The sequence below is a fragment of the Serratia sp. AR11 genome (genome assembly GCF_056376275.1).
In genome coordinates this window covers 2,303,010-2,417,534 of sequence record NZ_CM150739.1, presented here as the reverse complement: position 1 = coordinate 2,417,534, position 114,525 = coordinate 2,303,010, and the positions used below count along the sequence as shown (strand labels likewise).

The 114,525-nt window shown below is 54.6% G+C and carries 113 protein-coding genes and 1 other annotated feature (2 of these 114 running past the window's edge); of the genes, 53 read left to right on the top strand and 60 right to left on the bottom strand.

Features of this window, described 5'->3' with window-relative positions; genetic code table 11:
* Together ACSOSI_RS11490 and ACSOSI_RS11485 are read left to right on the top strand one after the other, a co-directional pair.
* Window positions 1-1,486, top strand: partial view of a terminase ATPase subunit family protein gene (locus tag ACSOSI_RS11490; protein ID WP_476707104.1) — the 3' portion only. The gene continues 287 nt to the left of window position 1, outside the view; only the last 1,486 of its 1,773 coding nucleotides appear in the window; its start codon lies beyond the left edge, outside the window; the stop codon is at window positions 1,484-1,486.
* A complete protein-coding gene (locus ACSOSI_RS11485) occupies window positions 1,483-2,520 on the top strand; it encodes a phage portal protein (protein WP_099061774.1) in 1,038 nt (345 codons plus the stop codon). The genes ACSOSI_RS11490 and ACSOSI_RS11485 overlap by 4 nt, the downstream gene beginning before the upstream one ends.
* A gap of 460 nt (window positions 2,521-2,980) precedes the next feature.
* On the opposite strand, the gene ACSOSI_RS11480 is transcribed toward ACSOSI_RS11485, so the two are convergent.
* The 12 genes from ACSOSI_RS11480 to ACSOSI_RS11425 all read right to left on the bottom strand — a co-directional run bounded on the left by ACSOSI_RS11480 (window position 2,981) and on the right by ACSOSI_RS11425 (window position 12,429).
* The gene (locus ACSOSI_RS11480; protein ID WP_476707103.1) at window positions 2,981-3,742 is read right to left on the bottom strand and encodes a hypothetical protein; all 762 of its coding nucleotides are present in this window, start codon (window positions 3,740-3,742) and stop codon (window positions 2,981-2,983) included.
* Window position 3,743: 1 nt separating this feature from the next.
* Complete coding sequence (locus ACSOSI_RS11475) at window positions 3,744-3,983, bottom strand: hypothetical protein (protein WP_476707102.1); 240 nt, start codon at window positions 3,981-3,983, stop codon at window positions 3,744-3,746.
* Window positions 3,983-6,379, bottom strand: coding sequence for a S8 family serine peptidase (locus ACSOSI_RS11470; RefSeq protein ID WP_476707101.1), 2,397 nt, complete (start codon window positions 6,377-6,379; stop codon window positions 3,983-3,985). Before ACSOSI_RS11470 ends, ACSOSI_RS11475 begins: the two co-directional genes overlap by 1 nt.
* The gene (locus tag ACSOSI_RS11465) at window positions 6,376-7,566 is read right to left on the bottom strand and encodes an AAA family ATPase (RefSeq protein WP_476707100.1); all 1,191 of its coding nucleotides are present in this window, start codon (window positions 7,564-7,566) and stop codon (window positions 6,376-6,378) included. The genes ACSOSI_RS11470 and ACSOSI_RS11465 overlap by 4 nt, the downstream gene beginning before the upstream one ends.
* 296 nt (window positions 7,567-7,862) lie before the next feature.
* The gene (locus tag ACSOSI_RS11460; protein WP_476707099.1) at window positions 7,863-10,139 is read right to left on the bottom strand and encodes a replication endonuclease; all 2,277 of its coding nucleotides are present in this window, start codon (window positions 10,137-10,139) and stop codon (window positions 7,863-7,865) included.
* The gene (locus ACSOSI_RS11455) at window positions 10,136-10,348 is read right to left on the bottom strand and encodes a hypothetical protein (protein ID WP_476707098.1); all 213 of its coding nucleotides are present in this window, start codon (window positions 10,346-10,348) and stop codon (window positions 10,136-10,138) included. Before ACSOSI_RS11455 ends, ACSOSI_RS11460 begins: the two co-directional genes overlap by 4 nt.
* Window positions 10,338-10,628, bottom strand: a complete 291-nt coding sequence (locus ACSOSI_RS11450; protein ID WP_476707097.1) for a DUF5405 family protein — start codon at window positions 10,626-10,628, stop codon at window positions 10,338-10,340. The genes ACSOSI_RS11455 and ACSOSI_RS11450 overlap by 11 nt, the downstream gene beginning before the upstream one ends.
* Window positions 10,629-10,630: 2 nt before the next feature.
* Window positions 10,631-10,846, bottom strand: coding sequence for a TraR/DksA family transcriptional regulator (locus ACSOSI_RS11445; protein WP_261434575.1), 216 nt, complete (start codon window positions 10,844-10,846; stop codon window positions 10,631-10,633).
* Between the two features lie 2 nt (window positions 10,847-10,848).
* On the bottom strand, window positions 10,849-11,148 hold the full coding sequence (locus tag ACSOSI_RS11440; RefSeq protein WP_476707096.1) for a DUF5405 family protein: 300 nt from the start codon (window positions 11,146-11,148) through the stop codon (window positions 10,849-10,851).
* On the bottom strand, window positions 11,141-11,398 hold the full coding sequence (locus tag ACSOSI_RS11435) for a DUF2732 family protein (protein WP_476707095.1): 258 nt from the start codon (window positions 11,396-11,398) through the stop codon (window positions 11,141-11,143). Before ACSOSI_RS11435 ends, ACSOSI_RS11440 begins: the two co-directional genes overlap by 8 nt.
* Window positions 11,399-11,461: 63 nt before the next feature.
* Window positions 11,462-11,962, bottom strand: coding sequence for a replication protein B (locus ACSOSI_RS11430; protein WP_476707094.1), 501 nt, complete (start codon window positions 11,960-11,962; stop codon window positions 11,462-11,464).
* Between the two features lie 191 nt (window positions 11,963-12,153).
* Entirely contained in the window at window positions 12,154-12,429 is a 276-nt protein-coding gene (locus ACSOSI_RS11425) for a Cox family DNA-binding protein (RefSeq protein ID WP_218218006.1), read from the bottom strand.
* A 120-nt stretch (window positions 12,430-12,549) separates the two neighbouring features.
* Here ACSOSI_RS11425 and ACSOSI_RS11420 point away from each other — a divergent pair, with 120 nt between their 5' ends.
* Both ACSOSI_RS11420 and ACSOSI_RS11415 read left to right on the top strand, forming a co-directional pair.
* A complete protein-coding gene (locus ACSOSI_RS11420; protein WP_476707093.1) occupies window positions 12,550-12,849 on the top strand; it encodes a helix-turn-helix transcriptional regulator in 300 nt (99 codons plus the stop codon).
* 87 nt (window positions 12,850-12,936) lie between these two features.
* Entirely contained in the window at window positions 12,937-13,920 is a 984-nt protein-coding gene (locus tag ACSOSI_RS11415; protein ID WP_476707092.1) for a phage integrase, read from the top strand.
* A 145-nt stretch (window positions 13,921-14,065) separates the two neighbouring features.
* Here ACSOSI_RS11415 and ihfA read toward each other — a convergent pair whose 3' ends face one another.
* From ihfA to ACSOSI_RS11370, 9 genes are all read right to left on the bottom strand, one after another.
* Window positions 14,066-14,362, bottom strand: a complete 297-nt coding sequence (ihfA, locus tag ACSOSI_RS11410; protein ID WP_004943604.1) for an integration host factor subunit alpha — start codon at window positions 14,360-14,362, stop codon at window positions 14,066-14,068.
* Between the two features lie 4 nt (window positions 14,363-14,366).
* Window positions 14,367-16,754, bottom strand: coding sequence for a phenylalanine--tRNA ligase subunit beta (gene pheT / locus ACSOSI_RS11405; protein WP_476707091.1), 2,388 nt, complete (start codon window positions 16,752-16,754; stop codon window positions 14,367-14,369).
* A 14-nt stretch (window positions 16,755-16,768) separates the two neighbouring features.
* Entirely contained in the window at window positions 16,769-17,752 is a 984-nt protein-coding gene (gene pheS, locus ACSOSI_RS11400; RefSeq protein WP_012144881.1) for a phenylalanine--tRNA ligase subunit alpha, read from the bottom strand.
* Window positions 17,753-17,874: 122 nt separating this feature from the next.
* Window positions 17,875-17,999: a sequence feature (Phe leader region), on the bottom strand.
* Entirely contained in the window at window positions 17,949-17,993 is a 45-nt protein-coding gene (gene pheM, locus ACSOSI_RS11395; RefSeq protein ID WP_197724622.1) for a pheST operon leader peptide PheM, read from the bottom strand. It overlaps the preceding feature by 45 nt.
* A gap of 114 nt (window positions 18,000-18,113) precedes the next feature.
* Window positions 18,114-18,470 carry a 50S ribosomal protein L20 gene (gene rplT, locus ACSOSI_RS11390; protein ID WP_004943595.1) on the bottom strand — a complete coding sequence of 119 codons (357 nt, stop codon included), beginning with the start codon at window positions 18,468-18,470 and terminating at the stop codon, window positions 18,114-18,116.
* Between the two features lie 43 nt (window positions 18,471-18,513).
* On the bottom strand, window positions 18,514-18,711 hold the full coding sequence (rpmI, locus tag ACSOSI_RS11385; protein WP_004943591.1) for a 50S ribosomal protein L35: 198 nt from the start codon (window positions 18,709-18,711) through the stop codon (window positions 18,514-18,516).
* Between the two features lie 98 nt (window positions 18,712-18,809).
* Window positions 18,810-19,361, bottom strand: a complete 552-nt coding sequence (infC, locus tag ACSOSI_RS11380; RefSeq protein ID WP_013812633.1) for a translation initiation factor IF-3 — start codon at window positions 19,359-19,361, stop codon at window positions 18,810-18,812.
* A 3-nt stretch (window positions 19,362-19,364) separates the two neighbouring features.
* A complete protein-coding gene (thrS, locus tag ACSOSI_RS11375) occupies window positions 19,365-21,293 on the bottom strand; it encodes a threonine--tRNA ligase (protein ID WP_476707090.1) in 1,929 nt (642 codons plus the stop codon).
* Window positions 21,294-21,514: 221 nt separating this feature from the next.
* Window positions 21,515-22,141: a hypothetical protein gene (locus ACSOSI_RS11370; protein WP_261412894.1), complete on the bottom strand. Its 627-nt coding sequence runs from the start codon at window positions 22,139-22,141 to the stop codon at window positions 21,515-21,517.
* 299 nt (window positions 22,142-22,440) lie between these two features.
* Between ACSOSI_RS11370 and ACSOSI_RS11365 the strand changes: the two genes are divergently transcribed.
* Together ACSOSI_RS11365 and ACSOSI_RS11360 are read left to right on the top strand one after the other, a co-directional pair.
* Window positions 22,441-22,650 carry a hypothetical protein gene (locus ACSOSI_RS11365; RefSeq protein WP_476707089.1) on the top strand — a complete coding sequence of 70 codons (210 nt, stop codon included), beginning with the start codon at window positions 22,441-22,443 and terminating at the stop codon, window positions 22,648-22,650.
* 127 nt (window positions 22,651-22,777) lie between these two features.
* Window positions 22,778-23,467, top strand: a complete 690-nt coding sequence (locus ACSOSI_RS11360; RefSeq protein WP_012144877.1) for a MarC family NAAT transporter — start codon at window positions 22,778-22,780, stop codon at window positions 23,465-23,467.
* 35 nt (window positions 23,468-23,502) lie between these two features.
* On the opposite strand, the gene ACSOSI_RS11355 is transcribed toward ACSOSI_RS11360, so the two are convergent.
* The 6 genes from ACSOSI_RS11355 to ACSOSI_RS11330 form a co-directional block, all read right to left on the bottom strand.
* A complete protein-coding gene (locus ACSOSI_RS11355; protein ID WP_476707088.1) occupies window positions 23,503-24,630 on the bottom strand; it encodes an ABC transporter substrate-binding protein in 1,128 nt (375 codons plus the stop codon).
* A 149-nt stretch (window positions 24,631-24,779) separates the two neighbouring features.
* Entirely contained in the window at window positions 24,780-26,063 is a 1,284-nt protein-coding gene (locus ACSOSI_RS11350) for an SLC5/6 family protein (RefSeq protein ID WP_012144875.1), read from the bottom strand.
* 260 nt (window positions 26,064-26,323) lie between these two features.
* Entirely contained in the window at window positions 26,324-27,643 is a 1,320-nt protein-coding gene (locus tag ACSOSI_RS11345; protein ID WP_012144874.1) for a c-type cytochrome, read from the bottom strand.
* Window positions 27,644-27,655: 12 nt separating this feature from the next.
* Window positions 27,656-29,437: a GMC family oxidoreductase gene (locus ACSOSI_RS11340; RefSeq protein WP_026142344.1), complete on the bottom strand. Its 1,782-nt coding sequence runs from the start codon at window positions 29,435-29,437 to the stop codon at window positions 27,656-27,658.
* A 2-nt stretch (window positions 29,438-29,439) separates the two neighbouring features.
* Window positions 29,440-30,165, bottom strand: a complete 726-nt coding sequence (locus ACSOSI_RS11335) for a gluconate 2-dehydrogenase subunit 3 family protein (protein ID WP_017892623.1) — start codon at window positions 30,163-30,165, stop codon at window positions 29,440-29,442.
* Window positions 30,166-30,473: 308 nt separating this feature from the next.
* On the bottom strand, window positions 30,474-31,139 hold the full coding sequence (locus tag ACSOSI_RS11330; protein WP_017892622.1) for a transglycosylase SLT domain-containing protein: 666 nt from the start codon (window positions 31,137-31,139) through the stop codon (window positions 30,474-30,476).
* A gap of 109 nt (window positions 31,140-31,248) precedes the next feature.
* On the opposite strand from ACSOSI_RS11330, the gene ghoS reads away from it, so the two are divergent.
* From ghoS to ACSOSI_RS11305, 5 genes are all read left to right on the top strand, one after another.
* Window positions 31,249-31,548, top strand: coding sequence for a type V toxin-antitoxin system endoribonuclease antitoxin GhoS (ghoS, locus tag ACSOSI_RS11325; RefSeq protein ID WP_012144870.1), 300 nt, complete (start codon window positions 31,249-31,251; stop codon window positions 31,546-31,548).
* A 131-nt stretch (window positions 31,549-31,679) separates the two neighbouring features.
* Entirely contained in the window at window positions 31,680-32,624 is a 945-nt protein-coding gene (locus tag ACSOSI_RS11320; RefSeq protein WP_476707087.1) for a metal ABC transporter substrate-binding protein, read from the top strand.
* On the top strand, window positions 32,621-33,511 hold the full coding sequence (locus ACSOSI_RS11315) for a manganese/iron ABC transporter ATP-binding protein (RefSeq protein ID WP_476707086.1): 891 nt from the start codon (window positions 32,621-32,623) through the stop codon (window positions 33,509-33,511). The genes ACSOSI_RS11320 and ACSOSI_RS11315 overlap by 4 nt, the downstream gene beginning before the upstream one ends.
* A complete protein-coding gene (gene yfeC / locus ACSOSI_RS11310) occupies window positions 33,511-34,371 on the top strand; it encodes an iron/manganese ABC transporter permease subunit YfeC (RefSeq protein ID WP_476707085.1) in 861 nt (286 codons plus the stop codon). The genes ACSOSI_RS11315 and yfeC overlap by 1 nt, the downstream gene beginning before the upstream one ends.
* Window positions 34,371-35,231 carry a metal ABC transporter permease gene (locus ACSOSI_RS11305; protein ID WP_012144866.1) on the top strand — a complete coding sequence of 287 codons (861 nt, stop codon included), beginning with the start codon at window positions 34,371-34,373 and terminating at the stop codon, window positions 35,229-35,231. Before yfeC ends, ACSOSI_RS11305 begins: the two co-directional genes overlap by 1 nt.
* Before the next feature lie 37 nt (window positions 35,232-35,268).
* On the opposite strand, the gene ACSOSI_RS11300 is transcribed toward ACSOSI_RS11305, so the two are convergent.
* Window positions 35,269-35,718: a GNAT family N-acetyltransferase gene (locus tag ACSOSI_RS11300; protein WP_012144865.1), complete on the bottom strand. Its 450-nt coding sequence runs from the start codon at window positions 35,716-35,718 to the stop codon at window positions 35,269-35,271.
* Window positions 35,719-35,982: 264 nt separating this feature from the next.
* On the opposite strand from ACSOSI_RS11300, the gene ACSOSI_RS11295 reads away from it, so the two are divergent.
* Window positions 35,983-36,843, top strand: coding sequence for a fructosamine kinase family protein (locus tag ACSOSI_RS11295; RefSeq protein ID WP_017892619.1), 861 nt, complete (start codon window positions 35,983-35,985; stop codon window positions 36,841-36,843).
* Window positions 36,844-36,892: 49 nt separating this feature from the next.
* Here the strand turns inward: ACSOSI_RS11295 and ACSOSI_RS11290 are convergent, their stop codons facing one another.
* Window positions 36,893-37,453, bottom strand: a complete 561-nt coding sequence (locus ACSOSI_RS11290) for a YniB family protein (protein WP_012144863.1) — start codon at window positions 37,451-37,453, stop codon at window positions 36,893-36,895.
* 195 nt (window positions 37,454-37,648) lie between these two features.
* Between ACSOSI_RS11290 and ACSOSI_RS11285 the strand changes: the two genes are divergently transcribed.
* The 4 genes from ACSOSI_RS11285 (at window position 37,649) to ACSOSI_RS11270 (ending at window position 42,180) form a co-directional block, all read left to right on the top strand.
* A complete protein-coding gene (locus ACSOSI_RS11285; protein ID WP_476707084.1) occupies window positions 37,649-38,929 on the top strand; it encodes an HdeD family acid-resistance protein in 1,281 nt (426 codons plus the stop codon).
* Window positions 38,930-38,994: 65 nt separating this feature from the next.
* Window positions 38,995-39,660 (top strand): hexitol phosphatase HxpB, encoded by a 666-nt coding sequence (hxpB, locus tag ACSOSI_RS11280; protein ID WP_135344375.1) that lies wholly within the window; start codon window positions 38,995-38,997, stop codon window positions 39,658-39,660.
* 395 nt (window positions 39,661-40,055) lie between these two features.
* On the top strand, window positions 40,056-40,604 hold the full coding sequence (locus ACSOSI_RS11275) for a metal-dependent hydrolase (protein WP_012144860.1): 549 nt from the start codon (window positions 40,056-40,058) through the stop codon (window positions 40,602-40,604).
* A gap of 184 nt (window positions 40,605-40,788) precedes the next feature.
* Window positions 40,789-42,180 (top strand): L-cystine transporter, encoded by a 1,392-nt coding sequence (locus ACSOSI_RS11270; RefSeq protein WP_476707083.1) that lies wholly within the window; start codon window positions 40,789-40,791, stop codon window positions 42,178-42,180.
* Window positions 42,181-42,311: 131 nt separating this feature from the next.
* Here the strand turns inward: ACSOSI_RS11270 and kdgR are convergent, their stop codons facing one another.
* Entirely contained in the window at window positions 42,312-43,103 is a 792-nt protein-coding gene (kdgR, locus tag ACSOSI_RS11265; RefSeq protein WP_476707082.1) for a DNA-binding transcriptional regulator KdgR, read from the bottom strand.
* 227 nt (window positions 43,104-43,330) lie between these two features.
* Here kdgR and ACSOSI_RS11260 point away from each other — a divergent pair, with 227 nt between their 5' ends.
* Entirely contained in the window at window positions 43,331-44,725 is a 1,395-nt protein-coding gene (locus ACSOSI_RS11260; RefSeq protein ID WP_476707081.1) for an MFS transporter, read from the top strand.
* A 48-nt stretch (window positions 44,726-44,773) separates the two neighbouring features.
* On the opposite strand, the gene htpX is transcribed toward ACSOSI_RS11260, so the two are convergent.
* The 4 genes from htpX to ACSOSI_RS11240 all read right to left on the bottom strand — a co-directional run bounded on the left by htpX (window position 44,774) and on the right by ACSOSI_RS11240 (window position 49,313).
* The gene (gene htpX, locus ACSOSI_RS11255) at window positions 44,774-45,652 is read right to left on the bottom strand and encodes a protease HtpX (RefSeq protein ID WP_012144856.1); all 879 of its coding nucleotides are present in this window, start codon (window positions 45,650-45,652) and stop codon (window positions 44,774-44,776) included.
* 289 nt (window positions 45,653-45,941) lie between these two features.
* Window positions 45,942-47,978: a carboxy terminal-processing peptidase gene (gene prc / locus ACSOSI_RS11250; protein WP_012144855.1), complete on the bottom strand. Its 2,037-nt coding sequence runs from the start codon at window positions 47,976-47,978 to the stop codon at window positions 45,942-45,944.
* Between the two features lie 19 nt (window positions 47,979-47,997).
* Window positions 47,998-48,720 carry an RNA chaperone ProQ gene (gene proQ, locus ACSOSI_RS11245; RefSeq protein ID WP_476707080.1) on the bottom strand — a complete coding sequence of 241 codons (723 nt, stop codon included), beginning with the start codon at window positions 48,718-48,720 and terminating at the stop codon, window positions 47,998-48,000.
* Window positions 48,721-48,815: 95 nt separating this feature from the next.
* On the bottom strand, window positions 48,816-49,313 hold the full coding sequence (locus tag ACSOSI_RS11240; RefSeq protein WP_012144853.1) for a GAF domain-containing protein: 498 nt from the start codon (window positions 49,311-49,313) through the stop codon (window positions 48,816-48,818).
* A 246-nt stretch (window positions 49,314-49,559) separates the two neighbouring features.
* On the opposite strand from ACSOSI_RS11240, the gene yebS reads away from it, so the two are divergent.
* From yebS to ACSOSI_RS11205, 7 genes are all read left to right on the top strand, one after another.
* Window positions 49,560-50,807, top strand: coding sequence for a membrane integrity lipid transport subunit YebS (gene yebS / locus ACSOSI_RS11235; RefSeq protein WP_026142343.1), 1,248 nt, complete (start codon window positions 49,560-49,562; stop codon window positions 50,805-50,807).
* Window positions 50,776-53,406 (top strand): PqiB family protein, encoded by a 2,631-nt coding sequence (locus ACSOSI_RS11230; RefSeq protein ID WP_017892611.1) that lies wholly within the window; start codon window positions 50,776-50,778, stop codon window positions 53,404-53,406. The genes yebS and ACSOSI_RS11230 overlap by 32 nt, the downstream gene beginning before the upstream one ends.
* A 102-nt stretch (window positions 53,407-53,508) precedes the next feature.
* Entirely contained in the window at window positions 53,509-54,945 is a 1,437-nt protein-coding gene (gene rsmF / locus ACSOSI_RS11225) for a 16S rRNA (cytosine(1407)-C(5))-methyltransferase RsmF (protein ID WP_476707079.1), read from the top strand.
* A 277-nt stretch (window positions 54,946-55,222) separates the two neighbouring features.
* Entirely contained in the window at window positions 55,223-55,762 is a 540-nt protein-coding gene (locus ACSOSI_RS11220) for a Csu type fimbrial protein (protein ID WP_476707078.1), read from the top strand.
* 2 nt (window positions 55,763-55,764) lie between these two features.
* Entirely contained in the window at window positions 55,765-56,268 is a 504-nt protein-coding gene (locus ACSOSI_RS11215; protein WP_012144849.1) for a Csu type fimbrial protein, read from the top strand.
* 5 nt (window positions 56,269-56,273) lie between these two features.
* Entirely contained in the window at window positions 56,274-56,822 is a 549-nt protein-coding gene (locus ACSOSI_RS11210) for a Csu type fimbrial protein (RefSeq protein ID WP_026142340.1), read from the top strand.
* 23 nt (window positions 56,823-56,845) lie between these two features.
* Window positions 56,846-57,610, top strand: a complete 765-nt coding sequence (locus ACSOSI_RS11205; RefSeq protein WP_115184809.1) for a fimbrial biogenesis chaperone — start codon at window positions 56,846-56,848, stop codon at window positions 57,608-57,610.
* Window positions 57,611-57,613: 3 nt separating this feature from the next.
* On the opposite strand, the gene ACSOSI_RS11200 is transcribed toward ACSOSI_RS11205, so the two are convergent.
* Window positions 57,614-57,763, bottom strand: coding sequence for a hypothetical protein (locus ACSOSI_RS11200; RefSeq protein ID WP_017892606.1), 150 nt, complete (start codon window positions 57,761-57,763; stop codon window positions 57,614-57,616).
* Here ACSOSI_RS11200 and ACSOSI_RS11195 point away from each other — a divergent pair.
* The 3 genes from ACSOSI_RS11195 (at window position 57,762) to ACSOSI_RS11185 (ending at window position 61,438) form a co-directional block, all read left to right on the top strand.
* On the top strand, window positions 57,762-60,110 hold the full coding sequence (locus tag ACSOSI_RS11195; protein ID WP_476707077.1) for a fimbria/pilus outer membrane usher protein: 2,349 nt from the start codon (window positions 57,762-57,764) through the stop codon (window positions 60,108-60,110). The genes ACSOSI_RS11200 and ACSOSI_RS11195 overlap by 2 nt on opposite strands.
* A gap of 18 nt (window positions 60,111-60,128) precedes the next feature.
* A complete protein-coding gene (locus ACSOSI_RS11190; protein WP_261277031.1) occupies window positions 60,129-61,061 on the top strand; it encodes a Csu type fimbrial protein in 933 nt (310 codons plus the stop codon).
* 137 nt (window positions 61,062-61,198) lie between these two features.
* Window positions 61,199-61,438, top strand: a complete 240-nt coding sequence (locus ACSOSI_RS11185) for a YebV family protein (RefSeq protein ID WP_012144844.1) — start codon at window positions 61,199-61,201, stop codon at window positions 61,436-61,438.
* A gap of 56 nt (window positions 61,439-61,494) precedes the next feature.
* Here ACSOSI_RS11185 and ACSOSI_RS11180 read toward each other — a convergent pair whose 3' ends face one another.
* The gene (locus ACSOSI_RS11180) at window positions 61,495-62,097 is read right to left on the bottom strand and encodes a C39 family peptidase (RefSeq protein WP_261098626.1); all 603 of its coding nucleotides are present in this window, start codon (window positions 62,095-62,097) and stop codon (window positions 61,495-61,497) included.
* Window position 62,098: 1 nt separating this feature from the next.
* Window positions 62,099-62,491 (bottom strand): ASCH domain-containing protein, encoded by a 393-nt coding sequence (locus ACSOSI_RS11175; RefSeq protein ID WP_012144842.1) that lies wholly within the window; start codon window positions 62,489-62,491, stop codon window positions 62,099-62,101.
* Window positions 62,492-62,819: 328 nt separating this feature from the next.
* Between ACSOSI_RS11175 and yniD the strand changes: the two genes are divergently transcribed.
* The 3 genes from yniD to ACSOSI_RS11160 all read left to right on the top strand — a co-directional run bounded on the left by yniD (window position 62,820) and on the right by ACSOSI_RS11160 (window position 63,656).
* A complete protein-coding gene (yniD, locus tag ACSOSI_RS11170) occupies window positions 62,820-62,927 on the top strand; it encodes a small membrane protein YniD (protein WP_012144841.1) in 108 nt (35 codons plus the stop codon).
* Between the two features lie 18 nt (window positions 62,928-62,945).
* The gene (locus ACSOSI_RS11165) at window positions 62,946-63,083 is read left to right on the top strand and encodes a hypothetical protein (RefSeq protein ID WP_017892602.1); all 138 of its coding nucleotides are present in this window, start codon (window positions 62,946-62,948) and stop codon (window positions 63,081-63,083) included.
* Window positions 63,084-63,446: 363 nt separating this feature from the next.
* Entirely contained in the window at window positions 63,447-63,656 is a 210-nt protein-coding gene (locus ACSOSI_RS11160; RefSeq protein WP_012144839.1) for a hypothetical protein, read from the top strand.
* A gap of 266 nt (window positions 63,657-63,922) precedes the next feature.
* Here the strand turns inward: ACSOSI_RS11160 and ACSOSI_RS11155 are convergent, their stop codons facing one another.
* Window positions 63,923-65,266, bottom strand: coding sequence for a 2-hydroxycarboxylate transporter family protein (locus ACSOSI_RS11155; protein ID WP_476707076.1), 1,344 nt, complete (start codon window positions 65,264-65,266; stop codon window positions 63,923-63,925).
* A 487-nt stretch (window positions 65,267-65,753) separates the two neighbouring features.
* On the opposite strand from ACSOSI_RS11155, the gene pckA reads away from it, so the two are divergent.
* On the top strand, window positions 65,754-67,373 hold the full coding sequence (gene pckA / locus ACSOSI_RS11150; RefSeq protein ID WP_112363163.1) for a phosphoenolpyruvate carboxykinase (ATP): 1,620 nt from the start codon (window positions 65,754-65,756) through the stop codon (window positions 67,371-67,373).
* Window positions 67,374-67,497: 124 nt separating this feature from the next.
* Here pckA and ACSOSI_RS11145 read toward each other — a convergent pair whose 3' ends face one another.
* Window positions 67,498-68,748, bottom strand: coding sequence for an allantoate amidohydrolase (locus ACSOSI_RS11145; RefSeq protein WP_476707075.1), 1,251 nt, complete (start codon window positions 68,746-68,748; stop codon window positions 67,498-67,500).
* Complete coding sequence (locus ACSOSI_RS11140; protein WP_476707074.1) at window positions 68,745-70,124, bottom strand: dihydroorotase; 1,380 nt, start codon at window positions 70,122-70,124, stop codon at window positions 68,745-68,747. Before ACSOSI_RS11140 ends, ACSOSI_RS11145 begins: the two co-directional genes overlap by 4 nt.
* Window positions 70,125-70,298: 174 nt before the next feature.
* On the opposite strand from ACSOSI_RS11140, the gene ACSOSI_RS11135 reads away from it, so the two are divergent.
* The 8 genes from ACSOSI_RS11135 to ACSOSI_RS11100 all read left to right on the top strand — a co-directional run bounded on the left by ACSOSI_RS11135 (window position 70,299) and on the right by ACSOSI_RS11100 (window position 81,536).
* Complete coding sequence (locus ACSOSI_RS11135; RefSeq protein ID WP_476707073.1) at window positions 70,299-71,195, top strand: LysR family transcriptional regulator; 897 nt, start codon at window positions 70,299-70,301, stop codon at window positions 71,193-71,195.
* Between the two features lie 214 nt (window positions 71,196-71,409).
* Entirely contained in the window at window positions 71,410-72,501 is a 1,092-nt protein-coding gene (locus ACSOSI_RS11130) for a DUF917 domain-containing protein (protein ID WP_476707072.1), read from the top strand.
* Window positions 72,498-74,150 (top strand): urocanate hydratase, encoded by a 1,653-nt coding sequence (locus ACSOSI_RS11125; protein WP_476707071.1) that lies wholly within the window; start codon window positions 72,498-72,500, stop codon window positions 74,148-74,150. Before ACSOSI_RS11130 ends, ACSOSI_RS11125 begins: the two co-directional genes overlap by 4 nt.
* A complete protein-coding gene (locus ACSOSI_RS11120) occupies window positions 74,150-75,493 on the top strand; it encodes an MFS transporter (RefSeq protein ID WP_476707070.1) in 1,344 nt (447 codons plus the stop codon). Before ACSOSI_RS11125 ends, ACSOSI_RS11120 begins: the two co-directional genes overlap by 1 nt.
* A 51-nt stretch (window positions 75,494-75,544) precedes the next feature.
* Window positions 75,545-77,191, top strand: a complete 1,647-nt coding sequence (locus tag ACSOSI_RS11115; protein WP_476707069.1) for an HAL/PAL/TAL family ammonia-lyase — start codon at window positions 75,545-75,547, stop codon at window positions 77,189-77,191.
* 162 nt (window positions 77,192-77,353) lie between these two features.
* The gene (locus ACSOSI_RS11110; RefSeq protein ID WP_012006506.1) at window positions 77,354-78,664 is read left to right on the top strand and encodes an MFS transporter; all 1,311 of its coding nucleotides are present in this window, start codon (window positions 77,354-77,356) and stop codon (window positions 78,662-78,664) included.
* Between the two features lie 173 nt (window positions 78,665-78,837).
* Complete coding sequence (locus ACSOSI_RS11105; protein WP_017892587.1) at window positions 78,838-80,097, top strand: MFS transporter; 1,260 nt, start codon at window positions 78,838-78,840, stop codon at window positions 80,095-80,097.
* Window positions 80,094-81,536, top strand: coding sequence for a glycoside hydrolase family 32 protein (locus ACSOSI_RS11100; protein ID WP_476707068.1), 1,443 nt, complete (start codon window positions 80,094-80,096; stop codon window positions 81,534-81,536). The genes ACSOSI_RS11105 and ACSOSI_RS11100 overlap by 4 nt, the downstream gene beginning before the upstream one ends.
* A gap of 236 nt (window positions 81,537-81,772) precedes the next feature.
* On the opposite strand, the gene ACSOSI_RS11095 is transcribed toward ACSOSI_RS11100, so the two are convergent.
* The 3 genes from ACSOSI_RS11095 to ACSOSI_RS11085 all read right to left on the bottom strand — a co-directional run bounded on the left by ACSOSI_RS11095 (window position 81,773) and on the right by ACSOSI_RS11085 (window position 84,775).
* A complete protein-coding gene (locus ACSOSI_RS11095) occupies window positions 81,773-82,774 on the bottom strand; it encodes a LacI family DNA-binding transcriptional regulator (RefSeq protein ID WP_115184820.1) in 1,002 nt (333 codons plus the stop codon).
* Window positions 82,775-82,841: 67 nt separating this feature from the next.
* On the bottom strand, window positions 82,842-83,405 hold the full coding sequence (locus tag ACSOSI_RS11090) for a HutD/Ves family protein (RefSeq protein ID WP_476707267.1): 564 nt from the start codon (window positions 83,403-83,405) through the stop codon (window positions 82,842-82,844).
* Window positions 83,405-84,775, bottom strand: a complete 1,371-nt coding sequence (locus ACSOSI_RS11085) for a formimidoylglutamate deiminase (RefSeq protein ID WP_476707067.1) — start codon at window positions 84,773-84,775, stop codon at window positions 83,405-83,407. The genes ACSOSI_RS11090 and ACSOSI_RS11085 overlap by 1 nt, the downstream gene beginning before the upstream one ends.
* A 177-nt stretch (window positions 84,776-84,952) precedes the next feature.
* Between ACSOSI_RS11085 and hutC the strand changes: the two genes are divergently transcribed.
* Both hutC and hutI read left to right on the top strand, forming a co-directional pair.
* Window positions 84,953-85,708, top strand: coding sequence for a histidine utilization repressor (gene hutC, locus ACSOSI_RS11080; RefSeq protein WP_012006500.1), 756 nt, complete (start codon window positions 84,953-84,955; stop codon window positions 85,706-85,708).
* A gap of 158 nt (window positions 85,709-85,866) precedes the next feature.
* Complete coding sequence (gene hutI / locus ACSOSI_RS11075; protein WP_476707066.1) at window positions 85,867-87,090, top strand: imidazolonepropionase; 1,224 nt, start codon at window positions 85,867-85,869, stop codon at window positions 87,088-87,090.
* A gap of 48 nt (window positions 87,091-87,138) precedes the next feature.
* Here hutI and ACSOSI_RS11070 read toward each other — a convergent pair whose 3' ends face one another.
* The gene (locus ACSOSI_RS11070; protein ID WP_476707065.1) at window positions 87,139-88,269 is read right to left on the bottom strand and encodes an RNA-guided endonuclease InsQ/TnpB family protein; all 1,131 of its coding nucleotides are present in this window, start codon (window positions 88,267-88,269) and stop codon (window positions 87,139-87,141) included.
* A 106-nt stretch (window positions 88,270-88,375) separates the two neighbouring features.
* Here ACSOSI_RS11070 and hutG point away from each other — a divergent pair, with 106 nt between their 5' ends.
* Both hutG and ACSOSI_RS11060 read left to right on the top strand, forming a co-directional pair.
* Window positions 88,376-89,179: an N-formylglutamate deformylase gene (gene hutG, locus ACSOSI_RS11065; RefSeq protein ID WP_476707064.1), complete on the top strand. Its 804-nt coding sequence runs from the start codon at window positions 88,376-88,378 to the stop codon at window positions 89,177-89,179.
* A gap of 271 nt (window positions 89,180-89,450) precedes the next feature.
* A complete protein-coding gene (locus ACSOSI_RS11060) occupies window positions 89,451-90,986 on the top strand; it encodes a serine hydrolase domain-containing protein (RefSeq protein ID WP_476707063.1) in 1,536 nt (511 codons plus the stop codon).
* A 9-nt stretch (window positions 90,987-90,995) separates the two neighbouring features.
* Here ACSOSI_RS11060 and ACSOSI_RS11055 read toward each other — a convergent pair whose 3' ends face one another.
* Complete coding sequence (locus tag ACSOSI_RS11055; protein WP_476707062.1) at window positions 90,996-91,526, bottom strand: chorismate mutase; 531 nt, start codon at window positions 91,524-91,526, stop codon at window positions 90,996-90,998.
* Between the two features lie 275 nt (window positions 91,527-91,801).
* The gene (locus ACSOSI_RS11050; RefSeq protein WP_476707061.1) at window positions 91,802-92,278 is read right to left on the bottom strand and encodes an anti-virulence regulator CigR family protein; all 477 of its coding nucleotides are present in this window, start codon (window positions 92,276-92,278) and stop codon (window positions 91,802-91,804) included.
* A gap of 460 nt (window positions 92,279-92,738) precedes the next feature.
* Here ACSOSI_RS11050 and ACSOSI_RS11045 point away from each other — a divergent pair, with 460 nt between their 5' ends.
* Window positions 92,739-92,918, top strand: coding sequence for a hypothetical protein (locus tag ACSOSI_RS11045; protein ID WP_041418544.1), 180 nt, complete (start codon window positions 92,739-92,741; stop codon window positions 92,916-92,918).
* Between the two features lie 55 nt (window positions 92,919-92,973).
* On the opposite strand, the gene ACSOSI_RS11040 is transcribed toward ACSOSI_RS11045, so the two are convergent.
* The 5 genes from ACSOSI_RS11040 to ACSOSI_RS11020 form a co-directional block, all read right to left on the bottom strand.
* Window positions 92,974-93,855 carry a nucleoside-specific channel-forming protein Tsx gene (locus ACSOSI_RS11040; RefSeq protein WP_476707060.1) on the bottom strand — a complete coding sequence of 294 codons (882 nt, stop codon included), beginning with the start codon at window positions 93,853-93,855 and terminating at the stop codon, window positions 92,974-92,976.
* 396 nt (window positions 93,856-94,251) lie between these two features.
* Entirely contained in the window at window positions 94,252-94,524 is a 273-nt protein-coding gene (locus ACSOSI_RS11035; RefSeq protein ID WP_012006493.1) for a hypothetical protein, read from the bottom strand.
* A 72-nt stretch (window positions 94,525-94,596) separates the two neighbouring features.
* Window positions 94,597-95,490 (bottom strand): aromatic amino acid DMT transporter YddG, encoded by an 894-nt coding sequence (gene yddG, locus ACSOSI_RS11030; RefSeq protein ID WP_115184828.1) that lies wholly within the window; start codon window positions 95,488-95,490, stop codon window positions 94,597-94,599.
* A gap of 91 nt (window positions 95,491-95,581) precedes the next feature.
* The gene (locus tag ACSOSI_RS11025) at window positions 95,582-96,952 is read right to left on the bottom strand and encodes an APC family permease (RefSeq protein ID WP_476707059.1); all 1,371 of its coding nucleotides are present in this window, start codon (window positions 96,950-96,952) and stop codon (window positions 95,582-95,584) included.
* Window positions 96,953-97,269: 317 nt separating this feature from the next.
* Entirely contained in the window at window positions 97,270-98,688 is a 1,419-nt protein-coding gene (locus ACSOSI_RS11020) for a glutamine synthetase family protein (RefSeq protein ID WP_476707058.1), read from the bottom strand.
* 239 nt (window positions 98,689-98,927) lie between these two features.
* On the opposite strand from ACSOSI_RS11020, the gene puuD reads away from it, so the two are divergent.
* From puuD to ACSOSI_RS11000, 4 genes are read left to right on the top strand one after another with little or no spacing between them, the layout of a single operon-like run.
* The gene (puuD, locus tag ACSOSI_RS11015) at window positions 98,928-99,689 is read left to right on the top strand and encodes a gamma-glutamyl-gamma-aminobutyrate hydrolase (protein ID WP_476707057.1); all 762 of its coding nucleotides are present in this window, start codon (window positions 98,928-98,930) and stop codon (window positions 99,687-99,689) included.
* Window positions 99,686-100,243, top strand: coding sequence for an HTH-type transcriptional regulator PuuR (gene puuR / locus ACSOSI_RS11010; protein WP_012006488.1), 558 nt, complete (start codon window positions 99,686-99,688; stop codon window positions 100,241-100,243). Before puuD ends, puuR begins: the two co-directional genes overlap by 4 nt.
* A 15-nt stretch (window positions 100,244-100,258) precedes the next feature.
* The gene (gene puuC / locus ACSOSI_RS11005; protein WP_112363753.1) at window positions 100,259-101,755 is read left to right on the top strand and encodes an aldehyde dehydrogenase PuuC; all 1,497 of its coding nucleotides are present in this window, start codon (window positions 100,259-100,261) and stop codon (window positions 101,753-101,755) included.
* Between the two features lie 11 nt (window positions 101,756-101,766).
* Entirely contained in the window at window positions 101,767-103,047 is a 1,281-nt protein-coding gene (locus ACSOSI_RS11000) for an NAD(P)/FAD-dependent oxidoreductase (protein ID WP_476707056.1), read from the top strand.
* A gap of 47 nt (window positions 103,048-103,094) precedes the next feature.
* Here the strand turns inward: ACSOSI_RS11000 and budC are convergent, their stop codons facing one another.
* Window positions 103,095-103,850 (bottom strand): meso-2,3-butanediol dehydrogenase, encoded by a 756-nt coding sequence (budC, locus tag ACSOSI_RS10995; protein WP_012006485.1) that lies wholly within the window; start codon window positions 103,848-103,850, stop codon window positions 103,095-103,097.
* A 448-nt stretch (window positions 103,851-104,298) separates the two neighbouring features.
* Here budC and ACSOSI_RS10990 point away from each other — a divergent pair, with 448 nt between their 5' ends.
* On the top strand, window positions 104,299-104,979 hold the full coding sequence (locus ACSOSI_RS10990) for a hydrolase (protein WP_012006484.1): 681 nt from the start codon (window positions 104,299-104,301) through the stop codon (window positions 104,977-104,979).
* A 403-nt stretch (window positions 104,980-105,382) separates the two neighbouring features.
* Here the strand turns inward: ACSOSI_RS10990 and cspE are convergent, their stop codons facing one another.
* Entirely contained in the window at window positions 105,383-105,595 is a 213-nt protein-coding gene (cspE, locus tag ACSOSI_RS10985; RefSeq protein WP_012006483.1) for a transcription antiterminator/RNA stability regulator CspE, read from the bottom strand.
* Window positions 105,596-106,039: 444 nt separating this feature from the next.
* Here cspE and ACSOSI_RS10980 point away from each other — a divergent pair, with 444 nt between their 5' ends.
* Window positions 106,040-106,438, top strand: a complete 399-nt coding sequence (locus ACSOSI_RS10980; protein WP_012006482.1) for a hypothetical protein — start codon at window positions 106,040-106,042, stop codon at window positions 106,436-106,438.
* A gap of 32 nt (window positions 106,439-106,470) precedes the next feature.
* Here ACSOSI_RS10980 and ACSOSI_RS10975 read toward each other — a convergent pair whose 3' ends face one another.
* The 3 genes from ACSOSI_RS10975 to ACSOSI_RS10965 form a co-directional block, all read right to left on the bottom strand.
* On the bottom strand, window positions 106,471-107,115 hold the full coding sequence (locus tag ACSOSI_RS10975; RefSeq protein WP_012006481.1) for a Qnr family pentapeptide repeat protein: 645 nt from the start codon (window positions 107,113-107,115) through the stop codon (window positions 106,471-106,473).
* A 126-nt stretch (window positions 107,116-107,241) separates the two neighbouring features.
* The gene (locus ACSOSI_RS10970; RefSeq protein WP_476707055.1) at window positions 107,242-107,985 is read right to left on the bottom strand and encodes a DUF3658 domain-containing protein; all 744 of its coding nucleotides are present in this window, start codon (window positions 107,983-107,985) and stop codon (window positions 107,242-107,244) included.
* A 186-nt stretch (window positions 107,986-108,171) separates the two neighbouring features.
* Window positions 108,172-108,381 (bottom strand): hypothetical protein, encoded by a 210-nt coding sequence (locus ACSOSI_RS10965; protein WP_012006479.1) that lies wholly within the window; start codon window positions 108,379-108,381, stop codon window positions 108,172-108,174.
* Window positions 108,382-108,555: 174 nt separating this feature from the next.
* On the opposite strand from ACSOSI_RS10965, the gene ACSOSI_RS10960 reads away from it, so the two are divergent.
* Window positions 108,556-108,906 carry a GFA family protein gene (locus ACSOSI_RS10960; protein ID WP_112363755.1) on the top strand — a complete coding sequence of 117 codons (351 nt, stop codon included), beginning with the start codon at window positions 108,556-108,558 and terminating at the stop codon, window positions 108,904-108,906.
* Window positions 108,907-108,939: 33 nt separating this feature from the next.
* Here ACSOSI_RS10960 and rhaM read toward each other — a convergent pair whose 3' ends face one another.
* From rhaM to rhaB, 4 genes are read right to left on the bottom strand one after another with little or no spacing between them, the layout of a single operon-like run.
* The gene (gene rhaM, locus ACSOSI_RS10955; protein WP_112363756.1) at window positions 108,940-109,254 is read right to left on the bottom strand and encodes an L-rhamnose mutarotase; all 315 of its coding nucleotides are present in this window, start codon (window positions 109,252-109,254) and stop codon (window positions 108,940-108,942) included.
* Window positions 109,251-110,087, bottom strand: coding sequence for a rhamnulose-1-phosphate aldolase (rhaD, locus tag ACSOSI_RS10950; protein ID WP_115184834.1), 837 nt, complete (start codon window positions 110,085-110,087; stop codon window positions 109,251-109,253). Before rhaD ends, rhaM begins: the two co-directional genes overlap by 4 nt.
* 9 nt (window positions 110,088-110,096) lie before the next feature.
* Window positions 110,097-111,353 (bottom strand): L-rhamnose isomerase, encoded by a 1,257-nt coding sequence (locus ACSOSI_RS10945; RefSeq protein ID WP_476707054.1) that lies wholly within the window; start codon window positions 111,351-111,353, stop codon window positions 110,097-110,099.
* Window positions 111,350-112,822: a rhamnulokinase gene (gene rhaB, locus ACSOSI_RS10940; protein WP_476707053.1), complete on the bottom strand. Its 1,473-nt coding sequence runs from the start codon at window positions 112,820-112,822 to the stop codon at window positions 111,350-111,352. Before rhaB ends, ACSOSI_RS10945 begins: the two co-directional genes overlap by 4 nt.
* Before the next feature lie 287 nt (window positions 112,823-113,109).
* On the opposite strand from rhaB, the gene rhaS reads away from it, so the two are divergent.
* Both rhaS and rhaR read left to right on the top strand, forming a co-directional pair.
* Window positions 113,110-113,940, top strand: a complete 831-nt coding sequence (rhaS, locus tag ACSOSI_RS10935; protein ID WP_112363760.1) for an HTH-type transcriptional activator RhaS — start codon at window positions 113,110-113,112, stop codon at window positions 113,938-113,940.
* A 6-nt stretch (window positions 113,941-113,946) separates the two neighbouring features.
* Window positions 113,947-114,525 carry the 5' portion of an HTH-type transcriptional activator RhaR gene (gene rhaR / locus ACSOSI_RS10930; RefSeq protein WP_476707052.1) on the top strand. The gene runs 294 nt beyond the window's last position, so 579 of the gene's 873 nt are visible here — the first part of the coding sequence; its start codon is at window positions 113,947-113,949; the stop codon falls past the right edge of the window.

The following is a 114,525-nucleotide window of genomic DNA, read 5'->3' as shown; positions in this document are numbered from 1 at the left end:
CGTCAGCCGTTACATGAATTCCGGCAACGAAGCCGACCTCAACCCCAACGTTGCCAACCGCAACAAAGGCGAGCGCAAAAAGCCGACAAAGAACTATTTCAGTGACGAAGCTATTGCGAAGCTGGAAGAGATTTTTTATGACGAGTCTTTCGATTATCAGCTCGGCTGGCACAAGGCCGGACTGGCCCACCGCATCCGCGATATTCTGAAATCGCGCCAGATTGGGGCGACCTTCTATTTTTCCCGAGAGTCACTGCTGCACGCGCTTAAAACCGGCCATAACCAGATATTCCTGTCAGCAAGCAAAACGCAGGCGTATGTATTCCGCGAATACATTATTCAATTTGCCCGGCGGGTTGACGTTGAGCTGACCGGTGACCCGATTGTGCTCGGCAATAACGGCGCTAAGCTGATTTTTCTCGGCACCAACTCCAACACAGCGCAAAGCCATAACGGCGACCTGCTGGTCGATGAAATCTTCTGGATCCCCAACTTCCAAAAGCTGCGCAAAGTGGCCTCCGGCATGGCCTCGCAGAAGCACCTCCGGTCAACCTACTTTTCCACCCCGTCAACGCTGGGGCATGGTGCGTTTCCGTTCTGGTCTGGCGAACTGTTTAACAAGGGCCGCAAAAACGCCAGCGAGCACGTCGAGATCGATATCAGCCACAGCGCATTATCCGCCGGTAAGCTGTGCGACGACGGCCAGTGGCGGCAAATCGTCACCATTGAAGATGCCCTGCGCGGTGGCTGTAACCTGTTTGACCTCGACGTGTTGAAACGGGAGAACAGCGCCGAGGACTTCCGCAACCTGTTCATGTGTGAATTTGTCGACGATAGCTCGTCAGTGTTCCCGTTTGAGGAGTTGCAGGGCTGCATGGTCGACAGTCTGGTCGAGTGGACAGACGTTAACCCGTACGCTGACCGGCCATTCGGTGACCGGCCGGTGTGGGTCGGCTATGACCCGGCGCACTCCGGTGACAGCGCCGGTTGCGTGGTACTGGCTCCGCCAATGGTGACGGGCGGCAAATTCCGCATACTGGAGCGCCACCAGTGGAAAGGCATGGATTTTGCCACGCAGGCCGAATCCATCCGCAAGCTGACCGGAAAATACAACGTTGAATATATCGGCATCGACGCCACAGGCATCGGGCAAGGCGTTTTCCAGTTGGTGCGCGCCTTCTACCCGGCCGCCCGTGAAATCCGCTACAGCGCCGAGGTGAAAACAGCCATGGTGCTCAAGGCAAAAGACACTATCGGCAGCGGCCGGCTGGAATACGACACCGCCTACACCGATATCACCAAATCGTTTATGGCCATCCGCAAAACTATGACCGCCAGCGGCCGAGGCATGACCTACGAGGCGAGCCGCAGCGAGGAAGCCAGTCACGCCGACGTCGCGTGGGCAACCATGCACGCGCTGTTAAATGAACCCCTGACCGCCGCCAACGGCCAGCCCTCTAAATCTATTCTGGACTTCAACCGATGAGCAAACGTAATCGCAACCGCAACAAGGGAAAAGAGACTCTGACTGTTGCAGAGCCTGACCAGAAAATGCAGGCGTTTACCTTTGGTGAGCCGTCGGCCGTTCTGGATCGCCGCGAGATTCTGGATTACACCGAGTGCGTCGGTAACGGCAAATGGATTGAACCGCCTATCAGTTTCTCCGGGCTGGCGAAAAGCCTGCGCGCCGCCGTTCACCACAGCTCGCCGATTTATGTGAAGCGCAACATTTTAGCGAGCACCTACATCACGCACCCCCTGCTATCACAGCAAGATTTCAGCCGATTTGTGCTGGATTATCTGGTATTCGGCAACGCCTTTTTAGAAAAACGCCAGAGCGTCAGCGGCAAGTTGTTGAAGCTGGAAACCTCCCCGGCCAAATACACCCGGCGCGGCGTTGAACCCGGCGTTTATTGGTTTGTGCAATCGTTCGTTGAGCCGCACCCGTTCGCCGCGAACAGCGTTTTCCACCTGTTGGAACCGGATATCAACCAAGAGCTGTACGGGATGCCGGAATATCTGTCGGCGCTCAATTCTGCCTGGCTGAATGAATCCGCCACGCTGTTCCGCCGCAAGTATTACCAGAACGGCGCACACGCGGGCTATATCATGTACGTGACGGACGCTGCGCAGAACAATACCGATGTGGAAGCGCTGCGCGATGCGATGAGCGACTCAAAAGGCATGGGGAATTTTAAAAACCTGTTTTTCTACGCGCCGAACGGAAAGCCCGACGGAATCAAGATTGTGCCGCTCAGCGAGGTGGCGACGAAGGATGATTTCTTTAACATCAAAAAGGTCAGCGCCGCCGACCTGCTGGACGCCCACCGCATCCCCTATCAACTGATGGGCGGTAAGCCGGAGAACGTCGGGTCAGTGGGCGACGTGGAGAAGGCCGCAAGGGTGTTTGTCCGCAATGAGCTGACGCCGCTACAGCAACGTATCACTGAGGTGAATGACTGGATCGGCGAGGAGGTCATCCGCTTTAAAAAATACACCCTCGACAACGACGACGAATGATAAACCGGCCGCCTGATTGGCGGCCTTTTCATACCCACCTGCAAACGCCCTCAGACGCCCACCAAGGCCCGCGCGGCCGACCCCAGCAGCGAATCAAACCAAAGAGCCGCAACGCCATCACGACACGCTGACGCCGTCAATTCTGATAATTAAATACGTGCCTGCGCGCAATGCTATCCCCGCCACGCCTGCCCGCTTCGCTGGGCGGTTTTAATGCAGTTGCCGGTGGTACTCTAAGCCTTGTTGGGTATGGCGATACGTAGAAAATAATCATCGAGGATTTTTACGCAAGATAATGCATCTTCATGCACTTTTCATATCACAGAACTAGCTCATGAAAAGCCAATGAATCTGCCTTATAGGATTTCACGTGTAGTAATGTGTAAGTTTAATATAACTCCCGAAAATCAGTCACTTTCAATGCAAGAATTATAAAAGGCCTCAAGAGGCCTTTTGGTATTCAAATTTTAATTGCTGATATTTTCCTTTGAAAACTCTCAACAAATATTTTTTCACCAAACCCCATTATCAACCCTCCTGCAAATGCCATAAATGGATCAGTTGCTATGGCTTTAGAGCTGAACCCACCCAAATTAATAGTAAGCACATCTGTTTTCATCAACAAGGCCAATGAGATTGAGAAAACAACAACAAATATTACTCTTGTAGTTATTCCCAATCCATCACTCATAATTGACAGTATTTCTTTGAATTCAAAAACTCTAGTCCTAAAAGCTAATGACAGCCAACATCCCAAACAGGCCCCCAACGCAACTAGAAGTAAATTCGCAATATAGTGCAAAGTGGTGTCATCAGTAAACCTAGTTAAGCCAAAGTAGAATAAAAAAGCAAGTATAACCGGAATGAAAATTAACTTAATAAAATTCAATAGAATATCATTCCTAATATTTGGCCCTGAATTAAAAATAACTTCATTTTTTATTTTCTCGAGACCATTTCGCGCCAATAAAACTTGGCTAACCTGTCCATTGAAAGCCAGGTCTGCTAGCACATAAACCCTTTCATAATAAAAGCAATACATAGGTTCACTTTTATTATATAACCTTTGCAAAACCATTATGGAAAGTTCAATGTCATCTTTAAGTTTAATGATTGAATCAGGAAACTCATTTACTTTTTCATTTACACAAAAAAATATATCATCCAGTTGACCAGGTCTTTTATACTTACTAACAGTGAAATACTTTTCCTCTATGGCCATGCTATTTAGGCTCCCCACAGAAACGACATTGCTCCAAAGGTGCTGCAAGGGTCTCACCTCTACCTGTAATAGAATAGGTAAGCCCCCCACCGCCAACCTTCGCACTTAATTGATCTATAAGATTTTTGATTTCACATAGTTCCTCATGGTAAGATTTAACCTGCTTATAGCCCTTCATTTCTTCCAATCGGATACTAATTTTATCCAAATCATAAGTTATTTGTGATTTTCTAATTTTCATCAGACTCTAACCTCATCGCGTATCGTAATATCTTCTATTTCGGCACCCAAAGTAATCAATTCTTGCCTCATTTCATTATATACAGACAAAGATTTACCAGAAGGATCTTCTACAGTAACGATAACTGAGAACTTAATTCCTTCGATTGGATAGTCCATACTATCTCTAACTTGAGATGTTACTCTCAATCTCCAGTTAGTTGAATTACCAAAACCTGCTTTACTAGCACGTTCATATGCTTTTGTAGGCCACCATTTAAATCCTTGCTCGATGAGGTTTTTTTCAAAATTACTGTCTTCACCAAGTTTTATATCCCATATGGAGTTAACAGCTTTACCAAACGTACCTACATTATTTTTAATTTTTTGTTGTTGCAAGGATGCATCAACATTTGCTCGGATATATTCCTGCCCAAATTGCCGATCAATAGGTGGAGAGTAAACTAGCGTCATTTTTATTCTACCCCGGCATTTCCCATTAGCATTAGCTAATGACTTAGGCCAAGTAAAATTAAACTCTCCGACTTGCCCTTTCGATAAGACGCCTTCAAAAATAAAAGTGAACGAAGTTTCTTCCTTTGTAATCATGTCCTGTGAATTCATTGGAAAACCAAAGCCTACAAAATCACGAGCTTCTTTACTCATTGTTTTTGAAGATAGGCAGGCTGGTACCGAAGAATTATGAATCATCAAGGCTTTAAGCGAGGTTTTACTCAAATTTCCATTTGACTTCATATCAATGCTAGCCAATATTTTTGCAATGTGAGGTGCAGACAAACTCGTTCCATGAGAGTCAAACTTTAATTTATTCAATCCATCTAATGTGCAAAAACAAGAGTTATTTTCGTCACCAATTCCACCTACATGCACAACATCTGGCTTAATACCATATGAAGTAGCCGGCCCTCTTCTAGTATATCGAGTTGGGGCTTGATAAGTGATTAATTGGTTATTAATATGGTTTACAGAACCAACAGACAGTGAGCCAACAGAATCTGAGGGAATAAGAATTTTATCGGGCTCTTGATATCTTGCTAACATTTTAAAGACATCACTCTCATTGCTTGGCCATTCTTTTCTGTAATACTTTCCATCTAAATTTCCAACAGAAATAACAAATACAACATCTAATCTCGACGATATCTCATCAATCCTTGAAGCAAGGAAACTGTATTCATGAGCCGAGGATAATTGCTGGAAGTTTATGCTCATACTGACTATTCTATAACCAAGCTCTCTCGCAGCTTGAATTTCCAAATAGAGCCAGTCACTATACTCTGATAAATTTTCAAAATGGTCGCTAAAAGTATACTTATTTGACGGCATCCATATATCATAAATATCACACCCATCATTTTCAAGACACTCTAATTTCCCATTTAAAAACTTAGCCCCTATAAGAATACTAGCCATTTCATCAGCATGATACTCATTTAAAGGTGTATCACCCAAGGCATCTGACCTCTCTACCACCCATTCGCTAAGAATATTACTGCGAATTCCTTTATCTACTAATATAACCTTAGGATAGTTTGTATCAACTTCTCTTCTTGGGAAGTTTTTTATTTTTTCTTCTGAATTCTTAGCCTCTTTAGATACAACCATTATAGGGCTAGGATAATAACTTTTCACCAAAGGGTTTTTTTTCAGTTCATCAATCAGAGGCAAGATATCATGAGCATGAGCATCTGAATCCAACAAAGAAATTGACAAAATATTGTCTTGAAAAAATCTAGATTCTTTATTTATTTTTAAAAGTCTATTTTTATTTTTTAGTTGATCAATGAAAGATTTTTTTAATTCAATTATTTTATTTGAGTCGAGTGTGTCAGTGCTTTTAGGGATAAAAAGCTCAACAATAATACTATTCTTGTTTTCAATTATTTCTCTCGAAAACTCAACATCGCTTAGAGAGGACTTATCATTACCTGTATAGAGAGAAATATCTGTAATAGCACTAACCTCACTTCTCAAAGCACCAACCTTTGATACTATTTCGCCCTTGTTGTCGAATTTCACATCTGACTTTACTTTGGCCTGAGAAAGCCTCTCTACAAGAGTAGGTAGAGAACTTTCATTAGCTTGTACATATAATTCTCCAATTTCCCCACCACCTATAACAGGATGTTTGTGATTGAATAGAGCATTAGTAGGCCGATGGCTTTTTGCTATTGCCTCATCCTTTAATGAAATTTTCAACGTTGCAAAATTTTTGCTTTCTCTATTTTTTATTTCATTAGAGATTTCTGACGTTTTATTTATAAGTTCTGCCTTATGACGAGCAAAAGCCAGATCATCTCCATAGAAAAAATCTTTCTTACCCCCCCCGACATTAGGCTCAGGCTTGTATATATAACCACCACTATTTTTTATTTTAATGATGTTTTTTTTGCTCATAACTTATCCTTTATCCACCTTGAGACTGTGCTTTTATGTTTTCCCACTAAATTAGATATATCTTGAATGGAGTAACTATGTTGATTGACAAGTATTTTCGCTAATTCATGCTCACTCCCCAAAAGTAGCGCCTTTGTAAGTTCATTACTATGATTAGCATTTATTACAAAGTAAGCCTTGATTGCTCTAAACATATCCACACTAGAGCCATCATTAATTATTGTAAATCTTTTAATGAATTCTATGCAGTTTTTAATATCTGATGGGGTAAACCCATCCAGCACTATATTTAAAAAAGACAACTCTGCTTGGGACAACTCCATAGGTCTATAGTAATTCTTTATTATTTTTTCCCTAATAGCTTTTTGCGGTTTTTCTATCTTTATTTTATTTTGAAATCTGCGCCATACGGCTGGGTCTAGCAAATTCTCATGATTTGTAGTTGCAATTACAATACCTTTATCCTTCCTTCGATCTAAACATTGCAACAAGGTATTAACAACACGTTTTATTTCACCAACTTCTTTGCTGTCGTCTCTGTACTTTGCAATTGCATCAAACTCATCTAAAAACAAAACACAATTATATTTCTCTGCAAAATCAAATAAAGTTGAAATATTCCTTGCGCTTGTACCTAAATATGATGACAGTAATGAGTCTAATCTTGCTGAGACAAGAGGAAGACCAATTTTTGCAGCGAAGAATTTGGCTAACTCTGTTTTACCAGTCCCCGGCTCTCCAAAAAACAAACAGCTATAACTAGGTAATATACCATTATCCCTCAATTCATCAGCGTGCTTCCATTCAGCAAGTATTCCATCAATAGCTGAAGTTATATTTTCTTCAAAAAAATGAAAATCCTGAAATTTTCGTATCTGCTCAGGAAAAAGCACCTCAACTAAAGGCATGCTATTTTCTTTGTCTACAGGCAAAGGTGTTGATGGAGTTAGTTCATTAACTACAGGCGAAAACGCTTTACTCCAGGTTATCCCTTTGCTTTCCAGCCCAATAGTTTTTTTAGAATGGGCTTTATCAACCAAGGCACTTAATGCTCTTGCCTCGACTGTAAGCCCATCTTTTTCAAGAGCATCTCTTAATTTTAAAATACTCTTTATAACATCTGGCGTTGGTTCATTTTTTAAACTAAAACGACACAATGTCGCTATCAAATTCATATACTTAAGCATATTTATAACTTCTTTATAGTTGCAACACAATGCAACTATAAAGCATTAAATCACCATTTGAAAGCATGTTATGCGTTTTCTGCCTCAAATTACGCCGCTTTTAAGCGGATTACATGATTTATGTTGCATCAACACATCTTCATCCGTAAGTGATGGATGCGCCCAAGACTTTAACAACATCTGTCTATAACACATAATCGACCGTTAGACCTGATTCCTCTCGGTTCAATAACAGTGTCATAGGGCGGGAACCAATCCGCCGCTCACCCTGCCCATTAGTCCGAAAATCCTCTTCATCAATCGTTAGACAGAAAAGAAAACTTCAAACCATCAAACACCATCGATGCATCACCCGCCAGCGCTCGTAATTCCCACGGTTCCGGCGTTATACCGTGCAGTGCCAATTCAAACCGGATTTGAGGGATTTTTGCCCGCTCGGCCGGGGGCAAGCGAGCAGACGGCGCATCATTTCGGGATTTTCTCCGATTACTGGTGATTTCTTGGTGATTAACCTTTAGTGACTGCCCCCTTACCGCATCTCTAAGCGTCTTAGCCACGTCCGCGTCATTCCAGCTAACATCCCCGCTATCAATCAAATCCATCACCGCCGTGACATACTCAGGCGTTGCTACCTGCATATCTGGATCAGGTTCTCGCTGAACCTCCCCACAGTTATTGACAGGACTCCGAGGCGCGCCGGAGGCGCTTTTTAAAGTCAAAGGCTCAACGTCAACAGCCTTGCGAACAATGCGCCATTCTGTTGACCGGGTTTCATGGATATGACCTGCGCCAAGGTGCGGGGCAAAAATGCCGACAACCTTTTGCACCTCTTCGTCATAAACGTTCGGCTCATCGGCCACCTTGCGGGCGACGCGAACGGTCTGCGCATCACGCGGGACGTTTGCGCCCCCCTGCCCGGCCATGTAGGCGGCAAAGTCTCCAGCATCAGCCGCCGCACGCACTGCCTCGACTCGCTCATCAAAGGAATCGGACAGGCTCACGCCACGAAGGCAAGCGGCCCGGCACTCACGGTAAGCGCCCATGGTGGGAACGCCAATAGGCTGAAACTGCGGGATGCGCCACGTTGACGCCCAGGAGGTCACCGCCGCAGCCATATCGCGCAGTGGCTTGCCGGTGTCGTGGTCAATCTGGCCGTCGAGCGCATAACCGTCGATATTTTTGGCGATGTATTTGGCGATATACCCCGCCGCGCCGCCCTTGTTCATGTGCTTGGCTTCAAACCGGTTCTTTGCCGCGCCTCGCTCGTCGCCGTCCTCTTTCAAGGCATAGCGACGCATGATATCGATGACGTCCTGACGCTGCTTGCGTTGGCAAAAAAGCATCATATGCCAGTGCGGTGTACCGTCATGGTGTGGCTCAACGACGCGCATGCCGTAAACGCTCAAATCGTTGTCTTTAAACGCGGTGCGCATCTTGCTCCAGATGTGCACAAGATAACGCTGGCCGTCTTTCGGTGAAAAAGCCTCTAAATCCCAGTTGTGGTTAAACTGGACTTTTTCAGCCCCTTCTTTGCCGACGACGCGGGTCGGGTGATATTTCGATGGGGTGGTGATGGTAATAAACATGCCGACATGCTTCTCGCTGGCGGCAAATTTCTCTATCCCTGCGATGGTGCTCATCAGTTCCATGCGGCGGATTTCCGGGTTAGATATGCTTGCCATCACTTTATCAATCAGGTCAACACGCTCGCCGGTAGCGACGTTCTCCAGCTCGCACCCTTTCAGATAGTCCATATTGGCAAGCCGCCGGGCCTGCACCTCACGAATAGCCTGCTTACTCGCGTAAGGGTGTTTTTTGAGGTTCACTTCACCGGCAGCAATGAGCAACGCCTCACGCCAGCGCGTGCGCTGGGCCTTCAACTGGCGTTCCCACCACTCAGAGTTAACAAGGCGTGACAGACTGGCAACTGCTGACGTAGCGTCCAGCGTACCTTTGAGATATTTACGCCAGTGCATCGGAGTAATGTTAAAAGCCCGCGCCATATGCGCGATACGGCCATAGAATTCGGCCTGAACACTGTTGCTGATTAACTGTGAATTATCCCCGTTATTTTCAGCGATAAACTCCTCGCAATAGCGGTCATAATTTTGCAGCAATTGACCAGCAACGCGGTCAGCAAAGCGTCGCAACTCCTTGTCATCCGTGCCCGGCAGACTTGCATAGTTGTCCACCTCCGCCATAAAGCACGGCGATGCGTTAAGGTTCATCGCATTTTTATCGTTAACGATTTCAATGCGCGGCCAGATGCGGCGCTCAAACTGGAGTACAAGCCACTTATTGGCGGCGTGCAGCCCCTGCTCTTTCAGCAAATAGGTATGGCGGCCTAGAAAAATTAGGCTGAGGAAATGTGGCAAGGATTGAATTTTACGCAAAACAGCTTGCCCCTGAGCGTGTTGCTCACGGGTAAGCGGTCTTTCTCTTCCAATGGCGGGTTTTGGGGCGTTCCATGAATGAACACCGACGAACGGCTCGCCGGAAGTTGTAGCGAATGGCGGCGGCGGTGAGGGGGCTATACGCCCCCTTTCCTCTCTTTGTTCGCTGGCGTTGTTCATTTCTGCTTCCGGTTAGCCTGCCACTCGAACGACACCACCATTAAGAACAGAATCAGCGGGACACCCCACGCCGGGGACGTGACCTGCAACCATGAGCCATGGGGAACAAAACCCATGATTTTTAGGATTGATAAAACAATAGTGGCGGTATAAGCGCCCCATGAAAAAGGTGATGTCACCGCCATTAAAAATTGCTGCTTAATTGTCATTTTTTTCTACCGCGTAATGAGTGGAGAAAGCCTCTTGGCACAGCTTGCCGATGCGTTCAATCTCAGCGGCCAAACTGGCAATGCTGGTGACGGTTGAGTCGCGAACGTGGTGATGCACCAACCCGGAAACCAACTGCGTGACCGTCGGGTAATAACCAACTGCGTCGAGCCACACCTCGCCCTTTCTGCTGCCGGTTTTAACCAGTTTTTTCTGGTTTAAAATGAACTGATGGGCATCGCTGGTGACGACCCAATCCTTGCCGATAGGAATGCGCAGCATGATTAACCTCTGAAATGCTTAGTTTGTAGTTCGTGGATGGTTTGGCATGACACGCAACGAGTCACGCCGGGAAAGGCTGCACGACGCGCGGCCGGGATAGCTTGGTCACACTCCTCGCAAATTGACGCAGACACTCCGCCTTTAATGCGTGCCGCATTAATTTGCGCGGCGAGCGTCTCCTGCTGGCGCTGTTGCACCAAATCCATTAAATCCGGCATCGTTATAGCTCCGATTCGTTATTCAGTTGATTGAGTGCCTGCTGACCTAATTCCACAATGCGGTGCGATTCCTTCATCACCTCGCTAATGCTGGTAATCGTCTTAAGATAAACACCACGTTTCACAGAAAGATTAATAAGGTCAGCAACCAGCTTTAACTCACTTGAGTAAATAGCTCTGGTTGGATAGTATTTTTCCTTTGTCTCTTTATCTTTTTTCACTTCGGCCAGAATTAAACTGCCCGCTTCCATTTTCATGATGGCGAACGCGTTATTTATTTCCACATAATGTCGTTCAGCCATGATTAAAGCCCTGCTTATGCGCACGGCCTTCGTGGTCAAATTTATCCGACTCTTGACGCAGTAGTTCGATAATCTCAACGCTAGACAGGTGATTGACGGCGGCATGTGTTGCGAGGCGGTCAAGGCGAGATGAGAAGCTAACAGCGGCATCAACCTTTGCCTCAACACGTGCGTTGTTCAACATAAAATTACGTGAGTCCGCATCAGCCTTATTTCGCATTTCTTGGCCCACGGTTTTATACATGTGCATAGAGAACTCCAGATAAAAGAATGCCCGACGCAATAAAGCGCCTTTAAATTCAGAGCAGGTTAATTAATGGAAATATGCTTCGGGTTTAACCGAGGTCAATATAGTTGGCGCATGGTCAAATAAATTAAATAGCTCACGCAACGCTCTAAATAAAGCCTCGCGCCATGCGCAAGACTCATCATCAATTCGCCAGTATGGCTGATTGTATTCAGCCTCAGTTAGCCCAGCATGCAGAAATAAAGTGCGCCTTTGGCTGATAGTCAGTCGGCCAATAAAACCAGATTTACTAATGCCGTGTTTACGATAGGTAGCGAAGGCACTGCGAAGCTCATCAATGGCGCAAACAACACGCTCACGTTCGCAGTCACTCATTTCCTCCAGACGCATAACAGCATGGCGCTGCTTTAAGCCCGCATGAAAACAGACCGTCAGGCGCTCACGCTCCATCATCTGATTGTAAAAATTACAGGTGCTTTTCCAGCGAGGGGCGGCGAGGCGCTCTCCGACCAAAGCGCGCAGCCCGGCGGGCTGGTTACGAACAATACCGGCGGTGATAGCTGTCATTTTGATATACCTCGCAACACTGAATTGATGGAGGAGATCCAACGGCTGGCCCGGCGAGTACGAATGACGATACCTTTCCGGCCCTTGCCGTGGGTGATAGTGATATCAAGCACGCGGCCGGTCTGGTGATTCCAGAGCATCGGAGCTATTGAGATAGGTTGTTGCATGTTTTTATCCCTCTTTCACCTGCGTCAAGACGATGGTTCACCAAGCCCCAACCACAAAAGCCACCCATCACGAATTTCTTTCGGGCGGCGCTCATAGGCTAATTTCAAACCCGCATTCCACGCCGGTAGGTAAACCCAATGCTCTGCGCGTGCTGTAGGAGTCTCGGGATTGCGCATTTCAACCGTTGGCAATTTGCCCTTATCAATCATCCCTCGCACTGCATCAGGGGTTTTCCCAATAACTTTGGCAAATTCCTGATATGGCAATGCATCCGACAAACTTACGATTTGTTTGCTCATCTGCTAATCTCCTATCTAGATCTAACCAATTGCCTAGAGTTGCTTCTGATGGCTTACAGTTGGTTAGATGATTTATGAAAATTGTTTTATTTGTTCTATATATTAGAGGATGTTGAAAACATGTCAAGCGTGATAGGCGAAAAGCTGGCTCTTGTCAGAGAGTCTGAAAGGCTCAATAGAAAGCAATTTGCTGAAATTACAGAAGTTCCGTATAGCTCCCTTACTTACTACGAAAGCGGGCGTTCAACACCACCAACAGACATCACGATGAAAATATTTAGCCACTCGCGCTTTCAAAAGTACGCGCTTTGGTTCTTTACTAACCAGATAGCACCAGAGTCCGGGCAGATAGCACCGGCACTCGCACACTTTGGGCAAGAGGCAACAACCTCGCAGCACTCCGGCCAAAAGATTGGCTAATCATTCACCTAAGTTATTTATTTAACACTTTTGGGGTAAGGGCTTGTTGCGTACCTGAAAGTAAAAACTTCCTCAGAGGGCTTCGCGATGGCGATTAAGAAGCTCGAAGATGGTCGATATGAAGTGGACATTAGGCCGAACGGGCGCAACGGAAAGCGCATCCGTCGGAAATTTGATAGGAAGCATGAAGCACAAGCTTTTGAGAAGTACATAACCGTCAGCTATCACGACAAAGAATGGCTCTCTAAGCCTACGGATAAAAGGTCATTATCGGAGCTGGTTATACTATGGTGGAGCTATCATGGTAAGAACAACAACCATGGGCCATCCTACCTAAAAAAACTGGAGCGTATTACGCGAATGATGGACAACCCAGCCGCATTTCAGATTGATAAATCCCGCATTACAGCTTATCGATCGGCGCGGCTAGCCGAAGGCATTAAAGCATCCAGCATTAATCGCGAAATGACAGCGATAAGCGGAATGTTTACCGACCTTATTGACTCAGGGCTTTACTGTGGTGAGCATCCGATTCGCGGTAGCGGGAAACTCAAAGAAGCCAACACAGAAATGACTTACCTTGCCCGTGAGGAAATAAGCGCATTGCTGCAGGCTCTGGATGGCGATAATCGCCGGGTTGCCGTTCTGTGCCTGAGCACTGGCGCGCGATGGGGAGAAGCCATCAAACTCAAAGCGGAGCATGTCATTCACAACCGTGTGACGTTTGTTCAGACAAAAAATGGTAAAAGGCGCAGCGTTCCTATTTCTCAAGAAGTCTCTGACGAAATCTTATCTCAGAAGTCCGGGCTACTATTTCCGCGAGCTTCTTACAATCATTTCCGAGAGATATTGAAGGCGACTAAACCGAACCTCCCCCATGGGCAAGCATCGCATTCGTTGCGCCATACATTCGCAACTCATTTCATGATGAACGGGGGCAATATCATCACGCTCCAGCGGATACTTGGTCATGCGCGAATTGAACAAACAATGAACTACGCTCACTTTGCGCCCGACTTTCTACAGGATGCAATTTCCTATAATCCGCTGGGAGGGAAAATCAATGTTTAGCGTCCACAACGCGTCCACACATAGATGGTTTTCTGGTGGCTGTAGTTGCCTGTGGTGTAACTTAACCTTCTGTTTTATATAGGTAGCACTGGTATTCAAGGCAAGAAAAAGGCCGCAAAAGCGGCCTTTTTTGGTTTCACGCAACTTACTCTTTCGGGCTTGCGTTCTCTACCCGACTTTTCAGTTTTTGCCCTGGACGGAAAGTGACCACGCGACGCGCCGTAATCGGAATGTCTTCGCCGGTCTTCGGGTTACGCCCCGGACGTTGGTTCTTGTCACGCAAATCAAAATTGCCAAAACCTGACAGTTTAACCTGCTCACCGTTTTCAAGAGCACGACGAACCTCTTCGAAAAACAGTTCTACCAGGTCTTTGGCATCCCGTTTGCTAAGCCCAAGCTTTTCAAACAGGTGTTCTGACATTTCAGCTTTAGTAAGCGCCATAGGTTCAATCCCTCAAGGATGCTTGGAATCGCTGTTTTAGAGCCTCTACACATTTTGCAACGGTAACGGCTATCTCCTCTTCTTCCAGTGTACGAGCGGTATCCTGCAATACCAGACTGATAGCCAGGCTCTTATAACCCTCTGCCACGCCCTTGCCACGGTACACATCAAACAAGTTTACGCCAACTACCTGATTTGCGCCAACTTTCTTACACTCTGCCAAAATATCTTCTGCGGGGACGTTTTCAGCCACCACAACGGCGATATCACGGCGGTTTGCCGGGAAGCGAGAAATCTCCCGCGCCTGAGGTACGGCGCGGCTTGCGACCTTGTCCCACTCCAGTTCAAACACCACTGTGCGGCCGTTAAGATCCAGTTTACGTTCAAGTTCCGGATGAACCACACCGATGAAACCTACACGTTCACCCTGGAAATAAATCGCTGCGCTCTGCCCTGGGTGCAGGGCCGGATTAGCCTCTGCCTTGAACTGAATTTCGGATAATTTACCGGTCAGCTCCAGGACAGACTCCAGATCCCCTTTTAAATCATAGAAGTCGACTGGCTTACGCGCCAGATCCCAATGTTCTTCATGCGTATGGCCCGCAATCACCCCTGCCAGCATGACGTCCTGACGGATACCCAGATTTGCCGCAGTATCAGGGACAAAGCGCAGGCCGCTTTCAAACAGGCGCAGACGCGTCTGCTGGCGATTCTGGTTATAAACCACCGCGGACAACAAGCCGGTCCACAGCGACAAACGCATGGCGGACATCTCTACCGAGATTGGGCTTGGCAGGATCAGCACTTCTTCGCCCGGGTGCAGCAAGGCCTGTACTTTAGGATCAACGAAGCTGTAGGTGATCGCTTCCTGGTAACCGTGATCGACCAGCATGGTCTTCACGCGTTTCAGTGTCAGATCTGCTTCGCGATGCTTGGTCATGATCAGGTCAGCGCGGACCGGCACGTCAGGAATGTTGTTGTAGCCGTAAACACGCGCCACTTCTTCCACCAGGTCTTCTTCGATTTCCATATCGAAACGCCAGCTCGGCGCAACCGCCAGCCAGTTATCGCCCTGCTCGGTCACCTGGCAACCCAGACGACACAAAATGTCACTGACCTGCTCGCTTGGCACCACATGGCCAATCAGGCGATCGAGCTTTTCACGACGTAAGGTAATGGTAGCGCGCTTCGGCAATTCACTTTCGGTGGTCACATCGATAACCGGGCCGGCCTGGCCGCCACAGATATCAATCAACAGGCGAGTCGCACGCTCCATCGCTTTGTACTGCAGCGCCGGATCAACACCACGCTCGTAACGATGAGAAGCATCAGTGTGCAGACCCTGACGGCGTGCGCGGCCGGTAATGGCCAGCGGATTGAAGAACGCACATTCCAGCAGCACGTCCTGGGTGGATTCATTCACCCCTGAGTGCTCACCACCGAAGATGCCGCCCATCGCCAGGGCTTTCTGGTGATCGGCAATCACTAAGGTATCGGCATTCAGTTTGGCTTCGGTACCGTCCAGCAGCGTCAGAGGCTCCCCAACGTTGGCCATACGCACCACGATACCGCCTTCGATGCGGCTCAGGTCGAAGGCATGCATTGGCTGCCCCAGTTCCAACAGCACGTAGTTGGTAACGTCCACCACCGCATCTATAGAACGAATGCCGCAGCGACGCAGCTTCTCACGCATCCACAACGGGCTGGCGGCCTTGACGTCGATACCTTTCACTACGCGGCCAAGGTAACGCGGACACGCCTGTGGCGCATCGACGCGGATCGGCAGCGTATCGTTAATGGTGGCAGCAACCGGGCTCATGTCCGGTTCGGTCAGGGCAACCTGGTTCAGCACCCCAACGTCACGCGCCACGCCAATAATGCCCAGGCAATCGGCGCGGTTCGGCGTTACGCTGATTTCGATCGCGTTGTCATCCAGCTTCAGATATTCACGGATATCGGTGCCAATCGGTGCGTCTTCCGGCAACTCAATGATACCGTCGTGATCGTCAGTAATACCCAGCTCGGAGAACGAGCACAGCATCCCTTCCGAAGGTTCACCGCGCAGTTTGGCGGCTTTGATTTTGAAATCGCCCGGCAGCACCGCGCCCACGGTAGCAACGGCCACTTTCAGACCGGTACGGCAGTTTGGTGCACCACAGACGATATCCAGTAAGCGATCGCCGCCCACGTTGATCTTGGTCACGCGCAGTTTGTCGGCGTTCGGATGCTGACCGCACTCAACCACATGGCCCACGACAACGCCATTAAAGGCACCGGCTACCGGCTCCACGCCGTCCACTTCCAGGCCGGCCATGGTGATTTGATCGGATAATGCTTCGCTGCTGATGGCCGGGTTTACCCACTCGCGCAACCAGAGTTCACTGAATTTCATGTAATATTCCCGCCTTACTTAAACTGTTTGAGGAAGCGCAGATCGTTTTCGAAGAACGCACGCAGGTCGGTAACGCCGTAACGCAGCATCGTCAGACGCTCCATACCCATACCGAAAGCGAAGCCGGAGTAAACTTCCGGATCGATACCCACGTTGCGCAGCACGTTCGGGTGAACCATGCCGCAGCCCAGAACTTCCAGCCACTTGCCGTTTTTGCCCATCACATCCACTTCAGCGGAAGGTTCGGTAAACGGGAAATAAGAAGGACGGAAACGAACCTGCAAATCTTCTTCAAAGAAGTTATTCAGGAAATCATGCAGCGTGCCCTTCAGGTTGGTGAAGCTGATGTCCTTGTCGACAATCAGGCCTTCCATCTGATGGAACATCGGAGTATGCGTCTGATCGTAGTCATTACGGTAAACACGACCCGGCGCAATAATGCGGATTGGCGGCTGCTGCTCCTTCATGGTGCGGATCTGCACGCCAGAAGTTTGGGTGCGCAGTAAACGCGTAGCATCGAACCAGAAGGTATCGTGATCGGCACGCGCCGGGTGGTGACCCGGAATATTCAGCGCGTCGAAGTTATGATAGTCGTCTTCAATCTCAGGCCCGGTCTCTACGGAGAAGCCCAGTTCGCCGAAGAAGGCTTCAATTCGGTCGATGGTGCGGGTTACCGGATGCAGCCCACCGTTTTCCATACGACGGCCCGGCAAAGAAACGTCGATGGTTTCTGCCGCCAGACGCTCATTCAACGCAGCAGATTCCAGCGCATTCTTACGCGCGTTCAGCGCTTCCTGTACCGCCTGCTTTGCCTGGTTGATCACCGCTCCGGCCGCCGGGCGATCTTCTGCCGGCACGTCACGCAGCGATTGCATCTGTAAGGTAAAATGGCCTTTCTTGCCTAAATATTCGACGCGTACCAAATCTAACGCGGCAACATCCTGGGCATCTTCTACGGCTGCCTTGGCATTGGCAACCAGCTCTGCGAGATGTGGCATTGCTTTCCTCTTCCTCTGGCCGATATGGCTCTAAGTAATTGTTATCTATTATTCGAACACGCCTTTGGCTCAACTCCAAAGCATTTTAAGTTATAGCCCGGCAATGACTGGAGATGGCCAAAAACAAAAAAGCCTCCACAGGGGAGGCTTAGGCGCTACTTTTCGTTTCTTCTCTTACGCGCAAAGCCTCCTGAAATCAGGCGCTAAAGTAAAAAAAGAAACGAAAAATAACAGAGTTCATGATTGCGTTACCTTGTCGATGATTGCCCACCAGCGATACGGCGGCGGTCAATAAAAGCCAGTATTTGTAGCTGAAAAACAAAGATTAAAGAGGGAGCAAGCCCCCTCTTTAATAACTGACTTACGCCAGTGCTGCTTTCGCTTTCTCGACCAGTGCGCCAAAGGCCACTTTGTCGAAGACTGCGATGTCAGCCAGGATCTTACGGTCAATTTCAATAGAAGCTTTTTTCAAGCCGTTAATGAATTTGCTGTAAGACAGGCCGTTCACACGAGCAGCTGCGTTGATACGTGCAATCCACAGCTGACGGAACTGACGCTTACGTTGACGACGGTCACGGTAAGCATACTGACCTGCTTTGATTACTGCCTGGAAGGCAACACGATAAACGCGCGAACGGGCACCGTAGTAACCTTTCGCTTGTTTTAAAATTTTCTTGTGACGTGCGCGTGCAATTACACCACGTTTTACGCGAGCCATATGCTCTCTCCTAAAGTCTTATTCTAGATTCAAAAAAAATGGCTTATGCGTACGGCAGGCACGCAACAACCAGGACCATATCGTTTTTAGACACCATGCCTTTCGGACGCAGGTGACGTTTACGCTTGGTTGCTTTTTTGGTCAGAATATGACGCAGGTTAGCATGCTTACGCTTAAAACCACCGCTGCCGGTTTTTTTGAAGCGTTTGGCTGCACCACGTACAGTTTTAATCTTTGGCATTTTAATTAAATCCACTTCGCATTGTTAAACAACGAATCAGTTAGGCGAATAAAACCCACACAACGCAAGCGCTGCGTGAGTTTTATTACTTGGAGGCCTTACTGCCTCTTCTTCGGTGCGAGCACCATGATCATCTGACGGCCTTCGATCCTCGTAGGGAAGGATTCGACAATGGCCAAATCAGAATCTTCACAAAGGTCTTTACGGACGCGGTTAAGCACTTCCATGCCGATCTGTTGGTGCGCCATCTCACGCCCACGGAAACGCAGGGTGATTTTGGCTTTATCGCCATCTTCAAGAAAGCGAATCAGGTTGCGTAGTTTTACCTGATAGTCGCCATCATCGGTACCAGGACGGAATTTGATTTCCTTGACCTGAATAACTTTTTGCTTCTTCTTCTGTTCTTTTGTCGACTTGCTCTTCTCGTAGAGGAATTTGCCGTAATCCATGATTCGACAAACTGGCGGTTCGGCATTTGGGCTGATTTCTACTAAATCAACGCCCGCTTCCTCAGCTTTTTCAAGAGCTTCATTCAGACTGACAATACCAATCTGCTCGCCATCGACGCCGGTTAGGCGAACTTCTTGCGCGCGAATTTCTCTGTTAATGCGATTAGGACGCGCCGGTTGAACTCGTTTTCCGCCTTTAATACTTTATTCCTCCAGTTGATGAAGACTACGGCTGCGAATCTCTTTTAGCAGCTTGTCTACGACTTCATTTACGTCCAGGCTTCCCAGGTCTTTGCCACGGCGGGTACGAACGGCAACTTTGCCTGATTCGACCTCTTTATCACCGCACACCAACATGTAAGGAACCCGTCGTAAAGTATGTTCGCGAATTTTAAAGCCAATCTTCTCATTTCTCAAGTCCGCTTTAACGCGAATACCTGCGTCCTGCAATTTTTTGGTCAATTGCTGGACATAATCAGACTGGCTGTCGGTGATATTCATCACCACCACCTGTACCGGAGCAATCCAGGTTGGGTAGAACCCTGCGTACTCTTCGGTAAGGATACCGATGAAACGCTCCATGGAGCCCAAAATAGCACGGTGAATCATTACCGGGACCACGCGATCGTTGTTTTCGCCAACATACGATGCGCCTAAACGGCCCGGTAAGAAGAAATCGAGCTGCACGGTACCACATTGCCATGCACGATCCAAACAATCATGCAGAGTAAATTCAATTTTTGGTCCGTAGAAGGCACCCTCACCCGGCTGATATTCAAACGGAATCCCGTTTTCAGTCAGCGCAGCGGCCAGATCCTCTTCCGCCCGGGTCCACATATCGTCAGTACCAATGCGCTTCTCAGGACGGGTAGAAAGTTTTACCGCAATCTTGTCGAAGCCAAAGGTGCCGTACACATCATAGACCATTCTGATGCATTCGTTCACTTCGGCGCGCACCTGCTCTTCAGTACAGAAGATATGGGCGTCATCCTGGGTGAAACCACGCACGCGCATCAGGCCATGCAGAGAACCCGAAGGCTCGTTACGATGGCAACTGCCGAATTCGCCCATACGCAGCGGCAAATCGCGGTAAGACTTCAGGCCCTGATTGAAGATCTGCACGTGACCCGGGCAGTTCATCGGCTTGATGCAATACTCGCGGTTTTCCGACGAGGTGGTGAACATGGCGTCTTTATAGTTTTCCCAGTGGCCGGTTTTTTCCCACAGCACACGGTCCATCATAAATGGCCCTTTCACTTCCTGATACTGGTATTCCTTGAGCTTCATGCGCACAAAGGCTTCCAGCTCGCGGAAAATAGTCCAGCCATCGTTGTGCCAGAACACCATGCCCGGCGCTTCTTCCTGCATATGGTACAGGTCGAGCTGCTTGCCGATCTTGCGGTGGTCACGCTTGGCGGCTTCTTCGAGACGCTGCAGGTAGGCATTCAGCTGTTTCTTGTCTGCCCAGGCAGTACCGTAGATGCGTTGCAGCATTTTATTTTTGCTGTCGCCACGCCAGTAAGCGCCCGATGTTTTCTGCAGTTTGAAATGATGACAGAAACGCATGTTCGGTACGTGCGGGCCACGGCACATATCGACATATTCTTCATGGTGATACAGGCCAGGACGGTCGTCATGGCTGATGTTCTCATCCAGAATCGCCACTTTGTAGTCTTCACCACGCGCAGCAAAGGTATCGCGAGCTTCTTGCCAGCTAACCTTTTTCTTGATGACGTCATAATCTTTGTCGGCCAACTCATGCATCCGCTTTTCCAGCAGATCCAGGTCTTCCTGTGTCAGGGTACGGTCAATATCAACGTCATAATAGAAACCATTGTCGATCACTGGACCGATCGCCATTTTGGTGTCTGGCCACAGTTGTTTGATCGCATGACCCAGCAGGTGCGCACAGGAGTGGCGCATGATTTCCAGGCCTTCGGCGTCCTTGCTGGTGATGATCGCCAGTTGCGCATCTGATTCGATCAGATCGCCGGCATCAACCAATTCACCGTTTACACGGCCGGCAATACAGGCTTTCGCCAGGCCAGGGCCGATATCGCGGGCAACATCCAAAGGGGAAACAGGGTGATCGAAATGACGCTGACTGCCGTCAGGAAGAGTAATAACAGGCATTAATAATTCCTTATCTACAGTGGTGACCCACACGACAGATCACATGCAGTACGAAAATTGGGTTGGGATTTAGTCAGTTAGGTTTCAGATCTCGCCCACAATTGCCAGATTGATACCTAACCTGGTACACAGAATGGAAAGCATACCTTCACAGCCAAATTGGCTAAGTGGATACTATCACTAAAATTGTTCCGGATAAATAAACTGCAATTCAGATCCAATCAGCGAATTGCCACAGTCCGCGACGATAAATAGCCTTTCAGGTAACTCAGGGTGGCAATCAGGCACAGGGAATACCCCAGGACTTCACAGCCCTCTTCTACCATATTCTTCACCACCCGGTTGTAACCATCGAGCATCAATGTCTGCCACAGTAAACTTATGCCGAACAGCCGTGAAAACACCAAGATACACAGCAGGCCGGCACACATCATGCCGTAGCTCGGGTGCGTCACAAAATGCGCCAGCCCCTGCAATGTGGCCGCGATATGACGTGATGCATACCCCAAACAAATCAGTGCAACCGCCACAGCAAACCAGATCCAGGAGCCATGCCAAAGCATATCAAAGGCAAAATCCATCTCTCGAATCAGCATGCATAGAAAGAAACCACCGATCAACATCCACGCAGGCCGATAAACAGCATCCCTGTATGCCACAATGAAAAAACAGGATGCTATGGCGGCAAGAATCAACTCCTGAGCTATTTCAGTTAACGAGGTTTCATAAACAAAATTATGCAACCAATGCACGTCGATAAAAATCAGGCCCACCAAGCCAGCCAGTAGCAGGCTGCAAAGCAGAAAGTGGCTTGCTTTTCCCAGTAAAATTTGCAGATTATGTTTCATAGTCACTCTCGTTATTATTTAAAGCGCGCCTATGGTATTTGTCTGTACCTGGGGATCGTGGCAATTAATGCGAAATAGAAGCAACTCGGGGAAAATTTGCGGTAAAAGTGCCATAAAAAACAGAAAAAACCACAAAACACCCTATGGCAGTGCCGTAAATCACCGTGCCGGAACACGATAAAAAGAGCGTCGAGGTATTTCCCACGGGCAAATCAGCTATGGCGCACCTCATCCGCTCCCGCTATTCTGATGCCACTAACGGCAGAGTTGAGACAGCATCCCGCATCATGAATCGGTTATTGAAGTTACTCATTGGCGTCTGCATCGTGCTGGTGGCTATTTTTGCATTGTTACACCTGGGGGCAGACCGCCGCCCAAGAGCCATTGCGGTAAACGAACCGCCCATCGAGTGTGAAGATACGCAGGAGATAACCAGCGATTGTGTGAATGACGATGATGCCAACACTGACGTGCTGCCCGAGCTGACCCCCTCCAGCACTCAGGGATAATGAGCTGCAAATACCATTCCTCTATATTTACAGCTCGCTTCCCTGGCGTTGCCGCTGAGCGTGCGGCAAGTTAGGGTATGACTTTATGCTGCGTCACAACATTCACTGAAAACAGGAAGTCTGACCCATGACGAGTATTCTGCAGTTATTCCAGGCCATTGGGCTGGGTTTGGTGCTACTGCTGCCTCTGGCCAACCCACTCACCACGGTCGCGCTGTTGCTCGGTCTTTCGGGCAATATGACGCGCGAAGAGCGCAACCAGCAATCGCTGATGGCATCGGTCTATGTGTTCTTTATCATGACGGTGGCGTTCTATGCCGGCCAGTTGGTCATGAACACCTTTGGCATCTCTATTCCCGGTTTGCGGATCGCCGGCGGGCTGATTGTGGCGTTTATTGGCTTTCGCATGCTGTTCCCGCAGCAAAGTGCGGACGAAGCTCCAGAGGTTGAGAGCAAAAGCAAAGAGCTGCGCAAAAAAACCTCGGCCAATATCGCCTTTGTGCCACTGGCGATGCCCAGCACCGCCGGTCCGGGTACCATTGCGATGATCATCAGCTCGGCATCGAGCGTCAAAGAGAACACCCTGGGATTTGCACACTGGGTGCTGCTGGTTGCGCCAGTGGCCATCTTCCTGTCGGTAGCCCTGATTTTATGGGCTTGCCTGCGCAGCTCTGGCGCCATTATGAGGCTGGTGGGTCAAAGTGGCATTGAGGCGATCTCACGCCTGATGGGTTTCCTGCTGGTGTGTATGGGCGTGCAATTTATTATCAACGGCATATTGGAGATCATCTCCACCTATACCCCAGCCGTTGCCTGACCCATGAATACGGGCGCGACATGCGCCCGTTTCACTTACTTACCTGTTGGCGCCTGCGCGCCCAAAATGCCCTTGCCTTCCGGCACTTCGGTAAAACGACTGAGGATCTCGCTGTAGGTTTTCGCCGGATCCAAATCCTTGAACTGATTCGGATAGATAAACTTCGCCAAATACTCCAGCCCAACGATATTGTACGGGTGGTTATAGAAATTGTGATAGATGCCGTAGAAGCGACCGTCTTTCACCGCCGAAAGCTGGGCAAAACCTGGGCGCTGTTTCATCCGGTTAAATGCAGCATCCACCTGCTGTTGCGTCACACCATAGCCAAAAGGCACCGCGGCGTTGGTTTTACTGGCCCACTGGGAACCGGAGACAATATACGCATCCGGCTTCATGCTGATCACTTTCTCAAGCGATACGTCGCCGGTCGCGCCCGGTAACAGTGCAGAACCCACGTTGCGTGCGCCTACCGCTTCAATCATCCCACCCCAGCCAACGTGTGCATGGGTGAAACAGCAAGACTCCAGCCCGTTCAGGCCGGCTTTGGCCTCAATAAACACCAGCGGCTTGGGTTCTACCGTTTTGGTTTTATCGAGGATGCTCTGATAGTGCTGCTGATAAAAGTTCGTGTACTGTTTCGCTTCACTTTCACGGTTTAGCGTTTCCCCCAACAAGGTAATGCTTTTCGGGGTGTTCTCCACCGGTTTCAGCATGGTATCGATAAACAACACCGGGATATTCAGCGCTTGCAGCTTGTCGAGTACGCCAGTCTGGCTCAGAGAAGGTTTAGAGCGTAGCTGCGCCACCATCAGGTCAGGGTGTTTGGCGATAACGCTCTCCAGGTTAATCTCGCCCTTGTCGCTAAACCCCATATCGATAACGTTTTTGGCTTCTGGCCACTTGCTTTGCAGAATTTTCCAGGTTTCACCATCGCTCTTCTTCAGCAGGTTGTTCCACGCCACCAGCCGGGTAAAGGGATCGGCACGGTCAAGCAAGGCCAACGTCAGAATATCGCGCCCATCCTGCACCACAATGCGTTTCGGCTCTTGTTTAATCGTCAGGGTTTGACCAGAGGTATCGGTCAGGGTGAGCGGATAAGTGGTCGCCATCACCTGTGTAGAAAAGGCGCAGGCGAAAGCCAGCAAGGTTATTCGACGGTACACGTAACACTCCTTAGCGTGGGAAATTAATCCAGAAATAATAATGAGAATTGCTCCCATTATCAAAGAGAACGCCGGGCGTGTTTTCTGTTAATTGAAAAGAGATGTGAACAGCAACAAGGTGGTGCGCCGGAACCGGCGCACCAGTCAGGTTAAATCAGGCCATAAATCAGCGCCGACAGCGCAATCAGCCCCATCACCAGCACAAATACATTGCTCAGCGCGCGGTAACGACGCATGGCGGGTACCCTACGCACCGCATACATCGGCAAAATAAACAGGATTGCCGCGATCAGCGGGCCGCTGATGGTTTCAATAATATGCAACGCACTCGGGTTCCAGACCGTCGCCGCCCAGGTCAGCAGGAACAGCAACACAGCAGAAATACGGTGTGTAATACGTGAGCTTAGCGGTTTACCGACCGCGCGCGTCAGGCCGTCAATCAGGCTGGTCGCTCCTTCGGTCACCCCCAGTGAGGTGCCCAGATAGGACTTGGCCATCGCCAGCATCGCCATCATCGGCCCCAAATAAGCGATCAACGGGTTGGAAAATTTGTTCGCCAGCGTGGTCAGCACGGTAATGTTTTGATCTTTCGCCTGCTGCATATCCTCGTGGGACAGGCTCAGCACGCAGCTGAAAACAAAGAACAATACGGTGACGCAGATCAGCACGTAGCTGTAGCGCATAATTCGCGCGCAGCGGCGTTCAGCCAGTTCTCCATACAGGCTCTTTTGGGTCGAAGCGAAGGACGAAATAATCGGCGCATGGCTAAAGGAAAACACCATCACCGGCACCGCCAACCACAACGAATGCCACAGGTCCGGGCTACTGAACTGAGTGTTGGCCAGGCCACTGACAAAGTTGGCTGTTTGCCAGGTCGGCATCAGGTACAGCGAAATACCCATCAAAAATACCAGCAACGGGAATACCAGCATGCCCATCGCCGAAACAATGGCGTCTTTACCGCGCAGCAGCACCAGGTTCAGCACCACTACCACCGCCAGGCTCAGCCAGATACGCGGTAGCGGCGTCAGGTGAAACTGATGAGTCAGGAAACTGTCCAGCGCGTTGGTGATCGAAATGCTGTACACCAGCACGATCGGGAAGAACGCCATCAGGTACAGCACCATGATGATTTTACCGGCCAGCACGCCAAAGTGCTCAACCACCACATCATGGATATTGCCGTCACGGCTGGAGCCGGAAAGCACAAAGCGGCTCAGTGCGCGATGCGGTAAATAAGTCAGAGGGAAGGCAAACACGGCCATCAGCAACAGCACCAGTGGGCCGTTTAAGCCGGCATTGATCGGCAGAAACAACGTACCTGCCCCCACCGCAGTGGCGTAGAGACCAAACATCCAGACGGTGTCCGTCTTGTTCCATTTGCCCGGCTGGGCGGAAGCCAGCGTGCCTGAATCGGGAGAAATCGTACTCATAGGAAAGCTTACCTTAATCTGCAGCGACAACGATTGCGCCTAACGGGATATCCTTCTCCGCGAATTTTTAATAATAATCAGTTATTTAACTCAGAATTTCATTCTTATGCCTGGTAAAAGGACGGCAAAGGATAATTAAAAACGTTGCCCAGGTCTATCTTTCACTGGTTGAGTGGCTGTTTCGCGAACAATAATCGCTGTGAAAATCGGCTGAGAAGCACAAAAAACCAGGGCCTCGAATGAGGCCCTGGGAGGATGACTTACTTGTTGGCGTCTGGATGTTCCGGCACCGCGGCGCTGCCCATGTCCTTCTGGTCTTTACGCACGCTGGCCACATCTGACGCGCTGACCGGCTTGGCGCTGTTACCCCAGCTTGAGCGAATGAAGTTAACCACTTCCGCTACCTGCTGGTCGTTCAGGCGCCAGCCAAACGGTGGCATGGTGAGGTTGGATACCGCTCCCTTCACCGCCGGCGTGGTGTTACCGGTCAGCACGATGTGGATCAACGAGGTCGCATCTTCGGTCTGCACCACCGGGTTGCCCTTCAGCGCCGGGAAGGCACGCTTGTAGCCCACGCCATCGGTACGGTGGCAGGCAGCACAGTTATCGACGTACAGTGCCGCTCCGGGCTTGCTGTCGTCACCGCGCCACAGATCCTTGGCTACGCTGTCCTCTACCGGTGCGGCCTGTTGTTTGCCGTCTTTCGGCGGCAGCGTTTTCAGGTAGCGCGAAATTGCCGTCAGATCCTCATCGCTGAGATACTGCAGGCTATGCTCAACCACGTCGCTCATGCCGCCAAACACGATGGACTTATCGTTACGCCCGGTTTTCAGGAACTCGGTCAGTTCGGCCTCGCTCCAGGTTCCCAGCCCATCCTTGTTGTCACCGCGCAGGCTGGATGCCACCCAACCGTCGATCGGCGCATTGCTGCCGGACAGGTAGTTGTCACCGTCGTTATTGCTCAGCGCTTTTTCCTGCATGGTAATGCTACGTGGCGTATGGCAGGCACCACAGTGGCCCAACCCTTCCACCAGATAGCGGCCCCGTTCAATCACCGGATCGGCCTTGGTGTCCGCCACAAAGTCCGCCGGTGATGGCGCAAACATGCCGCGCCAGATGCTCAGCGGCCAGCGCATTGACAGCGGCCAGGGGATGTCGGAATCCTTGTTGGCCTGCTCTACCGCCGGTACGCCGTGCATGAAGTAGGCATACATGGCACGCATGTCGTCCTCTTTCACCAGCGCAAACGACGGATACGGCATCGCCGGGTACAGGGTGCTGCCGTTTTTGGCGACGCCCTTGCGTACCGCGTTGTCGAAGTCTTCGAAGCTGTAATCACCGATGCCGGTTTTCTTGTCCGGCGAGATATTGGTGGAGTAAATGGTGCCGATCGGCGTTTCCATCGCCAGACCACCGGCAAACTCTTTACCGCTTTTGCCGTTGGTATGGCAAGCCACGCAGTCACCGGCACGCGCCAGATACTCGCCGCGTTTGATCAACTCGCTGCTGACCGTGGCGTCCTGCGCCCAGACGGAGAAACTCAGTGCACTGAGAACCAGTGCGGGAACAAATGCTTTCATCAGTCGCCGTCCTTATGCCTGCACCAAAGGGCCTGGGTTTTTCAGATACTGCTCGCGAATAGCGCGTGCAGACCAGTAAGCCAACGCGGCCACGGTGCCGGTCGGGTTGTAACCCAGCCCCTGCGGGAAGGCCGACGCGCCGATCGAGAACACGTTATGCACGTCCCAGCTCTGCAGATAGCGGTTCACCGCGCTGGTGTTCGGATCTTCGCCCATCACCGCACCACCGTTCATATGAGTGGTTTGGTAGCTGGTGGTATCGAAATGGCTGTCGGCATTTTTTGGGCTGCCGGAGATCAGTTTCGGGTTCATGGCCTTGGCGATCGGCGCCATTTTCTCGTACATAAATTGCGACATCTTGACGTCGTTTTCCTGCCAGTCGAACGTCATGCGCAGCAGCGGCTGGCCGAACACGTTCTTGTAGGTAGGATCGAGATCCAGATAGTTGCTGCGATAAGACTGATGCGCGCCGTGGGCATCCATCGAGACATGATGGGTATAGGCATCTGCCACCGCCGCTTTCCACTTACTGCCCCAGGTCGGGGTACCCGGAGGGGTTGGCAAGCCGGAGATCGGTTTGGTGCCCGCCTGGTTGACCCAGAACGGCGAACCGCCAACAAAGCCTGCCTCGGCATGGTCAAAGTTGTCGGCGTTGAAGTCGTCCACACCCACACCGTTACCACCGGCGCCGATGAACGGGTTAGTGAACACGTCCTTGTCGAAGAACGCCTTGATGGTGGTCATGTTCTGATAGGCGAAGTTACGCCCAACCACCCCTTCGCCGGTCACCGGATCGTAAGGTTTGCCGATGCCAGACAGCAGCATCAGGTGGACGTTGTGGAACTGGAACGCGCCCAGGATCACCAGTTCGGCCGGTTGCTCAACTTCACGACCCTGCGCATCAATGTAATTCACACCGGTCGCACGAGACTTGTCGGCGGTCAGGTTCACTTTCAACACGTTGGCGTTGGTGCGCAGCTCGAAGCGTTTCTCCATGCGCAATGCCGGCAGAATATTGACGTTCGGCGAGGCTTTGGAATACATATAGCAGGCGTAACCGCTACAGAAACCGCAGAAGTTGCACGGCCCCATCTGCGCGCCATACGGGTTGGTATAGGAATCCGAGGTGTTGGCAGAAGGCAGGTTATAAGGATGGTATCCCACGTCTCGCGCGGCTTTCTCGAACATCTGGGCGGAGAAAGTATTTTTCTGCGCCGGCAACGGGAAGTCATCGGAACGGTCACCGGCAAACGGGTTACCGCCCTTTTGGCCCACTTTCTGGCCTTTGATGGTCCAGGCGGTGCCGGAAGTGCCGAACACTTTCTCCGCTTTGTCGAAGAACGGCTCCAGCTCGGCGTAGCTGACGCCGAAATCCTGAATGGTCATGTCTTTCGGGATAAAACTCTTGCCGTAACGTTCTTCGTAGTGACTGCGCATGCGCAATTCAATCGGATCGACCCGGAAATGCACGCCAGACCAGTGCAGGCCTGCACCACCCACGCCGGTACCCGGCAGGAACGCCGCCAACTGACGGTAAGGCACCGCCGTCTGGCTGGTATTATGACGAATGGTCACGGTGCTTTTTGACAAATCCTGGAACAGCTTGCGGCGAATGTTATAGGTCAGTTCGTCGATCACCTGCGGGTAGGAACCGTCCGGATAGGTATCGCGCATCGGGCCGCGCTCCAGAGCCACCACGTTCAGCCCGGCCTCGGTCAATTCTTTGGCCATAATGGCGCCCACCCAGCCGAAGCCGACGATCACCGCGTCTACTTTTTTCATTACCGTTGCCATTGTTACCCCCTCTCCCCACGAATTGATACCGGGGGTAAGGGATAACGTTCCCCTCGCTCAACCCAGTCCATAAAGTCGGCGCGTGCGCCCGGAAAATTAATCAGCTTCCAGCCGACCATGTCTTTATTACCGCCATGGATCGGGTCGCTGAAGAAACCTTCGCGGGTGTTTTGCAGCAGGTAGGAGAAGAACAGCTTGGCAGGCAACTGTGCGAATTCCGCTTCGCCGGACTCAAATTTCTGCAACAGCGCGTCCTGCTGTGCGGCGTCCAGTTCGGCAAAAGGTTTACCGGCGGTTTTCTTGCAGTAGGCATCGGCATCGGCGATACCCAGGTTGTAGATCTGTTTCGGCACCAGCGGCAGTTGGTAACCCATTTCCTTCGGGACATCCGGGTTAAACGGCCCCTGCATATACCAGATGGATCCGGTCGCGTACGGGGTATTCATCTGACGATCGATAAACTCCGGCACGCCGGCTTCCAGCGCGCCAGGGCCACGATCGTCGGCCGGGATCAGGCGTGCCACAGCCGCCTTGACGAAGGCCCACTCTTCCGGGGTAAAGAAGGTAGGCTGGTAGTCGCTTGGTTTTGGGGTGTCTGTTGCCGCGACCGCCGGTATTGAGGCTGTCAGCGCGCTAACGCCACTGCCGCCAATCACCGCTGCGGGGATTAAAGTCATCGATTTCAACAGGAAATCGCGCCGTGAATTGTTAGTTTTATCGTCCGACATATCACATTCCATCCAAAGATAATCACAACTATTTAACCTCAACCTTGCGGTCGATGCGGGTTTTAAACATAAATTGTTACTTATTTGTATATTTATTGAAGCCCAAAATGTGACCAAATGCCACGATGTTACCGGTAACTTATTGAATGAACGTAAAGATTTGCGGGTTAATGTAAAATTAACTATTCGTGCGGTTTTTTAGGTAACAGGATGGGAAATAACGAAAAATGAGAAGTGCATCGCGATTTTACCTCGCGCCAATAAAAAACCGGCCCCATTAAGAGGCCGGTTTAGCAAAGAAATCTGAACTAGGGTGACATTGCCTGGTAGGCGGTGGTCACCTTCCATAAATAGCGCGGCGCCTGCGGGGCCGGATGCTTTTTCTGGATATGCTGATAGAACTCATCCGGGCTCATCTGATTGATACGATTCACCGCTACGCGCTTGTCCGATGAGAAGGTCCGTAGCATGGCGCCCGCTCCATTCACATAAGAAACAATGGTGGCGTAACGTAACGTCTGTGGATCGTTGATCCCGGCTAGCTGCTGGCTTTGAAGAATATTGATATAGGCCGTTCCCAGATCAATATTAACCGCCGGATCCTTCAACTCACGCGAGCTTGGCTGCCCGCTTCTTCCTTTCAGACGATAGGCGTCACGCCCGGCGGTTGAAGGTTTCAGCTGCATTAATCCCACTGCGTTCGAGGTGCTGACTGCATTCGGGTTAAACCCGGATTCCACCTGGATAATCGCTTTAATCAGCGTTTCGTCAACGCCATAGCTGTTAGCGGCCTGACGAATGTAATCGTTATAGGCTATCGGTGTCCCTGTACGGTTAACCGGAGCCTGCGGGGGAGTCTTTAACCAACCGCCACGCGATGTGCCACTGCCTGAAATATTGGTTGCTGTTTGCGGGTCTTTGGCACAACCCGACAAAAGCAAAATTGCCGTCAGGCAACCTATTTTTGTTTTCACAGAATCCCTCACTCCTTTCAATGAGTTGCGTAGCATATACAACTTGTAAGGACGCCTGTACGCTTTTTTTGGTCTAATCTCAAGCTACTCGTATACCAAGAGGTGATTTATGAGTCAATCTGCAACAACGTGTTTTGTGGTGACTTTTCGCTATCAGGAAGAAGGATTAGCTGATTTGGCCAAGCTGACAGGACAATTAACCCTTCAGGGATTTGTCACGTCGGTGGCAGACGAAAATGGCGTTCCGCACGAACTGGGCAGCAACAGTTTTGCGCTGATAACCCCACTGGATCAACAGGATGTGCAACTACTGGCACAGAAGCTTGGGCAGGTCGCGTTGGGTAAGACTCCGGAGGTCGATATTGTCACCTACGACGATTACGCTAAGCGGTTACATACTGATACATAAAATGCTATAACTCACCGGGTGGTATTATTTTTTCCATTGAGTAAATAACCGGCAGTCGGCCGGCAGGTGACGCTTGACTTTGCTCTAGTTGATATTGATAATCATTTTCATTTGAGCCAGGAGATGTCACCATGTTTATGAAACAACGCGCTTTTCCCCGCCTATCCCTTATTAAGCTCTGCGGCTTTTTCCGCCCTGTCGCCCTGCTGTGCCTGTTACTGACTGCCGGCCTCGCCAGCCAGGCCGCATTGGCAGAAAAAAAACTGCGCGTGGTAACCACCTTTACCATCATTCAGGATATCGCCCAGAACGTGGCCGGTGACGCCGCCGTGGTAGAGTCGATCACCAAACCGGGCGCAGAAATCCATGATTACCAGCCGACGCCGCGCGATATCGTCAAGGCGCAGCACGCCGACCTGATCCTGTGGAACGGCATGAATCTGGAACGCTGGTTCCAGCGCTTCTTTGAGAACATCAAACAGGTGCCGGCTGCGGTCGTCACCGAAGGCATCACCCCACTGCCGATCCGCGAAGGGCCTTATAACGGTAACGCTAATCCTCACGCCTGGATGTCCGCCAGCAACGCGCTGGTGTATATCGAGAATATTCGTAAGGCGCTGGTGCAGCACGACCCGGCCAACGCAGAAACCTATAACCGCAATGCCAAGGCCTATGCCGCCAAAATTGCCGCGTTGGACGCACCGCTGCGCGAACGTCTGGCACGCATCCCGGCAGCCCAGCGTTGGTTGGTGACCAGTGAAGGTGCCTTCAGCTATCTGGCAAAAGACTATCAGTTGAAAGAAGTGTATCTGTGGCCAATCAACGCCGATGAGCAAGGCTCGCCGCAGCAGGTTCGCCGGGTGATCGACGCCGTGCGCGCCAACCACATCCCGGTGGTATTCAGCGAAAGCACCATTTCCGACAAACCTGCCAAACAGGTCGCCAAAGAGACCGGTGCAAAATACGGCGGCGTACTCTATGTCGATTCACTGTCTGCTCAGGGTGGCCCGGTGCCGACTTATATTGACCTGCTCAATGTCACCGTACAAACCATTGCCAAAGGATTTGATCAATGACCACCGAGGTTTTTGTCCGCCCTGAATTGAGCGTGGACGACGTTACCGTCACTTACAACAACGGCCATACCGCGATCCACAACGCCAGTTTCACCCTGAGTGGCGGTGCCATCTGCGCGCTGGTTGGCGTCAACGGCAGCGGTAAGTCGACCCTGTTCAAAAGCATTATGGGGCTGGTCAGGCCCACCAGCGGCCGCGTACAGCTCAACGAACAGCCGGTCGCGCAGGCGCTGAAGAAAAACGTGATTGCCTACGTACCGCAAACCGAAGAGGTTGACTGGAATTTCCCGGTGTTGGTGGAAGACGTGGTGATGATGGGCCGTTACGGCAAGATGAATTTCCTGCGTATTCCTTCAAAGGAAGACCGGTTGCGGGTCGATAAGGCGCTGGAGCGCGTTGGCCTGAGCGAACTGCGCTCTCGCCAGATTGGTGAGCTTTCCGGCGGGCAGAAAAAACGCGTCTTTCTGGCGCGAGCGCTGGCTCAGCAAGGCACGGTGCTGCTGCTGGACGAGCCCTTTACCGGCGTCGACGTCAAAACCGAGAATGCCATTATTGATCTGCTGCGCGCGTTGCGCGATGAAGGCCACCTGATCCTGGTTTCCACCCATAACCTGGGCAGCGTGCCGGAGTTTTGCGAACGGGTGATCCTGATTAACCGCACGGTGCTGGCCGCGGGGCCGACCGAAACCACCTTTACCCAGAGCAACCTGGAACAGGCCTTCGGCGGCGTACTGCGCCATATCAACCTGTCCGGCCCGGATCTGCACGACGACAACGATCCGCGCACCCTGACGGTATTGACCGATGACGAGCGCCCGGCGGTGTTCTACGGCCATACCAAGAGTGACCCGCCTGCGCAAAGCCAGCCAAAGGAGAAACAACCCTGATGCTGGAACTTCTGCTGCAACCCTTCAGTTACAACTACATGGTCAAGGCCATCTGGGTCAGCGCCATCGTCGGCGCCGCCTGTGCGTTCCTGTCGGCTTACCTGATGCTGAAAGGCTGGTCGCTGATGGGCGACGCGTTGTCGCACTCGGTGGTGCCTGGGGTCGCGGGTGCCTATGCGCTGGGCCTGCCCTACGCCGCGGGTGCCTTCTTTACCGGCATGCTGGCCGCGCTGGCCATGACGCTGGTGCGCCACGTCACTCGCCTGCGTGAAGACGCGATTATCGGCTTTATCTTTTCCACCTTCTTCGCCGTCGGCCTGCTGATCGTTTCGCTCAACCCAACCTCGGTTAACGTGCAGTCGATTATCTTCGGCAATATTCTCGGCATCGCCGACGAAGACGTGTTGCAGGTCGAGATTATCATCGGCGTATCGCTGCTGATCCTGTGCCTGGTGTGGAAAGATCTGCTGGCGGTGTTCTTTGACGAAAACCACGCGGTGTCGATCGGCCTGTCGCCGCTACGGCTGAAGATCCTGTTCTTCACCCTGCTCAGCGCCTGCACCGTGGCGGCATTACAAACCGTCGGTGCGATTTTGGTGATCGCCATGGTTATCACGCCGGGGGCAACCGCCTATCTGCTGACCGACCGTTTCAGTCGGTTGGTGATCATTGCCATCGTGATCGGTGCATTAACCAGCAGCTTCGGGGCCTATCTGAGCTTCTTCCTCGACGGCGCGACCGGTGGGGTGATCGTGACCCTGCAGACGCTGGTGTTCCTGGCCGCCTTTTTCTTCGCCCCGAAACACGGCCTGTTGGCATCCAAACGCCGCGTGGCGAGTGAACAGACCGGAGGCCACTGATGGAAACTCTGTATCAACTGCTCAGCGAACCGTTCGCCTATCCGTTTATGCAACGGGCGATCCTGGCCGCTATCGTCACTGGCGTAGTCTGTGCGGTACTGTCCTGTTATCTGGTGCTCAAGGGCTGGTCGCTGATGGGCGATGCCATTTCGCATGCGGTGCTGCCCGGCATCGTGCTGGCGTTCGTGCTCGGTATCCCGGTGGTGATCGGCGCGTTTTTCTCCGGTATTTTCTGCGCGGTCGCCACCGGATATCTGAAAGAAAACAGCCGGGTGAAAGAGGATACGGTGATGGGCATCGTGTTCTCTGGCATGTTCGCCTTCGGGCTGGTGTTGTTTTCACGCGTCGATACCGATCAGCATCTGAGCCACATTCTGTTCGGCAATATGTTGGGCATTACCGATGCCGAACTGAAACAGACGCTGTTGATGGCCGGTATTACCCTGTTGGTGGTGCTGCTAAAGCGCAAAGATCTGATGCTCTACTGTTTCGATCCCAACCATGCCAGGGTGATTGGTCTGCCGGTGAAGCTGTTGCATTACGGATTACTGTGCCTGCTGGCGCTGACCATTGTCGCTTCGCTGCAGGCGGTGGGGGTGATTCTGGTAATTGCGATGCTGATCGCTCCAGGGATTATTGCCTTTATGCTGTGCCGCAGCTTCGATCGCATGTTGATGGTCGCCACGGTGGTTTCGGTGTTCTCCTGCGTGCTCGGCACCTTGATCAGCTTCCACATCGACGGCGCTACCGGCCCCTGCATTGTGATCGTACAGGCGATTCTGTTTGTGGTCGCCCTGCTCTACAGCAAGTTCAGGCCGTTACAACGTCACGATAACGATTTGCTCAACGCCAAGTCCTGAAACAGGCGGCGGTGCGCAATAGCACCGCCGCCTGATGTTACTGCTGCTGGTAGATATCCGGCCGGACAATGTGCCAGACAAAATCCTCACGATTCACCGCTTCATAACCCACTTTCTGATACAGCCACGGCGCAGTGCCGGTCACCAACATTATCCGCCGCAGCCGTTGCAGCACAGGGTGTTCCAACGTGCAATCCATCAGCCAACGCGCCAGCCCTTGCCCCTGGTAATCCGGCGAGACAAACACATCACACAGGTAGCCAAAAGTGGCGTAATCCGTAACCAGACGGGCAAAGCCAATCTGTTGTTGCTGATGATACAAACCAAAACACAGGCTGTTGTCGATGGACAACTGCACCGTCGCCAGCGAAATGCCACTCGCCCAGGTCGAGGTGGTCAAAAAAGCGTGGGTAAAGACGATATTTAATTCACTTTTATCACTGTTGATTCGGTATTCACCGCGTTGCCACTGCTGGTTTTGCTCCATTAATTTCTCATCTCATTGATAGTAAAAGACATCAATAAAACCCCCCCTTGTCTCAGCCGCAGCTGGCCTGATAAACATCGCCCTCCCGCCGGCAAGTTGCAACATGCGCCGTACTTAAATTAATCAATAGCGTATATACTTTGAGCAAACGCGGGTGGTGAGAAAATCGCCAATTGTTGGTGCCAGCTGTGCGCCAGGTCGTGTTTTCTTCAGGCTAAAGACGCTAACCTAATGAATTCGCAGGCAACACAGAGGGGGTGTACCATGTGGCAAGCCGTTAGCCGTCTGTTAAGTGAACATCTTGGCAGCGCAGAAATCCGCGAAAGAACCGAACTGCCCGGGGGCGATATTCATCCGGCATGGCGTGTGAATTACGGTGAGCACCAGGTGTTTGTCAAATGCGATGCCCGGGAACTGTTGCCGATCTTTACCGCCGAGGCCGACCAGTTGGAGTTACTTGCCCGCAGTAAAACGGTGCGAGTGCCCCAGGTGTACGGCGTCGGCAGCGATCGCGACTACAGCTTCCTGCTGCTGGAATACCAACCCCTGAAACCCTTTGATGCCCACGGCGCCTACTGTCTTGGCCAACAACTGGCTCATCTGCACCAATGGAGCGAACAGCCGCAGTTCGGCCTCGACTTCGACAACGATTTGTCCACCACTCCGCAACCCAACGCCTGGCAGCGCCGCTGGTCTGAATTTTTTGCCGAGCAGCGCATTGGCTGGCAGTTGCAGATGGCGGCAGAGAAAGGCATGACCTTCGGGGATATTGATGAGATTGTTGACGCGGTGTATCTGCGCCTGCAGCACCATCAGCCGCAGCCTTCACTGTTGCATGGCGATTTATGGCCGGCCAACTGCGCTTTAACCGCCAACGGCCCCTTGCTGTTTGATCCGGCCTGCTATTGGGGAGACAGAGAGTGTGATTTGGCGATGCTGCCACTGTACCCGGAGTTGCCGCCGCAGATTTATGACGGCTACCAGAGCGTCTGGCCTTTGGAGAATGGATTTATCGAACGTCAGCCGCTGTATCAACTGTATTACCTGCTCAACCGCAGCAATCTGTTTGGCGGTCAGCATCTGGTCAAGGCCCAGCGCGCGGTGGAAGCCCTGCTGCATTCCTAACCGCAATAAAATCGAGGCGCTGAACCCAGCGCCTCAACCTCATCTCACCTTAAGCCGCGCCGGCCAGTTGGCCCAGCAGTTTGATGACAAACCAGGCGATCACCGCAATCACCACCGGCAAAATGTACAACGGGAAGTATTGCAGCAAAATGGTGTGGTGCGGCAACGTGATACGTTCTTCCAACTGCGCGCGGGTGTGCCCCTCGCTGCCCTTGGCCTGTTCGAGGATCATCTGGTCTTCCAGGCCTTCGCGAATAAACTTCACCTGACGCGACATGCGCGCACCTGAAGCCTGCAAAGCCAGCCCGACGAAAATCAGAATATAAATCACGATAAACATGAAATTAGCGCCGCTGAACAGGCTTTTTTCTACGTCAGGAACCGGCGAGTTATACCAGAAGATATTCAGGAACGGCGTATTGAAGCGCACCATATCGACCATCACGTGGACAAAATCCAGCATTACCGCATTGATGCCTTTAGTCTTTTCGCTGTGCTGATAAACAAACATCAACATTGAGATCAGCGTCGACAGTAACGCAGGGATAAAAACCACCCAGCCAAGAATACGTTTGATAATGGCGATGCGCCCAGCCTGTTGATACGTCATGTGTTCCCCTTGTAAGCGACGTAACCGTAATTGGCTAAGTCTACCTGTAGTTACTGAAACTCGCCCACCGTTTTCTTCACCGTTACTGTGCTACAAGCGTAGCCGGGATTATCCGAAATCAACAGCTTAACGATGACCGCGCGTTACCATTAAATAGTTATATAGTTAAATCAATCCGTTTAAACAGGAGCCGCCATGATTCGGCTGATTATCTTATTGCTGGGCGCACAGGCGCTGCACGGCCAGCGCCGCCTGCTGATGCTGTTCGGCTGGTTGTGGATCTGCGTGGGCATACTGATGCTGTTTGATGTGTTGCAAGATGGTCGTTCGGTGCTGGCGTTAGATGCTTTGGCCGTCATGCTGGCGCTGGAGGGGCTGGTGGCGATATCCGCCGCGTTGGTGATTGGCTCTGCCGCCAGCCGACCGGTGCTGCTGAAAGGGCTGAGCTTCTTGTTTATGGCCTTTTTGATACTGGACGTGCCCGCAGACGATAACATCGTCGCCACGCTGGTGTTTGGCAGCGCACTGCTGCTTGACGGTGCGGTACGTATCGCCTCCTCCACGGTGATCCAGCACAGCCGATGGAAACCGGTAGCGCTGGCCGGCAGCGGCGAAATTCTGCTGTCGCTGATGATTTTCGTCGGCTGGCCGGTGCCGCACCGGATGACGGTACCCTTTTGCCTTGGCGTAATGATCCTGCTTTCCGGTTGGGCGCTGCTGCGTATTGCTCGGCGACTGGAAAGCTTTTCGCTGAATCAGAATCAGGGTCAGCCCGAACCACAATGGACGCATGATATCACCCCGCTCAACGTGTACGTCTGGACGCCAATAGGTTCGGCAAAGGACGCGCGCCGACGTTACATCGTCGACCGCTACATCGCTGCGGTAGACGGCGGCGGTAATATTTCCACCGGTCATGCCGCTCTGGCGCTCGATCCGGATCTGTATATTAGTCACTATCCGCTTAACGATATCAGCCACTCCACACAGGATTTTCGCCAGTTGCTGCATTCCGGCGAGCAAAACAACGTCGACGGCCGTTTTCTGCCGGGCCTGCAACAAGAGGTGGCGGCCTGGTGCCCACCGGACAAAAAAATCCAGTTTCACCGCTATAACCCCGCGGCGCTGCGCACTTTCTGGCAGCACTATCAGCAGGACACCACCTACAACCTGACCCGTCGCAACTGTTCCACCACGGTGATTCGGGCACTCGACAGCGCGCTGGAGGGCGTTCTGGGCGATAAACATCTGTGGCGCCGTTTTCTGTTGCTGGTGCTCGATCCCAACCTGTGGATGCTGGCGGTGCTGCGCAGCCGTGGCGAAAGCATGACCTGGACGCCAGGATTGGTGCTGGACTATGCGCGCATGCTACAGCAGGTCACCGAGCGCCAACATCAGCGTTGGTGGTTAAAACTGCGGGAAGTGTGGCGTATCCTGCGCTTTGGCCGGGCTCAGCCTGGCAGGCAAAAGTTTTAGTCTCGCCGTCAGCGATGATAAAGTGTTGGCCACATTCACCGGCGCCGGCAAGGAGTTAACCGCTAATGGCCTATTCGCAACGCATTGAAACCGCTATTTTTGATATGGATGGTTTATTGATCGATTCAGAACCCCTGTGGCTACAGGCGGAACTGGATATCTTTGGCGCACTGGGGCTGGATTTGTCTGACCGCCACAAGCTACCGGACACCCTGGGTCTGCGCATCGATCTGGTGGTGAAAATGTGGTACCAGGCCATGCCGTGGCAAGGAGTCTCGCAAGAGGAAGTCTCCGCGCGGATCATCGAACGCGCCATAGAACTGGTACGTGAAAAACAGCCGCTGTTGCCGGGCGTGCAGCAGGCGTTGGAGCTGTGCCGCAGTCTGGATCTGAATATCGGCCTGGCCTCAGCTTCGCCGCTTCACATGCAACAACAGGTTCTGCAGATGTTTGACCTTGAAGGCTACTTTGACCAATTGGTTTCCGCCGAATATCTGCCTTACAGCAAGCCGCACCCCGAAGTGTATCTGATTGCCGCCGAACGTCTCGGCAGTGATCCACTGCGCTGTATCACTTTGGAAGATTCATTCAACGGCATGATTGCCACCAAAGCCGCCAGAATGCGTTCGATCGTTATCCCGGCGCACGAGTATCGCAACGATGCGCGCTGGGCATTGGCCGACCATAAGCTCGAAACGCTGGAGCAGCTGACACCTGATCACCTGGCCTAATCTTCACGGCATCGGTCTACTCCCGGTGCCGTTACTCATCCCCTTTAAGCCCCATCACCGCTTAATTTCAAAATAGCGCATTACGTCATAAAATAAATAAAACACCATTTCATTTATATTGAGTTAGCCTGCCGCACTCTTTATGCTAGGGCCATAAGAAAGCGCCGGGCGATCGGCACAGGCTGTCACTGCCACGCAACCTGATCCTGTCGTCCGGAGCTTTCTTCCTCCATCAGCCTTACCAGATAAAAAAACGCATCCCCCTTTAACACTGACCAAACAAGCCGTTGTAAAACCGTATAAAATAAACAATTGGTTACAGGGTAACTGCTTCCACTACTGGGAATTTTCCCATATACTGGATAAATTAACAGTTTATCAGCCGGAAATGCAGTATGACCGCGGAAGGACATCTTATTTTCTCTGTCGCTTGCGCGATTTTCGCCAAGAAGGCCGAGGTGACACCATCGCTTGCTACCGGCGACTGGTGGCATATTATCCCCGCCGCTCTGCTGACTTCGTTGCTGCCTGATATCGATCACCCCAAATCGGTGTTAGGCCAGCGCCTGCGCTGGATCGCCATTCCTATTTCACGTGCCTTCGGCCATCGCGGTTTTACTCATAGCCTGCTGGCGATCGCCGGCGGCATGGCACTGTTCCAGCTTGACGTGCCGCGCAGTTGGCCGATCCCGCCGGATGTCCTGCATGCGATGATTATCGGTTACTTCAGCCACCTGTTGGCAGATATGCTCACCCCCGCTGGCGTGCCCTTGCTTTGGCCCTGTCGCTGGCGTTTTCGCCTGCCGCTGCTAAATTCTCAGAAAGGCAACCAACTCGAGCGCGCTCTGTGCCTGTGTCTGGTGGCTTTTGCGATCTACTGGCAAGGCGGTTGCACCATTCCTGTGCAGTCCTATTTTGAACAAATAAAAAATATCAGACTGTGATCACAAAAAAATGGCCATTTAATATCCGTAAAGATTATTAATTAAACAAAATCACCAATAAAGTTATATAAAATTCCATTTGGATATAAGTGAGCCGTTACGCAAACTGTTACGATATTTAGTATCGCTACGCCTTGGTGCATAGCCATTTTTATATAAGAAAAAATAATTGGAGACATTGGGGATGAATCTTCCGCTGGTTATTAACGTGGTGATTTTTGTCGCCCTCCTTTTGCTGTTGGCGCAAAGCCGTCATAAGCAATGGAGCCTGGCGAAAAAAGTACTGGTCGGCCTGGTCATGGGCGTGGTGTTCGGTCTGGCGCTGCAACTGGTGTACGGCTCGGACAACCCGGTACTGAAAGAATCCATCAGCTGGTTCAACATTGTCGGTAACGGCTATGTGCAACTGCTGCAAATGATTGTGATGCCGCTGGTGTTCGCCTCAATTCTGAGCGCGGTCGCCAAGCTGCACAACGCCTCTTCTCTGGGGAAAATCAGCTTCCTGACTATCGGCACCCTGTTGTTCACCACGCTGATTTCGGCGCTGGTGGGCGTGCTGGTGACCAACCTGTTTGGTCTGACCGCCGAGGGTCTGGTGCAAGGGGCGCAAGAAAACGCACGTCTGTCAGCGATCCAAAGCAACTACGTCGGTAAACTGGCCGACCTGACCGTACCGCAGATGGTGCTGTCCTTTATTCCTAAAAACCCGTTTGCCGATCTGACCGGGGCCAGCCCGACCTCAATCATCAGCGTGGTGATCTTCGCGACCTTCCTCGGCGTGGCGTCGCTGCAGTTGCTGAAAGACGACAAGCCTAAAGGCGAACGCGTGCTGGTGGCGATCGATACCCTGCAGGCCTGGGTAATGAAGCTGGTGCGTCTGGTGATGAAACTGACTCCGTACGGCGTACTGGCACTGATGACCAAAGTGGTCGCCGGCTCTAACGTCCACGACATCATCAAACTGGGTAGCTTCGTCGTCGCCTCCTATCTGGGTCTGGCGATCATGTTTGCCGTGCACGCCGCCCTGCTGGCCTTCACCGGCGTTAACCCGTTGAAGTTCTTCCGCAAAGTATGGCCGGTGATCACCTTCGCCTTTACCAGCCGCTCCAGCGCCGCCAGCATTCCACTGAACGTGGAAGCGCAGACCCGTCGTTTGGGCGTACCTGAATCCATCGCCAGCTTCTCGGCCTCGTTTGGTGCCACTATCGGCCAGAACGGCTGTGCCGGTCTGTACCCGGCCATGCTGGCGGTAATGGTAGCCCCAACCGTCGGTATTAATCCGCTGGACCCGGTGTGGATCGCCACCCTGGTCGGTATCGTCACCATCAGCTCCGCCGGCGTCGCCGGTGTCGGTGGCGGTGCGACTTTCGCCGCGCTGATCGTGCTACCGGCGATGGGCCTGCCAGTTACGCTGGTTGCGCTGCTGATCTCGGTTGAACCGCTGATCGACATGGGCCGTACCGCACTGAACGTCAACGGCTCTATGGCTGCTGGGACCATCACCAGTCAGTTGATGAAGCAAACCGACAAGTCCATTATGGACAGCGAAGACGAAGTGGAACTGGCTCACCAGTAAATTTCGTCGGCATTAAAAAACCGGGGCTGAAGCAGGCCCCGGTTTTTTTACGTCTGAAAAACCGCTAAATCTAAAATAAAAAAAGCGCTGCCCATAACTGGCAACGCCATGAATTATTCGAACCCACGGGATCAGAATGGATAGTCGTGATAACCCATTTGCTCGGAAATGTTGCGGGCGGCGGTATGCAGACGGTTGACGTAATCGGCTTTGGCATCTTCCGAGTAACGAATGGACGGGAACGAGATACTCAGACCGGCGGTTACCACGCCAAAACGGTCAAACACCGGCACCGCAATGCAGCGCAACCCTTCTTCCTGCTCTTCAATGTCTTCACCCACCCCCTGCTCACGCACCTGCTCCAGTTGCGACATCAAGGCTGCGGCATCGGTCAGGGTGTTCGGGGTGCTGCGGGTAAACTCAATTTTTGACAGGATTTGCGCCACTTCAGCCCGGTCGCGCCAGGCTAACAGCACTTTACCGATCGCCGTACTGTGCAGCGGGTTGCGACGACCAATACGCGAATACATACGCAGGTTATACATGGCATCGATTTTATGGATATAGACAATACTGTCCTCATCCAGCGCCCCGAGATGAATAGCTTCGCGGGTGTGGCTCGACAGTTCGCGCATCTGGATATCGGCGCTGCGGATCAGATCGACGCTTTGCAGCGACTTGGCCCCCAGTTCAAACAGCTTGAGCGTGAGCGCGTATTTTTCCGACTCACCCTCCTGCGAAACATAGCCCAATGACTTCATGGTCTGCAGAAAACGGTAGACGGTGCTCTTGGACATCATCACCCGCTGGGAAAGCTCAGTAATGCCGATCTCGCGTTCCTCACCCAGCGCCTGCAGGATACCGAATACCTTCAGTACGGATGAAACTGCATCCGGTTGTTTATCTGAGTCTGCGTTAACCATAGTCAATATCCTATCCGGCATTTTCTGTTTTAAGAAATTTGAACAAGGGTTTCAGTATACGCGGTACCCCAGAGAGCACGCAATCTGCCCCGGGGACAAATGCCAGAGGGGCTTGGGCTCTCTGCGGTGATCGGTTATTACAATTGCGCAGGAAACTGTGGGTGCAATCACAGACGAATATGATTAGCATGGTAATACTCCCCCGGATTAATACCTTCGAGATCAACATGCGTTCTTGTACTGACGGCCTCCCCGTCCCACAACGCTATGGGGCTATCCTCGCCATTGCCCTGGGCATCACCGTTTCGGTGCTCGATGGCGCGATTGCCAACGTGGCACTACCGACCATCGCGCGCGATCTGAATGCCAGCCCGGCCAGCTCCATCTGGGTGGTTAACGCCTACCAGTTGGCGATCACCATTTCACTACTGTCGTTGGCCTCGCTCGGCGACCTGATTGGCTATCGTCGCATCTATCAGGCAGGCCTGTTGGTGTTCAGCATTACTTCGCTGTTCTGCGCCCTGTCAGACTCGCTGACTACGCTGACCATTGCCCGCGTGCTGCAGGGCTTTGGTGCTGCCGCCATCATGAGCGTCAACACGGCGTTAATCCGCATTATCTATCCGCAGCGGTTTCTCGGGCGCGGTATGGGCATCAACTCGCTGATTGTCGCTTTCTCCTCGGCTGCCGGGCCTACGGTGGCGGCGGCTATCCTGTCGGTGGCTTCCTGGCAATGGCTGTTCGCGATTAACCTGCCGATTGGTATCGTGGCGTTGCTGCTGGGGATGAAGTACCTGCCCGGCAATAGCCAAAAAAGTACTAATCAGCGCTTTGATCCGACCAGCGCGGTGATGAATGCCCTGACCTTTGGGCTACTGATCACCGCCATCAGCGGCTTTGCCCAGGGCCAGAGCCTGACGCTGATTTTCAGCGAAATCGCCGCGCTGCTGGTGATTGGCTTCTTCTTTGTTCGCCGACAGCTGCGTCAGGAGTTCCCACTGCTGCCGGTCGACCTGCTGCGCATCCCGATTTTCGCCCTGTCGATGGGCACCTCGGTCTGTTCGTTCACCGCGCAGATGCTGGCGATGGTCTCACTGCCGTTCTTCCTGCAAAGCACGTTGGGCCGCGACGAGGTCGCCACCGGGTTGCTGCTGACGCCATGGCCTTTGGCGATAATCGTCATGGCACCGCTTGCAGGACGACTGGTGGAGCGCATTCATGCCGGATTGTTAGGCTGTATCGGTCTGGCGGTGTTTGCACTGGGCCTGTTTTTGTTGGCGCTGCTGCCGCAAAACCCTTCAGACCTGGATATCATCTGGCGTATGGTGCTGTGCGGTGCCGGTTTTGGACTGTTTCAGTCACCGAATAACCACACCATTATTTGCGCCGCCCCGCGTAACCGCAGCGGAGGTGCCAGTGGCATGCTGGGCACCGCCCGGCTGTTGGGACAGACCTCGGGAGCCGCGCTGGTGGCATTAATGTTCAACCTGTTTCCCACCTCCGGCACCCATGCCTCATTGATTCTGGCCGGTACCTTCGCCACATTGGCGGCAGTGGTCAGCAGCCTGCGCATTACCCAACCCTGCTCACAACCGGCAGAAAGCAGCCGGCCGGCCAAATAACGGACATAAAAAAACCCCGGCGAGCCGGGGTTTTTAACGTTCTCAGGGTTACTTCAGGTACTGACCTGAACGCAGCGCTTCGATACGTTTATCGAGCGGCGGGTGCGACATGAACAGTTCGCTGAACGACTTGGATTTGCCGTTGATGCAGAACGCCATCATGTTGCCCGCTTCCTGCGGCTCGTAACTGGTTTTCAGCCGTTGCAGCGCCGCGATCATTTTCTCGCGGCCCACCAGTTTGGCAGAACCTGCATCGGCATAGAACTCACGGTGACGCGAGAACCACATGGTGATAATGCTGGCCAGGATGCCGAATACCAGCTCCAGAACCATCGACACGCCGAAGTAGATCATCGGGTTGCCGTTGCCTTCCCCTTCGCCGTCACGGTTGCCCAGGAAGCCGGCGGCGGCCTGTGCGATCAGTCGTGAGATGAAGATCACGAAGGTGTTCACGATGCCCTGGATCAGCGTCATGGTGACCATGTCGCCATTGGCAACGTGGCTGATTTCGTGGGCAATAACCGCTTCCGCTTCATCACGGCTCATGCTTTGCAGCAGGCCGGTGCTGACGGCGACCAGCGACGCATTACGGCGCGCACCGGTGGCGAAGGCGTTAATGTCTGGTGCGTGATAAATAGCCACCTGCGGCATGGCAATGCCTGCCTGCTGCGACTGACGGCGTACCGTTTCCAGCAGCCAGTTTTCGGTCTCGTTACGCGGTTGTTCAATCACTTCCCCGCCGACGGAGCGCAGCGCCATCCATTTGGACATCAGCAGTGAGACAAACGAACCGCCGAAGCCGAACAGACCGGCCATGATCATCAGGCCCTGAACGCTACTGGATTGGATTCCTGTCAGGCTGAGCACCAGCCCGAAAACCAACATCACCGCCAGGTTGGTGAGCAGGAACAGAGCTATACGCATCATAAAATGTTTACTTCCTCATAAATGTTAACAAAACGCTGCCTCGGATACCCTAGATGGTATGGGCATTCGTCACAGTTTCAAGAGTTGCACGCCATTAACCTACTAAAAATACGAAACTTTACAAAAACGGCGCTCAAGCAATACTTTTCAAATTGTAAACGATTGTTGCGCAAAACGGTGGGAATTTTTTTGCGTAAAAATAACGGTGTAGGTTATTCAATACCGCCAGGAGCGCCCATTAAAAAACGCACCCGAAGGTGCGCTTTTCATTTACTGAGACTCGGCTGCGTTATTTCGCCGCCGCCGGCTGCGCCTGATCAAGGTGCGCCAGATCCAGTGCGATGTGCACGGTTTCATCCAGATATGGGTCAGGTTCCTGGTAATCCTTCGGCAAATCTTCCAGGGCCTTCAGCGGCTTTTTACCGGCGCGCTGCAGGCGATCATTAACACGTTGCAGACGGGTAGCGTCATCATCGTGGTTCTCTTTCTCGCGCTGAACCAGGTTGAGAGAGACGATGTTACGCTTATCCTTCAGCGCCTTGTAATGAGCGATATCCTGCGCGATGTACTGGAACTCAGGATCCTTGGCGATACGCTGCTCATGATCCTTCAGCAGTTCAGGCTCAAACGGCTTCATGTCACCGGTTTTGGTGTAGGTCGCCGCATTGATGCTGTCCCACGGCATAGCGTTATCTTCAAACGCTTCACCGGTTTCCGCCGGATCAATGCCGCTCGGCATCAGGATATCCGGGGTAACCCCCTTACGTTGGGTACTGCCGCCGTTAACGCGGTAGAACTTCTGTATGGTGTATTGCACCGACCCCAACGCCGGCCACTCCGGACGCAGCATCTGATCGTAAATGCGGTTCAGTGAGCGATACTGCTGCACGGTACCTTTCCCGAAGGTCGGTTCACCGACGATCAGCGCGCGACCATAGTCCTGCATTGCCGCGGCGAAGATCTCCGAAGCCGAGGCGCTGAAACGGTCAACCAGTACCACCAGCGGCCCCTTGTAATAGGTCACGCCGTCGGTGTCCGCGTCTTCACGCACTTTACCGTTGTTGTCACGTACCTGCACTACCGGGCCGCTCGGAATGAACAGACCGGACAGCGAAACCGCTTCGGTCAGTGCGCCGCCGCCGTTAGTGCGCAGGTCGATGATCAGGCTCTTGACGTTCTGCTTGGCCATCTTCTGCAACTGAACTTTCACGTCATCGGTCAGGCCTACGTAGAAGCCCGGAATGTCCATCACCGCGACTTTCTCTTTGCCGACGGTCTTGATGGTCATTTTCACCGCGCGGTCTTCCAGACGGATACGCTCACGGGTCAAGGTGACCACTCGGGTTTTAGTGCCCTTGCCGGCCGGCAGGATCTCCAGGCGCACCTTGCTGCCCTTCGGCCCTTTAATCAGGGAAACCACGTCGTCCAGACGCCAGCCGATCACATCGACCACAGGCTTGCCCGCCTGGCCAACGCCGACAATACGGTCACCCACGGTGATCGCCTTGCTCTTCGCCGCCGGGCCACCTGGCACCATGGAGTTGATCAGGGTGTAATCGTCATCCATCTGCAACACCGCACCGATACCTTCCAGCGACAGGCTCATCTCGGTATTGAACTGTTCGGTATTGCGTGGGGAGAGATAGTTGGTATGCGGGTCGATTTCATGCGCAAAGGCATTCATCGCCAGTTGGAAAACGTCTTCGCTGTTGCTTTGCGTCAGGCGCTTGATGGCAAACTGATAGCGCTTGGTCAGCGTTTCACGAATTTCCTTGTCGGTCTTGCCGGTCAGCTTGAGGTTCAGCTCGTCATATTTGACTTTCGCATTCCACAGCGCGTCCAGTTCGGCCTTGTCTTTCGGCCACGGCGCTTTGCTGCGGTCGAGATCAATAGTGTCGTTGCCGGTGAAGCTCATTGGCTTTTCCAGCAGCGACAATGCATAGGTGTAACGCTCAAAACGGCGTTTCTGCGCCAGATTGTACAGCGCGTATGGCGTATCGAGCTTACCGCTTTTCAGTTCTTCGCCCAGCTGATTGCGCTTGTTGGCGAATTGCGCTACGTCGGAGGCCAGCAGCACGTTATGGCTGTAGTCCAGCATATTCAGGTAACGATCGAAGATCTTGCCTGAAAAGTCCGCGTCGAGGGAAAACTGACGGTAATGAGAGCGAGTGAAGCGCGAAGTTACGCGCTCACTCACAGTTGCATGTTGCGGTTCCTGCTGCAGCTGAGGCAGTTGATCGATGCGGATGTTGGCTGGTTCCGCTCCGTAACTGACACCCGCCCACAACAGACCCGCGACTGCTGTTAATCTGACAAATTTGTTCATGCCTTGGTTGGCCTCCGTATCAGAACTGCAAGTGTTCTGCGCGCACAATCATCGCCAGACCGGAAGAGAGCTGCACACGTACGCCATCTTTGGCGATTTCAAGTACGGTTGCATCCATCGCACTCTGGCCTGCTCTGACTTTGATTTCCTGGCCAATTTGCAGTTTAGAGATATCCGTGACTGGCACACGACGCTGCTGGCTTTCCTCTTTGACTTCACGAGGTTGGCGAGCGGGCTGTGGGCGAGTTTGTGGGCGAGTTTGTGGGCGCGGCTTGCGGTTCTCCGGAGCGGCTCCGCCTTCGCGACGTGCAGCAGGTTTTTTACCGGCTGGACGTGGACGACGAGGTTCCGCAGCGGCTGATTCACCGGCAGCTTCACGTTTTTTGGCGTTTTGCTCGGCACGCTGTGCCTGAACTCGCGCTTTGGCTTCTTCAAGCTGTTGACGGGCATGATCGACATGCTGCTGTTCCAGCTCACCGCACGGGTTGCCGTCCAAATCAACGCGCTGGGCGCCAACTTTGACGCCGTACAGGTAACGCCAGCTTGAGGTGTACAGGCGCAGTGCAGAACGCAATTGCGTTTTGCTTAGGTTTTCTTCCCCCTGAACACGCTCGACCAGATCCTGAAAAATACCGATTTTCAACGGGCGAGCTTCGCCCTCGGCGCTAAAGCAGAGCGGAAAACGCTCGGCAAGAAAAGCAATGACTTCTTTACTAGAGTTCAACTTAGGTTGATTTTCCATGAAATTTCCTGATTACAACGGGTTTGCCAACCAGCGCAGGCATGAACAGGCGTCATTATAATGACGCCATCGGTAAATGCCACGTTAACCGTAGATCAACTTGCCGTTACAGTGACATATTTCGCACTATCACACTGTTCCAGCTGCGCGCAAAGCCCCGCCACCACTGCTTCCAGGCCCCTTTCGTCCTGTTCGTCGAAACGTTGATAAACTGTGCTGTCGATATCGAGAACGCCGATAATCTGACCGCCAACGTTGAGCGGCAGCACAATTTCTGCATTACTGGCCGCGTCACAGGCGATATGACCAGGGAACTCATGGACATCACCAACGCGCTGCACGCGATTTTCCGCCACGGCGCTGCCGCATACTCCTTTGCCAACCGGAATGCGCACACAGGCGATTTTTCCCTGGAAAGGACCCAGCACCAGTTGGGTGCCGTCCATCAGGTAAAATCCGACCCAGTTAACGTCGTCAAGGCGCTCGTTGATCAGCGCACTGGCGTTGGACAACGCGGCGATAAAGTTGGTTTCCCCGTCGAGCAGCGCGCACAAATCACGTTTTAATTCCGCGTAGAATTGTTCTTTTGTCATGTGTTAACCATTAATACAGTGAAGAAGGCCACTAGCCCAAGTCTTAAGCCCTATAAAATAAGCATTAAATGCGTATAGCCACAAGGTTAATCATCTGTTGCTTCACAAAACCCTACCGGGCAGGGTATGTTTGCCGCTCAGAAACCCTGTTTTGCCGCCCGGTGCTTGGCCCTATAAGGCACGGACAGATTTATTTTTCAGCTACGCTAATCGATACGGCGAGCTCTGGGGCAGTTTTTTGTCATGATGAAAATACACGCGATCACCGGCCCGCTATCCAAAGCACGCCACCAACGCTGTTGCGAATGCGACCTGCTGTTTGTATTGCCGCCACTGAGCGGCAAACAGGCGGCCTACTGCCCGCGCTGCGATGCCAAGGTGGTCAGTGGCCGAGACTGGTCGATGACCCGACTGACCGCCATGGCGGTCACCATGCTGCTGTTGATGCCCTTTGCTTTCAGCCAGCCGCTGATCAGCATCCGTCTGCTGGGGGTGCGCATCGACGCCAGCCTGCTGGAAGGCATCTGGCAGATGAGCCACCAGGGGGATCCTCTCACCGCCAGCATGGTGGCGTTTTGCACTATTGGCGCCCCGCTGACGCTGGCGCTGTCGCTGCTTTACCTGCGTTTCGGCCATGCACTGGGCATGAACCTGCGGCCAGTGCTGCTGATGCTCGACCGCTTGAAAGAGTGGGTGATGCTCGATATTTACCTGATCGGCATGGCGGTGGCGACAATCAAAGTAAAAGAATACGCCGATATCCAGGCCGGCAGTGCGCTGATCGCTTACCTGGCGCTCACCCTGCTCAGCATCCTGACGCTGATCCACGTCAATCTGGAACAGCTGTGGGAACGCTATTATCCGCAGGAACAGCCGAAAGGCCTGCCAACGGCACTGCATATCTGCCTGTCCTGCCATTTCACCGGTTACCCAGACCAGCGTGGGCGTTGTCCACGATGCCACATTCCGATGTGCCATCGGCAGCCCTACAGCCTGCAAAAAACCTGGGCGGCGCTGATTGCAGCGATGATTTTACTGATCCCGGCCAACCTGATGCCAATCTCCATCATTTACGCCAATGGCGCACGAATGGAAGACACCATCTTCTCCGGAGTGGTCTCACTGGCGACCTCAGGCAATGTACCGATCGCCGCCATCGTGTTCATTGCCAGCGTACTGGTGCCCTTTACCAAGGTCATCGTGCTGATCACCTTGCTGCTGAGTATTCATTTCAAGACCTCGCACAGCCTGAGAACCCGTATTCGCCTGCTGCGTCTGGTCACCTGGATCGGCCGTTGGTCGATGCTCGATCTGTTTGTTATTGCTTTAATGATGTCGCTGGTGAATCGCGACCAATTGTTATCTTTTACTATGGGGCCGGCAGCCTTTTATTTTGGGTCTGCGGTTATTTTAACTATTCTTGCCGTAGAGTGGCTGGATAGCCGATTGATTTGGGATGCACATGCAACAGGAAACGCCGAATACACCGACTGAAGCGCGGGTCAAAAACAAGCGCCGTATTTCGCCATTCTGGTTACTGCCGTTTATTGCCCTGCTGATCGCGGGGTGGCTGGTCTATAACAATTTCCAGGAACGCGGTACCACGGTGACCATTGATTTCCAGTCCGCGGCGGGCATTGTCGCCGGGCGTACTCCGGTACGTTATCAGGGGGTGGAAGTAGGCACCGTACAGAGCATCAGCCTGAGCAAGGATCTGCGCAGCATTGTGGTCGAAGCCAGCATCAAGAGTGACCTGGAAGATTCCCTGCGCGACGGCACCCAGTTTTGGCTGGTAACACCCAAAGCCTCGCTGGCGGGCGTGTCTGGCCTGGATGCCCTGGTGGGCGGCAACTATATCGGCATGATGCCGGGCACTGGGAAACCTCAGACCCACTTCACCGCGCTCGATACCCAGCCCAAGTATCGGCTGAACACCGGTGAGCTGATGATTCATCTGCACGCTGACGATCTCGGCTCACTCAACACCGGTTCGCTGGTGTATTACCGCAAGATCCCCGTCGGTAAGGTCTATGACTACACCATCGCCGAAGGCAATAAGGGCGTCACTATCGACGTGCTGATCGACCGCCGCTTTGCCAATCTGGTGAAGGGCAGCAGCCGTTTTTGGAACGTCTCGGGCTTCAAGGGTGATTTCAGCCTGGCGGGTGCCTCGGTGCAGATGGAAAGCCTGGCCGCGCTGGTCAACGGTGCCATTGCCTTTGACTCGCCGCTAGATGGTCAGCAGGCCAAGGCCGATCAAAGCTATACCCTGTATCCGGACCTGGCACACAGCCAGCGCGGCGTGAATATTACGCTTGATCTGCCGAGCGGCAATAACCTGAGTGAGAACCGCACGCCGCTGATTTATCAGGGATTACAGGTAGGTACCCTGACCAAGCTAACCCTGCAGCAGGACAGTAAGGTCACCGGTGAGCTGACCATTGACCCGTCGGTGGTGGATTTAATGCGCAGCGGCACGCGGATTGTAATGCGCAGCCCACGCCTGAGCCTTAACGACGCCAAACTAAGCCAGTTGCTGACCGGCAATACGCTGGAACTGGTACCGGGCGAGGGTGAACCGCAACAACATTTCAACGTGCTGGACAGCAGCGAAACCCTGCTGCAACAGCCGGGCGTACTGACCGTAACGCTGAACGCGCCACAGAGCTACGGCATTGACGTCGGCCAGCCACTGGTGGTGCACGGCGTTAAGGTCGGTCAGGTGATGAGTCGTGCCCTGACGGACAACGGCGTGGTATTTACCGCCGCCATCGATGCCCAATATCGCCGCCTGCTGCACAAAGACAGCAAGTTCGTGGTCAACAGCCGCGTCGACGTCAAACTGGGCCTGGACGGCATGGAAGTGCTGGGGGCCAGCGCGCAAGAGTGGCTGGACGGCGGCGTGCGCATCATCCCCGGCAGCAAGGGCGAGCCTGTCGGGCAGTATCCGCTGTATGGCAATAGTGAAAAGGCCGAGGCCGGTATTATCGGCAACAGCCCTACGCCAACCCTGACGTTGACCGCCGTCAGCCTGCCGGACGTACAGGCCGGATCGGTGGTGCTGTACCGTAAATTCCAGGTGGGCGAGATTGTTAACGTGCGTCCAAAGGCCAACGAGTTCGAAGTTGATGTTTATATCAGCCCGGAATACCGCAAGCTGCTGACCAGTGAAAGCATTTTCTGGGCCGAAGGCGGGGCCAAGGTGCAATTGAACGGTAGCGGTCTGACGGTGCAGGCTTCACCGCTCAACCGGGCGCTGAAAGGGGCTATCAGTTTCGATAATTTGCAGGGCGTCACGCTGAGCAAAGGTGCCAAACGCATGCTGTACGCCACAGAAACCGCCGCCCGCGCGGTAGGCAGCCAGATAACCCTGAAAACTTACGACGCCAGTAAAGTGTCGGCAGGCATGCCACTGCGTTATCTCGGTATCGATATCGGCCAGGTAGATTCGCTAAAATTGGCGCCAGAGCGTAATGAAGTCCTGGTCAAGGCCGTGCTGTACCCGGAATACGTGCAGACCTTCGCCCGTCTTGGCAGCCGGTTCTCCATAGTATCACCGGAGATTTCCGCCGCCGGGGTCAGCAACCTCGACACCCTGTTGCAGCCCTATATTAACGTGGAGCCAGGCCGTGGACGGGAGCTACGCAGCTTTGAGCTGCAAGAGGCCACGATCACCGACTCGCGCTACCAGGACGGCCTGAGCGTGATCCTCGACGCCGCCGAAACCGGCTCGTTGCAGATTGGGACTCCGGTACTGTTCCGTGGGGTCGAAGTGGGTACCGTGACAGGCTTCTATCTGGGCGCCATGTCCGATCGCATCCACGTCGCACTGCGTATCAGCAAGAAGTACCAGTATCTGGTGCGTAACAACAGCGTGTTCTGGCTGGCTTCCGGCTACAACCTGCAGTTCGGCCTGACCGGCGGCGTGATCAAGAGCGGGACCTTCCAGCAGTTTATTCGCGGCGGCATTGCTTTTGCCACTCCGCCGAGTATTCCGTTGGCGCCGAAGTCAACGCCGCACAAGCACTTTATGCTGAATGCGGAGGAGCCAAAAGACTGGCGTGAATGGGGCACCGCCATCCCTAAAGAGTAAATTCCTCACCCTCTCAGGGGCTCGGCAATGCCGGGCCCCTACTTTTTTCGGTTTGTGGTAAACTCCCGCCCTTATTTTGATAGCTGCCAGAGAGCTCACCCCGTGGCCAAACCCGCCTGCGTTTTTTTGCCGCCCGCCTTTCTCGAGGCGACGCGCGCCATCATGCCCGCCGACCTGTCGATGGACGATTTCATTGCCGCCTGCCAGCGCCCGCTGCGCCGCAGTCTGCGGATTAATACGCTAAAAATCAGCGTCACCGACTTTCTGACGCTGGTGCAGGATTATGACTGGCGTCTGGAGCCCATCCCCTGGTGCGCGGAAGGCTTTTGGATCGAACGCGGGGACGAAGAACTGCGGCTGGGCAGCGCTGCTGAACACCTGAGCGGCCTGTTTTACATTCAGGAGGCCAGCTCAATGCTGCCGGTCAGTGCGCTGTTCGCCGGGGCCGAAGCACCAAGCCGGGTACTGGACGTAGCGGCCGCGCCAGGATCCAAAACCACCCAAATTGCGGCGCTGATGAACAATCAGGGCGGCATTGTCGCCAATGAATACTCCGCCAGCCGGGTCAAGGTACTGCACGCCAACATCAGCCGCTGCGGCGTGAAAAACGTAGCGCTGACCCACTTCGACGGCCGGGTGTTCGGCGCTGCGTTGCCGGAAAGCTTCGACGCCATTTTGCTCGATGCCCCCTGCTCTGGCGAAGGCGTGGTGCGAAAAGATCCGGACGCCATGAGTAACTGGTCACCGGAAAGCGTGACCGCCATTGCCGACACCCAGCGCGAACTGATCGACAGTGCCTTCCATGCTCTGGCGCCCGGCGGCGTGATGGTTTACTCCACCTGCACGCTCAACGCGCAGGAAAACCAACAAATCGTCAACGGGCTGCTGGCGACCTACGGCGACGCGGTCAGCATTGAACCGCTGGGTGACTTGTTCCCCGGTGCTAAACAGGCGTTAACCGCCGAAGGTTTTCTGCATGTGTTCCCGCAAATCTACGATAGCGAAGGCTTCTTCGTGGCGCGGTTGCGCAAGCACCACTCCGTCCCCCCGCTGGCAAAGCCAAGCTATAAGCTGGGCAAATTCCCGTTCACTCCGCTTTCCGCTAAGGATTCGGCCGAGATCGCTCAGGCCGCAGCGGCCTCCGGATTAGCCTGGGATAAAACCAGCCGTCTGTGGGCTCGCGATAAAGAAATCTGGCTGTTCCCTGCCGAGCTGGAAGCGCTGGTTAATAAAATTCGCTTCTCGCGTATCGGGCTGAAACTGGCCGAGCGTTTCACCAAAGGCTACCGCTGGCAGCATGAAGCGGTTATCGCGCTGGCGGTTGCCGACGGCAAACAGCGTTTTGAACTGGACGCCACGCTAGCGCAAGAGTGGTTCCACGGCCGTGACCTCTACCCGGAGCCACCGCCGCAGACCGATGAATGTATTGTCACCTACCAGCAACAGCCGCTGGGTATCGCCAAACGCATCGGCAGCCGGATCAAAAACAACCTGCCGCGCGAACTGGTTCGTGACGGCGTGTTGGATTTCCATCAATAATCCCCTGTCACTGGCCGGAAAACTCCGGCCAGTTAATACTGCTAATAATATTCCGACAGGAGAATATTATTATTCTAATCATTTTCCCCTCAGGGTATTTTCGTCCCTTCCATTGAGAAGATAACGACGCCTTTCAAAATAAAGAAAATTTTCAGCCTCCCACCAAGACAATTCCGGGTTCTTACTCTATTAATTAAACTGTAAATACATTAATGCGTTTATCCATTTCCGGATGGCGTTTTTTGGGGCTCACCTTTAACACGGCAAGGAAAAAGACATGAAAAAAATTCTGATGGCATTGACCTCGGCAGCCACCTTGCTGTGCGCGAATGGTGCAGCCAACGCAGCTGGCACTATTCAGGGTAACCTCGGGGTAACCTTAACCATTGGCGCAGGTTGCGTGGTCGGCGGCGGTAACAGCGCGGGGAGCGCCAACGACTTTGGCTCTATCGACTTCGGTACCTATTCTTCCCTGTCCAACATTATCGACGCCAGCGCAACCGGTTCCGGCGGTGCGGGGACTTTGTCGCTGACCTGCACCACAGGGACCGCCTACACCGTGGCATTAAACAACGGTTTGCATGTAGGTGCCGGTAACCAGCGCCAAATGGCCAGTACGGCGGGTTCCTTTATCAAGTACAACCTCTACCAGGATCAGGCCCGCGCTACCACCTGGTCCAGCGGTGCCAACGCCCTGACCGGCACAGGTACTGGCGCAGCGGTTCCGTTGATTGTCTATGCCCGTGTCCCGGCGGCGGTCACCACGCCCGATCCTGATACCTACAACGATACGGTGACCATGACGGTAACCTGGTAACAGTGCGGCAGGTTGTTTTGGGCTGTGGATTGCTGGCGTTAAGCCTGGCGGCGAATGCCGATAGCAAAACCGCCACTATTGGCGTCAGCGCCACCTTGTTGAAGGCATGCGAAGCCGGCAGCAGTTCGGGTGGCAATGTCAGTTTCGGCTCACTGGACTTCGGTACGGTCTATTTCCTCACCACCAGTGTCAGCGTAGCGGGTCAGCAAAACGCCGGAGCCATTCGCGTCAAATGCAACAATGGCACCAGCTACAATGTCCTGCTTAACGGGGGGCAAAGCGGCAACACCGCTGCCCGCTATCTGAAAAGCGCCGCCGGCCAGCAGGTGAACTACAACCTGTATACCAACAGTTCGCACAGCATCATCTGGGATAACCTGACCGGGGTGTCGCAAACCGCCAACGGTCAGGACAACTGGTTACCGGTGTACGGCATGATCCCGGTGCAATCCACCCCGCCGATCGGCAGCTACACCGATACCGTGCAGGTCACCATCAATTGGTAATGGCAATGCGTATTTTAAGCGGTGGTTTACTGCTCTGGATGATAACGCCACCGGTATTGGGCGACACCGGCGTCAACGATCAGCAAAAGACCCAGGCAATGACCGTCAATGCGACGGTGGTTAAAGGCTGCATCCTGGGTAGCGGCAGCAGCGACGTCACCACTTTCGGCAACCTCAGCTTTGGTCAGGTCTCTTCGTTAGCCAGCAACATCAGCATTGTTTCCAGCTCCGGGGCCGGTTCCGTGCTGTTTCGCTGCAATCCTGGTCTGAGCGTCACGCTGGCGCTTGGCATCGGCAACAACGTCACCGGCTCCATCTCCGCCGGACGCAAATTAAAAAACACCCTGACCCCAGAAACCCTGATTTATCAACTCTATCAGGACAGTAACTATTCTACCATTTGGGGCGATGGCACCAACGGCGGCAGCACCGAGATCGTCGCTGCCACCGGTAGCACCCAGGAAATAAAAGTTTATGCCCGTTTGTTCTCGACCAGTACCCTGCCCACCAGTGGCACTTACAGCGATACGGTCTTACTGACGGTCACTTATTAGTATTTTGAAATAAGGATTTAGCCATGCGTATACCCTTCCGACTGCCATTGACGGCAGCGCTGCTGATTGTCGGCCAACAACAGGCGCTTGCCGCCGCCTCGATCCTGATTTGGCCCATTGACCCGGTAATTGAAGATCAACAGCCTGCTACGGCACTGTGGCTGGAAAACCGCGATACCAAACCCGTCTATATGCAAGTTCGCGTACTCGGCTGGAAACAAACCGCCGGCAAAGACGATTACAGCAACCAGAGCGAAGTGATCGCCAGCCCGCCGGTAGCCTCTATTGCCCCAGGCAAACGCCAACTGATCCGGCTGGTTAAGCAAACCCCGCCGCCTGCCGGCCAGGAGCGTGCCTACCGTATTCTGATTGATGAAGTCCCGGTGAAAGATTCAGGCAACCCATCCGCACCAGATGGCGCACAAATGGGATTGAAATTCCAGATGCGCTATTCGGTACCGCTGTTTGTCAGCGGCAAGGGCGTCTGGACCAAGCAGGACTCAGAGAAACCGCGCGATTATGCCACCGCCAGTCAACCGCAACTCAGCTACCGGCTGTTGCAGCAAAGCAGCCAGCGCTGGCTGGAAGTACGCAACCAGGGCACGGTGCACGCGCGCATCTCCAAAGTGACGATGCAGGGGAAAACGCTCAATGCAGGCCTGATGGGTTACGTGTTACCCGGCTCGCAGATGCGCTTTGCCATACCGGCCTCTGGCAGCTTCAGCAGCGGTCAACTGCAAGCCACGGTCAACGACAATAAACAGCCAATAACCCTGCCTGCTTACTGAGTGTCAGGTGCCGTTAACCAGGATAGCGTCACCCAGGCGTAACGGGTTCGGGCTCAAACCGTTAGCCTTCGCCGTACTCTGCGCAGTGGCCACACCGTGGTCACCGTACGCCTGCGCCGATGATTTACCGCCCCCGCCCAGCGCCATCAGCATGCCGGACACCACTTTGTATCTGGAGCCGGTGGTCAATGGGCGTCAAACCGGAAAAGTAGTACCGGTCAACTACCGAGGCGGCCACTATTACCTTACGCCGCAGCAGTTGCTCGATGCAGGCCTGCCGGTGGCGGATAAACAGGCGAAAGAAATTGCGGTCGACCAATTGGAGAAAGTAGACGTCACCTACAGCGGCGACACCCAGCAGTTGATGATCAACGTCCCCAACGACTGGTTACCCAATCAGAAATTCAACGCTCAAAACCCGCTGGATCGCCTGCCGGCACAAAGCAGCCTCGGTCTGCTGTTCAATTATGATATTTATGCCAGCCAAAGCAGCGCCAACGGCCAGCCGGGCTATCTTTCCGCCTGGAGTGAACAGCGGCTGTTCGACGGCTTTGGCGTGGTGTCCAACACCGGTATTTTCCGCGGCAGCTTTAACGACGGTGCCAACAACAGTGACCAGGGCAACCGCTATATCCGCTACGACAGCCAGTGGCGCTATAACGATGATGAACGCCTGCTCAGCTATACCGCCGGCGATCTGGCCACCGGCGCTCTGACCTGGAGCAGCTCGGTGCGTATCGGCGGCGTCCAGCTGGCACGTAACTTTGCCTCGCGCCCGGATCTGATCACCTATCCGCTGCCGCAGTTTTCCGGCCAGGCGGCGTTGCCCAGCAGCGTCGATCTGTATATCAACAGCTATAAAAACAGCAGCACCAGCGTTAACCCTGGCCCTTTCACCCTCAATACCGTGCCCTACATTAACGGCGCCGGGCAGGCCACGGTGGTGACTACCGACGCGCTGGGCCGCCAGGTCAGTACCGTGGTGCCGTTTTATGTCGCCAGTAATCTGTTGCAGGCCGGCATGAGCGATTTCAGCCTGTCCAGCGGCGCGTTACGGCGCAATTATGGTATTAATTCAGCCGATTATGGACAGTGGGTGGCCAGTGGCAGCGGGCGTTACGGTGTCACGGACTGGTTAACCCTGGAAGGTCGAGCAGAAGGAGCCGCAGAGTTGGCGCTGGGCGGCGCAGGGGCCAATATTCGTGTTGGTCAGTGGGGGGTATTCAATGCCTCTTACAGCTACAGTCAGGCCGGCGAAAATGCCTTTAACGATTATCAACCTTCGCAACAACCCAACTACTACGATCCGCTGACCGGTCAACCCATCACTCAGCCCGATCCGCAGCCGGTCTATCAGTACAGCACCAACCATGGCGATCAGAGCAGCATCGGCTACACCTACAGCAATCGCTATTACAGCCTGAATGCCCAGCGCATTCTGCGCAGTGCGGGCTTTGGCGATATTTCGGTGTATAAAAGTGACTATCGCCTGAGCCGCCGTACCGATCAACTGACCGGCAGTATTGGTCTGAACCGATTCGGTAGCATCGGTGCCGGCTATTTCGATGTACGCGATGCCATTGGCCTGCGCACTCGCCTGGTTAACTTCTCTTACAGCATTTCACTGTGGCGCAATACCAGCCTGTATGCGTCAGTAAACCGCGAAATCGGCAGTAGCGGCTACAGCGCCCAGCTGCAACTGTCTATCCCCTTCGACAGTTGGGGGACCGCCAGCGTCAGCGCCTCTCGTGACAATGAAAACCGCTGGAACCAACGCGTCAGCTACAGCCGCGCCGCGCCGACCGACGGCGGTTTGGGCTGGAACCTGGCCTATGCCGATGGGCAAAGCAGCGAAAGCTACACCCAGGCCGATATTACCTGGCGCACCCGCCTGCTCGAAGCCCGCGGCGGGATGTACGGCAACAGCGATGATTACACCCGCTGGGGCGAAGTGAGTGGTTCGCTGGTGGCAATGCAAGGCGATCTGTACGCCACCAACACCATCAACGATGCTTTTGCATTGATCTCTACCGACGGCTATCCGGACATTCCGGTACGCTATGAGAATCAGTTAATCGGCGTGACCAACGCCAAAGGCTATCTGCTGGTGCCGACCGTCACCTCCTATTACCACGCCAAATTCCAAATCGATCCGCTCAATCTGCCGGCGGACGTGGCGCTTCCCAGCGTGGAGAAAACCGTGGCGATCCGCGATCACAGCGGCTTCCTGGTCGATTTCCCTGTCCAGCCGATCTCCGCCGCCGACATCAAACTGGTCGACGCCCAGGGGAAACCGCTGGCCAACGGCAGCGAAGTCGCGGTTATCGGTAGCAAGCAGCAAAGCTACGTCGGTTGGGATGGCATGGTTTATGTGGATCCGGTGCAACGGCAAAACCGCCTGAGCGTCATTCCGGCCGACGGCAGCGCCCCCTGTCAGGCGCAATTTAGCCTGACCAAAACCCAGGGGATCCAAAGCATCGGCCCCATTGTTTGCCAGTAATTCATGATGGAGAAAAATATGATTAGTGGATCCAAAGCGTTATTACTGGCGCTGCTGCTGCTCATCGGCCGACAGGCGCTGGCCGACTGCACCACCGCCAACGGCAGCGTCACCTTGCCAGGCAGCAGTACTTTCGCGGTTTACAATGGCTCGCTCAGCGCGCAGGGCACTGCCGGACTCAACTGCAGCGGCCTTGGCCTGTCATTGCTGACGCAAAATACCGTGACGGTAAAGATTAACTCCACCACGCACAATATGGCGCTGGCCAATACCGACGGTTCCGGCGATACCATTCCCTATCTGATTTACCCCGATGCGAATTACCAATATCCCTATAGCGTCGGGCAAACCATCGATTACAGTTCATTGAATCTGCTGACGCTGATCCTTATCTCCCCAAACGTCAACTTTCCGCTGTATATCAAGACCACCGCCGGGGCTAACGTCCGTTCCGGCACCTATACCGATACCGTCAATCTGGTATGGAACTACCATATTTGCGGCCTGGGTCTGATTGGCTTGTGTATTTGGTGGGATGGCACCAATAAGCCCAGTACCGTAACCATTAGCCTGACGCTCACCAAAGACTGCCTGTTCGGCACCGCGCAAAACGTCAACTTTGGCAGCATGGCGCTGGTCGGGCAGTTTAACCCGGTGAACCAGAGCATCACCCTCACCTGTACCAAAACCGAGGGCTACAACACCTACTTTACCGACGGAAATAACCCGGTGACCGGCTGGCGACGCATGAAAAGCGGCACCAGCAACTATATGCAATACCAAATTTACCTGCCCAACAGCACCACGGTATGGAACAGCACCAACAAGCAAGCCGGGGCGGGTACCGGCTTGGCACAAAGCATTCCTTACCTGGCGCGAATCAACCCGGCGCAAACCGAAGTACCGGTAGGAACCTATCAGGACAACATCAGTTTTGTGGTGGAGTATTAAGCCCGGCCGCTAGCCACGGATTGCCAATGTTGCCAGCTTGTATTTTTTATGTGGCATTTTTTGCTCATTTGACTATGCTGATGATGACGGCCTCAACTGGTCACACCTCATACCAGCAGATCAAGCAAGGAGTTCCAATGGGCAAAACCGTGGTAAAAATAGGCAGTTTCGAGGTCGACGATGCACATTTGTCCTCCTCGCCCGAGCAGGCCAGTACGCTGGCGATCCCTTGCAAGTCGGATCCCGATCTGTGCATGCAGTTGGACGGTTGGGATGAGCACACCAGCATCCCGGCGATACTCGATGGCAAGCAATCGCTGCTGTATAAGCAACATTACGATCGGCAAAGCGATGCCTGGGTGATGCGATTGGAATGAACGATGACAAACTGAAGAACGCGCGGTGTCCCCACAGGAGCACGGCGCGTTTTTTTTTATCTGATGGCAATACCACGACCGGCGAAGAAACGACCAAAACTGCTCAGCGGCAAAGTCACCTGTTGGCGCGTAGCCGGGCTGTCACCGGAAGGATTATGGAAGGTCACACCATTGCCCTCAACCGCGGTAACCAATACCAGATGGCCGCCCCGCTGCGGTGGCGTCTGTTCGGGCCGGCGAATGCCGGGATGTACCGAAGCGATAAAATAACGCCGCTGCGCCAGTAACTGCGGCAACGTTTCTACCTCAACACCGACCCGCACCTCGGCCTCCAGCGCAAACTGCTCACGCACATAGTCGACAAATGGCGCGTAAATCAGCCCTTTGATACGCTCACCTTCCCGCACGTAAGCACCGTACGGCAAACTGCGGCGTGCCAGTTCCAGCAGTGGCGGCGCATCCCCGTCGCGATGGGTCAGCACCATTTTCAGGCAGGCCATGCCACAGACGTGATTGGCCCACTCGATATATTCCGCCCGATCGCGTGCGCCACTGAGCGCCCAGTTGGCATCATCGGCCAGCGTCGCACGACCGGCAATCAGCGCCGCCGCCAGTTCGGGCGTCGCCCATTGACAGACGTAAGGGACCGAGGAGCTCAAATCAGAAAGTCTCGGCCACTTTGAAATTCATCAGCACCAGCGTCATATCCGGTGAGAACAGCTCATATTCTTCGAAGAAGCTTTGCAGCTCTTTGCGCCAGTAGGCCAGGGAACGGTCACCCTCACCTTCAGCAAAAGCATGGGCTTCATCAACCTGATCGTAGGTTTTCATTTCGACCGACGTCAGCTCTACCGCACACACCGGGTTGCCTTTACCATCAACCACTACAAACACATCACCGGCCAGCGGGATACCTTCACCGTCAAGATTGGCACAGGTGGCCGTCTTGGTACCGTTGAGGATCAGTTTGACCACCTCATCGGCTTGTTGCTCGGTGTTGCCAAACGCCCAACGTTCGGTGTTTTCGTATTTCTTCGGAATTTCGTTCGCCATTGCCATACCTTATTGAATGAATCATTGTGCAGACAGAATAGTACAACGTATTCCCCGCTGCCTGCACCTGCCGAATTCACCCTCAATCTTCTAATCCCGCAGCTTTACAGGCTATTTACGGTAAATCCCTGTGCCTATGTCGGGACAACAGGCATACTGTGAACGCAATTTACTCCATGGCTATCAGCCCGGCGGCAAAATGAAGCATGACGACCAAAATTCCGATGACACCTTCAGCGCCTTATTAAAGGTGCTGGCAGTGGTGGTGATTGCTATCTTTATTATCGCCGTCTGGTATTTCATCTGATCGGCAAAACAGGAGGTCACATTGGCAACCAAACGCATGCGTACCAAGCACTGGAAGATGTTTTTGATACTGTTGCTGATCTGTCTCGCACTGCTGTTATTGCGCTGGGCGGCGATAGTCTTCGGCTAATGGCAGGGAGCAAAACAGATGGCAAAACGAAACGGCAACGGGGTACAGATCGCCTTACTGCTACTGGCGCTGGTGATTTTGGTCTGCGGTATTTTAATGATCACCACTGAGCTGGGTCATCAGGTACTCGAAGAGATCGAAGATATTCTCGAATAACACCAGTCCGGCCGGATACTGGCTCACATCACCTTATCCTCGTTCCGCGGGTTGTTTGGTTTCCGGTTCCAACAGCTCGCGCAAATAGGCAATCCGCGCCTCTCCTTGCGGTAACCACAGACGACACAGCCACTGTGGCACTTCTGCCGGCTGGCTCCGGCGATGGTACCTAGCCAGTTGTTCAATCAGTCTCATCATTCACCCTCCACAGTTTCGACACTGTCAGTATTGGGTGAAAAAACCAGAAGAAATACTGATGGCTTATCTTTTATGCTTCCTGATTTAATATTGTGCGATCGGTACGGTGGCGAACCCCAGGCTCAACTGCTACATTGACCAAAAATCACCCAGCCGAGGTAAACGATGATGTTCTCGGAGCAGGAGATAAAACCCGTGTGGGACGAAGTGGCTCGCTTGATCGGCGACAGCGTGATGCAGTTACGCCATCGTGGCGAGGTTTTATCGGTAGAAACGTTGGCGAAACATCTGGCGCAGCAACTGGCCGACAGTCACGATATTGAACGCCGGATCCTGATTGGTACCGCGATCAACATGCTGAAAGATGGAAAATGAATCGCCAACCGGAAAGGTTGGCGATTCTGCAGAAGCCCGAGGTATGCAAGCCCGGCCTTCTGTGCGCAATTATGTCAGGCTAACATGACGGAATTAATAGGAATTGTCGGGTTTTTCCTCAAAATACCGAATTTTTATTGCCATCTGGCCTCAAGCCAGCACGAAATCACTGGTTTCCAGCGGCTGCCCCACCACTTTCACCAGGAAATCGCTAGCGTCAAACCCACCGCCCAAATCCACCCCGGTATCCATAATTCAGTCTGGACTCAGATTAAACAACCCAACAATAGCGTGGCGCCAATCACTGTGGACGCACCGCCGATACGGGTGGCGATTTGCGCAAACGGCATTAACCCCATACGGTTGGACGCGGATAGGATCGCCACGTCGCCAGTCCCACCTAACCCACTGTGGCAGCAGGTGACGATCGCCGCTTCAACCGGGTACATTTTCAGGTATGGCGCAATCAGGAAGCTCACCAGCCCCATCGACAGCACCACCGAACCGCAGACCACCACATAGCCTACCGAGAACACCGCCACCACGCTTTCCAGCGGTACGTACAGCATGCCCAGGCCAATCATCAGCGGCCACACCAGCGCGGTTGAAACAAACTTATAAAAACTGTGCGCACCGGTTTCCATTGAGGTCGGGATCACCCGGCAATATTTGCACAGTACCGCAAACAGAATCATCAGCACCGGGCCGGGAATGTGGACGATGTGTTCGAACAACCCACCGACGATAAAGAAGGCGCAGATCACCAGCAGCCCGCCGCCCATCAGTTGGAAATCCACGTTGCCGGTGCTTTCCTTGATGGCAAACACCGCGTTGTCCTGCGCCGACCGGATCAGCATACCGTCACCGCTTAGTGCCTTGCGCTTCATCCCCAGACGGGCCAATACGCCTGCCGCCACAATGGCGAAGATATTGCCCAGCACCGCCGCCGGTGCCAGTTGCGCCACGTACACGTCCGGCGTCGATCCAAGGATTGCTGAATAAGCCAGCGACAGCGGTAATATGCCCTCGCCGATACCGCCACCGATAATCGGCACAATGATAAAGAAGAAGGTGTGATAGAAGGTAAAACCAAACAGTTTGCCCACCAGCAGCCCGGTCACCACCGCCGTCACCGTGCCGACCACCAAAGGCACGAACATGCGGATCATGCCCTGGATCAGGATCACCCGGTTCATGCCGAGAATGCTGCCGACCACCAGGCTGGCGATAACAAAATACAGCAGGTTGGCGTCTTTCATCAGCAGATGAACGGTACCCATCACGTTCGGCTGGAAGAAATTAAAATAAACCAGCACCGAAGGCACCATCAGGCACAGAATCGCCGGCCCACCGATATCACGCAGCACCGGAATACTTTTGCCCAAATGCGCCAGCGCAAAACCCAGCGTCATAATCACCGCCAAACCGCCGATCATATTCTTTGGCAAGAAGTTGGCATAAGCCGAAATGGCAACAATGGCACAAATGGTAATAAACAACGCCACCGGCACGGCACCGATATTCATTTTCCGGATTTGATTAATCAGCCCTGATGAATCAGGCGACAACGCCTGTTTATCACAGGCCATTTCTGCATTTATCTGTTTCATTGTTCACCCTGCTGACAAGTGTTCAGTACGGAGCGGATCGCCCATCGATTTATGAAATAACTTAAACGGTTAAAAAATTCCATCATAAAACGATGAGGGGTTTTATTATTTATAATTAATTAAAATAGTAGACAGCCATGACGATATGATAAAAAATAAAAACACCAAACTAAATTCCGCCTTATTAATCCAATATTGTGAACTTCCACCGATGTTGGTTATAATTAATTATCGTCAGCGTTTTGTAATTAAAATAATCAGGCTTGAATTCGCTGCTATGCTATAGATGGAAGTAAAAATCCGTGCGTTTATTAATGAGAACCGGAGCGGTAATTAGCTGAATCCGGTCAGCTGTACCCGAGCCTGCCCATGCACGCGGCACCGTGCAGAAAACAGGCAATAATATATGCCCCATGGCTTTCAGATTGTCGCCGACAGCGCGGCAGCCCGAAAGTCTGCAGGCATAGAACTAATAAGGAAGTAGGATATGTCTTCAATCGCGATTACCCCACAAACACTGGCCCGTTACGGCATCCATCAGGCTACCGAAATCGTCCATAACCCAAGCTACGAGCAACTGTTTACCGAGGAAACCCGTGCCGACCTGCCGGCACTGGAACGCGGTACGGTAACAACGCTGGGCGCGGTCAACGTCGATACTGGTGAATTCACCGGCCGTTCACCGAAAGATAAATACATCGTGCGTGACGACACCACGCGCGATACCGTCTGGTGGTCCGATAACGGCACCGGCAAAAACGACAACCAACCGCTATCGCCAGAAGTCTGGCAGCATCTGAAAACGCTGGTGGGTAACCAACTTTCCGGCAAGCGTCTGTTTGTGGTGGACGCCTTCTGCGGCGCCAATGCCGACACCCGCCTGAAGGTGCGTTTCATCACCGAGGTGGCCTGGCAGGCGCACTTTGTCAAAAACATGTTTATCCGCCCGACGGATGAAGAACTGCAGAATTTCGAACCAGACTTCGTGGTGATGAACGGGGCCAAATGCACCAACCCGGACTGGCAACAACAGGGGCTGCATTCAGAGAACTTCGTTGCCTTTAACCTGACCGAACGCATCCAGCTGATCGGCGGCACCTGGTACGGCGGCGAAATGAAGAAGGGCCTGTTCTCAATCATGAACTACCTGCTGCCGTTGCAGGGTATCGCCTCGATGCACTGTTCGGCCAACGTCGGCGAACAGGGTGACGTGGCGGTGTTCTTTGGCCTGTCAGGTACCGGTAAAACCACCCTCTCCACCGATCCCAAACGTCAGTTGATCGGCGATGACGAACACGGCTGGGATCATGACGGCGTGTTCAACTTTGAAGGCGGCTGCTACGCCAAGACCATCAAACTGTCGCCGCAGGCCGAACCTGAGATCTATCAGGCCATCCGTCGCAACGCACTGTTGGAAAACGTGCAGGTGCTGGCCGATGGCAGCATTGATTTTGATGACGCCGGCAAGACTGAAAACACCCGCGTTTCCTACCCGATTGAGCATATCGATAACATAGTCAAGCCGGTGTCCAAGGCCGGTCATGCGAAGAAAATCATCTTCCTGACGGCGGATGCCTTTGGGGTATTGCCGCCGGTATCACGCCTGACGCCGGAACAGACTCAGTACCACTTCCTGTCTGGTTTTACCGCCAAGCTGGCCGGTACCGAGCGCGGCATCACCACGCCAACCCCAACCTTCTCCGCCTGTTTCGGCGCCGCGTTCCTGACGCTGCACCCGACGCAGTACGCCGAAGTGCTGGTGAAACGTATGGAAGCGGCCGGAGCGCAGGCCTATCTGGTGAATACCGGTTGGAACGGCAGCGGCAAGCGTATTTCCATTAAGGACACGCGCGGCATCATCGACGCCATTTTGAACGGGGAGATTGAACACGCCGAAACCTTCACCTTGCCGATCTTTGGCCTGGAAGTCCCGACCGCGCTGCCGGGAGTTGACCCTTCCATTCTCGACCCGCGTAAAACTTACGCGGACGAATCGCTGTGGCAAGAGAAAGCTCAGGATCTGGCGCAGCGCTTTATCGATAACTTTGCCAAATACACCGTGACACCGGCAGGTGAAAAACTGGTCAGCGCCGGCCCCAAGCTTTAAGGCTGCTAGGCCTGGTGGTTAAATTGTAGGGGCGCTGCATGCCGCGCCCACTTGCATATTGGGACGAACATGTGCGTCCCCTGCAACCGTTTGTCAGCACTCAAGGGGGCCATAGGCCCCTTTTTTACGCCAGTTGTGTATCCAGGTTGATCAGCGCCTGCGCCAGCACTCTGGCACCATCGGCCAATTGCTGCTCGGTAATCGACTCCTCCGGACAGTGGCTACGCCCGTTCAGGCAGGGAATAAACACCATTCCCACCGGTCCGGTAGACGCCATGTATACCGCGTCATGCCCAGCGCCACTTGGCAACCGACGGCTGGCCAGTCCCAGCGACTGCGCTGCACTATCAATCGCCTGCATCACCCTTTCCGCGCAGGCCGTGGGCCGTGCCCGGCTGACATGCTGCAATTCCGTCTGCAAGCCCAGACTCTGCAAGCGTGACAAACAGTTTTCCAGCAGCAATTCGGGGAAACTGTCCAGCACTTGCTGGCTGTCGCTGCGCACCTCAAGCATCAGTTCCACCCGGCCCGGTACCGCGTTGGGCACATTGGGCGTCATGGCAATCCGCCCCACGGTCGCTACCACATAATGCGGATTACCACTCTGCAGCGACGCTGCCATATGAGCCTGTTCTATTACCTGCGCTGCGCCCACCAGTGCATCGCGACGAATATCCATTGGCGTGGTACCGGAGTGATCCGGCTGGCCAAAAACCGTAACCAGGACTCGCCGAATACCGACAATGTGCGTCACCACGCCAATCGGCAATTGCTGACGCTCAAGCACCGGCCCCTGTTCGATATGCAACTCAACATAAGCGGCAGTGCCGCCGGGCAAGCGCAGCGGCTGGTTCAGTTTTTCTGGTTGAGCACCAATTCGCGTCATCGCCTGCGCCAGCGTTTCACCCTGCGAGTTCTTGGCCGCCAGCATGCCGCCGTCCAATTCCCCACTCAGCGCCCGGCTGCCAACACAGGAAATACCGTAATCGCTCGGCTCCTCAGACAGAAAATCGATCACCTCAAACGGATGCTGCAAACTGATCGCCTGCTGATGCAGGCTGTGGGCGATCTCGATGCCCGCCAGCACGCCGATAATGCCGTCGTAGCGACCGCCGCCGACTACGGTATCGCAATGCGAACCGGTAACAATCGGTGCCAAATCCTTACGCAGCCCGGCGCGGCGGCCGATCAGATTGCCGCCCTCGTCCAGCGTCACCGTCAGCCCGGCCTGCTTCATTTGTTCCGCCAGCCAGACTCGTGCCTCGCTGAACAACGGCGTAAAGGCGCGGCGTGTCCAGGGCACCTCCGGCAGCGTCATCTGCGCCAGATGGTTGACCCTGGCCCACAAACGCTCACTATTGATTAATTCGGTCATTGGCCTTCCCCTTGAGCGGCATGCGGGCGCAGAAACTGACCGGCACCCGGCGAATTAACTATCTGGCCGTTGGCGAATACCGCCTGGCCGCGACAATAGGTGGTTTCCACCCGTACGCTGAATTCCATTCCCTCAAAGGCGCTCCACTTCACCGCCGACAGGCTATTGGCCGGATCAAAGCGGTAATGTTCAGGTTTCAAAATAACGAAGTCGGCATCCATGCCGATATCAAAGCCCCCTTTGCGATCGTCGAGCAAAAAATGACGTGCCGGATTGCGACACAGCAGTTGCGCCACGGTGGTCGGCGCAATGCCATGCTGCTCACACCCGGTCCACAGGGCCGGTAACAACGTCTCCAGCCCCGGTCCGCCGGAGGCGTTTTTAAACACGTTGGCGTCCCCTTTGCGTTCCAGCCCCCAACTGACGTGGTCGGAAGAAACAAAAGTGCAGTTGCCCTGCGCAATATGGCTCCACAGCAGTTCGGTTTCCGCTTTCGGACGTATCGGTGGATAGTGCTTGGTCTTGGCACCAAACTGGCGCGTATGCTGTTCGTGGTTAAGCATCAGGTACTGTACACAGGTCTCAATGCTGACCGGATAGCCGGCTTGCTGATACATGCGGTACAGCTCAAAACCGCGTGAGGTGGAAACGTGAACCGCATGGGCACGCGCACCGCTTTCTGCCCCCATCTCATAGATCAGCGCCGTCGCCAGATTTTCGATCAGCGGCGTGTGGGCGCGCATAAAGGCATCCCAGCCGGTATCACCCGCCTCTGTCATCCGCTGGATATTCTTGCGCGTCAGTTCCTGCATCTGGTTGTGTACCGCACAGGCCAGTCCGGTTGGGGCGATCAACTGAAAAGCGTGCATCAGGTCGTCTTCATCTACCCGCGGGAAACGGCCCGGCGTAGCTTCAAAGGTAGAAAACTTGAAGGCGCAAACCCCGCCCTCGATCAGACCCGCAGCGGCGTCAAAGCCGTAGGTTGGGTTTAGGGTGCCAAATAACGCCACATCGACATGACAGTCACGCTCTACCTCGGCAATTTTGGCCTCCAGCAGGGCGCGGCAGGCCACCGGCTGCGGATCGTCATAAGGCATATCGACCATCACCGTAATGCCGCCCGCCGCTGCCGCCCGCGATGCCCAGCCCAGGCCTTCCTGATTGGCCTGGCTACCCGAATGCACCTGCCCGTCAATCACCCCCGGCAGGATCCACTTGCCATCGGCGTCGAGCACCTGTTCCGCCTCGGGTGCCGCTCCGCTGCCGCTGCCAATGATTTTGCCGCCGGCGATCGCCAGCCAGCCGTCAGGGGTCACCCGCTCGGCATCCACCAGGTTGCCCCTGACCACCAGCTCTGGCCGTTGACTCAAATTCATAGCGCCTCCCCTTATTTCAATTCGCCCAATAACTGCATAAACATGCGCAGTTCTCAGCTTTTCAATCGGCCAGTTGTGCCGATACCAAGGCCAGTGTAGGGTGAGGCTATCTATTCTGTCTTATGCTTGTTTATCACTCATGCATAACAAAATGTTAACCATTGTGGAGGGCGCGTGCGTTTAAACCTCAAGCAAATCGAAGTGTTCCGCGCCATCATGCTGACCGGTTCCATCAGTGGCGCCGCCAAACTATTGCATGTGTCGCAGCCCGCGGTATCAAGGTTGATCGCCTATACCGAGCAACGGTTAGGCCTGACTTTGTTTGAACGTATCAAGGGGCGGCTGTACCCAACGCCCGAGGCGCGCCATCTGTTTGTCGAGGTCAACTCGGTGTATCAGGGGGTGCAGCGGGTTAACGAAGTGGCCGAAGATTTGATCCAAAACCGTATGGGCCACCTGCGCATCGCCTGCAGCCCAAGCCTGGGCCAGGGCCTGATCCCCAGCGCCATCGCCAGGTTCCACGCACAGTTGCCCGAGGCGCGGGTAATTTTGCACACCATGATCCCGGACGTGTTGCTGCAGGCGGTACTGACGCAGCAGGTCGAGCTGGGGGTGGCCTTTCTGCATGAAGGTCATCCGAATGTGCATTCGCGCCAGCTATACGAAAACCGGCTGGTGGTGGCGCTGCCTGCCACTCACCCACTGACCGCCAAAAACGTGATTAGCATCGAGGATTTGATCGACCAACCCTTTATCGGCTATGGCAGCGAGATCCCGATTGGTCAACTGGTGCGCAAGCTGCTGGATGACGCCGATATGATCCTGCGCCCTACCGTCGAGGTACAGCAGATCCACGTAGCCTGTGCTCTGGTGCAGGCCGGTGTGGGCATCGCGCTGATCGACGAAATCACCGCCAACGGCCCGGTATGGACCAAAGTAGTTTTCCGGCCGATAGAACCCACCGCCAAAACCCCCATCAGCATCGTGCATGGTATGTACGAACCCCTGTCACGCCTTGCCCAGGCGTTTATCGCCACCCTGGAGTCGGTGCAGATCCACTGGTCGCGCTAAGCGGTTTTGCCCCTCTCTGTTACGCCGCTATCCAGCGTGATGGTGATTGAATTCATTCACCCACCAAATGGGTTAACATTTTGTTATATGCAGGTGATAAAAAGTAATGCGACATTTTGCCTGACCGCCCCCTAGTATCGAATTCCGGTAGCGCAACTATTCACAGATTATTCATTCAAGCGCAATCTCACCGATACTTTCAGGAGCACAGACCATGGGGCGTGTTTTAACACTTAATGATGTGGAGGCCGCGGTAAAAGGCGGTTCGGTATTTGCCTGCGGCGGCGGCGGTTGGGTGGCCCACGGCCTGGAACTGGGACGACTGGCGGTGACCATAGGTCGCCCGGAGCTGGTCAGCCTAGACGAATTGGCCGATGACGCCTGGGTAGCCACCGCAGCTGCAATTGGGGCTCCCGGCGGTTTGACCGACTGGCAGATGCTCGGCGTCGACTACGTCAAGGCGGTGCAACTGGTGCAGCAAGAACTGGGCGCCCCAATCGCCGGGCTGATAGTTGGCCAGAACGGTATGTCCAGCACTCTCAACGGCTGGCTGCCTGCCGCAGTGCTCGGTTGCAAGGTGGTCGATGCGGTCGGCGATCTACGTGCCCATCCGACCGGTGATATGGGCTCCATTGGCCTGGCTTCCAGCCCGCAGCCGATGATCCAGGCCGCCGTCGGCGGTAACCGCGCCAATAATGCCTATATCGAGCTGGTGGTAAAAGGCGCTACGGCCAAAGTGTCACCGGTGCTGCGCAAGGCGGCCGACATGTCCGGCGGCTTTATCGCCAGTTGCCGTAACCCGATCTCGGCCGCTTATGTACGTCAACACGCGGCAGTGGGGGGTATCAGCCAGGCGATCTCATTGGGCGAAAGCATTCTGGCGGCGCGGGGCAACGGCGTGGTTGATGCCATCTGCCGTCATACCGGTGGCCGGATTATTGGCAGTGGCGTGGTCACAGCCAACAGCCTGCGTTATACCGAGGAGGCGTTTGACGTCGGCATTGTGACCCTCGGTCGGGGTAATGACCTGCGCCGCATCCATATCATGAACGAACACATGGCGGTGGAAGATGCGCACGGTGGGCGTATCGCCAGCTACCCGGACGTGATCACCACACTCGACACTGCCGGTAATCCAATCAGCGCCGGGCAACTGAAGCCAGGCATGGAAGTGGTGATTTTCCATATGCATCACTCGCAGTTCCCCCTCTCGTCGTCGGTCACCGATCCGGCGGTCTATCCCCCGGTGGAGAAAACCCTGGGTATCGATTTGCGCAGTTACCTGCCAGCAGGAGATGCCGCATGAAAAGAACCTTTGCAGTGACCTCTGGCAGCACGCTGCGCTGCCTTGGCTGGCGGCAAGAGGCGCTGCTGCGCCTGCTGGAAAACGTGCTGGCGGTCGGTGAAAACCCGGATGAACTGGTGGTGTACGCCGCGCTGGGCCGTGCGGCGCGCGACTGGCCGTCACACGATGCCATCGTTCACGCGTTAAAAACCATGCGCGAAGACCAGACCTTGCTGGTGCAGTCCGGCAAACCGATTGGCCTGCTGCAAACCCACGCCAACGCCCCGCTGGTGATCATGGCCAACTGCAATATGGTCGGCCAATGGGCGAAGGCGGAAAACTTCTACCGCTGGGAAAAGGAAAATCTGATCTGCTGGGGCGGCCTGACCGCCGGAGACTGGCAATATATCGGTTCACAGGGGGTGATCCAGGGCACCTATGAAATTTTCTCGCGCATCGCCGAACGGCATTTCGACAACGATCTGTGCGGGCGATTTATCCTTACCGCCGGTCTGGGTGGCATGGGCGGCGCTCAGCCGCTGGCAGGCACCCTGGCCAACGCGGCAATTCTGACCATCGAGGTCAATCAGGCCAGCATCGACAAACGGCTCAAAAACGGATTTTTGCAGCACCAGGCGGCCGATCTCGATCAGGCCCTGGCGATGATCGCCGCCGCTCAACAGCGTAAGGAAGCCCTTTCGGTCGCGTTGCTGGGCAATGCCGCCGAAGTCTACCCGGCAATCCTGGCGCGTGGCGTGATCCCGGATATCGTTACCGACCAGACCGCGGCGCATGACCTGGTGTACGGCTACGTCCCCGCCGGTTACAACCTTGAGCAAGTAACCCGGCAGCGCGAGGAAGACATCAATGCGCTTATGGACGCGAGTCGCCGCTCTATCGTTCAGCATGTACAGGCAATGCTCGGTTTTATGGACCATGGGGCGGTAGTGTTCGACAACGGCAATTTGATCCGCACTCACGCCCATCAGGGCGGCGTTGAGCGCGCATTCGAAATTCCCATTTTTACCGAGGCCTTCCTGCGACCGCTGTTCTGCCGCGCCATCGGCCCGTTCCGCTGGATCGCCCTGTCCAATAACAGCAACGATATTGGCGTCATCGATGACTACTTGCTCGAGCGCTTTGCCGACAACCGCATCGTCAGCAACTGGATCACCCTGGCGCGTCAGCATGTGCCGTTTGAAGGCTTACCGGCGCGTATTGCCTGGCTCGGCCACGGTGAACGCACCGAGCTGGCACTGGAGGTCAACCGCATGGTGGCAGACGGCCGCCTGTCCGGCCCGATAGCCTTTACCCGCGATCACCTCGACGCCGGGGCGATGACCCACCCGAATATCATGACCGAAAAAATGAAGGATGGCTCCGATGCGATCGCCGACTGGCCGCTGCTCAACGCGCTGGTCAACTGCGCCTCAATGGCCGATTTGGTGGCGATCCACTCCGGCGGCGGCGGTTATAGCGGTTACATGACCAGTTCCGGCGTCACCACTATCGCCGACGGCAGTGAGGCGGCGGCACAACGCTTGCAACTGTCGATGACCAACGACACCAGCATCGGCGTGATGCGTTACGCCGATGCCGGTTATCAGGAGTCTCTGGACGAGATCGCTGACAAGTCCTTGCCCTATATATCACTGCCTCGCGGAGAATAATGATGAATAAAAGCACGGTTCCGCCCATCGCCCCTCTGCTGGTCGCCGATTCCGCCGTCACGCCACGTAAAAACAGCGGCCGCAAAGCGATTGCCGCCGCCTCTGTCGGCAACGCGCTGGAATGGTACGACTTCTCGGTGTATGCCTTTTTCGCGGTGTATATAGCGCAAAACTTCTTCCATCAGCACGATGCGGGTACCCAACTGTTTGAGGCCTTCCTGGCCTTCGGTCTCGGTTTTGTTATTCGCCCGCTCGGCGCTTTGGTGATCGGCGCTTATGGTGACCGGGTCGGCCGTAAGGCAGCTCTGACGCTCACCATCATGACCATGGCGGTCGGCACCGCCATCATTGCCTTTGCGCCGCCGTACAGCGCTATCGGCATCGGTGCGCCGCTGCTGATCCTGTGTGGCCGGGTACTGCAAGGCTTTTCCGCCGGGGGCGAAGTGGGTGGCGCAGCGGCATTTTTGATCGAGCACGCCCCGGCGCATCAGAAAGGCCAATACGCTTCATGGCTGCAGGCCAGCATGGGCATCTCCAATATCCTCGGCGCTCTTGTGGCAACGGCGGTCACGCTGACGCTCAGCCATGAACAGATCGGTGACTGGGGCTGGCGCATCCCATTTATCATTGGCCTGTCAATCGCGCCGATTGGCCTGTGGATGCGTAAAACGCTGGAAGAAACGCCACTGTTTGCTGAAGAACAGGCACGACAAAAGCGGGAGCCACACACGCCGGAAATGCCGTTATTGCTGCTGTTCCGTACCCACCGCCGTGCGGTGCTGCTCGGCACCGGGCTGTCAATCTTGTGGGCGGTAAGCATTTATGCGCTGATTATTTATATGCCGATCTATGTTCAACGAGTGATGCACTTTGAAAGCCACCAGGCGTTTTTGGCAGCGCTTGTCGGCAACTGCTTTATGGTGGTGGGCTGCGTGGCGGCCGGGACCTGGTCGGACCGTATTGGCACTCTGAAAATCTTGCGGGCCGGAGCGCTGTTGCTGCTGGTCGCCAGCTACCCATTGTTGCTGTTGCTCGATGCTTACCACACCACCGCGATGCTGATCCTGGTGCAGACCCTCTTTTGCATGCTGGTGTCGCTGTTCGTCGGCGTGGCACCTGCGGCGTTGTCTGAACTTTTCCCCACCCAGGTGCGAGCCAGCGGCATGTCAGTGTCCTATAACCTGGCGGTGACGGTGTTCGGTGGCTTTGCCCCGGCGATCCTCACCTGGCTGACCCAGAATACCGGTACCCGTTTTGCACCGGCCTGGTACGTGATGATTGCCAGCCTGCTGGCCTTGATCACCCTGTATTTTATCGCCCGTCACCCGGTGCGGCAGCCCTGAACACAGCGTTATCACAACATCATAATAATCAATAACAAGGGTTCATTTATCATGCCAGGAAAATTCGCCTTATCGCTGCTTGCCGTGCTGACGTTCGGTTACAGCCAGCTTGGATTGGCCACCGTCACGCTCGACGGCCACTCGATTACCCCACAGATGATCGCCAGCGTCGCCGATGGCGAAGCGGTGGCCGTCGCCCCTGCCGCCATTAAGCGCGTGACATTGTCACATCAAGTATTGATCGAAGCAGCGCAAAATGGCTTGAAAATCTACGGCCTGACGGTCGGTGTCGGATTAAATAAAGACCGGCCTATGGTCGACGTACATGGCAAGCTGACGCAGGAAGTTATAGAGGCGTCGAAAAAATTCAACGTCGGCCTGCTGCATGCCCACTCCGGCGGTATTGGTGAACCCATGAGCATCCGCGTGGCACGAGCTACCCTGGTCACCCGGCTCAATGGCCTGCTGAGCGGTGGCGGCGGCGTTCAACCGGCGATTGTCGACGCCTATGTCACCTTCCTCAACAAAGGCATTACTCCGGTGATCCCGGCGGGTGGTTCAGTGGGTGAAGGCGATATCACGGTGATCAGCCATGTGGGGCTGGCGATGCTCGGCGAAGGCGAAGTGTATTACAAAGGCAATAAAATGGCCGCCAGGGCAGCACTGCAAACCAGCCAAACAGCGGCCATCACGCCTTACGCCAAAGACGCTCTGGCTATCCTCAGTTCCAATGCCTATTCCGCGGCCAATGGCGCGCTGGCACTGGATTCATTGGCCCACCTGATGCAGGTTAATACCCTGACCTACGCGCTTAGCCTGCAGGCACTGAACGGCAACGTATCGCCGTTTCTGGCCAATACCCTGGCACTGCGGCCCTATCCCGAAGTCGCGACAATGGGGAAAAACCTGCGCGAACTGCTGGTCGGCTCCAGCCTGTGGCAGCATGACGACAGTCGCCCGTTGCAGGATCCGCTCAGCTTTCGCTCCGGCGTCTATTTGTTAGCGGAACTGAAGCGCAGCTATCAATTGGCCTATGACCAGTTGCTGGTACAGTTGAACAGCTCCGACGATAACCCTGGCGTGGCGCTGGGGGTCACGCCGCCATCACAGCGGCCACAGGAAGCCGTCGGCTACGTCAGTGAAGGCAACCTTCAGGGTGCAGTGCTGCCGAGCGCCAATTTTGAGCCACTGCCCTGGGTGCTGGCCTTCGAGCAGTTGGGACTGGCACTGGCGCACAACTCGCTGGCCAGCGCCCAACAGGTGGTCAAACTGAATAATCCGGCGTTTACCGGCCTGACCCGATTCCTTGGCACCGATCACACCGTTCATGCCTTTGGTGCGATGGAAAAACCGGTGATGCAGCTGGCTATGCGCAATAAAGAGCTGGCGATGCCGGTGTCGCTCGATTACTTCCCTGTGGCCGGCGATATCGAAGATATTGCCACTAACGCCCCATCGGTCGTCGAGCGCGTTCAGCAGCAGGTGGATAACGCTTATCAACTGCTGGGGATCTTGCTGGTGCACGACGCCCAGGCGGTGGATCTGCGCCAGCAGCGGCACAACGGTTTTACGCTCTCCGCACCGACAGCGGCCCTTTACACGGCGCTACGCCAACAGGTGCCGTTTGTCGAAACCGATCGTCCACTGGCACCCGATTTCGCCGCCGCAGAACAGGTGCTGCGCCAGTACGGCCGGTAATTCCCCCAAATGCTGGCGATATTGTCCCCTCTCCTTTGGGAGAGGGTTAGACCAGATCACTGAAGCTAAAGCCCCCCTCACAGTTCCCGCTGAAAATAATTGATTGTTTTGCCATAAGAATTTAGAACGGAGTAACAATAATTCAAATACCGGGGAATGGGGATGAGCACACCAACGACGGTGATTGACGCACGTCAGTCGCGGCAGGCATTACTGGCCGGATCGGTCGGCAACTTTATCGAGTGGTATGAATTTGGCGTTTACGGTTTTCTCGCCACCGTGATCGCCGCCAACTTTTTCAGCCTGCAGGGCGAAAGCGAAATCACCAGCCTGATCCTCACCTACGCCGCTTTTGCACTGGCCTTTTTCTGTCGGCCGATCGGTGCGGTGATTTTCGGCCGCATCGGCGATCGCATTGGTCGCCGACCGACGCTGATTGCGGTATTGCTGCTGATGACGGTAGCCACGGCGCTGATCGGCGTGATGCCCACCTATGCCTCTATTGGCGTCGCCGCCCCGCTGCTGCTGACCCTGTTGCGCATGTTCCAGGGGCTGTTCGCCGGCGGTGAGTTCGGCGGCGCAGTGTCGCTGATGACCGAGTTCGCGCCCAAGGGCAAGCGCGGCCTGTTCGGTGCCTGGCAATCGCTGACCGTTGCGTTCGGGCTGCTGGCCGGTGCCGGGTTGGTGGCGCTGTTGGCCGCGTTATTGACGCCGGAACAGCTGCACGACTGGGGCTGGCGCATTCCCTTCCTGCTGGCACTGCCGATGGGCGCGGTGGCATTGTGGCTACGGTTGAAACTGCAGGAAACGCCGACCTTTACCCAGGCGCAGCAAACCCGTAGCTCGACGACGCAGCCACCGGCGGTAAAACTGAGCGGCGTAGCAAAAACCATTGCCCTGGGCATTGGCCGCATGATGGGCTGGTCCGCCGCCGGTTACACCTTTTTGGTCGTCATGCCCTCCTATCTGCAAACCTCGCTGCACGCCACCTTCCAGCAGGCACTGGTGGCCACGGTGCTGGCCAACATCGGCTTCGCGCTGACCATTTTGCCCGCCGGTATCCTTAGCGATAAGCTGGGACGCAAAACGGTGATGCTGACGGCCGTGGTGGCGGTTATCCTGTTTACCTTCCCGCTGCTGCACCTGTTGCAGGACCCGCAAAGTTCACTGCTGACCAAAGGCATCGCGGTGATGATTGCCGGTGCGGTGGTCGGCTTGCTGGCCGGCCCCGGCCCGGCGATGCTGGCAGAAATGTTCCCCACCCAGGTTCGTTATACCGGTTTGGGGCTGGCCTACTCGCTGTCCAATGCGGTGTTCTCAGGCTCCGCTGGGCTAATTATCACCGGGCTTATCAAGCAGACCGGCAACCTCGATATCCCGGCCTACTACGTGGTAGCCACCTCAGTGGTCAGCCTGTTCGCGCTGATGACCCTGCGCCGCGACGATCATCTGCGTTCACTTAACGAATCTTGATCCCTTTGGGGCGCCCAGCGCGCCCTGGTTCCCCTTCGGTGATTTCGATCACATTCGCAAAATGTTAACGTTAACTTTTGTGATTAACATCGCAATCCCTTACTTTGATGGCTTTATCTGGTTTAAAGTTAACGTTAACAATAGTGCCAATTTCATCCATCAGGGCATTCCACATGAACCGCGAAACAAAAAAATATTATGTGCTTCTCAGCGGCCTGTTGTTTTTCTTCTTCTTTACCTGGTCATCCAGCTTTTCACTGATCTCAATCTGGCTGAACCAGAAAATCGGCCTGAAAGGGACTGAAACCGGGCTGATCTTCGCGGCAATGTCGATCATGGCGTTGTGTGCCCAACCGCTGTACGGCTTTATTCAGGACAAGCTTGGGCTGCGTAAGCACCTGCTGCTGTTTGTCGGCGTGCTGCTGTTGCTCACCGGCCCGTTCTTTATCTATGTCTACGCCCCGCTGCTGCAGAGCAACCTGGTGATCGGCGCACTGGTGGGCGGCGTGTTTGTCAGCCTGGCGTTCAATGCCGGTATTGGCGCGCTGGAATCCTATACCGAACGAGTCAGCCGCATCGTCGGTTTCGAATTCGGCCGGGCGCGCATGTGGGGGTCGTTGGGCTGGGCCAGCGCCACCTTCTTTGCCGGCTTTAACTACAATATCGACCCCAATATCAACTTCTGGATCGCCTCGGCCTCGGCGGCAGTGTTTCTGCTGTTGCTGTGGCAAGTGCGTGAGCTGAAACCCAACGCCATGGCCGGTCTGGAATACGGCAAGCCGGAAAACCTGAAGCTGCAGGACGCACTGGCCCTGCTGCGCCTGCCGGGGTTCTGGGCGCTGGTGGTGTTTGTGCTGGGTACCAGCATCTACGGCGTGTTTGACCAGCAGTTCCCGGTGTATTTCGCCTCGCAGTTCCCCACCCACGAAGAAGGCAACCGCATGTACGGTTTCCTTAATTCGCTGCAGGTGTTTCTGGAGGCCGGAGGCATGTTCCTGGCCCCGCTGCTGGTTAACCGCATTGGCATAAAACAAAGCCTGTTGCTGGCCAGCAGCGTGATGGCGCTGCGCATGGTCGGTTCCGGCTTTGCCAGCGGCGCCCTGATGATTTCCGCCATGAAACTGCTGCACGCCGTAGAATTGCCAATCCTGCTGGTGGCGATGTTCAAGTACATCACCACCCGTTTCGACAGCCGCCTGTCCTCCACGCTGTACCTGGTGGGCTTCCAGTTTATCAGCCAAATCGTCGCCGGTTTTCTGGCACCGCTGGCCGGTTATGGTTACGACCGCATCGGCTTTGCCGACACCTATTTGCTGATGGGTTGCGCGGTGGCTGGAACCACGCTGATTTCCTGCTTCCTGCTGCGCGGCGAGACCGTCGCCAGTGCACCTCAATTTCAATCCACGTTAAAATCAAGTGAGCCAACCCAATGAAAAATGCCTTAGCTCAAGCCGATCATGCGGTCGAAGCCCTGCGCGCTCAGCGTCAGGATCTCTACTACCCGCGCTTTCATCTGGCCCCGGCCGCCGGCTGGATCAACGATCCCAACGGCCTGGTGTGTATTAACGGCGTTTATCACGCTTTCTACCAGCACCACCCTTACGACCAGAACTGGGGGCCGATGCACTGGGGCCATGCCACCAGCCGGGATCTGGCGCACTGGCAGCACCAGCCGATCGCACTGGCCCCCGGCGACGACTATGACAAGGACGGCTGTTTCTCCGGCTGCGCAGTAGATGATAACGGCGTACTGACGCTGCTCTATACCGGCCACGTCTGGCTGGGTAAAGCAGGCGATGACGATCAGGTGCGCGAGGTTCAGTGCCTGGCCACCAGCGAGGATGGGATCCATTTTGTTAAACACGGGCCGGTGCTGTTGCCGCCGGAAGGCATTCAACACTTTCGCGATCCGAAAGTCTGGCGCGCCGGTGACTGCTGGTGGATGGTGGTCGGTGCCAAAGAGAACGGGCTGGGACAGGCGCGCCTTTATCACTCCAGCGACCTGCGCAACTGGCAGTTTGACCGCGTGCTGAGCGGAGCGCAGACGCTGAGTCAGGGCTTTATGTGGGAGTGCCCGGACTTCTTCCCGCTGGGCGAAAAACAGGTGCTGTTGTTTTCACCACAGGGGCTGGCGGCCCAGGGTTACCGGAATCGCAACCGCTTCCAGAGCGGCTATTTGCTCGGCCACTGGCAGCCGGGTGAGGATTTTGGCGTCACACAGCCCTTCTGTGAGCTGGACAGCGGGCACGATTTCTATGCGCCGCAAAGCTTCACCGCCGCCGATGGCCGTCGCATGCTGTTTGCCTGGATGGACATGTGGGAATCTCCGATGCCGAGTAAAGCGCACGGCTGGGCCGGTGCACTGACCCTGCCGCGTGAATTGACGCTGACAACCGATGGCAATGTACTGATGAACCCGGCGCGGGAGCTGACGGCGTTGCGCGGTCAGCAACATTCGTTTGCTGCGGTCACATTGAGCAACCAACGGCAAGCTCTGGACGGCGAAGTGCAAGAATTGGCGCTGACGCTGAACCTGGCCAACAGCAATGCCGAGCGCTATGGCATCACTATCGGCAAAGCGGCAAGGCTGTACGTCGACAATCAGGCCCATCGCCTGGTGTTAGAGCGGTTTAGTGAGGAGCCAGGGCTGTGCGGTTGTCGCAGCGTTCCCCTACCGGAGGGGGACGAACTGTCGTTGCGAGTCTTTATTGATCGTTCATCGCTGGAGGTGTTCGTCAATCAGGGTGTGGCCTGTCTGACCAGCCGCATCTACCCGGCCGACGGTCAGCGCGGCGTTAGCCTGTTTGCCGAAGGCGGACAGGCGCAGTTTGCTGCATCACAGGGCTGGGAGCTGGAGAGTATCTGGGACTGACCTTTTTTTACAGGCTATTGGGAATGTCCGCTATTAGGGAGAGCGTGCCGATGGGGTCGTAGCGGCTTGTCCGCCGACCAATTTGCCGGGAGCAAATTGGAACGACTTCCAGTCGGCCCGTAGGGTGGGACACATGGATGTGTCCCATAATGGCCCCTCGGTGCGCTAGGCCCGGGTATCTCAGCCTTAAAGGCAACTTAGAATCTGACAAGGCACATATAGCGCGCCCTGATTGATTAAAGTGATTCGCGCAGCAGCAGCGGGCAAGCCACTTTTCGCGTCTCCCGGTGATCCAACTGATTAATCAGGTGCAGCGCCGCCTGGCGGCCCAGTTCGTAGTGCGGCAGTTGTACCGTGGTCAGCGGCGGCAGGAACAGTTGACCAATGCCGACCATATTGTCATAGCCCAGCACCCCGACCTGCTGGGGGATTTTCCAGCCCTGTGCCAACAGCACCTGGTAGACCATAAACGCCACCCGATCGTTGCCGCACACCACCACATCGCAATCGCGCTGCCCCGGCGAGAAATGCCGTTGCAGCAGTTCCACGCTGTCGCGGTAGTGCTCGTCGCCGTCGGTCAGATCAAGATGATATTGCCGCAACTGCTCAACGTCGCCACCGGCCTCACGCCAGGCTCGCTCCAGCCCACGACGGCGCAACCCGGCCGCCAGGGTATTTTCCGGCAGGTGAATGCACAGCGGCGCACGATACCCTTTGGCGATCAGTGTACGCATAGCATCGTACTGCCCCTGCTCATCATCGGGGATGTAGCTGGCAACCGCATGTTCCGGGCAGACGCAATTGGCCAGCACCAGTTTTTTATCCAGCAATTTGGCAGGCAGACTCACCTGGCGCAGCCCCATGGTGGTGAAGATCACCCCATCCGGCCGATGCGCCAGCAGCAAATCGATGGTGTGCTCCGCGCTGTCATCGGCGAACAGGTTGACGACAAAACTGTTCCAGCCGTGTTCACGCGCGGTTTTTTCAATCGACAGGATCATGTCAACCGAGAAAGGGGTGGTCGCGGTATCCAGCGCCAGCACGCCGAGGGTTTGCACCCGGCTGCTGTCACCGCGAATACGCCGCGCCGCGAGATCGGGCACGTAATCGAGTTGGTCAATTGCCAGCTTAACGCGTTGGTAGGTGTCCGGCCGCAGCTTATCGGGCTCGTTGATGGCGCGGGATACCGTCATTAACGATACCCCGGCAAGTTTGGCAACGTCTTTCAGCGAGGCCATGCGCCCTTCTCTGTGTCGGATAGAAAACCAGATGATCCCACAACTTAGCGCCGGACTCTAGCCCACTTTAGCCGGGTGTGATGTCGGCCCACAGAATAACGCTATCCTCCACCAGCGGCGTCAGTGAACCGGAGTGCTCACCTGCCGCCCACCAGCCCCCTTCACGCACCGCTAAAGTGACACCGTCACTCAGCACCCAATTGCCCTGCAACACGTACAACACGGCCGCATGTTGCGCCGGTAACCTGGTCGCCGCTGTTACGCGTTGCACCCTGGCAGCCCAGCGCCCACGCCGGGTCATGATATTGAAATCCTGACTGCTGCCCCCCAGCAAGGTCGCCTGCAGTGCCACATCGCCAGAGAAAGAGAACGGCTCGCCGACCTGTGACAGGTGATGATCAATCTGCCCTTCGCTGAACAGGTGGACACCGTCACCTTCCAACAGCGTGATAGAGCGATCTATGCCGTTGAACGCCGAAAACGGGCCGTCCTGCGCGATGGTGGCGATACTGGCGCGCCAGTCAAAGTCCTGAGCCCCCGGCGGCCAGCAGGCAATCTCGCGGGTTTCCCCGCCGCCATTGCGCCACGGCGTGACCGGAAGTGCAGCAAAATCAAAACGCGTCAGACTCATCATGCCTCCTGCTGGAAGGTTTTCAGCACCTGCAAGAACTCCGTGCTGCTCTGTTGCTGTAACGCGTGACGCCCCTGGTCGATCACCTGACGACCGCCAACAAAGACGTCGCGAATTTGTTCTTTACCCCCGGCAAACAACCAGCGATTCAGAATGGAGGTATCCGGTGCGGCGGCCAGGTAAGGATCGTCACCGTCCAGCACCAGCCAGTCGGCACGGTAGCCGCTTTGCAAACGACCGATCGGTGCACCACAGGCCTGTGCCCCACCCTGCAGGGCCTGCTGGTAAAGCACGTCAGCCACCGCAGGCTGCTCCGGCGTGGTCAGGCGGTTGCGCCGCTGGTCACGCAGACGCTGGCCGTATTCGAACCAGCGCAGCTCCTCTACCACGTTGAGCGATACATGGCTGTCGGAACCTATGCCCCAATGGCCCTGATGTTGCAGATAGGCGTCACCGGGGAAAATACCGTCGCCCAGATTGGCTTCGGTGGTCAGGCACAGGCCCGCCACCGCCTTGCTGCGCGCCAACTGCTCGAGCTCGTCGCGATCAAGGTGGGTAGCGTGCACCAGACACCAGCGGCTATCCACCGGCAGGTGCTCATACAACCAGGCCACCGGACGACGACCGCTCCAGGCCAGGCAGTCGTTGACCTCTTTTTGCTGCTCGGCGATATGGATATGCACCGGCAGCATGCTGTCCGAAGCCGCCAGGATCTGCTGCATCTGGCCCAGTTCCACCGCACGCAGCGAGTGGAAACACAAGCCCTGGTTCTGCAGGGGCTGATCAGCCAACTGCCGTGCGATCACCTGCTGCTGTTCCAGATAGCCCTCCGCATCCTGAATAAAACGTCTTTGCCCCGGCTGGGCGGGCTGGCCGCCGAACCCGGCGTAGCTGTACAGCACCGGTAACAGCGTCATACCGATCCCGGCCTGCGCTGCCGCCTGACTGAGCCGACCGGTCATTTCGCCACGATCGGCATAAGGATTGCCGTCGGCACCATGATGCAGATAGTGGAACTCTGCCACCTGGGTGTATCCGCCTTTCAGCATTTCGATATACAGTTGGCGTGCAATGACCTCGACCTGCTCCGGCGTCAACCGCTGTACCAGGCGGTACATCAGATCGCGCCAGGTCCAGAAACTGTCCTGCGGATTGCCCGCCACCTCCGCCAACCCGGCCATCGCACGCTGAAAGGCATGAGAATGAAGATTTGGCATACCCGGCACTACGTCGCCGTGCAGTCGGGTGCAGCCCTCAGGATCGGCATCGGCAGTCACCTGGGTCAGGTGACCTTGCGCATTAACGTCCAACCGAACGTTATGCGCCCAGCCTTCAGGAAGCAGAGCGCGTGAGGCAAAATAAGCAGGCATGGCAGAATTCCACTGTTAGTGTAAAGACTAATAACGCGCGATAATCGCGCATCCGAAAAATGCACTGGCCCATCGCATTGCTGTGGCGAACCGGCCCTTAGTTGTATATACATATACATACGCCGACACCAACAGTAAACTGGTGTTATTATTTTTTTATTTGACGAGGTTAACGTCTTGGTTGATCAACAGACCGTGCTGCAACTGGCTGCTGCCATGAGCGATACCCCCGCCCCGATCTATCAACGGGTCAAGCAGGCGATCGTAAACCAAATCCGTGCCGGCCACTGGTTACCGCACCAACGCGTCCCCTCGGAAAGTGAACTGGTGGCCGAGCTTGGCGTCAGTCGCATGACCATCAACCGTGCGCTGCGCGAACTGACCACCGAAGGTTTCCTGATCCGCATGCAGGGCGTGGGGACCTTTGTCGCCGAAGCCAAAGCGCACACCGCCCTGCTGGAAGTGCATAACATCGCCGACGAAATCGCCGCCCGTGGCCACCGCCACAGCAGCAAGATCCTGCAGCTAAAGGCCCGTCCGGCCAGTGAAGAAGAAGCGCTGGCACTAGGCATTCAACCCGGCCAGCAGCTGTTCTATTCGCAAATCGTGCATTATGAAAACGACCTGCCGGTGCAGGTGGAAGACCGCTGCGTCAATCCTCTGATCGCCCCCGACTACATGCTGCAGGATTTCGATCGCGTCACGCCTTATATCTACCTGACGCAGGCCGCCCCGCTGACCGCAGGCGAGCACATCGTGGAAGCCGTGGTACCAACCCATCAGGAACGCGAACTGCTGCAACTGGAGGACCACGAACCCGGCCTGCTGATCCATCGCCGCACCTGGTCCGGCAAAACCGTCGTGACCTCGGCGCGCCTGCTGTACCCCGGCAGCCGCTATCAACTGTTTGGCCGTTTCACCAGCGAAGTCTGACCCCGGCGGGTGCTGCTTTGGCACCCGTCCTTCCACAACGATCACATCCCGATAACAAATTTTTATCCCGCCTCTTGTGACAACTCAATGAATGCGCTAGGTTGTTTTTAATTGTATATACAACCATGTGGGAGCCAAGGCTCCGGCGGAGAAAAGCCATGACTTCTGAGATTCACTGCGACAGCCTGTGGTACGGGGCCGATATCGTCACTATGCGCGACGGCAAGTATCACACCCTCAGCAACGGCGCGATCGCCACTCGTGACGGCAAAATTGTCTGGCTGGGCGAATATGACGCGCTGCCGGCGACGCTGACCGCAGATGAAAGGGTAAAATTCGACGGCGGCATCATCACGCCGGGCTTTATCGATTGCCACACCCACCTGGTGTTCGGCGGCAACCGCAGCGCAGAGTTCGAACAGCGCCTGAACGGCGTGAGCTATGCCGAGATCGCCGCTCAAGGCGGCGGCATCATTTCCACGGTCAAGGCCACCCGCGATGCCGACGAAGAACGGTTACTGGAACAGGCTCTGTTCCGACTACGCCCTCTGCTGGCGGAAGGCGTGACCTGCGTGGAGATCAAATCCGGTTATGGACTGACGCCGGAAAGTGAAATGAAAATGCTGCGCGTGGCGCGTCGACTGGGCGAACTGCTGCCGGTAGAGGTGAAAACCACCTGCCTGGCGGCACACGCCCTGCCGCCGGAATATGCCAACCGTGCCGACGACTATATCGATTTGGTGTGCAACACCATTATTCCTCAGGCCGCCGCCGCCGGGCTGGCTGATGCGGTTGACGCCTTTTGTGAACATCTGGCGTTCTCACCGGCCCAGGTGGCGCGGGTGTTTGCCGCCGCAGAAGCCGCCGGACTACCGGTGAAACTGCATGCAGAACAGCTTTCCGCGCTGGGAGGCAGCGAATTGGCGGCGCAGCACCATGCGCTTTCCGCCGATCACCTTGAATATGCCACCGAACAGGATGCCCGGGCGATGGGCGACGCCGGTACCGTTGCGGTGCTGTTGCCGGGCGCTTACTACCTGCTGCGCGAAACCCAATGCCCACCGGTTGATTTATTCCGTAAACACAACGTGGCGATGGCGATTGCCAGCGACGCCAACCCTGGCACCTCTCCGGCACTGTCGCTGCGCCTGATGATCAACATGGCCTGTACGCTGTTCCGTCTGACACCGGAAGAAGCTCTGGCAGGCGTAACGACCCACGCGGCGAAAGCGCTGGGCCTGCAGGCGAGCCACGGCACGCTGGAAACCGGCAAGGTGGCCGACTTTATACACTGGCCGCTGTCGCGACCGGCTGAACTGGCTTATTGGTTGGGTGGACAACTGCCCTGCACGGTGATTTTCCGAGGAGAAATACGTCATTGACTGCTCCCCGCCCTGGAGGACGGGGATTCCCACTTCAACGAGCCGAACCTAAGCCGCGTACTGCGATTCAGGATTTACAGGCTCTCCGTGGGCTAACACTGCCAGCCCGGCAGCTTTGATATTACGGGCCGCGTTAATGTCGCGATCATGAGGTTCTCCGCACTCAGGGCAAACCCACTGACGTACATCAAGAGGCATTTTCTTCATGGTGAAGCCGCAACAACTACAGCGTTTGGAACTTGGGAAATATGGGTCGATAGCGACAATGCTACGTCCCGCCCATTCCCCCTTGTACTGTAGCTGGCGAACCAGTTCGCCCCAGCCAGCGTCTGCTATCGCTTTAGACAGCTTCGGGTTGCGGATCATGTTTTTCACTTTAAGAGATTCAACACAGACAACTTGGTTTTCGTTAATCAGTCTGCGGGATAACTGGTGCAGGTTATCCAGACGGCAATCGGCAATTTTGGCGTGGAGTTTTGCCACCTTTAAGCGGGCTTTGGCACGATTCTTTGAGCCTTTGGCCTTTTTGCTTAAACGGCACTGGAGTAGCGCCAGGCGTGCCGCGTATTTAGTCGTGTGGCGAGGATTGCCGGACTTGAATCCGCTATCGGTTACGAACAAATCTTTTAAGCCCACATCAATGCCGACTATTTTAGCCGTCATCGGCAGTGATACAGGTTCAAACTCGCAAAGGCAGGACACAAAGAATCGTCCTGCAGCGTCTCTGGAAATTGTAATGGTTGACGGTGTAGAGGGTAATTCACGGCTCCAGCGGATGTTTAACGGCATTTTGCTTTTTGCCATGTACAAATTGCCGTCACGATATTTGAAGGCACTGGAAGTCAGTTCTGCGGCCTGTTTATGGCGCTTGCTTTTGAATACCGGGTACGCAGCACGACACGCGAAAAAGTTCGCAAAAGCAGATTGTTGATGGCGCAGAGACTGCTGCAGGGGGACGCAGGAGACCTCGTTAAGCCATGTGTATTCAGGCTCTTTTTTGAGGGCCGTAAGACGAGCGTTGGCCTGTAGATAACCAATTTTTTCCTTTCGCTCGTCGTACGCATCGGTGCGCCAGCGGAGGATTGAATTGTAGACGAAGCGCACACAGCCGAATGTCTGAGCTAAAAGCGCAGACTGTTCAGGTGTTGGGTAAAACCGGTATTTATATGCACGCTTCATGTATCACACTTTAAAGGAGAAGATGTGAAATGCAAAATGACGTTAGCCTGAAAACCGCCCCCTTTCCACCCCGGCCTGAAGGCCGAGGTTTCCCGGAGCCATTCTGATGACCATTCGCGATCCTTTTGATTTCCACGCCGGCAGCCTGCCGCTGCTGATCAGCATTCCCCACGCCGGGACCCGGCTCACTCCGGCGGTTGAGGCCGGTTTAACCGAGGATGCACGACCGCTGCCCGACACTGACTGGCATATCCCTCAGTTATATGATTTTGCCCGTGCGATGGGTGCCAGCGTGCTGGTCGGCAATTACTCGCGCTTTGTCATTGACCTGAACCGCCCGGCGGACGATAAACCGCTGTATACCACCGCCACCACCGGCCTGTACCCTGACGTGCTGTTTGACGGCCGTCCGAGTTTTCTGCCGGGCAAGGCACCTTCTGATCAAGAACGGGCCGGCTATCTGCAGCAGATCTGGCAGCCGTATCACCAGCAGTTGCAAGACGAACTGGCGCGGTTAAAGGCTAAACACGGCTACGCGCTGCTGTTTGATGCGCATTCTATCGCCTCGGTGATCCCGCGTTTATTCGACGGTAAACTGCCGGATCTCAATCTGGGTACCAACGGCGGCGAAAGTTGCGCCCCGGCGCTGAGCGACCTTCTGGTTGCCTGTTGTGAACAACAACAGCAATTCACCCACGTGCTTAACGGCCGCTTCAAGGGTGGGTATATCACTCGCGCTTATGGACAACCGCACCAGCAGCAGCACGCGATCCAACTGGAGTTGGCGCAGGTGAACTACATGTCCGAACACTATCCCTTTGCCTTTGACCCACAGCGCGCCGCTTCCCTGCAACGCCTGCTGAAACAAATGATCGACAGCCTGCTGTCCTGGGGTGGCCAGCCGCGCTAACCCTTTTCGTCCCTGCTGCGGGGCCAGGTTATCGCCCCGCAGCCAGCACGCCCTCTGAACGATATTTCTTAGCCGGCTAATTTTCTGGCGCACATCTTGCTTCTCTCCCTCCACCGTTTCGATTTGCGTACTGCATCGCAGTTTTGATCGAAAATCTGCCTATCTGGTCGGAACAGCGCACAAAACAGCGGCACAGGGATTTCGCGGTACGCGACAATCTGGCGAAAAGCCCGCTGAGGCACAAATCAGGAACTTACTCTGGAGGCGATGTATGTCCGTAGTCCCACTAAACTGGCGCGCCGCACAGGCATGCGCCGAGCAGTTGCTGGCTGATTGGCAGCGCGACGGCGAGCCCGGCGGTGCCATTACCCTGTTCGATGCCGCACAGGTCCAGGCGTGCGCCAGCGCCGGTCTGGCTGACCTGGCACAAGAAACCCCTTTTACCGCCGACAGCGTGGTGCGTTATGCGTCGGTGACCAAACATATTTTTGCCGCGCTGGCGCTGAACGCCACCGACAACGCCCTGAACCTGGATGACCGGCTTGGCGACTTGCTGCCTGAGCTACAGGCCCCGCTGACGGACGTTACCGTCGGTCAGGCGCTGGATATGACCAGTGGGCTGCCTGACGTGCGTGAAACCCTCGGGCTGCTGGGCATCTCGGTACATACCCGCAGCGAAGCGCAACCGGTGATGCAGTTCCTTCAGGAGCTTGGCGGGCTGAACTATCCGGCCGGCAGCGAAATCACCTATACCAATACCGGCTATCGCCTGGTTGAGGCGGCGCTGCAAGCCAAGGGGTATGACTTTAACCATCTGGTGCAGCAACACATCGCCCAGCCGCTAAAAGTGCAGCTACGGGCGCCAGAGAGCTGGTTTGACGTGGTGCCGGGGCTAACCCCCGGTTACTGGCGTTCAAAACAGGGTTGGCAACTGGCCAGTGCCGGCCTGCATCTCTCCGCCTCCGGCAGTCTGACCGGCAGCGCCAATGCCCTCACCCGCTGGTTGCAAACGCTGCTGGCCGATCAGGGGCCGGGGCGCGGCGTGCTGGCGCAACTGAGCGCTCCGCGACATCTCAATCAGGGGCAACTCAGCGCTTACGGGCTGGGGCTGGCGCAAACCCCGCTCGGCAAACATCGTCTGCTGGGACACGGCGGCTCCCACGCCGGTTACAAAACCTACTTCCTGCTGGCACCCGATAGGCAAGTCGGTGTCGCACTGGTGGCTAACCGCGAGGACTGCGACAGTTTCGGCATGGCATTGCAGGTGATGGCCGCCTTACTGGGCGCAACGCTACCGCAACGCAGCAGCGCCATTCCCGATGGCATTTACACCACGGTGGCCGATCCCTACTGGCTGGAAGTGAAGGACGGTAATGTCGCCTATATGGGGAGCGATGAACCGCTGTATCAGGCCGATGACGGCTACGCGGTCTCGCTTTCCGCCCATATGCCGATGCGGCTGAAATGGACCGGCGAAGCGGTTGAGGGAGAAGTCTGCCACGTGGAACGCCGTTTCCTTCCGGTCACGGCCAACCGCGAGTGTCTGAAACACGTGCAGGGTTTGTGGTATCACCCGCAATACCGCACCGCCTTTGAAATTTGCGGTGACCAGGTACACATCGGCGTTGGCCCCGCAGCGCAGTACGGCACTATCAGCTCACTGGGTCAGGGCCGCATGCTGGTCGAAAGCAGCGACGGTCCGTGGCAGAAGCGTTTTTGCCTGTACTTTCGTGGTTATAGCGTGAATTTGATCGCCAACCGCAGCCGGGTGCTGACTTTCCAGCGTAGCGGTGCCGGTGGCGATTAATCCTGCCGATCACCCCGCTTTGCCGGCCCGAACGGCCAGTAAGGCGGTAAACAGCCGCTGCTTGTCGGCCTCACTGAGGTTAGTCTGCGTTAGAGTATGAATGAAACTGTTACGGGCGGCTTCGGTCAGCGGACCGGTTTTCAACTGCTGCGCCAGCCGCTGTAAAATGCGGCTGCTGAGTTCGGCAATTTGTGGCCGCACGCTATCCAGCGGGCGCGGCTGCCAGTCATTTTCCGGTTGTGCCAGCCAGTCGGCGCGGAAACGGTACTGAATTGCCTTGGCGGCATCCATTTGCGCCAGGATAAATGGCCGCACCGTCAGCGGATCCAATCCCAGGCGTTCTGCCTCTGCTTGCGCGCCAGCCAGCACTTTAGATTCCTGCGCCAAATCCTCGATCGGCAAATGCTGCTGCGCCTTGTAACCGGCAACGTCCTTCATATAAGCCAACCGCTGATTAACCAGTTCGCCGAGCGCCACACCGCCGTCCGCCAGCGCTGAAAAACTGACCAGACAGCAGGCAATCAATAACGTCCTGAACATGACCATTCCTTATCTTCTCGAAAATAATCAGGAAAAGAGTTCACCACGTTCCCCTACCCCAGGCAAATAAAAAGCCTCGCCGAAGCGAGGCTTTAGACTGATGACAAACCTCATTCTTGCCCAGAGCGAGTAGATGTCGATAAATAAAAATCAGGAAAATCAATTTATTGATTTTCGGCTGATCGCCACAAAGCAGGAAAAACCACGTTTTTTCCTGCTTTGTCAGCAACTTTAAAGCCTCGCCGAGGCGAGGCTTTAAAACGGAGTGTGTAATCTTAGTTAAATACGCCGTTGATCACCGAGGCCACCAGGGCGGTACTCAGCGCCACCAGCACCAGATCGTCACCGGCAATACGCCACTCATAGCCCGGGTAGTAAGGCAGGTCTCGCAACATGGATGACGGCACCATTTTCTTGGCGATGCCCGGAGGCAGCGGCTTGCCGCGCGCCAGATTTTTTGCAATCCCCGGCGGCAATGAGCTGTAGCCGGTCAAACCATAGTTTCGTGCCAGTGAACGTGCACGATCGCGGGTAATACTGACGGAAACCAGCCCCTGGTCACTCTCGTTGCCTTTGGCTTTATTTCCATGACTGCCGTTATTACCATGATTACCGCTGTTGCCATGATTGCCACTGTTGCCATGACCGTTACCGTTACCGTTGCCCCCTTTATCGGCAAATGCCGGGGCGGATGACAGGCCCATCGAAACAATCAGCGCCAGCACTGTGAGAGTAGTACGACGTTTGCTCATGATTTCACTTCCTGCATGGGTTATTAACGTCACTATAAGCCTAATTCCCCACATAAAGCATGCGGAAAACTCTGAGAGTATGACCCCCTTTAGAGACCTGTGGCAGGCAATGTTGCGAAATATTATTCCAGCTCAAAACAATTCGATAAAACCGAATTTTAAGCCCAGATTTTTCTTGCAGCAAAATAAGTCTTGCCGTAGTTTGGCAGTGTCACAAAAAAGAGTTAGCTTGCTCTTTTTCGTCGCACCTCAAATCATTTATTATCATCCAGAATGATAATTCTGACGATTTCCCGCCGCTCAGTGCGGGATTCTTTTTACCAATAATTAGACATCAGATGCACCAATACAGTGCTTTTTGTTGAGATTTGGTTGCCAATACTTTAAATTCAGCGTCTGAGAAACCTTAACCTCCCGCGGTAGCCAGTTGGCGACGGGTGGGCGTTCAGGAGCAAAAGACATGCAAATGACCCTCATGGAATATATCACGCAGCACTTTAATGGCGATCTTCACCGCTACGCTCAATCCGAAGGCGTGAGCCGTGAACAAATCATCAGTTGGATTGATAATGAATGCCACGTAATCAAAGGACGATTATTTATGCCGGTGCGACATTTACCCGCTGAACAAGTGCAGTGATGACGAAAAAAAACCCCGCCAAAGCGGGGTTTTCTGTTTCTGATACCACGGAAAATCAGAAGTTATAACCGGCGACCAGGTAGTAGCCCCAGCCGGTAGATTTGATTGGGCCTTGTGGAGTACCAATATCTGCCCCATCCTGCCATTGGCCACCGTTATGGAAATAACGAGCTACGAAGGAGTAGTGCCAGTGATCGTAGTTCAGCGCCAGAATATGGCTGGAAGCGATCGAGTTGCTGGTGCGAACCTGTTTGCCAGTGCCGTCGGTCCAGTTGCTGTCTTTGCCCAAATCGGAACCAAAGTCAAAGTTGGTAAAGCCGATGTAGCTCAGATTGCCGCCCCACACCTGGGTCAACGGCACAAAGTATTTCACCTTGAAGCGGTAACCATCCCAGCTGTTTTCGTTGGCAGCCTGATAGTTTTCCCACTGGTATTTGGCATAGATGTTCATCGACAGGCTCATCGGCAGGCCGGTTTCGATATCGGTGCCCAGACCCATGTACCAGGTGTTCTGACGGCCGTCGGTGTCGTGGCCCAGGTCATAGATGTAGTTGTTGGCGAAGTACCATTCTTTGAATGGACCAAAGCTCAGATCGGTACCGGTCAGTTTGTCGATGGAGAAACGAGGTTCGATCTCCATAAACATCGGTGAGCCCTTGTCCCAGATACCACGGTCCGGGGTGTTGCCAACGCCGAAGAATTTAGGCACATCGACGTAACCATAGAAATCAAACCAATCTTTTTTAGCGAAGGCTTCGTACTCCAGGTAGACGTCGTTGTTCAACTGAGGTCCGAAACGGGTGTGGTAGCTGCCCACCACGTTAACGCTCTGGTGCCACCAATCCGAGACGTATTGGCTGTCTTTGCTATCAGCCATTGATGCTGCACTGTAAGACGCTGCGAGTAGTACACCTGCTGCGAGAGCTATTTTTTTCATTTTATTACCACATGCTTAAAGGGCCATTTCCTGCCCGTTAGAAAAGATGACAATGAGTCTGACGACACCTGGCGTTGCCTCCGCTTACAAACTTCTTGGGCGACGCGCGCATTATAGAAATCACCGGGTGTAAGAATCTGTGATCCAGTTATGCATTTCGCGAATAGGTAATCGATTGCGTTCACATTTGTCAAATTATGTTTCATGAAAATTCACGTTCGCTGTGATTTTTGTCATGCACGGTGATTTTTAAAGCAGTTTCTGTGCCAATTGTGCGCAACACAAAAAGTTACCGGATCTTTTCGCAGAAATGAAAAAGCCGGTGTTTTTAGCACCGGCATTTCTTGGGAATGCTACTGAGGAAAACGGAGGATACGGCGGAACACTTGCCAGGATTCAGCTAATTGAAGGTATTGCCTTGGCGATATTTTCCTTACGGAATACCACCTCTTGCCCCGGCTGGATCTCCCACTCCCTGGGCGGGATATCCACCTTCGGCGCGGCGGCGATCACCGAGCCATAAATCAGTTTGTCTTCCCGGCGCAGAATGCTGACATCAAGCTGATATTCATGGCGCAGATTGGCGGTAGTCAGGCGCACGGTATCACCGCGCATATAACTTCCACCGTCAATCTCTGGCTGCTGAATGAATTGGATATCGTCTCTCATTTTTATGTTCCTTCATGTTTGTCTGCTAGTTAGATTCTAGTTCAACATTGGGCAACCGGCGGAGCATTTCCGTTAGTTTCCTCGGGTTGCCCGCCAACAAATTAACGATCCCAGAGTCACCATTACCACGCCCTGCCAGAAACTGGCGGTCAGTGCGGTATTCAATACCAGTGCGGCAAATACCGCCGACAGCACCGGGGTAAAATAGGATACCGTCGCCAACAGCGTCATATTGCCGTGCAAAATACCCACATTCCACGCCGCGTACCCCGCCCCCATCGCCATGCCGGCACAGAGTAACGTCAGGGTCACCGGCAGGGTGAACTGCATGCCGCTTTCGTGGCTAAAGGCGTATTTCACCCACAGCGCAACGGCGGTCAGGGTAATAAACAGCACCACGCCGTTATGGCCCTGGGCAATTCTCTTGGTCAGGTTGCAATATAACGCCCAAATTATCGCGCCGCCGAAGGCCAGCGAATAACTCAATGGATTACTGCGTACGTTAGCCAGCATTTGCGCCGGCGACCAGCCGCCCTCACCGCTCATGATCCAACCGATACCGAACAATGACAGCAGTAATCCGGGCAGTAGCCACCACTTGGCCTTTTGTCCGTTAAACACCAGCGCCATCAGTACGGTGAAACAGGGCCAAAGGTAGTTGATCATCCCGACCTCGATGGCCTGCAGGCGGGTGTTGGCATAGCCCAGCGACAGCGACAGACAGATTTCATAGCTGACAAACAGCAGGCTGCCGAGGAGCAGGTAGGCGCGTGGAAAATGGCGAAGATTGGGTAGCCGGAGCGCCAACAGCAGGAAAACTGCGCTGACGCTGTAAATCATCGCGGCACCGCCAATGGGCCCCAACCCTTCGCTGACGCTGCGGATCAGGCCAACCACGCTGCTCCACAGCAGGATCGCCAGCAGACCGAGCAAAGTGGCTTTATACGAAACGGGGAGTGAAGACATGGAGGTGATCCAATCGGTTATTTTTTATCAGTATTTTCACTCTACTGTCCGACGGACAAAAAAGAAAGGCGGGAAACCCCGCCTGACTCAGTTATTGCTGCGGTTGTCGTTCCAGCTGCGGTGGCGGCTGGCGGAAACGCCGGGTGAGATACGCCAGGTAACCAAAGCCCATAACCGCCCAGATCAGTCCCATGGTCAGCGAGCTTTTTTCCAGGTTTAACCACAACACGCCAACCGTTAACGCCCCGACCAATGGCAGGAACAGATAGTTGAAGCGATCCTTCCAGCTCTTGTTACGCCCCTCGCGAATATAGAAATGACTGATCACCGACAGGTTAACGAAGGTAAAAGCCACCAGCGCACCGAAGTTGATCAATGCGGTCGCCGTGACCAGATCGAAAGACAACGCAGACAGTGCGACCAGCCCCACCAGCAACACGTTGAGTGATGGCGTGCGCCATTTCGGGTGGATATAGCCGAAATATTTTTCCGGGAACACGTTATCGCGCCCCATCACATACAACAACCGTGAAACGCTGGCATGCGATGCCAGGCCCGAGGCCAGGGTGTTGATAAAGGTGACGCACAGGAAAATCGACTGGAACAGCTTGCCGCCCACGTACAGCGCAATTTCCGGCAGTGCCGCATCCGGCTGATGGAACCGCTGAATGGAAGGGAAAAACAGTTGGATAAAGAATGACACACTGATGAAGATCACCCCACCATACAGCGCCGTCAGAAAGATAGCGCGCGGGATCACCCTGGCGGCATCGGGCGTTTCTTCACATAGCGTGGTCACCGCATCAAAGCCGAGGAACGAGAAACACAAGATGGTGGCGCCGGTGATGATCGGCAGTAAATGCGCATTTTCGCTGACGAAGGGTTGCAGGCTCCATACCGTCCCCAGTCCTTCACCGTTGTGCAGGCCACGTACCACCAGGAAGATAAACACCACAATGATTGCCACCTGGGCCAGTACGAACAGGGTATTGAAGTTGGCCACCAGATTGACGCTTTTCAGGTTGATGGCGGTAATGATAATCACAAAGCCCACCACCCATATCCACGGCGGCACTTCCGGGAACAACGCCGTCAGGTAAATCTTCGCCAACAGGGTATTGATCATCGGCAGGAACAGATAATCGAGCAGTGAAGACCAACCCACCAAAAAACCGACGTGCGGATTTATGGCTTTTTGCGCATAGGTGTAGGCTGAACCGGCGGTCGGGAACTGGCGCACCAGCTTGCCGTAGCTGATGGCGGTAAACAGCACGCCGGCCAGCGCCAGTAAATAGGAGGCCGGTACGTGACCGTCGGTAAGGCCGGAGACGATGCCGAAAGTGTCGAACACCGTCATTGGTGTCAGATAGGCCAGGCCCATCATCACCACTTGCCACAGCTTCAGGCTTTTACGCAGTTGCGGCTTGGCTGCCTCATTTGCGTCAGTCACATTAGTCGTCATGGCTCTTCCCCTCGTTGTCCTCTGCTGGTAACCGTTTAACGTCATTCAGAGAGGCCGCGGGGAAACTGCTGCTCAGGCGGCGGGAAGTGCGATTTAAAGACAATAAAACTCGGCCAGCGGCTGGCCCGTATTCACTGCGGCACAGGCAGATGCCTGCGCAGACGGATGAAACAGTTATGGCTGTCATGGTTATTTCCTCGCCGGCGTCCTGTACGCCAAAGTGGAAGCAATGCTTTACCGCAGCGCGCAGCATCGCAGGCCACAGGATAGCCGGCGGAATGCGCCATACGCGCGCGGTAGGATTGGCGTCGAGCGGGTCAGGCGTTTTTCAGCATCCACTCGATTTCGGTTTCGGTGATCAGGCGCTCAAACTGCACCAGCTCATCCGTTTTACAAGCCAGGTAAACATGGCTGAACCTTTCGCCCAGCAGGGCATTCAGTACCGGCTGATGCTCAAACTCATACAGCGCATCGCTTTGGCGGATCGGAAACGGTAGCCCCTCCTGCTCCAGCCCGTTGCCGGTCACCGGCTCTTGCAGCGGCAGGGTGGTTTCCAGGCCGTAGACAATGCCGGCCAGAATGGTCGCCATGACCAGATAAGGGTTGGCATCCGCACCGGCTACGCGATACTCCACGCGATGACTGTCGCGATCGCCGCAGGGAATGCGCAGCGCCACGGTGCGGTTGTTATGACCCCAGGACGCCTGGGTCGGCACGTACATGCCCGGCTGGAAACGACGATAGGCGTTAACGTTCGGTGCCAGCAACGCAATAGAAGAAGGCATCAGGGCAATCATCCCGGCCAGCGCCTGTTTCAGCAGCGCGGAGTCTTCACCGTCGTCGTCTGCCAGTACGTTGTTGCCCTGCCGGTCCAGCATGCTGATATGCACGTGCATGCCGCTACCGGCGTGTTCTTCGTAGGGTTTGGCCATAAAGGTGGCCTGCATGTTGTGGTTTTCCGCCACCATGCGGATCAGGCGTTTTAATGCCAGCGCATGGTCACAGGCCTGCAGGACGTTGTCGGTATGATGCAGATTGACTTCAAACTGGCCGGGTGAAGCCTCCGCCACCGCACCGTCTGCCGGCAGGCCCTGCATTCGCGCCAATTCGTCAATCTCGCTCAGCACGTCGGCAAAGTGGTTAAGATTATCGACCGAGTACACCTGGCTTTGGGTATTGCGCTCCTGGGTGCCCGGCGCACACGGCGGCTGCAGATAGCCTTCCGAATCGCGTTGGCGATCGATGAGATAGAACTCCAACTCTACCGCTACTACGGGGGATAGCCCGCGCTGACGCAAACGCTGCCACACTCGGTTCAGCACATTGCGCGGTTCAACGTCAAAGGGAGTACCATCTTCATCGAGCATGGTGAGCAACACCTGGCCGATATATTGCGGATCCGCCGCCGACGCTGTCAGGGTGCCCAGCACCGGCACGCAGATATGATCCGGCTCACCCAGCTCCTGCCCCAGACCGGCTTCCTCAACCACATTGCCGAGAATATCCATCGCAAACACCGACGCCGGGAAGTAACACCCCTTCTCCAGTTTGCTCAACCCAGCGACCGGAATACGTTTGCCGCGGAAGCTGCCGTTAAGGTCGGTCAGCAGAACGTCAACGTGCTGAGTTAATGGATAACGCTCCAGGTAGTTCTTCACTTCACGCTGGAACGCGCTACTTCGCTTTTCTTCATGATGCTGAACAAAGTTTTCCACTTCTACTATGTTGGTCTGCATGATTCACCCGCCATGTATGTTTTTGTCTGTGGTTCTCACACTTATTGCCGTCGATGTTTTTTGACCATCTTGCTCAATATAATGTCCACCAATGAAACATAGATGCAACAAAATTGTTTTGCAAGTGTTACTTTGAGTTTGAATATTGCCCATTTGACTGCTAGATTTATAAAATATTGAACGAAAACGGCAGTGGAGAAGCTTATCGTTCATAATTTCGAACATACCAAGGGGACAGCATGGGCAATATATTTAACAGGCCGGTGGTCGGCGTAGTGATGTGCAGGTATAGGTTAAACGGGCACCTCACTCAGACCTTGCAAGAAAAGTACCTAAATGCCGTAGTCGCTGCCGGAGGGCTGCCAATCGCCCTGCCACACGCGCTGGCTGAGCCGAAACTGCTGGAAGAATTGCTGGAGCACCTCGACGGTATTGTGCTGCCGGGCAGCCCCAGTAATGTGCAGCCGCACCTTTATGGTGAAAACGGCGATGAGCCTGACGCCGATCCTGGGCGAGATGAATTGAGCCTGGCGCTGATCCGCCACTCGCTCGACAGGCGCATTCCCCTTTTCGCCATTTGCCGCGGCATGCAAGAAATGGTGGTCGCCAGCCAGGGCACCCTGCACCGCCGGCTGTTTGAATTACCCGAACTGCTCGAGCACCGTGAAGATCACGACCTGCCGCTGGAACAACAATACGCCCCCGCCCACGAAGTCATCGTTCAGGAAGGCGGCCTGCTCTCGCAACTGATACCGGATTGCAACAGATTCTGGGTGAACTCACTGCATGGCCAGGGGGCAAAAACCCTTGGCCCCGGCGTACGTATTGAGGCCCACGCCGCCGATGGATTGGTGGAGGCCATCAGCCTGCGCGACCAGCCTTTCGCGCTGGGTGTGCAATGGCACCCGGAATGGAACAGTGAGGAGTACGCTCTGTCACGCCTGCTGTTTGAGGGTTTCATTAGCGCCTGCTGGAACTATCAAAAGGAAAAACGCCCATGAGCGATGTCAGCTTGGCACCGGGAAAACGCCTGTCGCAAATCCGCCAGCAATTGGGATTGTCGCAGCGCCGCGCGGCCGAACTGTCTGGATTAACCCACAGCGCCATCAGCACCATCGAGCAGGACAAGGTCAGCCCGGCCATCAGTACCTTGCAAAAGCTGCTGACGGTGTATGGGCTGTCACTGTCGGCGTTTTTCGCCGAACCGGAAATACCGGATGAACCACAGATTGTGATCGACAGCCAGGATCTGATTGAGATTGGCAGCCAGGGGGTATCGATGAAGTTGATCCACAACGGCGACCCTAATCGCACCCTGGCGATGATGATCGAAACCTATGAACCGGGTACCACCACCGGCGAACGCATCAAGCATCAGGGGGAAGAGATTGGCACCCTGCTGGAAGGCGAAGTGGTTTTGCAGGTCAACGGGCAGGCCTATCACCTGTCGGCCGGTCAGAGCTACGCCATCAACACCGGCATTCCCCACAGTTTCAGCAACACGTCGGCGCGGATTTGCCGGATTATCAGCGCCCATACGCCGACGACATTCTGATCAACGGAGCAAGGTATGGACTTCCACCATTTGCAGTATTGGCAACACCGGGCGCAGGCCCTGAAAATTGAGAACCGACTGTTTATCAATGGCCGCTATCAGCAGGCCGCCGAAGGCCAAACCTTTGCCGTGGAGGATCCCGCCGGGCAACGTGAGTTGACCCAGGTTGCCCGGGGCACCAGCGTCGATATCGATCTGGCGGTCAGTGCAGCGCGTGAAGTATTTGAGCGCGGTGACTGGTCCAGGGCGGCTCCGGCACAGCGCAAAACCACTTTGTTGCAGTTGGCGAACCTGATGGAACAGCATCAGGAGGAACTGGCGCTGCTGGAAACGCTGGATACCGGCAAACCGATCCGCCACAGCCTGCGCGATGACGTACCGGGAGCCATCCGCTGCCTGCGCTGGTATGCCGAAGCGGTCGACAAGGTTTATGGCGAAATCGCCCCCACCGGCGGTGATGCGCTGGCGTTGATTGAACGCGAGCCTATCGGCGTGGTCGGCGCCATCGTGCCGTGGAACTTTCCGCTGTTATTAGCCTGTTGGAAACTCGGCCCGGCGCTGGCCACCGGCAACAGCGTGATCCTTAAACCCTCTGAAAAATCCCCGTTGACCGCCATCTATCTGGGCAAGCTGGCCCAACTGGCCGGATTGCCGGACGGCGTGCTGAACATTGTTCCAGGCTACGGTCACGATGCCGGTAAGGCATTGGCGCTGCACAACGACGTCGACGCCCTGACCTTCACCGGATCCACCCAGGTCGCCAAACAACTGATGATTTACGCCGGCCAATCCAATATGAAACGAGTCTGGCTGGAGGCCGGCGGCAAAAGCGCCAATATCATCTTTGCCGACTGCCCGGATCTGGACAAGGCCGCGCAGAGTGCCGCCGCCGGCATCTTCTATAATCAGGGACAGGTGTGCATTGCCGGCACCCGGCTGTTGGTGGAAGAGAGTATTCAGCAAGAGTTCTTACAGGCGCTGCGACGACATGCGGCAGCCTTCACCCCAGGCGATCCACTCGATCCGGCGACGGTGATGGGCACGCTGATCGATCAGGGCCACTGCGAGAAAGTGGCCGACTACATCGAACAGGGCCTGAGCCAGGGTGCCGACCTGTTCCTCGACGGCCGCGAACACCCACAGAGCGGCCATGTCGGCTACCTCGGCCCGACCATTCTTACCCAGGTGGATAACACCATGAGCGTGGCGCGTGACGAGATTTTCGGCCCGGTATTGGCCGTCACCAGTTTTAGCGGTGAACAGCAGGCCATGCAGTTGGCCAACGACAGCGACTACGGTCTGGGCGCCGCCATCTGGACGCGTGACCTGTCCCGCGCCCACCGACTGGCACGCCAGTTAAAGGCCGGTACGGTGTTCGTCAATAACTACAATGACGGCGATATGACGGTCCCCTTCGGCGGCTACAAGCAAAGCGGCAACGGTCGCGACAAATCGCTGCACGCGCTGGAAAAATTCACCGAACTGAAAACCACCTGGATTTCGCTGGAATAAGGGCAAATATCATGACTGAACATGTAAAAAGCTATTATGCGGCCTCGGCCAACAGCCACGCGCCCTACCCGCAGCTGAATGACTCTATTGAATGCGACGTCTGCATCGTCGGCGGTGGCTATACCGGTCTGTCTTCCGCACTGTTTCTGGTAGAAGCCGGCTATAACGTGGTGCTGCTGGAATCTGCGCGCATCGGTTTCGGCGCCAGCGGCCGTAACGGCGGCCAATTGGTCAACTCTTACAGCCGCGATATTGACGTGATTGAACAACGCTATGGGGCAGAAAGCGCCCGCGTTCTCGGCAGTATGATGTTTGAGGGCGCAGAGATCATTCGCAGCCGTATCCAAAGGTACGCCATCGAATGTGACTATCGCCCCGGTGGCATCTTCGCCGCACTGAACAACCGGCAATACCATGCGTTGATCGAACAGAAGCAGAACTGGGAACGCTACGGTAATACTCAACTTGAGCTGCTGGACGCCGGGCGTATCCGTCAAGAGGTCAACAGCGAGCGCTACGTCGGCGCGCTGCTGGATCATAGCGGTGGTCATATTCATCCATTGAATCTGGCACTCGGGGAAGCCGAAGCCATTCGCCTGCAGGGTGGGCGGATCTTCGAACAATCGGCCGTGACCAATATTCGCCACGGCGAACCGGCCATGGTCAGTACCGCTAATGGGCAGGTGAAGGCGCGTTATGTGATCGTGGCCGGTAACGCTTATCTGGGCGATAAGCTGGAGCCAAGACTGGCCAAACGCAGCATGCCGTGCGGCACACAGGTGGTTGCCACCGAGCCGCTGGCACCAGAAGTGGCGCAGTCGTTGATCCCACAAAATTACTGCGTCGAGGACTGTAACTATCTGCTGGATTATTATCGTATTACCGGCGATAACCGCCTGCTGTACGGCGGTGGCGTGGTGTACGGTGCCCGCGATCCGGACGATATCGACAATCTGATCCGCCCGAAACTGCTGAAAACCTTCCCGCAGTTGAAAGGGGTAAATATCGACTACCGCTGGACCGGCAATTTCCTGCTGACGCTGTCGCGTATGCCGCAGTTCGGCCGACTGGAAAACAACGTTTATTACATGCAGGGCTACAGCGGCCACGGCGTGACCTGTACCCATCTGGCGGGTAAATTGATTGCCGAGTTAATGCAGGGCGATGCGGAACGCTTCGATGCCTTTGCCAAGCTGCCGCACCTGCCGTTCTTCGGCGGTCGCAACCTGCAAATCCCGTTTACCGCCATTGGCGCGGCCTACTACACACTGCGCGATCGGATCGGGGTGTAAAGCACGCAGGCCCGGCGTTTAGCCTTGCCGGGCCTGATGATTAACGCTTAAACAATCTTCGGTTGGCCGTCTGAGGCAGTCGCCCCACCGTCAACCGGGATATTGGCACCGTTGATAAAGCTGGCGTCGTCACTGGCCAGGAATGCCATCACCGCAGCCACTTCTTCCGGCTCTGCCGCTCGGCCCAAAGCAATGCGTTCGTTGAATTTGTCGCGGATCTCCTGCGGCCAGCCGTTGGTCATATTGGTTTTTACCAGGCTCGGGCACACCGAGTTCACCCGCACGCCATCACCACCGTGATCGAGCGCCATGGCACGCGTCAGGTTTACCACTGCCCCTTTGGCCGCGCAGTAATATGCCGCGCCCCAGTCGCCGCCCAGGCCTGAGACCGATGCGGTGTTAACGATGCAGCCTTTGGTTTTCAGCAGATACGGCATGGCAAATTTGGAACAGAACACCACGCCGTCAATATCGACCCCGGCGATACGGCGCCAGTCAGCTACGCTGGTTTCCAGCACGCTACCCGCAACGTGCACACCGGCATTGTTTAACAGCACGTCGATGCGGCCCAATTTCTCCGCGACTTCGTTCATCATTTTTTCAACCGCGACGTGGTCAGAAACGTCGATATGCACCGCCAGTGCCTTGCCTTTCGGCAGCGAGGCCGCCACTTTATCTACCGCTTCCTTTGCCCAGTCAGCCAGCACCACGGTTGCGCCCTCAGCGGAAAACCGGCGTGCCGCCGCTTCCCCCATCCCGTTGCCTGCCCCGGTGATGATGACCACTTTATTGTCGAAACGCATAAGAACTCCTCCATGTGAATGTATTTTCATAAATCATACAAATACTGATTGAGTCCGAGGATAAAACTCATGGGCGGAGAGGGACAGTCAAAACGTGCGGTTTACTAATCACAAAGAGGTATCTGGTGCAAATTCAATGCGCTAAGTAAGGCATTATCGGAATTAGGCCAACTATTTGATAGGGTTAATAAAATTCATTGCGGTGACTATTCCCGCTGTGCATTATCACCTATCAATAAGTCCCGTACCGGTGCGATAACGCAGTTGGCGCGCACAAAAAACCATCGTCTTCACCTGCCTTTATCGTTCCTTAAATAGAACGATGCATCCTGAGTTAACCCTCTAGCGGAATTTTCCCCTGCCCCTACACTGTTTCCAAACGCTGAGATTACATCTTGGTTAGGCAGCATTAATTGTTTTCAACGTCCCGATTACAGAGGAATAAAAGATGAGCACTCCAGCAAACTTTAATGGTCAGCGTCCTGTTATTGATGCCAATGACGCGGTCATGTTGTTGATTGACCACCAGAGTGGCCTGTTTCAAACCGTCGGCGATATGCCAATGACGGAACTGCGCGCTCGCGCTGGTGCCCTGGCCAGTATCGCTACGCTGAGCAAGTTACCGGTCATTACCACAGCATCAGTACCGCAAGGTCCGAATGGCCCTTTGATCCCTGAGATCCACCAAAATGCCCCGCATGCGCAATATGTGGCGCGCAAAGGTGAGATCAACGCCTGGGATAACCCCGATTTTGTTGCAGCCGTTAAAGCGACCGGCCGCAAAACCCTGATTATCGCCGGTACCATCACCAGTGTTTGCATGGCCTTCCCGTCGATCAGCGCCGTTGCCGAAGGCTATAAAGTCTTTGCCGTTATCGACGCCTCGGGTACCTATTCGAAAATGGCGCAGGAAATTACCCTGGCGCGTGTGGTGCAGGCAGGTGTGGTACCGATCGATACCGCCGGTGTGGCCTCTGAACTTCAGGGCAGCTGGAATCGCGAGGATGCACAACAATGGGCCGAGGTTTACACCAAAATCTTCCCTGCGTATCAACTGCTGATTGAAAGCTACGTTAAAGCCCAGGACGTAGTGAAAAATAACGAAGTGCTGGATTCCCAGCGCGACTAACGCTCATGCTCTGGCTGGTCTGCTTCCCCCTGGGCCAGCCCTGCTCGCCTGAACAATATGCATAAAAAAACCCCGGCTTTCGGCCAGGGTCATCAATGTTTGTCGGTCACTTTCCCGACTGTCATGTTATGGCGTAAGCGTCCGTCCAACACTCCAACCTTACGCAGCCTAAGCACAACTTTTTCACAACAGCAAAATAGACTCAATCGCGGCCGTTATTATTATTACGACACCAATCTTTTTTGCTGTTGCCAATAACTATTGCTATTGGAATATTCTGAATATAAATATTTTAGATAAACTCCGGGTAATCCCGGAGTTTATTCAGGTAATTCTTTTATTTCTTAGCTGCTCCGGTTTATACCTTCTTCGCTATCGTAAGAAATAAAACACTACCTATAAATTATAAAACTACTACGTTGCCGGCAGAAGGACCCTTCTGACCGTTTTCGATAGTGAATTCAACGCGCTGACCTTCATCAAGCGTTTTGAAATCATTGCTCTGGATAGCGGAGAAGTGCACGAACACGTCTTTGCTGCCGTCTGCCGGGGAGATAAAGCCAAAACCTTTACCTGCATCAAACCATTTTACCAAACCAGTCATTTTAGTAGACATAGATATTTCCTTTATATTTTTGAGACGCCATAAGGCGATTGAGGTCTGTTTTTATTGGAAACTTACTTGGGCACTAGAGAAGGAAATTCGCGGAAGAAGAGGTATCTATGGGATATCACTAATACTGAGAACTGCTTTACTAAAACTGCTTTCATAAGGTCTGTACTACAAACCGATGACGCTATTTATACACGAGGTATTTATTTAAGCAAGAGTTATTTAAATTTAAGTCTCTTCCCCCACCTCCGCATTGCGCCATTTATCTTCAATCTCTGTACCTGTGGTGTCAGCACAGGTTTTGTTATTGTGTCGATGCTTAATTGTAATAAAACCTTAACATAAACCTGACAAATCAATAAGTTCTCGACACCGGCATCGCCAAATTGCTAGGATCGCAATTGTGATCTATCGGATAATGACTTGTGTGATTGTGACAGGATAGTTATGAATTATAATAAAATAATGGCCAGTGCAGCATTTATCGCAAGCCTGACAGGGTGTCAGCCAACCCCACCAAGCTTTGTGAAAAATGCTAACGCATTGCTTGAAAAGCAAATCTCCCAGATTGCAAACGACAAAGCTCACTGTCAATACACCAGTAATAGCGGTTTTTGGCTGTCCGCATGCTCGTTGTCTGGCTCTCACCCCACCCCGCTATTCGCGTTGTTGGAGCCGGAGGGTGTTATGCAAGCAAATGATAACCTGGCGATATTTGTGGTATCGATAAACGACGATGCTCGTCATTTTGCCAAGCAACCCGGCTTCACCATTCCGGTGACGGTACGGAAAATGCCGATAGATGCCGATAAAGTGATTAAATCCTTACCCTCCGCTGGCTTGTAAAGGCGCGACAAAAGCAGGAACGCCAGTCACGCTTAGCCAATAACCGCAATGCCCAGCCGCTCCATCATCTGAAACACCTGATAGCTGTCCAGCTTCACGCCCTGCAGATCGGTGCTGCGCAGATCCAACTCACCCAATTCCGAGTTGGTCAAATCACAATGGGTAAAGTTGGCGGCACGCCAATCAAACGACGCAAACTCGCCACCGGAAAGATCCGAACCGCTAAAAGTCGCCCCCAGGATCTGTGCACTGTTCCAGCGGTTTTCCCACAGCTCGCACTTCTCCAGTACCACTTTCGAAAAATTGGCGTAGCTCAGGTTGCTTTTGGTGATGTATGCGCTGCAAAACCAGGTGCGTGGGGTGATCATATTCATAAAGCTGGTGCCGCGAAAGTCTGCGCCCTGTGCCCGGCACTCACGGATTTCGATACCTAACGCGCTGGCATTTCTGAAGTCTGCCATCGACAGGTCACAGTTTTTGAAGCTGGCATCTTTCAATAAGGCACGACTGAAATTACCGCCCTGCTGGCTCTCGCGGTCATAAAACTGACAGTCGATAAATTCGGTCCCCGTCAGGTCGGTGCCCGAAAAATCGCAGTTGATAAAGCTGCCGTTTTCAATTTTTTCGCCGGTAAACCGGTTACGAGCAATCTTTTCACCATCCAACTTCAGCGTCATCACACCACACCTGTTTATTTATACAGTCAGTGAGGCATTATAAGCAGATCTGCTGGCCAGTGAAAAACGTTTTGCCCGGTTTTTCCGCTGCACAGCACAAAAAACACAGCGAGAGGAAAGTGAGGCTTAAACCTGCCGCACCTGAAGGCGATTCATGTTTACCCCGCCAGTCTGCGCCTGCAACACGCCCTGTTCAATTAACGCGTACAGCCGGAAATTCAAAAAGGTGTCGCCCACCGAATAGGGAGTATTCACCATGGCGTTTCCCACCACCCTGGAGCCCTGGGTATACTCGCTCGGGCAATGTTCCAGCAGCAGCGGATCGTAGTAATCCAACGCTTTCCCCTGCACTTCTCCCTGGGTAAAAATCCTCACGGGTGCAGTGTCCGCCAACAACCGCCGCCAGTCTTCAATGAGCGCCGCTTTATCTTCTTGAGTCAATTCACGCCGACGGATCCACAGCGGCTCCAACATTTCAGCCGGACACCAGTTGGTGCTCATCCGCCCGGTGTGTTCGGTGACGTTAACCACAAAGACCTGCCGCTCACCGATCAGCGGCAACAGCGCGCGCAACATCAGTTGCTCATCGGGGTTATCGCCAATCCACAGAGTCACCTGACCGGTGACGGCGGCTAGCTGTATTTTCAGGCTTTCCATCGCCGTCAGGCGCTGTGAAGAAGTGTCCCACTCCTGCGCGTGAACCGATTGGTGCAGATCGCGAAACCAGCAGGATCTCACCTGCTGTCCCTGATCATCATCCAGCGCACACAGCGGTCCGAATGACAAGGTATCGGTGAAATCCAGAACGTTTTCTCCCGGGTAGGCCAACCGCACGCAGCCCCCCGACAGTGCGATATGCACATCCTTCATCAATGCTCTCCTCCGTCTGTTCCCTAAAATAATCCTGAAGGAATTCTGCCAACATTTCTGCGCCGTCACTAGATAAAAAATCCGAATTTACCTGCCCGAATGACACAAAAAAACTGCACCTTACTCAGTTGGTATCCAACTTTTTGGGTGCAGTTCACTTGGGCGGTTAATTATCGCTGGCGGAATTTATTTCAGCGCTTCCTGGATCGCATCAGCCATCGGGCCAATGTGCTTTTCAGCGGCCTTCAACTGAAAATCCACACCGTTGCCGTCGTTGGTATCAGACAGCGTGGCCTTGATCAGCTCCAGCGCCGCTTGCACCGCCACCAGTCTTTTATGTTGCTCATCCGTGATCGGTTTGGAGCTCATCGTGGTCGGATAGTATTGCTCTAACATCGTTCTCTCCTTGTGATTAGGCTAGTGGCCAACTTAACAGAATTTAAAGATATTTCTAATGGATCGAGCCACAGAATCCATATTCTCTGCGGTAATATATTCAATGAACAAATCAACATGGTGAATAAGTGAACTATAATTGGGCGAACTGAGGTTTTCAGCAGGTTGTCGATTATGTCATTTCAAGGTAGCTGTCACTGCGGCGCCGTCACCTTTACGGTGAATGCCGAACTGCCCCATGAGGCTCTAAGTTGCAACTGTTCAATCTGCCGCCGTAAAGGCATGTTGCTGGCGTTTTTCCCGATCGGCAGCTTTGTGCTGAACAGCGGTGAAGGGCTACTTCGCGGTTATACCTTTAACAAACACATCATTCAGCACCAGTTCTGCCAGACCTGCGGTACTGAGGCTTTTGCCTACGGAAAAGGCCCGGACGGTGCGGCTATGTGCGCCGTCAATCTTCGCTGCGTGCCGGAATTGGCGCTGGATTCGTTGAAAATCCATCCGTTTGACGGCGCCAGCGCCTGAATGGTAATCAGGCGGGATGCTCCCGCCTGCCCACTACTCCAGATAAAACACTTCGGTTAACGCCTCGCTCACCGGGCTATTATCGGCATGGCTGGGCATCAATTCACGCATCGACAACCACCAGCGTTGGCATACCTCGGTAGCCGCGACGGCCTGCCAACGCGCTTCTGACTCAATCTCCACCACTGCAAACAGCAGGTTGCGACCGCTATCAAGGAAAATACTGTAGTGGTGCGCGCCGTGCTGCTTTAAGGTCTGCGCCAGCTCCGGCCAGACTGGCGTATGGCGCCGCTGATATTCCTGATGTGCCTCGGGGTATACCTGCATGACAAACGCCTTGCGGATCATAGCTCACGTACCACATTCAGCGCCGCCGCCCAGGGCTTAACCTCAAAGCGTTCGCCAAGCGCGATCAACTGCGTTTTACTGATGGTTTGCTTCATCCCTTTCATCGACAACACCTTCACCAACACCTGGGCCGATTTTTCTGCGGTGTCGATCAGGCCGAAGGCCTCGTCCAAACAGGGTCCGCTGGCGAAAATACCGTGGAACGGCCACAGTACCAACGAGTGCGACCCCATCTGCTGCGAGGTTTGCTCACCAATGCCGTCGGTACCCGGCACCATCCAGGGCACAATGCCCACGCCGTCCGGGAACACCACCAGGCACTCGGTACTCCCTTCCCACAGCATGCGGGTGAAGCTCGCCGAATCCAGCTCCAGCACGTAGCTCAGGGCGATCAGGTTGGTGGCGTGGCAGTGCATAATCACCCGGTCACGCCCCTCGGTCAGGGTTTTGCGCACGCAGTGTGACTGCAAGTGCGATGCCAGTTCCGACGTCGGCAAGCCGCCGTTGCTCAGCCCCCAATGGATACTGTAGGCGTGACCATCCTCGCTAATGCGCAGCAATACCAGGCTATCGGCCGGATCGAGCTGCACATTGCGGAAAAACTTGCCGGAGCCGGTCACCAGAAACCAACAGTTAGCCAGTTCAACCGCCGGTTGGCTCAGTTCGACGCGGCGTGGTTGCGGATAAAAATCCGCCGCGAACGGCTGTACCTCTTCGTCCAGCAGGCGCAGGCTGACGTTGCCGCCGTTACGTTCGTCCCAGCCCTTCAGCCACATATCCGCGGTGGCTTTCACCATGCCCTGAACAAACCATGAAGAAAGAAGTTGTTGCATACGGCGCCCTTAACGTTGATTGAGAATTTGTTTTTCGTATTGACGAACTTCGCCGAGCCAACCGGCACCGGCGGGCACCTCATGGCGCAGGCAGTACATCTCCCAAACCGCCTGCCACGGCAGCGATTTCTGCTCTTCCAGCATTGTCAGCCGCGCGGTGTAGTCGCCGTCATTTTCCAGCCGACGCAGTAATTCCACCGGCTCCAACAACGCGCGCAGCAGTGCCTTACGGGCATTGCGCGTGCCGATCACCCAGGCAGCGATGCGGTTGATAGAAGCATCAAAGAAATCGAGGCCGATATGCACCTTGTCAAACAGGCCGTGACGCACAATTTCGTGGGCGATGGCCTGGGTTTCGTCATCCAGCAGCACTACGTGGTCGCTGTCCCAGCGCACCGGACGGCTGACGTGCAGCAACAAACGCGGCACGAACAGCATGGCGGTGGAAATTTTGTCGGAAATCACCTCGGTCGGATGGAAATGTCCGGCATCCAGCGTCAGCGCTACCTGGCGGCTGGTGGCATAGCCCAGATAGAACTCGTTGGAACCGACGGTGTAGCTCTCTGCACCAATGCCGAACAGTTTGCTTTCCACCGCGTCGATATGGTGGCGGGGATCCAGCGGTTGGCTGAAAACCTCATCCAGCGCGCTTAGCAGGCGTTGGCGCGGAGCCATACGATCGACAGTGAGGTCTTTCATGCCATCCGGCACCCAGACATTCATCACCGACGGCGTGCCAAGCTGTTCGCCGAAATAGGCCGAAATCCGGCGGCTGGCCTGACAATGTTCGATCCAAAAGCGCCGAATCGCCGGATCAGCATGGGCCAGGGTGAAGCCGTCGCTGCTCAGGGGGTGTGAAAAACAACTCGGGTTAAAATCCAGCCCCAGTCCCTGCGTCTTGGCCCATTCCACCCAATGGCTAAAGTGCGCCGGTTCAATGGCGTTACGTTCCACCGGCACCTCGCTTTCCAGATAGATTGCATGCAGGTTCACCCGCTTTGGCCCCGGGATCAGCGACATGGCCCGCTGCAGATCGGCGCGCAACTGGTTGGCATTGGTTGCCCGGCCCGGATAATTGCCGGTGGCCTGAATACCGCCGGTCAGCGCCCCCTGCGGATTTTCAAAGCCGCGCACGTCATCACCCTGCCAGCAGTGCATTGAGATCGGAATACGATCCAATTGCGCCAGCGCCTGCTCGACGTCGATGCCGAGATCCTCAAAACGCATTTTGGCGAACTCATACGCCTGTTCAATAAGTCGGGTCATAAGCAAAGCTCCTTGGTCGCGGGAATAAGCATCTGGAACCGCTGCCAGTTGGCCGTAAAGGCCTCGAACGGCTGCGGTGAAAAAGTCTGTTGCGGGAAGTTGTCGGCCACCAATTGCCGGAAAGCGGCGACATCCGCCACCTCACCCAGCGCGATCAGTTGGCTGCCGAGGTTGCCCAGCGTCGAAGCTTCGACGGGCCCGGTCGACAACGGGATGCCGCAGGCGTCGGCACAAAGCTGGTTGAGCAACGGGTTCTGGCTACCACCACCGACGATATGCAGATGGCTGAAAGGATGCCCGCGCAGAGCCTGCAACTCGCCCAGCACCAGTCGGTACAGCATCGCCAGGCTGTCGAAAATACAGCGCGCCAGCGCCGGAGGCGTTTGCGGTGTCGGCATTCCCTGCTCCACACAGGCCTGCCGGATCTCTTGCACCATCGATGTCGGGTTGATAAAACGCGGATGGTTGGGATTGATCAAAGTACGGCAACCCGGCTGCGCCGCTGCCTGTTCGACCAGTTGGCACAGGTCGGTGATATTCAGTTCCTCGCACACCCGTTGCAGCAACCACAGGCCCATGATGTTTTTCAACACCCGATACCGCCCTTCCGCGCCGCCCTCGTTGGTCACATTGGCCGCCAGCGCTGCCGCACCGGTGTAGGGATGCTGACTCTCAAAACCCATCAACGACCAGGTCCCGGAGCTGAGATAGGCGGCGTGTTTACCCCGTAACGGCGTTGCCAGCACGGCGCTGGCGGTGTCATGAGTGGCCACCGCAATGACCGGCACTTGCGCCCCATTGGCCATTCGCCAATGCCCGAGGGTGTTGCCCGGCAGGGTCGGACGACCGAACCAGGCCGCTTTGGCACCGGCCCAGGCCAGCAACGCCGGATCCCAGTCTCCACTGTGAATATTCAGCAATTGGCTGGTGGTGGCGTTGGTGTATTCCCAGTTCAATTGCCCGGTAAGCCGGTAATGCAGGTAATCCGGGATCAACAAGGCATGGGCGACGCTTGCCAGCAATTCAGGGTGGCGCCGGCTGAAGGCACGCAATTGGTAAAGGGTATTAAAAGGCAAAAACTGGATACCGGTGCGCTGATACAGCCATTGCGCCCCCATTTCGTGCTGCGCCTGTTGCATCAGCCCGTGAGTGCGAGCGTCGCGGTAAGCGACCGGTAACCCGACGCGCCGCCCTTCGCTATCGAGCAGCAGATAATCCACGCCCCAGGTATCGATACCTATGCTGTCCGGCGTGATGCCCTGCTGGTCCAACTGCTGCAACCCCTGACGTATGGCGTGCTCCAGCCCGTCGATATCCCAACAGTCGTGGCCGTCGAACGACACCAGATGATTACTGAAGCGGGTGATTTCCTGCAGGCTGATTGTCCGGTCGTCGGATTGATAGCGCCCCAACATCACACGGCCGCTGGAGGCACCAAGATCGATGGAGACAATGTTACGAGTGGTCATGGGGTGGCTTCCTGATGAATCGATGGCATCAGTCTAAAACCCCAGATAAACGGCACCTTATCACCACTGCCAGCCCAGCGAACGGGCTGGCAATACGGCAAAGATTTACGCGATACAGCTCACGTTTTGTTTTTTTACCGCCTGTGACGCTGCACGCACTTTGGCACTTTTCCGCGCCATTCTTGATAAATGAACGTCACCTGACGGCTTTTGGCGTTGCAAATTAAAGGCAACCACCCGACGCCTCCTTTAGTATCTGTTACAAATTGGTTAACGGAGATCGAAAGATGGCTATCCTGCACGGCAGTGATTTTTTCGCTTCAAGCCCCTATCCGGTCGCTATTGAACCCCGGGAGCCGCAGTCGAGTTTTCCTGAACATCATCATGATTTTCACGAAATTGTGATTGTGGAACAGGGCGCCGGTACCCACGTGCTGAACGGCCGGCCACAAAGGCTATGCAGCGGCTGCGTATGTTTTATCCGCGATTGCGATCGGCATCTTTACGAGCAAACCGAAAATCTCCATCTGACCAACGTACTGTACCGCGGCCCCAACGCCTTCCGTTTTCTTGCCGGACTGGAACAGTTGCTGCCGCAGGCGGGCAATGAACAATCGCAGCCGCACTGGCGCATCAACAATAAGCTACTGACACAGGTACAAGTCATTATTCAGCGGCTGGAGCAGACCCCTGCGACCTTCAGCCTGGAACATTTGGCACAGCAGGAGTTGCTGTTTATGCAATTGCTGGTGCTGCTACGACAGGGCTGTATCACTGCCTCTATTGACGATCAGGAAGGCCGTCTGCGGCGGCTATTGGACTGGCTGGCGGAAAACTACAGTGATGAGATCAAATGGGATGAGTTGGCCGATCGTTTTTCTCTGCCCTTGCGCACCCTGCATCGCCAGATGAAAAAGCAGACCGGCAACACGCCGCAGCGTTACCTCAACCGGCTGCGGCTGTTGCAGGCACGGCAAATGCTGCGGCAGGATGAAACGCGCATCACCGATATCGCCTACCAATGCGGATTTGGTGACAGCAATCACTTTTCCACGCTTTTCAAACGCGAGTTCGGCTATTCCCCCCGTACTCTACGGCAGAACGATTTCTTAACCTGAGGTGCCATGGTGAAAAGCCCCCTTCTGTTGGCCAAAGAGGATTATCTGCCGTCGGCACTGATGCCGGTGGCGGTAGCCGATCGTGCGCCCCAATCGACATTTCCGCCGCACATTCATGAGTTCAGTGAAATCGTGATTGTCTGGCGCGGCAACGGCATGCATGTCCTGAACGATCAGCCCTGGCGGGTGACCTGCGGGGATATGTTTTATATCCGCGCCCCTGACTGCCACAGCTATGAGTCGGTCAACGACCTGGTGCTGGACAATATACTCTACTGTCCGGAACGTTTCCGACTGGCGATCGGCTGGGCGGAACTGCTGCCACCGGACAACGCTCAGCACCAATCTCACTGGCGTCTGACCACCCGGGGTATGGCACTGGCACGCAGTGTGATCCAGCAGTTGGCGCTCGAAAGCCGTAAAACCGACCTGCTGTCGATCCAGCTCACCGAGGCGCTGTTTCTGCAACTGGTGCTGATCCTGCGTCGCCATCGTTATGCCGTCGGCCAGGACGACCAACTGCCGGAAGGCGAACAGCTGGATTTGCTGATGGCCGCCGTTCAGAGTGACAGCGGCGCACGTTTT

Coding starts and splice junctions, on each gene's coding strand:
- ACSOSI_RS11050 (WP_476707061.1), bottom strand. CDS start 92,278: ATGAGCAAACGTCGTACTACTCTCACAGTGCTGGCGCTGATTGTTTCG.
- ACSOSI_RS11120 (WP_476707070.1), top strand. CDS start 74,150: ATGATGAATAAAAGCACGGTTCCGCCCATCGCCCCTCTGCTGGTCGCC.
- ACSOSI_RS11055 (WP_476707062.1), bottom strand. CDS start 91,526: ATGTTCAGGACGTTATTGATTGCCTGCTGTCTGGTCAGTTTTTCAGCG.
- ACSOSI_RS10960 (WP_112363755.1), top strand. CDS start 108,556: ATGTCATTTCAAGGTAGCTGTCACTGCGGCGCCGTCACCTTTACGGTG.
- ghoS (WP_012144870.1), top strand. CDS start 31,249: ATGAGTCAATCTGCAACAACGTGTTTTGTGGTGACTTTTCGCTATCAG.
- hutI (WP_476707066.1), top strand. CDS start 85,867: ATGACTTCTGAGATTCACTGCGACAGCCTGTGGTACGGGGCCGATATC.
- proQ (WP_476707080.1), bottom strand. CDS start 48,720: ATGGAAAATCAACCTAAGTTGAACTCTAGTAAAGAAGTCATTGCTTTT.
- ACSOSI_RS11320 (WP_476707087.1), top strand. CDS start 31,680: ATGTTTATGAAACAACGCGCTTTTCCCCGCCTATCCCTTATTAAGCTC.
- ACSOSI_RS11100 (WP_476707068.1), top strand. CDS start 80,094: ATGAAAAATGCCTTAGCTCAAGCCGATCATGCGGTCGAAGCCCTGCGC.
- rhaM (WP_112363756.1), bottom strand. CDS start 109,254: ATGATCCGCAAGGCGTTTGTCATGCAGGTATACCCCGAGGCACATCAG.
- ACSOSI_RS11095 (WP_115184820.1), bottom strand. CDS start 82,774: ATGGCCTCGCTGAAAGACGTTGCCAAACTTGCCGGGGTATCGTTAATG.
- ACSOSI_RS10980 (WP_012006482.1), top strand. CDS start 106,040: ATGAATTATAATAAAATAATGGCCAGTGCAGCATTTATCGCAAGCCTG.
- puuR (WP_012006488.1), top strand. CDS start 99,686: ATGAGCGATGTCAGCTTGGCACCGGGAAAACGCCTGTCGCAAATCCGC.
- ACSOSI_RS11205 (WP_115184809.1), top strand. CDS start 56,846: ATGCGTATACCCTTCCGACTGCCATTGACGGCAGCGCTGCTGATTGTC.
- ACSOSI_RS11470 (WP_476707101.1), bottom strand. CDS start 6,379: ATGAGCAAAAAAAACATCATTAAAATAAAAAATAGTGGTGGTTATATA.
- ACSOSI_RS11145 (WP_476707075.1), bottom strand. CDS start 68,748: ATGACCGAATTAATCAATAGTGAGCGTTTGTGGGCCAGGGTCAACCAT.
- ACSOSI_RS11290 (WP_012144863.1), bottom strand. CDS start 37,453: ATGACGTATCAACAGGCTGGGCGCATCGCCATTATCAAACGTATTCTT.
- ACSOSI_RS11305 (WP_012144866.1), top strand. CDS start 34,371: ATGGAAACTCTGTATCAACTGCTCAGCGAACCGTTCGCCTATCCGTTT.
- ACSOSI_RS11455 (WP_476707098.1), bottom strand. CDS start 10,348: ATGACAATTAAGCAGCAATTTTTAATGGCGGTGACATCACCTTTTTCA.
- ACSOSI_RS11270 (WP_476707083.1), top strand. CDS start 40,789: ATGAATCTTCCGCTGGTTATTAACGTGGTGATTTTTGTCGCCCTCCTT.
- ACSOSI_RS11020 (WP_476707058.1), bottom strand. CDS start 98,688: ATGCAGACCAACATAGTAGAAGTGGAAAACTTTGTTCAGCATCATGAA.
- ACSOSI_RS11185 (WP_012144844.1), top strand. CDS start 61,199: ATGGGCAAAACCGTGGTAAAAATAGGCAGTTTCGAGGTCGACGATGCA.
- ACSOSI_RS11210 (WP_026142340.1), top strand. CDS start 56,274: ATGCGTATTTTAAGCGGTGGTTTACTGCTCTGGATGATAACGCCACCG.
- pckA (WP_112363163.1), top strand. CDS start 65,754: ATGTCTTCAATCGCGATTACCCCACAAACACTGGCCCGTTACGGCATC.
- rhaD (WP_115184834.1), bottom strand. CDS start 110,087: ATGCAACAACTTCTTTCTTCATGGTTTGTTCAGGGCATGGTGAAAGCC.
- yebS (WP_026142343.1), top strand. CDS start 49,560: ATGAAAATACACGCGATCACCGGCCCGCTATCCAAAGCACGCCACCAA.
- ACSOSI_RS11130 (WP_476707072.1), top strand. CDS start 71,410: ATGGGGCGTGTTTTAACACTTAATGATGTGGAGGCCGCGGTAAAAGGC.
- ACSOSI_RS11060 (WP_476707063.1), top strand. CDS start 89,451: ATGTCCGTAGTCCCACTAAACTGGCGCGCCGCACAGGCATGCGCCGAG.
- ACSOSI_RS11315 (WP_476707086.1), top strand. CDS start 32,621: ATGACCACCGAGGTTTTTGTCCGCCCTGAATTGAGCGTGGACGACGTT.
- rhaS (WP_112363760.1), top strand. CDS start 113,110: ATGGCTATCCTGCACGGCAGTGATTTTTTCGCTTCAAGCCCCTATCCG.
- ACSOSI_RS11465 (WP_476707100.1), bottom strand. CDS start 7,566: ATGCTTAAGTATATGAATTTGATAGCGACATTGTGTCGTTTTAGTTTA.
- ACSOSI_RS11300 (WP_012144865.1), bottom strand. CDS start 35,718: ATGGAGCAAAACCAGCAGTGGCAACGCGGTGAATACCGAATCAACAGT.
- ACSOSI_RS11175 (WP_012144842.1), bottom strand. CDS start 62,491: ATGGCGAACGAAATTCCGAAGAAATACGAAAACACCGAACGTTGGGCG.
- ACSOSI_RS11125 (WP_476707071.1), top strand. CDS start 72,498: ATGAAAAGAACCTTTGCAGTGACCTCTGGCAGCACGCTGCGCTGCCTT.
- ACSOSI_RS11155 (WP_476707076.1), bottom strand. CDS start 65,266: ATGAAACAGATAAATGCAGAAATGGCCTGTGATAAACAGGCGTTGTCG.
- pheT (WP_476707091.1), bottom strand. CDS start 16,754: ATGAAATTCAGTGAACTCTGGTTGCGCGAGTGGGTAAACCCGGCCATC.
- rplT (WP_004943595.1), bottom strand. CDS start 18,470: ATGGCTCGCGTAAAACGTGGTGTAATTGCACGCGCACGTCACAAGAAA.
- ACSOSI_RS11445 (WP_261434575.1), bottom strand. CDS start 10,846: ATGCCGGATTTAATGGATTTGGTGCAACAGCGCCAGCAGGAGACGCTC.
- hxpB (WP_135344375.1), top strand. CDS start 38,995: ATGGCCTATTCGCAACGCATTGAAACCGCTATTTTTGATATGGATGGT.
- ACSOSI_RS11285 (WP_476707084.1), top strand. CDS start 37,649: ATGATTCGGCTGATTATCTTATTGCTGGGCGCACAGGCGCTGCACGGC.
- ACSOSI_RS10945 (WP_476707054.1), bottom strand. CDS start 111,353: ATGACCCGACTTATTGAACAGGCGTATGAGTTCGCCAAAATGCGTTTT.
- ACSOSI_RS11200 (WP_017892606.1), bottom strand. CDS start 57,763: ATGCTGATGGCGCTGGGCGGGGGCGGTAAATCATCGGCGCAGGCGTAC.
- ACSOSI_RS11115 (WP_476707069.1), top strand. CDS start 75,545: ATGCCAGGAAAATTCGCCTTATCGCTGCTTGCCGTGCTGACGTTCGGT.
- ACSOSI_RS11430 (WP_476707094.1), bottom strand. CDS start 11,962: ATGACAGCTATCACCGCCGGTATTGTTCGTAACCAGCCCGCCGGGCTG.
- ACSOSI_RS11435 (WP_476707095.1), bottom strand. CDS start 11,398: ATGCACATGTATAAAACCGTGGGCCAAGAAATGCGAAATAAGGCTGAT.
- puuC (WP_112363753.1), top strand. CDS start 100,259: ATGGACTTCCACCATTTGCAGTATTGGCAACACCGGGCGCAGGCCCTG.
- ACSOSI_RS11105 (WP_017892587.1), top strand. CDS start 78,838: ATGAACCGCGAAACAAAAAAATATTATGTGCTTCTCAGCGGCCTGTTG.
- ACSOSI_RS11040 (WP_476707060.1), bottom strand. CDS start 93,855: ATGAAAAAAATAGCTCTCGCAGCAGGTGTACTACTCGCAGCGTCTTAC.
- ACSOSI_RS11165 (WP_017892602.1), top strand. CDS start 62,946: ATGGCAAAACGAAACGGCAACGGGGTACAGATCGCCTTACTGCTACTG.
- hutG (WP_476707064.1), top strand. CDS start 88,376: ATGACCATTCGCGATCCTTTTGATTTCCACGCCGGCAGCCTGCCGCTG.
- ACSOSI_RS11045 (WP_041418544.1), top strand. CDS start 92,739: ATGCAAATGACCCTCATGGAATATATCACGCAGCACTTTAATGGCGAT.
- ACSOSI_RS11370 (WP_261412894.1), bottom strand. CDS start 22,141: ATGAAACATAATCTGCAAATTTTACTGGGAAAAGCAAGCCACTTTCTG.
- ACSOSI_RS11350 (WP_012144875.1), bottom strand. CDS start 26,063: ATGAGTACGATTTCTCCCGATTCAGGCACGCTGGCTTCCGCCCAGCCG.
- rpmI (WP_004943591.1), bottom strand. CDS start 18,711: ATGCCAAAGATTAAAACTGTACGTGGTGCAGCCAAACGCTTCAAAAAA.
- puuD (WP_476707057.1), top strand. CDS start 98,928: ATGGGCAATATATTTAACAGGCCGGTGGTCGGCGTAGTGATGTGCAGG.
- ACSOSI_RS10975 (WP_012006481.1), bottom strand. CDS start 107,115: ATGACGCTGAAGTTGGATGGTGAAAAGATTGCTCGTAACCGGTTTACC.
- ACSOSI_RS11420 (WP_476707093.1), top strand. CDS start 12,550: ATGTCAAGCGTGATAGGCGAAAAGCTGGCTCTTGTCAGAGAGTCTGAA.
- ACSOSI_RS11230 (WP_017892611.1), top strand. CDS start 50,776: ATGCAACAGGAAACGCCGAATACACCGACTGAAGCGCGGGTCAAAAAC.
- ACSOSI_RS11340 (WP_026142344.1), bottom strand. CDS start 29,437: ATGGCAACGGTAATGAAAAAAGTAGACGCGGTGATCGTCGGCTTCGGC.
- ACSOSI_RS11190 (WP_261277031.1), top strand. CDS start 60,129: ATGATTAGTGGATCCAAAGCGTTATTACTGGCGCTGCTGCTGCTCATC.
- ACSOSI_RS11240 (WP_012144853.1), bottom strand. CDS start 49,313: ATGACAAAAGAACAATTCTACGCGGAATTAAAACGTGATTTGTGCGCG.
- ACSOSI_RS11035 (WP_012006493.1), bottom strand. CDS start 94,524: ATGAGAGACGATATCCAATTCATTCAGCAGCCAGAGATTGACGGTGGA.
- ACSOSI_RS10965 (WP_012006479.1), bottom strand. CDS start 108,381: ATGTTAGAGCAATACTATCCGACCACGATGAGCTCCAAACCGATCACG.
- htpX (WP_012144856.1), bottom strand. CDS start 45,652: ATGATGCGTATAGCTCTGTTCCTGCTCACCAACCTGGCGGTGATGTTG.
- ACSOSI_RS11160 (WP_012144839.1), top strand. CDS start 63,447: ATGATGTTCTCGGAGCAGGAGATAAAACCCGTGTGGGACGAAGTGGCT.
- ACSOSI_RS11220 (WP_476707078.1), top strand. CDS start 55,223: ATGAAAAAAATTCTGATGGCATTGACCTCGGCAGCCACCTTGCTGTGC.
- kdgR (WP_476707082.1), bottom strand. CDS start 43,103: ATGGTTAACGCAGACTCAGATAAACAACCGGATGCAGTTTCATCCGTA.
- ACSOSI_RS11295 (WP_017892619.1), top strand. CDS start 35,983: ATGTGGCAAGCCGTTAGCCGTCTGTTAAGTGAACATCTTGGCAGCGCA.
- ACSOSI_RS11085 (WP_476707067.1), bottom strand. CDS start 84,775: ATGCCTGCTTATTTTGCCTCACGCGCTCTGCTTCCTGAAGGCTGGGCG.
- ACSOSI_RS11195 (WP_476707077.1), top strand. CDS start 57,762: ATGCCGGACACCACTTTGTATCTGGAGCCGGTGGTCAATGGGCGTCAA.
- ACSOSI_RS11335 (WP_017892623.1), bottom strand. CDS start 30,165: ATGTCGGACGATAAAACTAACAATTCACGGCGCGATTTCCTGTTGAAA.
- ACSOSI_RS11025 (WP_476707059.1), bottom strand. CDS start 96,952: ATGACGACTAATGTGACTGACGCAAATGAGGCAGCCAAGCCGCAACTG.
- ACSOSI_RS11360 (WP_012144877.1), top strand. CDS start 22,778: ATGACGAGTATTCTGCAGTTATTCCAGGCCATTGGGCTGGGTTTGGTG.
- ACSOSI_RS11110 (WP_012006506.1), top strand. CDS start 77,354: ATGAGCACACCAACGACGGTGATTGACGCACGTCAGTCGCGGCAGGCA.
- ACSOSI_RS11070 (WP_476707065.1), bottom strand. CDS start 88,269: ATGAAGCGTGCATATAAATACCGGTTTTACCCAACACCTGAACAGTCT.
- ACSOSI_RS11090 (WP_476707267.1), bottom strand. CDS start 83,405: ATGAGTCTGACGCGTTTTGATTTTGCTGCACTTCCGGTCACGCCGTGG.
- prc (WP_012144855.1), bottom strand. CDS start 47,978: ATGAACAAATTTGTCAGATTAACAGCAGTCGCGGGTCTGTTGTGGGCG.
- ACSOSI_RS10990 (WP_012006484.1), top strand. CDS start 104,299: ATGAGCACTCCAGCAAACTTTAATGGTCAGCGTCCTGTTATTGATGCC.
- ACSOSI_RS11450 (WP_476707097.1), bottom strand. CDS start 10,628: ATGCTGCGCATTCCTATCGGCAAGGATTGGGTCGTCACCAGCGATGCC.
- budC (WP_012006485.1), bottom strand. CDS start 103,850: ATGCGTTTCGACAATAAAGTGGTCATCATCACCGGGGCAGGCAACGGG.
- rhaB (WP_476707053.1), bottom strand. CDS start 112,822: ATGACCACTCGTAACATTGTCTCCATCGATCTTGGTGCCTCCAGCGGC.
- ACSOSI_RS11460 (WP_476707099.1), bottom strand. CDS start 10,139: ATGAACAACGCCAGCGAACAAAGAGAGGAAAGGGGGCGTATAGCCCCC.
- yddG (WP_115184828.1), bottom strand. CDS start 95,490: ATGTCTTCACTCCCCGTTTCGTATAAAGCCACTTTGCTCGGTCTGCTG.
- ACSOSI_RS11485 (WP_099061774.1), top strand. CDS start 1,483: ATGAGCAAACGTAATCGCAACCGCAACAAGGGAAAAGAGACTCTGACT.
- thrS (WP_476707090.1), bottom strand. CDS start 21,293: ATGCCTGTTATTACTCTTCCTGACGGCAGTCAGCGTCATTTCGATCAC.
- ACSOSI_RS11475 (WP_476707102.1), bottom strand. CDS start 3,983: ATGAAAATTAGAAAATCACAAATAACTTATGATTTGGATAAAATTAGT.
- cspE (WP_012006483.1), bottom strand. CDS start 105,595: ATGTCTACTAAAATGACTGGTTTGGTAAAATGGTTTGATGCAGGTAAA.
- ACSOSI_RS11140 (WP_476707074.1), bottom strand. CDS start 70,124: ATGAATTTGAGTCAACGGCCAGAGCTGGTGGTCAGGGGCAACCTGGTG.
- ACSOSI_RS11345 (WP_012144874.1), bottom strand. CDS start 27,643: ATGAAAGCATTTGTTCCCGCACTGGTTCTCAGTGCACTGAGTTTCTCC.
- ACSOSI_RS10970 (WP_476707055.1), bottom strand. CDS start 107,985: ATGAAGGATGTGCATATCGCACTGTCGGGGGGCTGCGTGCGGTTGGCC.
- ACSOSI_RS11275 (WP_012144860.1), top strand. CDS start 40,056: ATGACCGCGGAAGGACATCTTATTTTCTCTGTCGCTTGCGCGATTTTC.
- ACSOSI_RS11440 (WP_476707096.1), bottom strand. CDS start 11,148: ATGGCTGAACGACATTATGTGGAAATAAATAACGCGTTCGCCATCATG.
- yfeC (WP_476707085.1), top strand. CDS start 33,511: ATGCTGGAACTTCTGCTGCAACCCTTCAGTTACAACTACATGGTCAAG.
- ACSOSI_RS11000 (WP_476707056.1), top strand. CDS start 101,767: ATGACTGAACATGTAAAAAGCTATTATGCGGCCTCGGCCAACAGCCAC.
- ACSOSI_RS11260 (WP_476707081.1), top strand. CDS start 43,331: ATGCGTTCTTGTACTGACGGCCTCCCCGTCCCACAACGCTATGGGGCT.
- ihfA (WP_004943604.1), bottom strand. CDS start 14,362: ATGGCGCTTACTAAAGCTGAAATGTCAGAACACCTGTTTGAAAAGCTT.
- ACSOSI_RS11480 (WP_476707103.1), bottom strand. CDS start 3,742: ATGGCCATAGAGGAAAAGTATTTCACTGTTAGTAAGTATAAAAGACCT.
- ACSOSI_RS11415 (WP_476707092.1), top strand. CDS start 12,937: ATGGCGATTAAGAAGCTCGAAGATGGTCGATATGAAGTGGACATTAGG.
- ACSOSI_RS11425 (WP_218218006.1), bottom strand. CDS start 12,429: ATGAGCAAACAAATCGTAAGTTTGTCGGATGCATTGCCATATCAGGAA.
- pheS (WP_012144881.1), bottom strand. CDS start 17,752: ATGCCACATCTCGCAGAGCTGGTTGCCAATGCCAAGGCAGCCGTAGAA.